The organism is Devosia sp. MC1541, from assembly GCF_012847305.1.
In the GTDB taxonomy this organism is placed as follows: Bacteria; Pseudomonadota; Alphaproteobacteria; order Rhizobiales; family Devosiaceae; genus Devosia.
Genome location: NZ_JABBDZ010000006.1, coordinates 1 through 114,418, shown reverse-complemented (window position 1 = coordinate 114,418; position 114,418 = coordinate 1). Strand labels below are relative to the sequence as shown.

110 protein-coding genes and 1 riboswitch (1 of these 111 cut by a window edge) are annotated in these 114,418 nt (G+C 57.7%); of the genes, 65 read left to right on the top strand and 45 right to left on the bottom strand.

Translation table 11 applies throughout. The features are described from left to right. Positions 1-85: the 5' portion of a hypothetical protein gene (locus HKD40_RS17865; RefSeq protein WP_248305980.1), read on the bottom strand. Its footprint begins 170 nt before the window's first position; the window shows 85 of its 255 coding nt (coding positions 1-85); it begins with the start codon at positions 83-85; the stop codon falls past the left edge of the window. An 87-nt stretch (positions 86-172) separates the two neighbouring features. On the opposite strand from HKD40_RS17865, the gene HKD40_RS08835 reads away from it, so the two are divergent. From HKD40_RS08835 to HKD40_RS08820, 4 genes are all read left to right on the top strand, one after another. Next, positions 173-529 carry a DUF2200 domain-containing protein gene (locus HKD40_RS08835; RefSeq protein ID WP_169195375.1) on the top strand — a complete coding sequence of 119 codons (357 nt, stop codon included), beginning with the start codon at positions 173-175 and terminating at the stop codon, positions 527-529. A 138-nt stretch (positions 530-667) separates the two neighbouring features. Continuing rightward, positions 668-1,669, top strand: coding sequence for a DUF4344 domain-containing metallopeptidase (locus HKD40_RS08830; RefSeq protein WP_169195374.1), 1,002 nt, complete (start codon positions 668-670; stop codon positions 1,667-1,669). A 20-nt stretch (positions 1,670-1,689) separates the two neighbouring features. After that, positions 1,690-2,694: a DUF4344 domain-containing metallopeptidase gene (locus HKD40_RS08825; RefSeq protein WP_169195373.1), complete on the top strand. Its 1,005-nt coding sequence runs from the start codon at positions 1,690-1,692 to the stop codon at positions 2,692-2,694. 184 nt (positions 2,695-2,878) lie between these two features. After that, entirely contained in the window at positions 2,879-3,829 is a 951-nt protein-coding gene (locus HKD40_RS08820) for a ring-cleaving dioxygenase (RefSeq protein ID WP_169195372.1), read from the top strand. Positions 3,830-3,871: 42 nt separating this feature from the next. On the opposite strand, the gene HKD40_RS08815 is transcribed toward HKD40_RS08820, so the two are convergent. From HKD40_RS08815 to HKD40_RS08805, 3 genes are all read right to left on the bottom strand, one after another. Beyond that, the gene (locus tag HKD40_RS08815) at positions 3,872-4,594 is read right to left on the bottom strand and encodes a hypothetical protein (protein WP_169195371.1); all 723 of its coding nucleotides are present in this window, start codon (positions 4,592-4,594) and stop codon (positions 3,872-3,874) included. Positions 4,595-4,667: 73 nt separating this feature from the next. Then, positions 4,668-6,677, bottom strand: coding sequence for a VWA domain-containing protein (locus tag HKD40_RS08810; protein WP_169195370.1), 2,010 nt, complete (start codon positions 6,675-6,677; stop codon positions 4,668-4,670). Continuing rightward, positions 6,674-7,225, bottom strand: a complete 552-nt coding sequence (locus HKD40_RS08805; RefSeq protein WP_169195369.1) for an RNA polymerase sigma factor — start codon at positions 7,223-7,225, stop codon at positions 6,674-6,676. The genes HKD40_RS08810 and HKD40_RS08805 overlap by 4 nt, the downstream gene beginning before the upstream one ends. Before the next feature lie 105 nt (positions 7,226-7,330). Between HKD40_RS08805 and HKD40_RS08800 the strand changes: the two genes are divergently transcribed. After that, the gene (locus HKD40_RS08800) at positions 7,331-7,525 is read left to right on the top strand and encodes a hypothetical protein (RefSeq protein ID WP_169195368.1); all 195 of its coding nucleotides are present in this window, start codon (positions 7,331-7,333) and stop codon (positions 7,523-7,525) included. Positions 7,526-7,571: 46 nt separating this feature from the next. Here HKD40_RS08800 and mnmA read toward each other — a convergent pair whose 3' ends face one another. Further along, entirely contained in the window at positions 7,572-8,723 is a 1,152-nt protein-coding gene (gene mnmA / locus HKD40_RS08795; protein ID WP_210257065.1) for a tRNA 2-thiouridine(34) synthase MnmA, read from the bottom strand. Positions 8,724-8,973: 250 nt separating this feature from the next. Here mnmA and HKD40_RS18175 point away from each other — a divergent pair, with 250 nt between their 5' ends. From HKD40_RS18175 to HKD40_RS08740, 11 genes are all read left to right on the top strand, one after another. Then, positions 8,974-10,479 (top strand): flagellar hook-length control protein FliK, encoded by a 1,506-nt coding sequence (locus tag HKD40_RS18175; protein WP_169195367.1) that lies wholly within the window; start codon positions 8,974-8,976, stop codon positions 10,477-10,479. Between the two features lie 10 nt (positions 10,480-10,489). Beyond that, positions 10,490-11,182, top strand: coding sequence for a flagellar hook assembly protein FlgD (locus tag HKD40_RS08785; protein ID WP_169195366.1), 693 nt, complete (start codon positions 10,490-10,492; stop codon positions 11,180-11,182). Between the two features lie 139 nt (positions 11,183-11,321). Next, complete coding sequence (locus tag HKD40_RS08780) at positions 11,322-11,600, top strand: DUF1153 domain-containing protein (RefSeq protein WP_035085775.1); 279 nt, start codon at positions 11,322-11,324, stop codon at positions 11,598-11,600. Between the two features lie 306 nt (positions 11,601-11,906). After that, positions 11,907-13,535 (top strand): flagellar basal-body MS-ring/collar protein FliF, encoded by a 1,629-nt coding sequence (gene fliF, locus HKD40_RS08775; RefSeq protein ID WP_248306525.1) that lies wholly within the window; start codon positions 11,907-11,909, stop codon positions 13,533-13,535. Positions 13,536-13,540: 5 nt separating this feature from the next. Next, positions 13,541-14,617 carry a flagellar motor switch protein FliG gene (gene fliG, locus HKD40_RS08770; RefSeq protein ID WP_169195365.1) on the top strand — a complete coding sequence of 359 codons (1,077 nt, stop codon included), beginning with the start codon at positions 13,541-13,543 and terminating at the stop codon, positions 14,615-14,617. Positions 14,618-14,619: 2 nt separating this feature from the next. Continuing rightward, positions 14,620-15,306: a FliH/SctL family protein gene (locus HKD40_RS08765; RefSeq protein WP_169195364.1), complete on the top strand. Its 687-nt coding sequence runs from the start codon at positions 14,620-14,622 to the stop codon at positions 15,304-15,306. A gap of 41 nt (positions 15,307-15,347) precedes the next feature. Continuing rightward, positions 15,348-15,638, top strand: coding sequence for a flagellar motor switch protein FliN (gene fliN, locus HKD40_RS08760; RefSeq protein WP_248305988.1), 291 nt, complete (start codon positions 15,348-15,350; stop codon positions 15,636-15,638). 10 nt (positions 15,639-15,648) lie between these two features. Next, positions 15,649-17,013, top strand: coding sequence for a sigma-54 dependent transcriptional regulator (locus HKD40_RS08755; protein ID WP_169195362.1), 1,365 nt, complete (start codon positions 15,649-15,651; stop codon positions 17,011-17,013). A 98-nt stretch (positions 17,014-17,111) separates the two neighbouring features. Beyond that, entirely contained in the window at positions 17,112-19,274 is a 2,163-nt protein-coding gene (flhA, locus tag HKD40_RS08750) for a flagellar biosynthesis protein FlhA (RefSeq protein ID WP_169195361.1), read from the top strand. A 33-nt stretch (positions 19,275-19,307) separates the two neighbouring features. Further along, positions 19,308-19,763, top strand: a complete 456-nt coding sequence (locus HKD40_RS08745) for a GNAT family N-acetyltransferase (protein WP_169195360.1) — start codon at positions 19,308-19,310, stop codon at positions 19,761-19,763. A gap of 364 nt (positions 19,764-20,127) precedes the next feature. Further along, entirely contained in the window at positions 20,128-20,802 is a 675-nt protein-coding gene (locus HKD40_RS08740) for a PRC-barrel domain-containing protein (RefSeq protein WP_248305979.1), read from the top strand. Between the two features lie 68 nt (positions 20,803-20,870). On the opposite strand, the gene fliJ is transcribed toward HKD40_RS08740, so the two are convergent. Both fliJ and fliI read right to left on the bottom strand, forming a co-directional pair. Next, a complete protein-coding gene (gene fliJ, locus HKD40_RS08735; protein ID WP_169195359.1) occupies positions 20,871-21,281 on the bottom strand; it encodes a flagellar export protein FliJ in 411 nt (136 codons plus the stop codon). A 60-nt stretch (positions 21,282-21,341) separates the two neighbouring features. Further along, positions 21,342-22,670, bottom strand: coding sequence for a flagellar protein export ATPase FliI (fliI, locus tag HKD40_RS08730; RefSeq protein ID WP_169195358.1), 1,329 nt, complete (start codon positions 22,668-22,670; stop codon positions 21,342-21,344). Positions 22,671-23,107: 437 nt separating this feature from the next. Between fliI and ctrA the strand changes: the two genes are divergently transcribed. Together ctrA and HKD40_RS08720 are read left to right on the top strand one after the other, a co-directional pair. Beyond that, a complete protein-coding gene (gene ctrA / locus HKD40_RS08725; RefSeq protein WP_169195357.1) occupies positions 23,108-23,815 on the top strand; it encodes a response regulator transcription factor CtrA in 708 nt (235 codons plus the stop codon). Positions 23,816-23,948: 133 nt separating this feature from the next. Beyond that, positions 23,949-25,082, top strand: a complete 1,134-nt coding sequence (locus HKD40_RS08720; protein ID WP_169195356.1) for a hypothetical protein — start codon at positions 23,949-23,951, stop codon at positions 25,080-25,082. Here HKD40_RS08720 and HKD40_RS08715 read toward each other — a convergent pair. The 3 genes from HKD40_RS08715 to HKD40_RS08705 form a co-directional block, all read right to left on the bottom strand. Continuing rightward, a complete protein-coding gene (locus tag HKD40_RS08715) occupies positions 25,079-25,447 on the bottom strand; it encodes a response regulator (protein WP_169195355.1) in 369 nt (122 codons plus the stop codon). The genes HKD40_RS08720 and HKD40_RS08715 overlap by 4 nt on opposite strands. Positions 25,448-25,511: 64 nt before the next feature. Continuing rightward, positions 25,512-26,216 (bottom strand): histidine phosphotransferase family protein, encoded by a 705-nt coding sequence (locus HKD40_RS08710; protein WP_169195354.1) that lies wholly within the window; start codon positions 26,214-26,216, stop codon positions 25,512-25,514. 68 nt (positions 26,217-26,284) lie between these two features. After that, complete coding sequence (locus HKD40_RS08705) at positions 26,285-26,785, bottom strand: YHS domain-containing (seleno)protein (protein WP_169195353.1); 501 nt, start codon at positions 26,783-26,785, stop codon at positions 26,285-26,287. A 96-nt stretch (positions 26,786-26,881) separates the two neighbouring features. Here HKD40_RS08705 and HKD40_RS08700 point away from each other — a divergent pair, with 96 nt between their 5' ends. Together HKD40_RS08700 and HKD40_RS08695 are read left to right on the top strand one after the other, a co-directional pair. Next, positions 26,882-27,451 (top strand): DUF1134 domain-containing protein, encoded by a 570-nt coding sequence (locus HKD40_RS08700; protein ID WP_169195352.1) that lies wholly within the window; start codon positions 26,882-26,884, stop codon positions 27,449-27,451. A 163-nt stretch (positions 27,452-27,614) separates the two neighbouring features. Beyond that, positions 27,615-28,511 carry a hypothetical protein gene (locus HKD40_RS08695; RefSeq protein WP_169195351.1) on the top strand — a complete coding sequence of 299 codons (897 nt, stop codon included), beginning with the start codon at positions 27,615-27,617 and terminating at the stop codon, positions 28,509-28,511. 3 nt (positions 28,512-28,514) lie between these two features. Here HKD40_RS08695 and HKD40_RS08690 read toward each other — a convergent pair whose 3' ends face one another. Next, positions 28,515-28,862: a hypothetical protein gene (locus tag HKD40_RS08690; protein ID WP_169195350.1), complete on the bottom strand. Its 348-nt coding sequence runs from the start codon at positions 28,860-28,862 to the stop codon at positions 28,515-28,517. On the opposite strand from HKD40_RS08690, the gene HKD40_RS08685 reads away from it, so the two are divergent. The 5 genes from HKD40_RS08685 (at position 28,861) to HKD40_RS08665 (ending at position 35,473) form a co-directional block, all read left to right on the top strand. After that, positions 28,861-29,889, top strand: a complete 1,029-nt coding sequence (locus HKD40_RS08685) for an RluA family pseudouridine synthase (RefSeq protein WP_169195349.1) — start codon at positions 28,861-28,863, stop codon at positions 29,887-29,889. The two genes, HKD40_RS08690 and HKD40_RS08685, sit on opposite strands and share 2 nt — an antisense overlap. 220 nt (positions 29,890-30,109) lie before the next feature. Next, the gene (rpoH, locus tag HKD40_RS08680) at positions 30,110-30,979 is read left to right on the top strand and encodes an RNA polymerase sigma factor RpoH (RefSeq protein WP_169195348.1); all 870 of its coding nucleotides are present in this window, start codon (positions 30,110-30,112) and stop codon (positions 30,977-30,979) included. Positions 30,980-31,191: 212 nt separating this feature from the next. Then, positions 31,192-33,120: an ATP-dependent zinc metalloprotease FtsH gene (ftsH, locus tag HKD40_RS08675; RefSeq protein WP_169195347.1), complete on the top strand. Its 1,929-nt coding sequence runs from the start codon at positions 31,192-31,194 to the stop codon at positions 33,118-33,120. A gap of 120 nt (positions 33,121-33,240) precedes the next feature. Next, entirely contained in the window at positions 33,241-34,584 is a 1,344-nt protein-coding gene (glmM, locus tag HKD40_RS08670) for a phosphoglucosamine mutase (protein ID WP_169195346.1), read from the top strand. 151 nt (positions 34,585-34,735) lie between these two features. Beyond that, positions 34,736-35,473 (top strand): outer membrane beta-barrel protein, encoded by a 738-nt coding sequence (locus tag HKD40_RS08665; RefSeq protein ID WP_169195345.1) that lies wholly within the window; start codon positions 34,736-34,738, stop codon positions 35,471-35,473. 93 nt (positions 35,474-35,566) lie between these two features. Here HKD40_RS08665 and HKD40_RS08660 read toward each other — a convergent pair whose 3' ends face one another. Beyond that, on the bottom strand, positions 35,567-36,865 hold the full coding sequence (locus HKD40_RS08660) for a sorbosone dehydrogenase family protein (protein ID WP_169195344.1): 1,299 nt from the start codon (positions 36,863-36,865) through the stop codon (positions 35,567-35,569). Between the two features lie 186 nt (positions 36,866-37,051). On the opposite strand from HKD40_RS08660, the gene HKD40_RS08655 reads away from it, so the two are divergent. From HKD40_RS08655 to serA, 3 genes are all read left to right on the top strand, one after another. Continuing rightward, positions 37,052-38,056, top strand: a complete 1,005-nt coding sequence (locus HKD40_RS08655) for a YihY/virulence factor BrkB family protein (RefSeq protein WP_169195343.1) — start codon at positions 37,052-37,054, stop codon at positions 38,054-38,056. Between the two features lie 148 nt (positions 38,057-38,204). Continuing rightward, entirely contained in the window at positions 38,205-39,386 is a 1,182-nt protein-coding gene (locus HKD40_RS08650; protein ID WP_169195342.1) for a phosphoserine transaminase, read from the top strand. 164 nt (positions 39,387-39,550) lie between these two features. Beyond that, positions 39,551-41,134, top strand: coding sequence for a phosphoglycerate dehydrogenase (gene serA / locus HKD40_RS08645; protein WP_169195341.1), 1,584 nt, complete (start codon positions 39,551-39,553; stop codon positions 41,132-41,134). A gap of 53 nt (positions 41,135-41,187) precedes the next feature. On the opposite strand, the gene HKD40_RS08640 is transcribed toward serA, so the two are convergent. Beyond that, entirely contained in the window at positions 41,188-42,135 is a 948-nt protein-coding gene (locus HKD40_RS08640) for a DMT family transporter (protein ID WP_169195340.1), read from the bottom strand. A gap of 164 nt (positions 42,136-42,299) precedes the next feature. Here HKD40_RS08640 and HKD40_RS08635 point away from each other — a divergent pair, with 164 nt between their 5' ends. Together HKD40_RS08635 and HKD40_RS08630 are read left to right on the top strand one after the other, a co-directional pair. Continuing rightward, a complete protein-coding gene (locus tag HKD40_RS08635) occupies positions 42,300-43,589 on the top strand; it encodes an adenylosuccinate synthase (RefSeq protein WP_169195339.1) in 1,290 nt (429 codons plus the stop codon). A 180-nt stretch (positions 43,590-43,769) separates the two neighbouring features. Continuing rightward, positions 43,770-45,575 carry a hypothetical protein gene (locus HKD40_RS08630; RefSeq protein ID WP_169195338.1) on the top strand — a complete coding sequence of 602 codons (1,806 nt, stop codon included), beginning with the start codon at positions 43,770-43,772 and terminating at the stop codon, positions 45,573-45,575. A gap of 10 nt (positions 45,576-45,585) precedes the next feature. Here the strand turns inward: HKD40_RS08630 and HKD40_RS08625 are convergent, their stop codons facing one another. From HKD40_RS08625 to thiB, 3 genes are all read right to left on the bottom strand, one after another. Then, positions 45,586-46,224, bottom strand: coding sequence for an ATP-binding cassette domain-containing protein (locus HKD40_RS08625; protein WP_169195337.1), 639 nt, complete (start codon positions 46,222-46,224; stop codon positions 45,586-45,588). Then, entirely contained in the window at positions 46,208-47,800 is a 1,593-nt protein-coding gene (locus HKD40_RS08620) for a hypothetical protein (RefSeq protein ID WP_169195336.1), read from the bottom strand. The genes HKD40_RS08625 and HKD40_RS08620 overlap by 17 nt, the downstream gene beginning before the upstream one ends. 62 nt (positions 47,801-47,862) lie before the next feature. Next, the gene (gene thiB / locus HKD40_RS08615) at positions 47,863-48,867 is read right to left on the bottom strand and encodes a thiamine ABC transporter substrate binding subunit (protein WP_169195335.1); all 1,005 of its coding nucleotides are present in this window, start codon (positions 48,865-48,867) and stop codon (positions 47,863-47,865) included. Between the two features lie 69 nt (positions 48,868-48,936). Beyond that, a riboswitch (TPP riboswitch) is annotated at positions 48,937-49,037 on the bottom strand. 42 nt (positions 49,038-49,079) lie between these two features. Here thiB and HKD40_RS08610 point away from each other — a divergent pair. After that, entirely contained in the window at positions 49,080-49,760 is a 681-nt protein-coding gene (locus HKD40_RS08610) for a thiamine diphosphokinase (RefSeq protein ID WP_169195334.1), read from the top strand. Between the two features lie 74 nt (positions 49,761-49,834). On the opposite strand, the gene HKD40_RS08605 is transcribed toward HKD40_RS08610, so the two are convergent. Next, the gene (locus tag HKD40_RS08605) at positions 49,835-51,649 is read right to left on the bottom strand and encodes an ABC transporter transmembrane domain-containing protein (protein WP_169195333.1); all 1,815 of its coding nucleotides are present in this window, start codon (positions 51,647-51,649) and stop codon (positions 49,835-49,837) included. Positions 51,650-51,866: 217 nt separating this feature from the next. On the opposite strand from HKD40_RS08605, the gene rpmE reads away from it, so the two are divergent. Both rpmE and HKD40_RS08595 read left to right on the top strand, forming a co-directional pair. After that, the gene (rpmE, locus tag HKD40_RS08600) at positions 51,867-52,088 is read left to right on the top strand and encodes a 50S ribosomal protein L31 (protein ID WP_169195332.1); all 222 of its coding nucleotides are present in this window, start codon (positions 51,867-51,869) and stop codon (positions 52,086-52,088) included. 66 nt (positions 52,089-52,154) lie between these two features. Further along, on the top strand, positions 52,155-52,478 hold the full coding sequence (locus HKD40_RS08595; protein WP_349236799.1) for a YnfA family protein: 324 nt from the start codon (positions 52,155-52,157) through the stop codon (positions 52,476-52,478). 3 nt (positions 52,479-52,481) lie between these two features. Here the strand turns inward: HKD40_RS08595 and HKD40_RS08590 are convergent, their stop codons facing one another. Further along, entirely contained in the window at positions 52,482-52,997 is a 516-nt protein-coding gene (locus HKD40_RS08590; protein ID WP_349236797.1) for a DUF1465 family protein, read from the bottom strand. Positions 52,998-53,325: 328 nt separating this feature from the next. Continuing rightward, positions 53,326-53,511, bottom strand: a complete 186-nt coding sequence (locus tag HKD40_RS08585) for a DUF1192 domain-containing protein (protein ID WP_169195330.1) — start codon at positions 53,509-53,511, stop codon at positions 53,326-53,328. Between the two features lie 295 nt (positions 53,512-53,806). On the opposite strand from HKD40_RS08585, the gene HKD40_RS08580 reads away from it, so the two are divergent. From HKD40_RS08580 to HKD40_RS08550, 7 genes are all read left to right on the top strand, one after another. Then, positions 53,807-54,556 (top strand): cell cycle transcriptional regulator TrcR, encoded by a 750-nt coding sequence (locus tag HKD40_RS08580; RefSeq protein WP_169195329.1) that lies wholly within the window; start codon positions 53,807-53,809, stop codon positions 54,554-54,556. A gap of 74 nt (positions 54,557-54,630) precedes the next feature. Continuing rightward, positions 54,631-55,392, top strand: a complete 762-nt coding sequence (locus HKD40_RS08575; protein WP_169195328.1) for a sulfite exporter TauE/SafE family protein — start codon at positions 54,631-54,633, stop codon at positions 55,390-55,392. A 102-nt stretch (positions 55,393-55,494) separates the two neighbouring features. Next, entirely contained in the window at positions 55,495-57,297 is a 1,803-nt protein-coding gene (locus tag HKD40_RS08570) for a M3 family oligoendopeptidase (RefSeq protein WP_169195327.1), read from the top strand. A 46-nt stretch (positions 57,298-57,343) separates the two neighbouring features. Further along, positions 57,344-57,502, top strand: coding sequence for an aa3-type cytochrome c oxidase subunit IV (locus HKD40_RS08565; RefSeq protein ID WP_169195326.1), 159 nt, complete (start codon positions 57,344-57,346; stop codon positions 57,500-57,502). Positions 57,503-57,568: 66 nt separating this feature from the next. After that, positions 57,569-59,050 carry a Re/Si-specific NAD(P)(+) transhydrogenase subunit alpha gene (locus HKD40_RS08560; protein ID WP_169195325.1) on the top strand — a complete coding sequence of 494 codons (1,482 nt, stop codon included), beginning with the start codon at positions 57,569-57,571 and terminating at the stop codon, positions 59,048-59,050. Next, complete coding sequence (locus HKD40_RS08555; RefSeq protein WP_169195324.1) at positions 59,050-59,358, top strand: proton-translocating transhydrogenase family protein; 309 nt, start codon at positions 59,050-59,052, stop codon at positions 59,356-59,358. The genes HKD40_RS08560 and HKD40_RS08555 overlap by 1 nt, the downstream gene beginning before the upstream one ends. A gap of 8 nt (positions 59,359-59,366) precedes the next feature. Continuing rightward, entirely contained in the window at positions 59,367-60,770 is a 1,404-nt protein-coding gene (locus HKD40_RS08550; protein WP_169195451.1) for an NAD(P)(+) transhydrogenase (Re/Si-specific) subunit beta, read from the top strand. A 39-nt stretch (positions 60,771-60,809) separates the two neighbouring features. Here the strand turns inward: HKD40_RS08550 and HKD40_RS08545 are convergent, their stop codons facing one another. After that, positions 60,810-61,028, bottom strand: a complete 219-nt coding sequence (locus HKD40_RS08545) for a SlyX family protein (protein WP_248305978.1) — start codon at positions 61,026-61,028, stop codon at positions 60,810-60,812. Between the two features lie 134 nt (positions 61,029-61,162). Between HKD40_RS08545 and HKD40_RS08540 the strand changes: the two genes are divergently transcribed. The 4 genes from HKD40_RS08540 to HKD40_RS08525 all read left to right on the top strand — a co-directional run bounded on the left by HKD40_RS08540 (position 61,163) and on the right by HKD40_RS08525 (position 64,477). Then, a complete protein-coding gene (locus tag HKD40_RS08540) occupies positions 61,163-61,705 on the top strand; it encodes a hypothetical protein (RefSeq protein ID WP_169195323.1) in 543 nt (180 codons plus the stop codon). Positions 61,706-61,782: 77 nt separating this feature from the next. After that, positions 61,783-62,421 carry a DsbA family oxidoreductase gene (locus HKD40_RS08535; RefSeq protein ID WP_169195322.1) on the top strand — a complete coding sequence of 213 codons (639 nt, stop codon included), beginning with the start codon at positions 61,783-61,785 and terminating at the stop codon, positions 62,419-62,421. A 41-nt stretch (positions 62,422-62,462) separates the two neighbouring features. Continuing rightward, positions 62,463-63,272 carry an alpha/beta hydrolase gene (locus HKD40_RS08530; RefSeq protein WP_169195321.1) on the top strand — a complete coding sequence of 270 codons (810 nt, stop codon included), beginning with the start codon at positions 62,463-62,465 and terminating at the stop codon, positions 63,270-63,272. Next, the gene (locus tag HKD40_RS08525) at positions 63,269-64,477 is read left to right on the top strand and encodes a multidrug effflux MFS transporter (RefSeq protein ID WP_169195320.1); all 1,209 of its coding nucleotides are present in this window, start codon (positions 63,269-63,271) and stop codon (positions 64,475-64,477) included. The genes HKD40_RS08530 and HKD40_RS08525 overlap by 4 nt, the downstream gene beginning before the upstream one ends. Positions 64,478-64,542: 65 nt before the next feature. Here HKD40_RS08525 and rpsU read toward each other — a convergent pair whose 3' ends face one another. After that, positions 64,543-64,773, bottom strand: a complete 231-nt coding sequence (gene rpsU, locus HKD40_RS08520) for a 30S ribosomal protein S21 (protein WP_169195319.1) — start codon at positions 64,771-64,773, stop codon at positions 64,543-64,545. A gap of 204 nt (positions 64,774-64,977) precedes the next feature. On the opposite strand from rpsU, the gene HKD40_RS08515 reads away from it, so the two are divergent. Next, positions 64,978-65,670 carry an alpha/beta fold hydrolase gene (locus HKD40_RS08515; protein ID WP_169195318.1) on the top strand — a complete coding sequence of 231 codons (693 nt, stop codon included), beginning with the start codon at positions 64,978-64,980 and terminating at the stop codon, positions 65,668-65,670. On the opposite strand, the gene HKD40_RS08510 is transcribed toward HKD40_RS08515, so the two are convergent. The 3 genes from HKD40_RS08510 to HKD40_RS08500 form a co-directional block, all read right to left on the bottom strand. After that, entirely contained in the window at positions 65,667-66,758 is a 1,092-nt protein-coding gene (locus HKD40_RS08510; RefSeq protein ID WP_169195317.1) for a 5-(carboxyamino)imidazole ribonucleotide synthase, read from the bottom strand. The two genes, HKD40_RS08515 and HKD40_RS08510, sit on opposite strands and share 4 nt — an antisense overlap. After that, the gene (gene purE, locus HKD40_RS08505; protein WP_210257063.1) at positions 66,755-67,255 is read right to left on the bottom strand and encodes a 5-(carboxyamino)imidazole ribonucleotide mutase; all 501 of its coding nucleotides are present in this window, start codon (positions 67,253-67,255) and stop codon (positions 66,755-66,757) included. Before purE ends, HKD40_RS08510 begins: the two co-directional genes overlap by 4 nt. A 73-nt stretch (positions 67,256-67,328) precedes the next feature. Beyond that, complete coding sequence (locus tag HKD40_RS08500; protein WP_182394365.1) at positions 67,329-67,544, bottom strand: DUF465 domain-containing protein; 216 nt, start codon at positions 67,542-67,544, stop codon at positions 67,329-67,331. A 154-nt stretch (positions 67,545-67,698) separates the two neighbouring features. Between HKD40_RS08500 and HKD40_RS08495 the strand changes: the two genes are divergently transcribed. The 6 genes from HKD40_RS08495 to dxs all read left to right on the top strand — a co-directional run bounded on the left by HKD40_RS08495 (position 67,699) and on the right by dxs (position 76,150). Then, positions 67,699-67,875, top strand: a complete 177-nt coding sequence (locus tag HKD40_RS08495) for a YdcH family protein (RefSeq protein ID WP_169195315.1) — start codon at positions 67,699-67,701, stop codon at positions 67,873-67,875. 178 nt (positions 67,876-68,053) lie between these two features. Beyond that, complete coding sequence (locus HKD40_RS08490) at positions 68,054-69,538, top strand: sigma-54 dependent transcriptional regulator (RefSeq protein ID WP_169195314.1); 1,485 nt, start codon at positions 68,054-68,056, stop codon at positions 69,536-69,538. 109 nt (positions 69,539-69,647) lie between these two features. Beyond that, positions 69,648-70,340, top strand: coding sequence for an outer membrane protein (locus HKD40_RS08485; RefSeq protein WP_169195313.1), 693 nt, complete (start codon positions 69,648-69,650; stop codon positions 70,338-70,340). A gap of 153 nt (positions 70,341-70,493) precedes the next feature. Next, positions 70,494-72,191: a L,D-transpeptidase family protein gene (locus tag HKD40_RS08480; RefSeq protein WP_169195312.1), complete on the top strand. Its 1,698-nt coding sequence runs from the start codon at positions 70,494-70,496 to the stop codon at positions 72,189-72,191. A 182-nt stretch (positions 72,192-72,373) separates the two neighbouring features. Then, complete coding sequence (locus tag HKD40_RS08475; protein WP_248306527.1) at positions 72,374-74,059, top strand: DUF882 domain-containing protein; 1,686 nt, start codon at positions 72,374-72,376, stop codon at positions 74,057-74,059. A gap of 162 nt (positions 74,060-74,221) precedes the next feature. Continuing rightward, positions 74,222-76,150, top strand: a complete 1,929-nt coding sequence (gene dxs / locus HKD40_RS08470) for a 1-deoxy-D-xylulose-5-phosphate synthase (RefSeq protein WP_169195311.1) — start codon at positions 74,222-74,224, stop codon at positions 76,148-76,150. A gap of 2 nt (positions 76,151-76,152) precedes the next feature. Here the strand turns inward: dxs and HKD40_RS08465 are convergent, their stop codons facing one another. Then, positions 76,153-76,617, bottom strand: a complete 465-nt coding sequence (locus HKD40_RS08465; protein ID WP_169195310.1) for an Lrp/AsnC family transcriptional regulator — start codon at positions 76,615-76,617, stop codon at positions 76,153-76,155. A gap of 150 nt (positions 76,618-76,767) precedes the next feature. On the opposite strand from HKD40_RS08465, the gene HKD40_RS08460 reads away from it, so the two are divergent. The 3 genes from HKD40_RS08460 (at position 76,768) to HKD40_RS08450 (ending at position 78,559) form a co-directional block, all read left to right on the top strand. Continuing rightward, the gene (locus HKD40_RS08460; RefSeq protein WP_169195309.1) at positions 76,768-77,478 is read left to right on the top strand and encodes an aspartate/glutamate racemase family protein; all 711 of its coding nucleotides are present in this window, start codon (positions 76,768-76,770) and stop codon (positions 77,476-77,478) included. 3 nt (positions 77,479-77,481) lie between these two features. Continuing rightward, the gene (locus tag HKD40_RS08455) at positions 77,482-78,249 is read left to right on the top strand and encodes a class II glutamine amidotransferase (protein ID WP_169195308.1); all 768 of its coding nucleotides are present in this window, start codon (positions 77,482-77,484) and stop codon (positions 78,247-78,249) included. Between the two features lie 82 nt (positions 78,250-78,331). Beyond that, complete coding sequence (locus HKD40_RS08450; RefSeq protein WP_169195307.1) at positions 78,332-78,559, top strand: flagellar basal body rod C-terminal domain-containing protein; 228 nt, start codon at positions 78,332-78,334, stop codon at positions 78,557-78,559. A gap of 57 nt (positions 78,560-78,616) precedes the next feature. On the opposite strand, the gene HKD40_RS08445 is transcribed toward HKD40_RS08450, so the two are convergent. Beyond that, a complete protein-coding gene (locus HKD40_RS08445; RefSeq protein ID WP_169195306.1) occupies positions 78,617-78,880 on the bottom strand; it encodes a DUF2312 domain-containing protein in 264 nt (87 codons plus the stop codon). Between the two features lie 257 nt (positions 78,881-79,137). On the opposite strand from HKD40_RS08445, the gene HKD40_RS08440 reads away from it, so the two are divergent. Beyond that, positions 79,138-79,665, top strand: a complete 528-nt coding sequence (locus tag HKD40_RS08440; protein WP_349236796.1) for a DUF1036 domain-containing protein — start codon at positions 79,138-79,140, stop codon at positions 79,663-79,665. Then, positions 79,662-81,101, top strand: coding sequence for a pyruvate kinase (gene pyk / locus HKD40_RS08435; RefSeq protein WP_169195304.1), 1,440 nt, complete (start codon positions 79,662-79,664; stop codon positions 81,099-81,101). Before HKD40_RS08440 ends, pyk begins: the two co-directional genes overlap by 4 nt. A 77-nt stretch (positions 81,102-81,178) precedes the next feature. Here pyk and HKD40_RS08430 read toward each other — a convergent pair whose 3' ends face one another. From HKD40_RS08430 to HKD40_RS08380, 11 genes are all read right to left on the bottom strand, one after another. Next, a complete protein-coding gene (locus tag HKD40_RS08430) occupies positions 81,179-81,871 on the bottom strand; it encodes an outer membrane beta-barrel protein (RefSeq protein ID WP_169195303.1) in 693 nt (230 codons plus the stop codon). Between the two features lie 199 nt (positions 81,872-82,070). Further along, on the bottom strand, positions 82,071-82,361 hold the full coding sequence (locus HKD40_RS08425; protein ID WP_169195302.1) for a hypothetical protein: 291 nt from the start codon (positions 82,359-82,361) through the stop codon (positions 82,071-82,073). A gap of 151 nt (positions 82,362-82,512) precedes the next feature. Further along, a complete protein-coding gene (gene ykgO / locus HKD40_RS08420) occupies positions 82,513-82,638 on the bottom strand; it encodes a type B 50S ribosomal protein L36 (protein WP_046105532.1) in 126 nt (41 codons plus the stop codon). 296 nt (positions 82,639-82,934) lie between these two features. Then, complete coding sequence (locus tag HKD40_RS08415) at positions 82,935-83,801, bottom strand: ATP-binding cassette domain-containing protein (RefSeq protein WP_169195301.1); 867 nt, start codon at positions 83,799-83,801, stop codon at positions 82,935-82,937. Continuing rightward, the gene (locus tag HKD40_RS08410; protein WP_169195300.1) at positions 83,798-84,640 is read right to left on the bottom strand and encodes an ATP-binding cassette domain-containing protein; all 843 of its coding nucleotides are present in this window, start codon (positions 84,638-84,640) and stop codon (positions 83,798-83,800) included. The genes HKD40_RS08415 and HKD40_RS08410 overlap by 4 nt, the downstream gene beginning before the upstream one ends. 10 nt (positions 84,641-84,650) lie before the next feature. Further along, positions 84,651-85,568 carry an ABC transporter permease subunit gene (locus HKD40_RS08405; RefSeq protein WP_169195299.1) on the bottom strand — a complete coding sequence of 306 codons (918 nt, stop codon included), beginning with the start codon at positions 85,566-85,568 and terminating at the stop codon, positions 84,651-84,653. After that, complete coding sequence (locus HKD40_RS08400) at positions 85,568-86,491, bottom strand: ABC transporter permease subunit (RefSeq protein ID WP_169195298.1); 924 nt, start codon at positions 86,489-86,491, stop codon at positions 85,568-85,570. Before HKD40_RS08400 ends, HKD40_RS08405 begins: the two co-directional genes overlap by 1 nt. 100 nt (positions 86,492-86,591) lie before the next feature. After that, positions 86,592-88,208, bottom strand: a complete 1,617-nt coding sequence (locus HKD40_RS08395; RefSeq protein WP_169195297.1) for a peptide ABC transporter substrate-binding protein — start codon at positions 88,206-88,208, stop codon at positions 86,592-86,594. Positions 88,209-88,649: 441 nt separating this feature from the next. Beyond that, the gene (locus HKD40_RS08390) at positions 88,650-89,933 is read right to left on the bottom strand and encodes an acetyl-CoA C-acetyltransferase (protein ID WP_169195296.1); all 1,284 of its coding nucleotides are present in this window, start codon (positions 89,931-89,933) and stop codon (positions 88,650-88,652) included. 11 nt (positions 89,934-89,944) lie between these two features. After that, positions 89,945-91,903, bottom strand: coding sequence for a 3-hydroxyacyl-CoA dehydrogenase NAD-binding domain-containing protein (locus HKD40_RS08385; RefSeq protein WP_169195295.1), 1,959 nt, complete (start codon positions 91,901-91,903; stop codon positions 89,945-89,947). A 15-nt stretch (positions 91,904-91,918) separates the two neighbouring features. Next, positions 91,919-94,384, bottom strand: coding sequence for an acyl-CoA dehydrogenase (locus HKD40_RS08380; protein ID WP_169195294.1), 2,466 nt, complete (start codon positions 94,382-94,384; stop codon positions 91,919-91,921). A 375-nt stretch (positions 94,385-94,759) separates the two neighbouring features. On the opposite strand from HKD40_RS08380, the gene HKD40_RS08375 reads away from it, so the two are divergent. Beyond that, positions 94,760-96,469 (top strand): long-chain fatty acid--CoA ligase, encoded by a 1,710-nt coding sequence (locus HKD40_RS08375; protein WP_169195293.1) that lies wholly within the window; start codon positions 94,760-94,762, stop codon positions 96,467-96,469. Further along, on the top strand, positions 96,466-96,855 hold the full coding sequence (locus HKD40_RS18050) for a MerR family DNA-binding protein (RefSeq protein ID WP_169195292.1): 390 nt from the start codon (positions 96,466-96,468) through the stop codon (positions 96,853-96,855). The genes HKD40_RS08375 and HKD40_RS18050 overlap by 4 nt, the downstream gene beginning before the upstream one ends. Here the strand turns inward: HKD40_RS18050 and HKD40_RS08365 are convergent. Genes HKD40_RS08365 through HKD40_RS08355 form a run of 3 tightly spaced genes read right to left on the bottom strand, consistent with a single transcriptional unit; the run spans position 96,852 to position 99,707 of the window. Beyond that, positions 96,852-97,115 carry a UvrB/UvrC motif-containing protein gene (locus HKD40_RS08365; RefSeq protein WP_169195291.1) on the bottom strand — a complete coding sequence of 88 codons (264 nt, stop codon included), beginning with the start codon at positions 97,113-97,115 and terminating at the stop codon, positions 96,852-96,854. The genes HKD40_RS18050 and HKD40_RS08365 overlap by 4 nt on opposite strands. Positions 97,116-97,146: 31 nt before the next feature. Beyond that, positions 97,147-98,709, bottom strand: a complete 1,563-nt coding sequence (locus HKD40_RS08360; protein WP_169195290.1) for a cisplatin damage response ATP-dependent DNA ligase — start codon at positions 98,707-98,709, stop codon at positions 97,147-97,149. Next, a complete protein-coding gene (locus HKD40_RS08355; protein ID WP_169195289.1) occupies positions 98,706-99,707 on the bottom strand; it encodes a ligase-associated DNA damage response exonuclease in 1,002 nt (333 codons plus the stop codon). The genes HKD40_RS08360 and HKD40_RS08355 overlap by 4 nt, the downstream gene beginning before the upstream one ends. A gap of 91 nt (positions 99,708-99,798) precedes the next feature. Between HKD40_RS08355 and HKD40_RS08350 the strand changes: the two genes are divergently transcribed. Beyond that, positions 99,799-100,812 (top strand): alpha/beta hydrolase-fold protein, encoded by a 1,014-nt coding sequence (locus HKD40_RS08350; RefSeq protein ID WP_169195288.1) that lies wholly within the window; start codon positions 99,799-99,801, stop codon positions 100,810-100,812. An 81-nt stretch (positions 100,813-100,893) separates the two neighbouring features. On the opposite strand, the gene HKD40_RS08345 is transcribed toward HKD40_RS08350, so the two are convergent. Then, on the bottom strand, positions 100,894-103,800 hold the full coding sequence (locus HKD40_RS08345) for an insulinase family protein (protein WP_169195287.1): 2,907 nt from the start codon (positions 103,798-103,800) through the stop codon (positions 100,894-100,896). A gap of 190 nt (positions 103,801-103,990) precedes the next feature. Here HKD40_RS08345 and HKD40_RS08340 point away from each other — a divergent pair, with 190 nt between their 5' ends. Genes HKD40_RS08340 through HKD40_RS08330 form a run of 3 tightly spaced genes read left to right on the top strand, consistent with a single transcriptional unit; the run spans position 103,991 to position 105,029 of the window. Next, entirely contained in the window at positions 103,991-104,263 is a 273-nt protein-coding gene (locus tag HKD40_RS08340; RefSeq protein WP_169195286.1) for a BrnT family toxin, read from the top strand. After that, entirely contained in the window at positions 104,229-104,504 is a 276-nt protein-coding gene (locus HKD40_RS08335) for a BrnA antitoxin family protein (RefSeq protein WP_199531928.1), read from the top strand. Before HKD40_RS08340 ends, HKD40_RS08335 begins: the two co-directional genes overlap by 35 nt. Positions 104,505-104,516: 12 nt before the next feature. Next, positions 104,517-105,029: a hypothetical protein gene (locus tag HKD40_RS08330; protein ID WP_169195285.1), complete on the top strand. Its 513-nt coding sequence runs from the start codon at positions 104,517-104,519 to the stop codon at positions 105,027-105,029. A gap of 11 nt (positions 105,030-105,040) precedes the next feature. On the opposite strand, the gene HKD40_RS08325 is transcribed toward HKD40_RS08330, so the two are convergent. The 4 genes from HKD40_RS08325 to HKD40_RS08310 all read right to left on the bottom strand — a co-directional run bounded on the left by HKD40_RS08325 (position 105,041) and on the right by HKD40_RS08310 (position 108,900). Continuing rightward, positions 105,041-106,015 carry an aldo/keto reductase gene (locus HKD40_RS08325; RefSeq protein ID WP_169195284.1) on the bottom strand — a complete coding sequence of 325 codons (975 nt, stop codon included), beginning with the start codon at positions 106,013-106,015 and terminating at the stop codon, positions 105,041-105,043. 89 nt (positions 106,016-106,104) lie between these two features. Further along, on the bottom strand, positions 106,105-106,782 hold the full coding sequence (locus HKD40_RS08320) for a GntR family transcriptional regulator (protein WP_169195283.1): 678 nt from the start codon (positions 106,780-106,782) through the stop codon (positions 106,105-106,107). Positions 106,783-106,889: 107 nt separating this feature from the next. Continuing rightward, positions 106,890-108,191 (bottom strand): Gfo/Idh/MocA family oxidoreductase, encoded by a 1,302-nt coding sequence (locus tag HKD40_RS08315; RefSeq protein ID WP_169195282.1) that lies wholly within the window; start codon positions 108,189-108,191, stop codon positions 106,890-106,892. Positions 108,192-108,414: 223 nt separating this feature from the next. Further along, on the bottom strand, positions 108,415-108,900 hold the full coding sequence (locus HKD40_RS08310; protein ID WP_169195281.1) for a heme-binding beta-barrel domain-containing protein: 486 nt from the start codon (positions 108,898-108,900) through the stop codon (positions 108,415-108,417). A 222-nt stretch (positions 108,901-109,122) separates the two neighbouring features. On the opposite strand from HKD40_RS08310, the gene HKD40_RS08305 reads away from it, so the two are divergent. The 3 genes from HKD40_RS08305 (at position 109,123) to HKD40_RS08295 (ending at position 114,039) form a co-directional block, all read left to right on the top strand. Further along, on the top strand, positions 109,123-109,824 hold the full coding sequence (locus HKD40_RS08305) for an ABC transporter ATP-binding protein (protein ID WP_169195280.1): 702 nt from the start codon (positions 109,123-109,125) through the stop codon (positions 109,822-109,824). Beyond that, positions 109,824-112,367: an FtsX-like permease family protein gene (locus HKD40_RS08300; RefSeq protein WP_169195279.1), complete on the top strand. Its 2,544-nt coding sequence runs from the start codon at positions 109,824-109,826 to the stop codon at positions 112,365-112,367. The genes HKD40_RS08305 and HKD40_RS08300 overlap by 1 nt, the downstream gene beginning before the upstream one ends. Before the next feature lie 142 nt (positions 112,368-112,509). Then, positions 112,510-114,039, top strand: coding sequence for an ATP-binding protein (locus tag HKD40_RS08295; protein ID WP_169195278.1), 1,530 nt, complete (start codon positions 112,510-112,512; stop codon positions 114,037-114,039). Positions 114,040-114,418 lie beyond the last annotated feature (379 nt).

Genomic DNA, 114,418 nt, shown 5'->3' with positions numbered 1-114,418 from the left:
CTTCTTGCGCAAAGCTGTCAGATACCGGAAAACAGAAAACAATCGCGATAAGCGCGAGAGCCACAATAGAAATATTCTTCGTCATGAAATCCTCCGCAGGGATTTCATCATAGCCAATAATGTCTCGCAAGTTTTGTGAAACACCATACTCTTAACTGGGACGAGCCAGAACATGGATAGCGATCACACACGCCTATTCAATTACACATTCGGCAAAATCTATGTGCTCTATCTGCAAAAAATTGAGCGTAAAGGACGCTCGAAAGAGGAACTCGACCAGGTCTTGTTCTGGCTCACCGGCCACAATGCGCAGAGCCTGGCCGAGGCGATAGCAGATGAACGCACGCTTGAAGCTTTCTTTGCCCGAGCGCCAAAACTCAATCCTGCTAAGTCACTCATAACGGGCGTGATCTGCGGTATCCGCGTTCAAGACATCGACAATGAGACAGTCCAGAACATCCGCTTCATGGACAAATTGGTCGATGAATTGGCCAAGGGCAAAGCACTCAACAAGATCATGCGAAGCTAAGCCAAGCGCCCGCTCGATACTAAACCGCTGCATACCGGCAGAAATCAGTAAGTATTATTCACTCAACCTCCTTGACCGCGCCCTAGCCGATCAGCGTAAGTCTCTGAACGAGCACAAATTGCGGGCGGGAGAGTAAGTATGAAATTTGCGTGTTTTGGAGCGGCGGGGCTCATGGCTTTGGCGCTAAATCCGGCTTTTGCGCAAGCCGAGCCAAGCCAAACCAATCAAGATTTCATGGTTTTGGAAGCCGGTGTGCCAGCCGATTTGCTCCCGGGAGCTGCCGTTGGTGACGAACTGGGCGAGTATAGGTTCACGGTAGAGTTCGCTCCGACACAGAACAACGAATTCGCTCTGATCAAAAACATGCTGCAACGGTCTGGCGTTTTTTCCGACGTTCTCGATGAGCTTTCCGACCAGATCGCCCTTCCTGAGAATGTACCCGTGATTTTCCAGGAGTGCGGCAACGCCAATGCATACTGGAGCCGCGACGACCATACCGTAACCATGTGCTACGAACTCGCGGCCCAGTTTTTCGATGATTATTCGATGCTGGACAACAAGTTCGCACCAATCTTCCCATGGGCGGACCACCGCCAAGTCACCATCGGCTCAACGCTTTTCGTGCTTCTGCACGAAATCGGACATGGCATGGTGACACTCTTCGACCTGCCTATCACGGGCCGCGAAGAAGACGTCGTCGATCAGTTCGCAATCTTTATACTGACCAATTCCGATGAGGAGGATCAGGCTTTAGCGGAGCGTCCGTCGCGTCTAGCCCTCCTCGCCTCATATGGCATGATGAGAACTGAACTGCCGATGGAACGTGCGCCGCGCCACTACTGGGGCGATGAGCACAGCCTAGCGAAGCAACGCGGCATGGATATGCTCTGCTTGGTATTTGGCTCCGATCCCGACGCTTATGCCCTACCAGTAATCCCCGGCTTCTCCATGATCGCCGACTACGCCGAGCAGAACCCGGACGCCTTCACATCTCCTGCACTGATTGAAGCGCTCAACCGGACGGACGATTTCAATCTCATCCCGTGGATGCGCGCTCAGCAGTGCCCAATGGCCTACGCCAAATATGAGGCGAGCTGGGACTATTTGATTGAAACTTTCATGACCCCGAAGTCGAACTGAGCGGGAACGAGGAGACACACATGAAAATCACATCTCTCGCTCTCGCCACAGCGGTTCTCTCCCTCGGCGTAACGGCCGTATTGGCTCAGGACACCGGCACAGCAGGTGATCTTGAAACGCCAACCGTGATCGAAAAAGTCGAGCTTGATGCTCTCGAGCCTGGCGCAGCGGCGGGTCAACAACTGGGTCAGCATCGGTTCGTCGTGTCCTTCGAGGCAACGACAACACGTGAAGAAGCGCTCGTGCGCACGACGCTACAGAATGAGCCAGCGTTCATTGGCTTGCTGGACTCGCTTGCCGATCAGATTGCCCTACCGCAGGACGTGCCGGTCCGATTTAAGAACTGCGGGGAATCCAACGCGTACTGGAGCCCGGCCCTAAAAGAAATAAATATGTGCTACGAGCTCTTAACCGGGTTCAACCAGAGCTTTCAGGAGAAAGAGGACGCCTATCGGAACGCCTCTAAGTGGGCCGACCAGGTCGAAGTTCTTCTCGGCTCAACGGCATTCGTAATGCTCCACGAGATCGGCCACGGCATGGTCGATTTGTTCGAACTACCCGTCACGGGCCGCGAAGAAGATGCCGTCGACCAGTTCGCCACCTTCCTGTTGCTCGCGGCAGATGAACCCGGGCAACCCCTGCAGGAGCGCTCCTCACGCCTCGCTCTACTGGGTGCCTACTTCTTTGAAAGCTGGCTTCCGATAGGGGTGGAAGTGAACCCTAGATATTGGGCCGATACCCATACATTCGGCGCCAAGCGCAGCATCGACATCATGTGCCTGCTCATGGGTGCTGCCCCGGAAACCTATGCCGACGTCGTCGTCTCGGGCGCTGCGATGCTCAATAGTTTCTACCATGACCACCCCGAATTCATCGTCGGTCGTGAAAACGAATGGATTGAGAAAACTGATGATCTCAATCTTGTACCGTTCAGCCGTTCCAACAAATGCGCTCAGGAATACGCACGCTACTCTGGCGGCTGGAAATACCTCATTGAGACGTTCATGACCCCACAGGCGAACTGATCTGTCTCATATTCCCCAATCACAAAGCCCCGGCATCGGTCGGGGCTTTTCTGTTTCTCCTGCGTCGGACTGTTCATCAATCGACACCAATCCGTTGCCTATTACGCAGTTTCTGAACCCCTAATCCTGACATACATTCAGTCTCGAACAACGGCGCACTGGCGCCGCGCTAGGAGAATACAAAATGTCCCTGGAACTTGGCGGCATTCACCATCTGACTGCAGTGACGGCAGATGCACCGCGCAACCTGAAATTCTACACGAAGACCTTGGGCATGCGTCTGATCAAGAAGACGGTCAATCAGGACGACACCTCGGCCTATCACCTGTTTTACGGTGACGGCGTTGCCTCGCCCGGCGCAGACCTGACCTTCTTCGACTTCCCCACCATGCGTGAACAGCGCGGCAATCACACCGTCGGCCGCACCGGCCTGCGTGTTGATAGCGAAGCGACCTTGCAATGGTGGAAGGAGCATTTGGCTGATCAGAATGTTGCGACCAGCGGCATCAAAGAACGCTTCGGTCATGTCTCGATGGATTTTGAGGATTTCGAAGGCCAGCGCTTCCGTCTCCTCGTCGACGACAAGAACAAGGTTGTTCCTTGGGCGAAGTCGCCAGTCCCTGCCGACAAGCAGATTATCGGTCTTGGCCCGATTACGCTGTCTGTGCCGGAGCTGGCTCCAACCGATGCTATGCTGACCCGCGTCATGAACATGCGTCAGGTGCGCAACTATCCGGCCCGCGACAGCAAGGGCGAGGTCTTTGTCTACGAAATGGGTCCCGGCGGTCCGGGCGCTGAAGTGCATGTCTCGGTCAATCCAGATCTGCCACGGGCTCGCCCGGGCGCTGGTGGGGTGCACCACGTCGCCTTCCGCACCAAGGATCAGGATGATCTGCGCGCCTGGATCGACCGGATCAACAGCTTCGGCATTCGCTCCTCGGGCGAAGTGGAACGCTTCTACTTCACCTCGCTCTACTTCCGTGAGCCGAACGGTATCCTGTTCGAACTCGCGACAGACGTTCCCGGCTTTGCTGCCGACGAACCAATGGAAACTCTGGGCGAAAGCCTAGCGCTACCACCATTCCTGGAGCCGCACCGCGCTCAAATCGAGGCGGGCCTCAAGCCGCTCGAATAAAAACTAAAGGCCGGAGGAAACTCCGGCCTTTGCTTTTTTGTCTTATGGTCGGGAGGGAGGGAGCCCGTCGTCTGCCGCGCGCCCTCCCATGCCAAGTCCCATTCCCATCCCGCCGCCAGTGCCACCGGCGCCCCCTCCCCCTTGGCCACCGCCACCGCCTCCTTCACGTCCACCTCCTGAACCCGCGCCACGCCCGCCACGAGCACCGCCAGCGGCAGGACGTGTGGGTCCTTGCATTGGAATTTCGAGGTCTTTGGGAATGGGATCCAGGTCAAGCGCATCGCGAATATAATTGCGCAGCGACACCACAAGGTCATGGGTATGGATTTGATTGCCAGCCACCAACTCTCGCGCCGCCTTCTCGGCAAGCCGCACCTGTTCATCAGTGCCCAAAAGAATAATGTCCGACAGTGCGGCCTCCACCGCATCGCGCACCTGGCGCACCCTTTCGAACATTTCATCGCTCATTGTACGCGGCGAGCTTTCGACCTCCCCACTTTCGGCAGCGGCTTTTTCCGCTGCACGGATGTCACGCAAATGGCGCGGATCAACCGAAAGGCGCCCGGTAAAGGAACCACCCAAAACCTTATAGGCAGCGATCAGCGTCTTAAGCCGCTCATTGATTTGGCGGTTCATTCGCTGCTGGCGCTGCTGAATGGTCGTCATCATCACCAGTCGAATGCCAATACCAACCAGAGCAAACAGAGCGATGCCAATCAGACTTGTGAGCACTCCCTGCCACGTCGAAAAATCAAATCCCCGCACAGTCCGCTCTCCTCCGTCTAGGCTTCTGCCAGCATAACCAAAAACAAGGGGCCGGTTTGTCCGGCCCCTTATATTATTTTACCGCGCGGTCTGGCTGTAGCGCTGCCGCGTCGCCGATAAGGCGGATAAACTCAGCACGATACCCGCCCTCGTCATTGCCTCGCCCAGCTTGTGCGAGGGTTTTGATCTCGTCCCAACTCATAGTTTTTCCATAAGAAGAGCCTCGCAGCTTCTGACCAAAGGCGGCAACAGCGGCGGCAAACTGCGCATCAACGCCAGCGTCGGCAATGTCGCCATAAACCACCTCGGGCGTAATCGGCACTTCAATTAGCTCGGAAACCGCACCCTCAGGCGCCTTATAGCGCATTTTCAAAAAGGCGATTTCCTCAGCCGTCCCAGTTGGCGAGGTCTGCCCATAGCGCAGCGGGTCAACGTGCTCCCCACCCGACCCCACCGGGGTAATTTCATAAAGCGCAGTCACGGTCGTCCCAGCACCAACCTCGCCCGCATCCACCGCATCATTATTGAAATCCTCGCGGTTCAATGCGCGGGTCTCGTAACCAATCAGACGATACTCAGCGATGACTGCCGGATTGAATTCGACCTGAACTTTGACGTCCTTGGCTATGGTGTGGAGCGTTCCGCCCACCGCCTCAACCAACACTTTTCGAGCTTCAGCAAAGCTCGAAATATAGCTGGCATTGCCGTTCCCATTTTGGGCTAGCGCCTGCATGGTCGCATCATCAAGATTGCCCCGCCCAAAGCCCAAAACAGAGAGGCTAATGCCACTGTCGCGCTTGATCGCAATGAATTTCTCAAGGGCGCGCGTGTCATCAATACCTACGTTGAAATCACCGTCGGTGGCGAGGATCACCCGATTGGTGCCCCCCGCAATCTTGGCTTGCTCGGCCAGCTTATAGGCGAGCTCAATCCCTTCCGCCCCAGCCGTACTGCCGCCGGCGTAGAGCTGATCAAGTGCGTCCATAATCTTGGCTTTATTGTTCGCGCTCGTTGGCTCGAGCGCCACGCCAGCAGAGCCTGCATAAGTGACGATGGAGACCGTATCGTCATCCGACAGCTGATCCAGCAGAAGCGCGAAGGCGCGTTTGAGCAGCGGGAGCTTGTCGGCATATTCCATTGATCCAGACGTATCGATCAGAAACACCAGATTGCTGCTGATTTCTTCACGCACCACCTCGCTACCCTTGATGCCGATCTGCATGATCTGGGTCTTATTGTTCCACGGCGTCGGGAAGATTTTGACCTCTGAGGAGAACGGCGCACCATCTGCCTCCGGCGCGGGATAATCATAAGGAAAATAATTGATCAGCTCTTCGATACGAATAGCGTCCGCTGGCGGCACGAAGCCATCGTTGAGCGCTCGGCGCGTGAAAGCATAGCTGGCCGTATCAACATCAAGGGAAAATGTCGAAACCGGCTCTTCAGCCGCGACCTTGAGGCGTTGCTCGTCAAACTCGGTAAAACTGCCACCTACAGGGTTCTCGGCCATTGCGGACATAGGCATACCACCCTGCACCATCGGCGCCGCTTCGCGGGTAGCGATGGCTCCAACCGATGGCGCTGGCGCACGCATGATCGACTCTGATGGCAATGGCGCTGGCGGCGGGGCAATGGCCATGTCGAGCGCTGGCGCCGCCGGCGCTTTTTGCGCAATAGCGGGCGCAGCGTCTGCCAATACCTCTGGCACAATAGCGGGCTCGGCCGGCACTACTTCAAGCTTCTGCGTGTCTGCTTCTGTTTCAACGACAGACGGGGCTTGGGTCAGCGCAGTCGAGTTGTACAGATGATACCCGAGTGGCAGCACAACGACGGCAATGGCCAAACTGCCGATAGGAAGACGCATATCCATGATCGAACCCTTCGAGAGGTTTTTGATGATGGACATAAGACGGCCACCCCAAGCAGAACCTTGGGTCGGTTTTTCGTTTTTTTGCGTGTCCTCGGCCTGAGCAGCGGCAAAGGCAGCGGTCGCGGCGGCCAAAGCACGAGCGCGCGCATCGTCTCGCGGTGCTGGCGGCTCTACGCGGTTCAACGAGGAAAATGGATCGTTCTGGTGGCTCATAAGAACCCCCTCAAAGTCTTGCGGGCTTCGTGGACATGGAAGGACACAGTGGCCTCCTTGATACCCATAATTTCTGCGGCTTCGGCGTGGCTCAGCTCTTCGGCGTAGACCAAGAGCACAGCGTCGCGTTGTTTCTCAGGGAGTGTGCGCACCGCCGCCCAAAGCTCATTGCTTGTGGTGGCCATTTCCTGTTCGGCGGGCTGATCATCGAGTGAGACCTGCGAATAAGCCTTGGCATAGTTCCCACGTGTTTGCCGCGCGCGTTGAAAGTCGCGCACGGCATTGAACGTAATGCGATAGGCCCAACTTGAAAAAGCGCTGCGCCCGTCAAACCCGGCAATGGCCTGGCCGATCTTGACGCAAACCTCCTGAGCGATGTCTTCGGCGTCATCGCGATTTCCGCACCACCGCCACGCGGTACGGTAGATTACATCATAGTGCTCAGCTATAAGCACGCCAAAAGCCTCAGGATCACCATTGCGCGCGCGGATCGCGAGCGCATAGCTGGTCGCTGAAGTATTTGGCTCTGGTGCGGCGGACAGTCCCATCACTTGAGCATGCACATTTTTACTCGAACAGCTATTGTGCAGAGTAAGACGCCCCACAAGCACCACTCCTTGGGTGTGTGCGGTAAAAAGGTTTGGAACGAGCCAATGACCGAGAAAAAGCCCCTCCCCTTCGGCCTAACCAGTGGACGCATTCTCATTCTTTGCATGGGCGCGCTGCTGGCCATCATCACCATTTCGATGTCGATGGGTGGTCTGCACACCTATGAGGCGCTGAAGGAAGCGAACAACGCTGCCAAAACGGCAACGCCGGCCCAGGTCGAAGTGGCACCAGCCCAATAAACAAAATGGGCCTCACCGAATTGATGAGGCCCACTTCAATTCCAAACTATGCCACCAGCGCCTGCGGCACGGCTTCAGCGATAAAGCCGCCGCCGAGGACTTGGCTGGTTTGGCTATCGTCAACGTAGAAGACGCAAGCCTGCCCTGGCGAGATGCCGTATTCGCCAGTGACCAAGGTCACATAAACCTCACCGTCACGCATTTGAATGACGCCGGGCCGCGGGCCACGGGTGGACCGCACCTTCACTTCCACAGGCGCACCATTACCCGACGCTGCTTCTGCCAACGGCACCGAACCCAACCAGTTCACATTGCGCAAGCGCACGGTATGGGTCTTGAGCGCTTCGCGCGGACCCACAATAACGCGCCCGGTCTTGTGCTCGAGCTTAATGACGTAAAGCGGCTCCCCGGCGGCAACGCCGAGCCCCTTACGCTGACCAATGGTGTAATTGACGATACCGTCATGTTCGCCGAGCACGCGCCCGTCCAAATGTACAATCTCGCCCGTCGAGAAGGCTTCCGGATGCATCTTGCGGATAATGTCGGAATATTTCCCCTGCGGCACAAAGCAGATGTCTTGGCTGTCGTGCTTTTCCGCAATCTCAAGGCCGAGCTCACGCGCGAGTTCACGCACCTGCGGTTTGCCCATCCCGCCGAGCGGGAAGCGCAAGAAGTCGAGCTGGTCCTGAGTGGTGGCGAAGAGGAAGTACGTCTGGTCGCGGTCACTATCGACCGGACGGTAAAGCTCGCGCTTGCCGTCGGCCCCAATACGGTCTTGCACATAGTGGCCGGTTGCCAAAACATCGGCACCAAGGTCACGCGCGACCGTCATGAGATCAACGAACTTCACCGACTGATTACACGCAATGCACGGCACCGGCGTTTCGCCCTGCTGATAGGCATTGGCGAAGGGCTCAATCACCGAGCTTTTGAAGCGTTCTTCGTAATCGAGAACATAGTGCGGAATGCCGAGCTTAGCGGCGACGCGACGCGCATCGTGAATGTCCTGGCCAGCGCAGCACGCACCCTTACGGTGGGTGGCTTCGCCATGATCATACAGCTGAAGCGTAACGCCGACAACTTCATAGCCCTGACGGGCAAGAAGGCCAGCAACAACGGAGGAGTCTACGCCACCGGACATCGCGACAACAACGCGAGTGTCTTCGGGGCGCTTGGCAATATCAAGCGAGTTCAACATTTCTCTTTTGTGTCCGGATGGGTTCAAGGGCCAGCGGAAACTGTGGGGCGCGTTCTACGCCGAAGCGTTAGCGCTGTCCATTCCTACCCGGCAGCTTTTGCCCCAACACGGTAGTTCTTACTCGGACACCCAGAGCGGCTACCGCATAACAATCCGGCTACACCCCTGAAATCCTTGAGTTTACTGAGCAGATCTCAAAATGGCAGGGGTTTTGCATCACAACGCTCAGTATTGTGTATTGAGGCTCCCAGTGGCTCCTAATTCTTTCGCTATCAATGGTGGCAGCTCCAGTGCGGCGGCTCAGGCTTTTGCAAGCCAGCAGAGCCAGCCCAGCAATGGCAAAAACTCAGGCGGCAGCGATTTCGCAGCGCTGCTTTCCGGCACCAATACGAGCAAAGCGGCGGAACCTGCTCCCAAGAAGGATGCTCCGCCTCCTACTGAGCCGACCAATTCTGCCGCTGACCAGCACGAACCCGCTCCTATTGAAGACAACGAAGAAATCGAAGTCGTTGATCCCACAGCTGCGCCGGTGCCGCCGCCTATCGACACCACACAATTGGTTGCGTTGAGCGACGCTCTGGCGCAGCTCCGCGACAGCTTGGAAAGTGGCCAGGCATTGGACCCGGAATTGCTGGCGCAAATCAACAACACGTTGAGCCAGCTGGCCAATCAGATGGGTGTAGACTTTGAAGCTTTGACCGCTTCAGCTGATCTCACAGCGCTGCTCAATGGCGTGCCGAACGATGCGACCTCGGCAGAAGGCTATTTCGCCACGCTGATCCGCTCACTCGGGGGCACCAACGGCCTCGATAAATCTGCCGAGGCCGCGGAAGCTATCGCACAGATCAATGAGAAATTGGCCAAGCTGCTTGCCGCTATCGAGGCTGGCGAAGTCGACGCCAACAAGCTCGCTTCTTTGGGGCTTGCCGCCGACAAGCCGCGCCCCAATGACGTCGAGCAATCTCTTCTCCGCCTCGCCAAATCAGCAGCAGACCAACCCACCGGCCCGGTATTAGCTGTTCCGTCGCTCAAAATGTCCGACCAGCTTCTGGCAGGCAGTTCTGAAGACACGTCTTCGGCGCCGACGACACTTTCCGAGCCCAAGCTTGCCGAAACCAACACGGCATCTTCAGGCGATGACAACAGTGACGCCAAGCAGTCGAACGACGGCGCACCTGCTGACCGTCGCCCTGTGGCCGCCCCGACCACTGCCAAGCTGGCAGATATAATTCCAGCGTCGACCCAGATCGTTGACGTTCCAACTGCGCAAACCGCAGACATAAAAATTGAAGCTGCCGCCCTGCGCACTATTCCGCAGACCTATTTGTCGAGCCAACAACAGCTCAACATTCCGGCGATAGCCTTTGAAATGTCCAGGCAGATGGAGGGCGGCATCTCCCGCTTCCAGATTCGCCTAGATCCAGCCGAGCTGGGTCGCATTGATGTGCGTCTCGACGTGGACCAGAATGGTCAGTTGAACGCCAAACTGATTGTCGAACGGCCAGAAACCCTCGACATGATGCAACGCGACCAGCGCGCACTTGAACGTGCGCTGCAACAAGCCGGCATCGATGCCCATCGCGCTACGCTCGAATTCTCGCTCAAGCAGAATGACCAGCAAGCCAATCGCGACGGCAGCCCATTTGATCGCGCAGAAGCGTTGCTCGAATCCGACGATACGACATCCGAACCTGTTCCACAGGTCACGCTCTACCGCGGCTCACTCCAAGCTAGCGGGCTCAACATCCTTGCTTAGGTGAACTCAAATGGCTGTAAACGGCGTCACTGGCTCATCAACCACGTCGGCCTCGCCAACTGCGCGATCCACGATCGCGCAGAACTTTGACACATTCCTGTCGATTCTGACGACGCAGCTAAGAAATCAAAATCCGCTCGACCCCTTGGATACGAACCAGTTCACCCAACAACTGGTTCAGTTCACTGGGGTTGAGCAGCAGCTCAAGACCAATGACTTCTTGGAAGCTTTGCTGGCCAATACGCAGAATCAGGGTCGCGTCGATGCGGTCTCCTATATTGGCAAGGAAGTGACCGCCTCGGGCAAAACTGGGGAACTCAAAGAGGGCGGGGCGATGTGGACGTATAACGCCGCCTCACCCGTCGCCAACGCGACGGTCACCATCAAGAATGCGACAGGCAGCGTGGTCTATGTGGAGCAAGGCTCGCTCAATGCGGGCGTGGGCAACTTCCTCTGGACCGGAGCGGGTTCGGACGGCAACAAGCAGCCTGACGGCGTCTACACGATCGAGATCACTGGCACCAATGTGAGCGGCAACGCCATTTCGATATCGACCTCCAGCGTTGGAGTTGTCACCGCCGTCGATTTTAGCGGCGCTGAGCCAGTCCTAACCGTTGGACGCAACAAGGTCGCCCTGAAGGACGTCACCAGCGTGCGCAGCACCGGCCAAGTGACGACACCGCCACCCGCCACTGGCAGTTGAAATAGACTGCCGTGTGTAGGCCAAAAGCTGTCCGCAATCACACGCTACTGTTAACCTATTGTAAGTTTCCCCTTAGGGGTATTTTAAGGCCACTGCCCTACTCTCACCATCATATGGTCAGGTTTGAGTAGAGAGTAAAATGACCGTACAGATGCGTCCTCGCGTGAAGTACGTTATTGGCCCGGATGGCAGCCCGCTAACTATTGCGGATCTGCCCCCAGCCAATACACGACGGTGGGTTATCCGTCGGAAGGCCGAAGTTGTTGCTGCCGTTCGCGGTGGGCTGCTAAGCCTAGAAGAAGCATGTGAGCGTTATACGCTCAGCGTCGATGAGTTTCTCAATTGGCAGGCAGCCATCGACAAGCACGGCCTTGCGGGGCTGCGCACCACTTGGATTCAGCATTACCGAGAGGGATAAAATGCGTAGGGCTCCGGCCCAACTTGGGTTTCCCACAGTTGCATCTTCCCTAGACCCTCAAAAAGGGTCAGTCACAAGTCTGCCACAAATCTTAACCCGCCGGCGAAAGCTGGCGGGTTTTCGCATTGTAAATCCACAGCTTATGACGAACGTGCCTCCCCAGCAAATGCTTGGGTGGCAGGCAGTTATTGCCGGGTATTTGCAAAATGCGGCAATCGGTTAACACCTTGTTAACCATCAAATAGGTAAATTTTGCCCAGCGGTTGGTGGGGGCTCCAGCGACCGAACGAGTCGCAGAGTGAACGCGTGGAAACCTTAACTACATTTATCAACCGGATCGGAATGGCCCGCCTTGCGGCAATGGCTCTCGTTGCGGTTCTCATGCTCGGATTTTTCGGGTTTCTTATCATGCGCGCCCAGACCCCAAATCTGGCGCCCCTCTATTCTGGATTAACGTTAGAAGATTCATCGGCAATCATTACCGAGCTGCAGACGCTCAACATGCCGCACGAAATTCGCGGCGACGGTGACACCATTCTGATCCCGCGCGATCAGATCACCACCGTCCGTATGCAGCTTGCTGGCGAAGGTCTGCCGACCCGCGGCCAAGTGGGCTATGAAATTTTTGACCAGCAGTCGACGCTCGGCGCGACCAGCTTTGTCCAGAACATCAACAACGTTCGTGCCCTTGAAGGCGAACTCGCACGGACCATCACGTCCCTGACCCGCATCAAAAGTGCGCGCGTGCATTTGGTTCTGCCAGAGCGTGAACTATTCCGTCGCGAACGCAAGGATCCTTCAGCCTCCATCGTACTTTCGGTCCGCGGTCAACTTTCGAACAACGAAATTCGCGCCGTTCAGCACATGGTCGCCTCGGCCATTGAAGGCCTGAACCCAACCCGCGTCTCCATCGTAGACGACCAAGGCAATCTGCTCGCCTCGGGCGCCGAAGGCGACGAAGGCAGCCTCGTCACCGCCAAGAATGAAGAGCGCACGCTTTCTTATGAAAACCGCATGCGCACCCGCATCGAAGACATGCTGGCAAACGTGGTTGGTGCAGGGCGCGCCCGTGTTGAAGTTGCAGCAGAGCTCGACTTCAATCGCCAGACCGTAACGCAAGAAACCTTCGATCCTGAAAGCCAAGTTGCACGTTCTATCCAGTCGCGCGAAAGCGAGACCCTGTCGAACGGCGCGAATGGTCAGGTCACGGTTGCAAACGAGCTTCCAGGCGCCAGCGAGAACGCTGCCAATGGCTTTGCCGAACAGGGCACCTCGCTCGAAGAGACCACCAACTACGAAATCAATCGTACGACCCAGGTAGCCACCACTGAGCCGGGTGCTGTTAAGCGCCTCTCCGTCGCTGTGGTTGTGGACGGTAGCTATGCCGACGATGGCAACGGCAACCTCGCCTACAATCCCCGTAGCGCCGACGAAGTCAGCCAGATCTTGACCCTTGTTCGCTCAGCGGTCGGCTTCTCGGCAGAACGTGGCGACACTGTTGAAGTGGTCAACATGCAGTTTGCCGAACGCCCAGGCCTTGCTGGCGTAGGCACCGACAACACCGCAGGCCTTCTCGACTTCACCCGTGATGACCTGATGAATGGCGCAGAAATGGCCGTCACCCTGCTCATCGCTCTGGCCCTCGTGTTCTTCGTGATGCGCCCTCTGCTCAAGAAGGTTCTGAGCCCAGAAACCGAAACGCTTGCTTTGCCCGAAGCAGCTGAGCTCGGCAACCACGCCGTCCTCACTGCCGACGGACAGCTGCTCGACGAGCAGTTGCTCCAACCCCAGGACAAAACCCCAGCGTGGGTGGCCAACGCCAAGTCCATGGGCGAAACCCAGCTGCAGACGCTCAAGACCGTCGGCACGCTCGTTGAAGAAAACCCCAAGCAGGCCGCACTTATCGTGCGTGACTGGCTCGGCAGCGCGGCGTAATCGAAATGACCCTCGTTTCTCAGTCTGGCAAAGATCAGAACCTTCAAATCGGCGCCGGCGCACTCTTGCAGGTTGGCGGTCAGCAGCGCACCCTTAAGGGCGACGAGAAGGCCGCAGCCCTCGTCCTCGCGCTCGGTCCTGATTACGGCAAGCCCATTTTTGACGAACTCGACGAAGTCGAAATCCGTCAGCTTTCCCGCGCCATGGCTCGTCTTGGCCCGATCACGCAGGAAATGCTCGACGATTTGTTGATCGATTTCGTCACGAACATCTCCTCGCACGGCAATCTGACCGGCACCACGGACTCCACTGAACGCTTGCTCCTCTCCTTCCTGCCGCAGGAACGTGTGGACGCGATCATGGAAGAAATCCGCGGTCCGGCTGGCCGTAATATGTGGGAGAAGCTGTCGAACGTTCAGGCGGATGTTCTGGCCGCCTATCTCAAAAACGAATACCCGCAGACCATCGCTGTGGTGTTGTCCAAAATCGATCCAGACCACGCCTCCAAGGTCCTCGCCGTTCTGCCAGAAGAATTGGCGATGGACGTGGTGCAGCGCATGCTTGGCCTAGACCCTGTGCAGAAGGAAATTCTCGAGAAAATCGAGAACACGCTGCGCGTCGAGTTCATGTCCACACTCAACCACCAGAAGCGTCGCGACAGCCACGAACAGATGGCTGAAATCTTCAACGCATTCGATCGTCAGACTGAATCGCGCTTCATTACAAGTCTTGAGGAGATTAACCGAGACGATGCCGAGCGCATCAAAGCGCTCATGTTTACCTTTGAGGATCTGGCACGGCTCGACACGTCGGCCATCCAGACCCTGCTTGCACGCCTCGACAAGCGTGACCTCGGTATCGCCCTTAAGGGGGCCAGCGATACCGTCAAGGATGTGTTCTACCGGAACATGTCTGGTCGCGCTGCAAAGGTCTTGCAAGACGATATGCGCGATATGGGCCCGGTTCGGCTCAAGGATGTTGACGAAGCCCAGACCCGCTTGGTGGCAACGGCAAAAGATCTCGCGGCCAAGGGCGAGATCGTCATCCTTAAGTCCAAAGCCGACGACCAGATGGTGGCTTAACCATGGCCCAACCGGTCCGCTATCTTTTCGATCTCGATCTGGGCGAAGAACCCGGACACGTGATCAGACATGTGCCAGCCGAAGCGGAAGCACCCGCTCCGCCGCCCGTTCCCTCAATCCCCGAGGATTTGGTGGCGCAGCTGATAGCCGACGCCAAACGCGAAGCGTTCGCTGAGGGTGTAACACAAGGCGAACGCAATGCTGCCAACACAGCAGCACAGACGATCGCCGCACTCGGCACGACACTGGCGACCCAAGTGGCACCCTATGCCCAGGCGCTGGATGAAGCCATTCATCGCCACCAGTCAGAAGCCGCAAGCTTGGCACTGGCTGTTAGCAAAAAGCTCGCGCATCAACTCGTCGCTCGCCAGCCGACAGTTGAGCTTGAAGCATTGATAGCGGAGTGCCTCGAAGGCTTGGGGGCCGTCCCACACCTTGTGGTGCGGTGCCACCCTGAAATGGCCGACGCTATTCGGGAGTCAGCCACCCAACACGTCAATGCCACGGGATTTGCCGGGCGTTTGGTAATCATGGGTGACGAAGACATTCGCCTTGGCGATGGCCGTATGGAATGGGTCAATGGCGGTGTCGTGCGCGACATAAGTCAAACGACCATCCAAGTGGAACGCCAAATTTCTGACTACCTTGCTGCGCGTCAGCGCAACCCGAATGCTAAGGAGAGCGGTTAATGGCCGATCCTGACAACACACTTGAGAGCCTGCTCGACGAGATGGACGCGCCCGAGCGCGCCGAACGCGATGTCACCTATGTCGAACGTACCGCGGGCGACCTAGAGGCCGTTTTTGACGTACCAGTACGCGTTTCGGTCGTTCTCGGCCGGACCAAAATGCCTGTTTCTCAGCTGCTCAAACTCGATACCGGGACGGTCATCGAGCTCGACCGCCAAGTTGGCGAAGCCGTAGAAATCTATGTCAACGACCGTTTAATTGCGCGTGGTGAAATCGTGCTGGTGGAAGACCGGCTGGGTGTCACCATGACCGAAATTATCAAGCCACAATAGGAGCTCTGCCATGCGCCTTCTCATTATCGGTGCGCTTGAGGGTCAGCTCTCGACGGCAACCAAAATGGCTATGGATGGGGGAGCCAAAGTCGCTCACGCCCCCTCGGTTGAGATTGCGCTGGCTTCGCTTCGTTCTGGCAAAGGGGCCGATCTGCTGCTGGTCGATGTCATGATGGACATCACCGGCCTAATCGCCGCTCTGGAAGCAGAACGCATTGTTATACCGGTCGTCGCCTGTGGCGTCGAAGCCAATGCCGCAGCAGCCGTCAACGCCATCCGCGCCGGGGCCAAGGAATACATTCCTTTGCCACCCGACGCGGAGCTCATTGCCGCCGTCATTTCCGCAGTTGCCCGCGAAAGTTCCGACTTCCTCTTCCGCGACCCTTCGATGGAACGCGTTGTCCGCATGGCCGAGCAGATCGCTGGCTCGGAAGCCTCGATCCTGATCACCGGTGAGAGCGGCACGGGCAAGGAAGTTGTGGCCAAGTTCGTCCACGCTCGTTCCAAGCGCGCCAACAAGCCCTTTATCTCGGTCAATTGCGCCGCGATCCCAGAAGCTTTGCTCGAATCCGAACTTTTCGGCCATGAAAAGGGCGCCTTCACCGGCGCCGTCGCGCGCCGAATTGGCAAGTTTGAAGAAGCCTCTGGCGGCACGTTGCTGCTCGACGAAATTTCAGAAATGGATGTTCGCCTGCAGGCAAAGCTGCTGCGTGCCATTCAGGAGCGCGTCATTGACCGCGTCGGTGGCGGCAAGCCAGTCCCCGTCGATATCCGCATTCTCGCGACCTCGAACCGCAACCTCAGCGACGCTGTGCGTGACGGCTCGTTCCGCGAAGACTTGCTCTTCCGCCTCAACGTTGTGAACCTCAAGCTGCCTCCGCTGCGCGAGCGTCCAGGCGACGTTGCCATTTTGTCGGAACACTTCGTCGCGAAGTACGCCAAGGCAAATGGCATTCCGCCGCGTCAGCTGTCGCCTGAAGCTCGTGACGCCCTCGTTCGGGCTCCATGGCCAGGCAACGTCCGCGAATTGGAAAACACGCTTCACCGCGCGGTGCTGCTGTCTTCTGGCGACACCATTGGTCCCGAGTCGATCGTTTTGCCAGATGGCATGGGCCTCGCTGAGGCAGCCCGTGCTACCTCCCCGGCACAGATGGCGGCTCAAACGGCCCAAGCTATGAATCGTGCGATTGTCGGCCGCACCGTTGCCGACGTTGAACGCGACCTCATCCTCGATACCTTGGATCATACGCTGGGTAATCGCACCCACGCGGCAAACATTCTGGGGATTTCTATCCGCACGCTGCGCAATAAGCTCAACCAGTACACCGATGAAGGGTTACATGTTCCTGAGCCAGGCGAACGGCGGAGCGCTTAAAGGAGCGGTTGTGCAGAACCACGAGTTAATCGGAATGCAGCGAAACGAGCGCTATGCGCGGACTTCGTTTATCGCGGCCAAGCCGTTCGTGAGCGAGCATGACTGACCAATCCACGAATTCGCGTAACAATTTTGGTCTGCCCGATCTCGGGCAGATCCTACAAGTCCTGCGCTCGGGCGACGTTGCCCTAGCCGCCGGCGTCATGGGTCTGATCGTTATCCTGATCGTCCCACTGCCCGCTATTCTGGTCGACCTCCTCCTTGCCATCTCGATCGTCTTCTCTGTGATGATCCTGATGACTGCCCTCTTCATCCAGAAACCACTCGAATTTTCGGCTTTCCCGACGGTTCTGCTGATCGCGACCATGTTGCGCTTGGGCTTGAACCTGGCGACAACGCGCTTGATCCTGTCAGAAGGGCACAACGGCACCGATGCAGCTGGTCACGTTATTGAGGCCTTCGGCAACTTCGTTACTCGAGGCAATTTCGTCATCGGTACGGTGATCTTCATCATCCTAGTGATCGTGAACTTCATCGTTATCACTAAGGGTTCTGGCCGTATCGCCGAAGTGGCGGCTCGCTTTAGCTTGGACGCCATGCCGGGCAAGCAAATGGCGATCGATGCGGACTTGTCCGCCGGTCTGATCGATGAAGACACTGCCAAAAAGCGCCGTGCTGAACTTGAGGGAGAAAGCTCCTTCTTCGGTAACATGGACGGTGCGTCCAAATTCGTGCGCGGCGACGCCATTGCAGGCCTCATTATCACCTTTATCAACGTGTCCGCCGGCATTCTCATCGGCGTCATGCAACAAGGGATGGACTTTGGCGAGGCTGCGAACGTTTATACGCTCCTGACCATTGGTGATGGCCTAGTCTCCCAGATTCCCGCTCTGATCGTTTCGACCGCAGCTGGTATTCTGGTTTCTAAGTCGGGCGTCACCGGCGCCGCTGACAAGGCCCTCAGCAGCCAGTTTTCAGGCTACCCCCGCGCACTTGGCATGTCGTCCGCAGTCATGGCCATGCTCGCCATGCTCCCAGGCATGCCAATCTTGCCGTTTCTGGCGCTCGCAGGCGGCGTTGGCTATGCCGCGTTCCGCGCCTCAAAGTCAAAAGCTGTCAGAACGGCCGATGACGCCGCAAACGCCCTTAAGAAGTCGGCGCTGCCCGGACCAGGCGGCGCACCGGGCCTTCCGGCGAATGCTCCCGGCTCACCTTTGGCGGAGGCTCCGATCAGCGACAGCCTCAAAATCGACGATCTCAAGCTCGAACTGGGCTATGGTCTGCTCAGCCTTGTACGCGACGATGGCAATGGTTCGGATCGTTTGACTGAACAAATCAAGGCTCTGCGTCGCCAGCTGGCGATGGAGCTTGGTTTCGTCATGCCGCCCGTCCGCATTCTCGACAACATGCAGCTTGAACCAAACGACTACAAAGTTCGGATCAAAGAAGTTGAAGCAGGTGCAGGGCAGATCTTTGCCAACCAGTTGATGGTGATGGACCCCTATGGCAACAAGATCGACCTGCCGGGACACTCAACTGTCGAGCCAACTTTTGGCCTTCCGGCAACGTGGATCGACCCCGCATTGCGCGACGAGGCGGAGCTTCGCGGCCTGTCGATCATCGACCCGTCAACCGTCATTTCGACCCACCTGACCGAAATCCTCAAGGCTAACGTCTCGGATCTTCTCAGCTACGCCAACGTGCAGTCTCTGCTCTCCGGCCTTCCGAAAGATCAGCAAAAGCTCGTGGAAGACATTATCCCGAGCCAGATTACGGTTTCGGGGATCCAGCGCGTCCTACAGGCACTCCTTGCCGAGCGCATCTCAATCCGCGATCTGTCGACAATTCTCGAAGGTATTGCAGAAATCTCGGGTGCCGGTCGCTCCGTGCAAACCATTACCGAGCATGTTCGCTCGCGCCTTTCGCGCCAGATCTGCGCTGCTAATTTAGGCCCGGATGGCAGCTTGCCGCTTTTGACCCTCTCGCCCCAGTGGGAACGCGACTTCGCTGAGGCCATGGTTGGTGATGCTGATAACCGTCACCTCGCTATGGCCCCATCCAAACTTCAGCAATTCATCTCCGGCGTGCAGGCCGCTTATGAAAAGGCAGCACAGGCGGGCGAGATGCCAGTTCTGATCACATCGCCTTCAATTCGCCCGCACGTTCGCTCGATCGTAGAGCGCTTCCGTCCGCAGACCTTTGTGATGAGCCAGAACGAAGTTCATCCACGCGTTCGCCTGAAAACAGTCGGCAGCGTCTAGCGCCATGCCCCTCTTGGTCGTTACAAGAGGGGCATGAGCACCACTATTCTTTCCGTTCCGGTTTTTTCCACCCTCTGCAACGCCGCCTTCGGCCTGCGCAGGGAAGTTTTCGTATGGGAACAAAAAGTGCCCGAAGAAGACGAAATGGATGACTATGATCTCACCGCAACCCATTTCGTCGCCATCCAAGAGGGCGAAGTTGTGGGCACTCTGCGGCTGATCTTTCTCGATGAGCACGTCAAAATCGGCCGGGTGGCCGTGCGACAGAGCTTCCGGGGACGCGGGATAGCCAAGGCTATGCTTCGGACAGCCATGAACGCCGCAGCCGGACAAGGGCACGACCGGTTCTTCCTTGGCGCCCAATCCGACAAACTAGGCTTTTATGAAAGCTTGGGGTTTGTTGCGTTTGGACCCGAGTTTGAGGATGGCGGCATGCCACACCGAGCCATGCGCACCTATGACAAGGATACTGCGCAGCTGATCGATTAGCGGATCGTTAATCATTAACACGCCCTTGAGGTGCTGCTTTAGATAACTTCCGATAAGCTAAGGATGTCGATGCAATGTCGGCTCCTAAGAGCACAAACATTGCGCGCGTCATAATCATCCCCTGCCCTAGCGCAGGCGCGGAAGATTAAATGATATGAGCCCGTTAACGGGAGGCAGAGAAGGCCGGCGTTGGCATCCAACGACCGGCTTTTTCATTTTCGCTGAACCGACAAAGTAAATTTTAACGGAACGGCTGCCGCCGAAGACGCGTTGTTTCAATCATAATGGGCCGCACGGTGCGCCACAGCCAAGTTTTGCACCGCACGGCCCTGTTCATCGCAACGACGAACCATTGGAGCTTACAATGATCCGCACGCTTTTTGCTACTACCGCACTGACCGCTGTTTTGAGCATGGGTGCCATTGCCCAGGACGCCGTAGTGGTCGCCCCAGCAGAACCAACCGTTGGCCAGAAGGTCGACAATGCTCTTGATGCGGCCGGTAACGCCATGCAGAACGCCGGAGATGCCGTTAAGGACGCTGCACAGGACGCGGGCGCCGCTGTCGATAACGCAGTAGACAATGCTGGTGCCGCCGCGAACAATGCGGCTGCCAATGCCTCGGCTGCCGCAAATAATGCAGCGACCGACTTGGCGCATGCAACCCGCCAGCCAATCGATCTGGCGACCGGTTACGTCGTGCTCGACGGTGATGCCGTCGTCAGCAAGCTGATCGGCGCGCCAGTTTACTCAGACACCACCGACACTGCTGAAGAAATCGGTACAGTGAAGGATCTCGTGATCGGCCTTGATGGCTCGATCCAGGCCGTTGTTCTGGGCGTTGGCGGTTTCCTCGGCATCGGTGAAAAGAACGTTGCTGTCGATTTCACAGCCCTCGACCACGCGATCGCCTTTGACAACACCGAACGTTGGGTCATGCCAACAACCGCTGAAGCGCTGACCAGCGCCCCAGACTTCGTTTGGGAAACCGATGCTGTTGTTGCTCCAGCAACCGAAGTGACCCCAGCACCAGCGATGTAATTTGATCTCGAGAGATCAAAAGCAATAGGCCCGCTACGGCGGGCCTATTCGTATTCTTTAACCTGTATTTAGCGGCGATAGCGCAAGCGAGCGACTTCGTCGTATTCAGCCTGCTCGAGCTTGTTCTGCTCATCACGTTCACGCTGGTGCTCGCGCTGATCAAGCAGCTCGATCTTCTTGAGCTCCTCGAGCGCCTCAGCCAGCGCATCCTGCGCCGCTTCAAGTTTCACGCGCATATCGTTTGCCGAGGCGAGCAGATTGTCTCTACGACCCATCGCTGCCTTGGCAAAGGTTGAGTATGCGAAGTGAGCAATATCGGTAATACCGGTTTTGCTTTGTTCGATCTCAATCTGCTGATCGAGTTCGGTGGCCATGCGTTCGAAGTCGGCGATCATCATTTCGATCTGGGCGACTTGGCGACGCTTCTCATCCACCTGAAATTTCTTGAGTCTAATCAGACTCTCATTGCGCGACTTCACGACCTGTACTCCTTACACACCAAGTCAGTTCCGGAGCCCTGCCATACACGCATTGCTCCATCAGCCCCGTGCATCCGCTTCAGCGATAATCTCAGCCAGCCCGGCATAACCGTCCTGGATCGATGTCACCTCATCCCGTCTCTGGCTCAAAAAAGCCTCAAGCTTCGGGTTGATAGCGATTGCGCGGTCCACAAGCGGATCTGACCCTTTCCGGTAAGCCCCCAGCCGGATCAGCTCCTCCATGTCCGAGAAAATGGACATGAGCTCTCGCGCTCGTGTCAGGGTTGGTCGCACCTCTTCAGGCACGCACCCCGGCATTGTACGCGAGATGGACCGGAGCACATTGACGGCAGGGTAACGTCCCCGCTCGGCAATGCCGCGCTCCATCACAATGTGCCCATCGAGAATCCCGCGCACGGCATCCGCAATTGGCTCGTTGTGATCATCACCTTCCACCAAAACGGTAAATAGACCTGTAATAGAACCGGTCAAAGGCGTTCCTGGCCCCGCTCTTTCGAGCAAACGAGGCAGTTCTGTGAACACTGTGGGCGGATAACCCTTCGCGGTCGGCGGTTCACCAACAGCCAGCCCGATTTCACGCTGCGCCATAGCAAAGCGTGTCAGACTGTCCATCATGCACAAGACGCGTTTGCCCTGATCGCGGAAATACTCCGCCAGAGCCATGGACATATAGCATGCCTGACGCCGCATCAGCGCCGCTTCGTCCGACGTTGCCACTACAACGATAGCGCGCTTGAGCCCCTCTTCGCCGAGATACTCGCCGATAAACTCATGCACTTCGCGCCCACGTTCACCGATCAAACCGATGATGGAAACGTCCACATCCGTATTGCGGGCCAACATCGACATGAGCACCGACTTGCCCACGCCCGAGCCCGCAAAAATACCCATGCGCTGCCCTTCACACATGGTGGTGAAGGTGTTGAGGCATCGCACGCCAAGCTCGATAGGCTCACCAACACGGACACGGTCGTGAGCGGCCAGCGGCGACTGACGCAGCGGATAGGACATAGCCCCGCGCGGCAAAGGCCCCTTGCCGTCGATCGGCTCGCCATTAGCGTTCACAACGCGCCCGAGCCAAGCCTCACTCGGATTTACCGCGCCATCATGGCGCCGGAAAATCGCCTTGCAGCCCAACCGCACCCCACCGAGTTCTCCAAACGGCAGGCAAAGCGCATGACCGTCCCGAAACCCGATGATTTCAGCGAACAGCACTGTGCCGTCGCTGTTGATGATCTCAACCCGACCACCGACGCGCAATTCACGCACAGGGCCGGCAACCTCAATGAGCAGGCCTTGCACGGATTTCACCCGCCCAAACACCTCCACTTCCTCGACCGCGTCTATGGCTGAGATAAGGGCCTTCATATTTCCTATATGCGCTCCATATGGCCGTCGCGCGGTAAAGGTTACCGGGGAGAGCGAATCGGCATGCGTAATTCCTCACGAGGGTAACTGAACGTTAACTGAAAATCGCTATCAGCATTCATGATTGGGGATATGTGTCCCCTGCCCAGACTTGGGCGAAACCCTTACCCTCACCGCCAAATGCCTGAGTCGAGAGAGTCCGTTGAAGGGCTTTCTTAACGTAATGCTTTAAGAATTTTTCGAGCAATTTTCCTAAGTTTTTCAACGATTTAAACTTAATTCACCCTAACGCGTTTTGCGTATTGCGGATCAGAATTAAACTTTGTTAACTAATTGCACTTAGGGTTCAGTCATATCCAGTAGGGTTGGAGCGGAAAGGGCAATCTGGCCTTGCCTACCGCAAGTTCCAGCAGGAACGACATGACAAGGGGATTATAATGCGGGTACTCCTTATTGAGGACGACAGCGCGACAGCGCAGAGCATCGAACTGATGCTGAAGTCCGAAAGTTTCAACGTCTACACCACCGACCTCGGTGAGGAAGGCGTGGATCTTGGTAAACTCTACGACTACGACATCATTCTTCTGGACCTGAACCTGCCCGACATGAGCGGGTATGAGGTTTTGCGCACGCTTCGCGTCGCTAAGGTCCAGACGCCAATTCTGATCCTTTCGGGTCTGGCTGGCATCGAAGACAAGGTCCGCGGTCTCGGTTTTGGCGCCGACGACTACATGACCAAGCCTTTCCACAAAGACGAACTCGTGGCCCGCATCCACGCCATTGTCCGTCGTTCCAAGGGCCATGCCCAGTCGGTCATCTCGACCGGTGACCTGCTTGTTAACCTCGACACCAAGACCGTCGAAGTTCAGGGCCAGCGCGTTCACCTGACCGGCAAGGAATACCAGATGCTGGAACTCCTTTCCCTGCGTAAGGGCACGACCCTGACCAAGGAAATGTTCCTCAACCATCTGTACGGCGGCATGGACGAGCCCGAACTCAAGATCATCGACGTGTTCATCTGTAAGCTTCGCAAGAAGCTGTCGGTTGCCACCGGTGGTAAGAACTACATCGAAACCGTTTGGGGCCGTGGCTACGTGCTGCGCGAGCCCGATGAGGCAGACGTTTACAGCGAGAACGTCGCTTAAATCTGATCCCCCAGATCGTTCCAAAAACCTCGTGCTCAACAGCGCGAGGTTTTTCTTTATATGGGTACCGCCATCGGAACTGGCGCGCGTCTGATGTCGTTCCGCTTTCAAAGACGCTGTTGAGAGCAGAACCATGACCGACCTATCGCGCCGCCTCCGCGAACCTCTCCCCCTTGTGCTACTGGTCTTAGCTGTCGCTGGCTGGATTGCTTTCGTAGCCATGTGGATCAACGCAGGCCTTTCGGACCGCCAACAGCAGGAGACATTGGCCCTGCTCACAAGCGAGCGCGATCAGCTATCCGCCACCCTGGCGGAGCGTGACCGCACCCATGGGCAAATTGCGCAAGCCAATGCCAAGCTTTTGGATGTTGAACAACAGTTGGGCTCGGTGAGCACCGCGTTCACGGCAGCTTCAACCGAACTCGAGGCCCGCCAGAATGAGTTGGCACAGGCCGTCACACACCTCGAAGACACCAAATCTGCAACGCAGGGCCTGATCCAACAGGCTGACGCCGCCAAACAATTGCTCAATGAAGCCGCGTCGCGGCAAGCCTCTATCCAGGCAGAGACCGAGTCAGCATCACGTCAGCTCAGCGAAGTAGACACGCGCTTAACGGAGGCGCGTCGACAGGAGCAGACGGCAACAACCAATGTTGCGCAAATGGCCCAAGAGGTCGCAACGAACTCAGCAACTCTTGCGGACCTTCAGTCCGAACTACAGTCCTCGCGAACCGAGCTCCTTGAGGCTCAGGACCGCCTAGCACAAGCAAAGCTCGCGACGGAAACGGCGAACACGGCTGCACAAGAGGCTCAGGCTAAACTGGCAGATCTGACGCAGGCAAAGACCACTCTTGAAACACAGGTCGCGGCCTATTCAGAGCAGCTCACAACACTCCAACCGCAGGTCGAAGAGCTGACGCGGAACCTTACGCAACGCTCAACGGCGTTGCAGAGCGTCGAAACCAATATCGCTCAGGCCATAGCGCCGAGCCTAAATGGCACGACATACGAAACACCGAGCGGGCTCAAACTGACATTGCTCGATACCGGCAGCTTCACGCTCTCCGATAGTCTCAACCGCCAAGTTTCTGGACGCTTTGTTATGGCAGAGGGAGAATTGACCTTAAGCGAGGCCAGTGGACGGCTGGGCGCAGCCCAGTTCCCGATGACCTGCCCTTACTCAGAAACCGAAGATGGCTTCACACTTGGCCAAGCTGAGGGCTGCGTCTTGTCTGATCTTACTTTTGCCAGATCAGAACCGCTCTAAGCAGAGAGCAATTGCGGGTCGAATTTGATCTCTAGGAACTGCCGATCGAAGGGCTTCATCATGTAGTCATTGGCTCCCGCCTTTAGGGCGAGGGCAATGGCCCCAATGTCGTGCTCGACTGTGCAATATATCACCCGAGGCTTTTCACCACCGACATAGGTGCGCAAAAGCTTGATGAATTCGAGGCCACTCATGATGGGCATGTGCCAGTCCACCAGCACGACATCAGGCATGGTCTCGCGGCATTTCTCGATTGCCTCCTGACCATCCTCGGCCTCGTCGACAATATAGTCGAGATCTTCCAGGATCCTGCGGGCAACCTTACGGACGACGCTAGAGTCATCAACGATTAGGCACGTGCGCATAAAAAAGCCCCGGAACGAATGTCGTTCCGGGGACTATGCAGTCTAACTGGTTGGCGAAAGGTTATTAAGCCTGCTCAGGCGCCGTATTTCCTGCAGTCTCAGCCGATTTCATCTTTGGCGTTGCAGTAAAATAGAACTGCTCATTTTCAAGACCGATCGTCAGTTCCATATCGGTCATGCGCGCGAGGAGGCCCGTATAGAAGGGCTGAATGCCACGCGCATCAACATAACCCTCTTCAGGAATGCCCATTACCAGGCCCGCTGCGCCCGCAGGCACCAATGTGCGCTGACGCTTTTCGGTGTCGCTCTTGGAATAAAACTCAAACTTTTCTTCGCCGGTCCCGCCAGAGATCTTGGCAGTCACCTGACCACCGCGCGGCACCGAACCTGCTGCGATCAGCAGCATGTTCATGAAGAGCTTTGCCTTGTGCTTTGGCAGTAGGATCAGCGGCACATTCCACTCAAGATCGGCCTTTTCGACCTCGAACAGAATGCGCGCAACGCGTTCGCATTCGCGTGTGTCGATATCGGTGCCCGAAGTGGACGACGCACCATAAGCCAAACGAGCGAACTCTAGCTTTGCCCGGCTCTGCGTGGCCGCGTTGGCGATCAAATCGCGCGCGCCTTCCGCCATTTCACCCTGCGAAGGGTCTGCGAGCACTTCTAGGCCATTACCAATTGCGCCAATGGGATTGATGAGATCGTGGCAAACGCGCGAGCAAAGCATAGCCGCCAGATCAGTTGCATTGAGCTCAATGATATCGGCCATGCGCCTATGCTCCAAAGCTTTATGAGGAATCAGTTCAGGGGAAGAATAAAGGTCGTTTGTCGAACGCACTACCGTATTGAAAGCGTTTTGGACAATGTGACCCAATGTTCAGCGCCTTTTAAGGCTGCTGCATCTGGGGCTAAGAGGAATGCTTCCCGATTAGCCGCCGAATAGAATAAGAACAACCGCCCTTTAAAAACGGTGTAGATTTTGGGATCGGCATCAGAAACGAAGCCTCGTGCCATGCTCATGCCACCATGCCCCCCATATTGTGGGGAGTAGACTTCGGGATGGCCCATAAACACCTGCATATTTGCCTCGTTGGCAAACTGCCAGGGCACCCCCATCCAAGTGTACTCATACTGAGGCTGACCTTTTAATGGTGCAGGATCAGTAAAATAGGAGACAGGATCCATGCCCTCAATGGCAACGCCAGTGAGGGGATCGGTGAGAATATAGGTGACGAGTGATTGCGCCTGTGCAGGCGCAAAAACGGCCGAAACCAGCCAGAAGAATGGCAGGAAGGCGGCGATCATGGTTAAGTTTTGTTTAGAGGTTTGCTTCATCATGAGGACGATCGAGTGGCAGGCCGGCGCATCTCCAGTGTGGCGGCAAGACCTTAAAGTCTTCGTAAGACGCATGCCTCGAATAAGGGAGTTTTATGTATGTTCAAGCGCCTAACCCAGCTGGCAGCGTTTTTAGCCGCAGTGGCGCTGTCCCCCGCTCCCACTTATGCACAGGGTTCTCTCAGCGATACTTACTCTGGTCAGGAACTTGTCGAGAGCGGACAGCAATTCTTTGGCAGTGCCGCCCAGGGTCTCGCCTCGGTTGTTGAGAAGGCAGTGAGCCAGTTCGGCCTGCCAAATGGCTACGTTCTCGGCGAGGAAGCTGGCGGCGCGCTGTTCCTCGGCGCCAAATATGGCGAGGGTGTCGTTCACACCCGCAATGCCGGTCAGTTCCAAATCTATTGGCAAGGCCCAAGCATCGGCTTCGACATTGGCGGCGATGGCTCCAAGGTCATGATGCTGGTCTATAACCTCAATAATGTTCAGGAAATTCTTGGACGTTATCCGGGCGTCGATGGCTCCGCCTATGTTTTTGGTGGCTTTGGCATGACTGTCACCAAGCGCGACAATGTTGTGATCGTTCCAATCCGCTCCGGTGTCGGTGCGCGCCTTGGAATTAACGTTGGCTATCTGAACTTCACAGCCCAACCCACCTGGAATCCCTTCTAAATAGGCCCCTCCCCTTTAATCAAGCCGAAGCGCGCTTTGGCTTGATCGTGACGGCGGCTCAAATTCTCGCTAAGATTGGGGAACGCCAAAGGCTATAACGCCTTGTAGAATTGCTGTGTCCGGGTGCACCTCGAGCTCTCAGCGCAGCCGGAGGGTTGGCTTTATGTTGGTCGAGAATATTATGTACTTCGTTTTAGGCCTGCTGATTGCAGGGTTGATGGCCTTGGTCATCATGCCCGCAGTCTGGCGCCGCGCAGTACGCCTGACCAAGCGCCGAATTGAAGCTGCCACGCCAATCTCCATGGCCGAGTTTCGGGCTGATAAAGATCATTTGCGCGCCGACTTCGCCCTACAAACGCGCCGCCTTGAACTCACAATCGAAAGTCTGCGCCAGCGTCTTTCTGAACAATTGGGCGACGTTGCTCAAGCGCGTGTTGACGCAGTTCAGATCAGGACGGAACGCGAGCAACACGCCGCCTTTAGCGCTGAAGGCGAAAAGCGGGAGTCCCTGCTGCGGGCGCGCGTCGCCGAGCTGGAAAAAGAAGTCGCAAGCCTCAATCTTGATCTTAGACGCTTTAGCCGTGGCGAAACTGAGCCCCGTGAGCAAGCCACGCCCATTGAGCTGAGCGAAGCCGAGGCCAGCTTGAATCGCGCAGAAATGCGCCTGAACGCGATTTTGACCAAGCCCTCAAAGGCCGACGAAGTCGAAACAGGGCAAAGTCTGCTGGCGGACGAATTGTCTAGCCTTGAGGCGTCCGACGCATTGCGCAAGCAGGTCTTGGCACTCGAAACCAGCATTAACGAAACTTGGGCGAGCGATGATTTCGATGAAGCGGTGCTTCGCCGCGAATTGATGGATGTTGCCAGCGGCATCAGCCGCTTGGTCTATGCCGCCGAAGAAAAACCAGCTGCCACCATCATCGAAGAAAGCCTGTTTGATCGTATCAAACGCTTTGCCGACGATGGCGAAACCGAAGATCTCCTGCCCGCACCAGCTGTCACCCAGCGCGGAACAGTGACAGATCGGCTGGCCGCACTGCGCGAGCTGCGCGGCAACTAAACCTTAGAGCTTTGCGATCTCGATCGTGCGCAGCAGTGTGCCAGTGCTCGAATCGTAAACATTGAGCAGCGTGCTTTCGCCTGCGCGATAGGTCACCTGAACTGTGCCGTCGATATTAAGTGAAGAGAGAACTTCGCTGCCGACAGGCACGCTGACAGTGGCGACGGTGGCAGGCGGCGGTGCGTCGCGCATCACGCGATAGACAATTGCAAAGCCAATCGCCATAAAGCCCAACAACATTATGCTGATCGACCATGCGAACGATCGGCGTGCTTTGCCAAACGCAGCCTTGGCTTCTGGCGACAATTCCATGTCGGCATTATCGGGCTGGTTCTGATCAGGATTACTCATGGCTGACGATACCGATTTCGAGGTTGAGGGCGAGCCCGTAGAAATTTCTATAGACGAAACACTTGCCGGTGGTCGCCTCGACGCTGTTCTGGCCAAGGAACATGACGTCCTTAGCCGTAGCCGCATCAAAGAACTCATTCTCGGCGGCGCTGTTTCTATCGACGGCAAGCCCGTAAGCCAACCCAATTATCGGCTAAAGGCCGGTGAAACTATTGTGCTTCAGGCCCCGCCTCCGGAAGATCCAGAGCCACAGGGCGAAAATATCCCGCTCGAAATCCTGTATGAGGACAATCACCTCATCGTCATTAACAAGCCAGTTGGCATGGTTGTGCACCCAGCGCCCGGCTCGCCGAACGGCACGCTTGTCAACGCGCTGATCTACCATTGCGGAGACAGTCTCAAAGGCATTGGCGGCGTCAAACGGCCCGGCATTGTCCACCGTCTGGACAAAGACACGTCCGGCGTCATGGTCGCCGCAAAAACCGAGAAGGCGCACAAGCACCTTTCCGCTCAGTTTGCGGACCATGGGCGCACCGGTCCCCTGCACCGTGCCTATATCGCCTTCGCTTGGGGCACCACCCAATCAGGTCTGGGCACCGTCGATGCTCCATTGGGCCGCGATCCGGGCAATCGACTGAAACAGGCGGTGTTGAAGAGCGGGCGCGGAGCGATCACCCATTACGCTGTGGAAGCGCGCTATGGCGGCGAGGGCTGGGATGTGACACGCATTCAGTGTCAGCTTGAAACGGGCCGCACCCATCAGATCCGTGTGCACATGGCCCACATCGGCCATCCCCTCGTGGCCGATCAGCTTTACGCGCCCGGCTACGCGACCAAAGTCAATCGTTTGCCCGAAGAGTTGGCAGATATCGTCCGCAATTTAGGTCGACAGGCGCTTCACGCGGCCGAGTTGGGCTTTGAACATCCCGCCACTGGCGAGGAAATGATGTTCGATGCCGAACTCCCTGATGATTTGGCTGAACTGGAAGAAGCGCTGCAAGTCTATGACAAGGCGCTAGCGCGATAGTCACCAGACTGTGTCGGAACAATATCCAAACACTAGGAGTTCTGCCTAGTCGGCAAAGTTCGGTTCGCATTGAGAGGATTGTGCGCGGCATCGCGTTCAGTCCTCTTAAATTTGCCAAACTGTGTCCTATATTGAGGCTACATCCACTTCTGTGCCGACCTGGATGGGAGTGGTATTTCTGCCCGCGATAAGTGGGGGATGCTGAAAGGGGTGCGTATAAATGGCCCAGACCAATTTGCCTGTACTCTCGTCTGAGGGAGGCTTGAGCCGCTATCTTCAAGAAATTCGGAAGTTCCCAATGTTGGAACCCGATGAAGAATACATGCTCGCCAAACGCTATAAAGAACACACAGATCCTGCCGCGGCGCAAAAGCTGATCACCAGCCATTTGCGCCTCGTCGCCAAAATTGCCATGGGTTACCGCGGCTACGGCTTGCCAATTTCGGAAGTAATTTCAGAGGGCAATGTCGGTCTGATGCATGCGGTTAAGCGTTTTGAGCCCGAAAAGGGGTTCCGCTTGGCCACCTATGCCATGTGGTGGATCAGAGCTGCGATCCAAGAATATGTCCTGCGCTCTTGGAGCTTGGTCAAAATCGGCACGACCGCTGCGCAGAAGCGCTTGTTCTTCAACCTTCGCAAGGTGAAGGGCCAAATTGCGGCGCTCGAAGATGGCGCACTCCACCCTGATCAGATCAAGCAAATCGCAACAACGCTCAAGGTCACTGAAGCCGATGTGGTCCAGATGAACGCTCGCCTTTCCGGTGATGCGTCGCTGAACTCGCCGATGCGCGCTGACGAAGGTTCTTCGGAGTGGCAGGATTGGCTTGTCGACGACACGCCAGATCAGGAAACCACGCTTGGCGAGACCGAGGAATACACCGAACGCATGGGCTATTTGAACCAGGCGATGGAAGTCCTTAACGATCGCGAACGCGCCATTTTCCAGGCCCGTCGACTTAAGGAGAGCCCCTCAACGCTCGAGGAATTGGCCCAGCAGTACGACGTGAGCCGCGAGCGTATTCGCCAGATCGAAGTGCGTGCATTTGAAAAAGTGCAAGAAGCAGTTCAACAGGCCGCTCGAACCCAATAATAAGCAGTGCCCCTCGCTTTGGGGCACTGATCAACAAGGGTGCACGATCCGAAATACCGGCGAGTTGCGATTTTCATTAACGCTCTCGCTACAAAAAGACTGGACATCTCGTCCAGAACGGAACAGGCATCACCCTTGTAACACCCCACGCGGGGACTTACATTTGCCCAATACCCGGCGCTCTCCGCGTCGGCCTCTCCGGGACAGGATTAATGAACGGAAATTTCCGCAACTTTGCCATCTGGCTGGTCGTACTCTTCATGTTGATGGGCCTATTTCAGGTCTTTCAATCGACATCGCGGACTTCGAACGTCGGCGAAAAGAGCTACAGCCAGTTCGTCTCGGATGTTGATGCGGGCCGTGTCACCAATGTGACCATCACAAATAACGTCGTTTCCGGCGTTTTGAATGATGGCACGCGCTTTGAGACGATCATTCCTCAGGGCGCAGACCTCGTGACGCGCCTCGAAGAACGCAATGTCGGCATCACTGCTCGCGCCCCTGAATCGAGCCCATTCTGGTCCATCCTCCTGTCCAGCTGGCTGCCGTTCATCGTCATCATTGGCGTGTGGTTCTTCTTTATTCGCCAGATGCAGGGCGGCGGTCGTGGCGGCGCGATGGGCTTTGGTAAGTCGCGCGCCAAGCTCTTGACCGAAACCCAGGGCAAGATCACCTTCGAAGACGTCGCTGGCGTTGATGAAGCCAAGCAGGACCTCGAAGAAATCGTCGAATTCCTGCGCGATCCAGGCAAGTTCCAGCGTCTGGGCGGTCGAATTCCGCGCGGCGTACTGCTTGTCGGCCCACCTGGTACCGGTAAGACACTGCTCGCCCGTTCTGTGGCAGGTGAAGCCAATGTGCCGTTCTTCACCATTTCCGGCTCTGACTTCGTTGAAATGTTCGTCGGCGTGGGCGCATCGCGCGTTCGCGACATGTTCGAGCAGGCCAAGAAGAATGCGCCGTGCATTATCTTCATCGACGAAATCGACGCCGTCGGTCGCCAGCGTGGCGCTGGTCTTGGCGGCGGTAACGATGAACGCGAACAGACCCTCAACCAGCTCCTCGTCGAGATGGACGGCTTTGAAGCCAATGAAGGCATCATCCTGATCGCAGCGACCAACCGTCCGGACGTTCTCGATCCTGCACTTCTGCGTCCAGGCCGCTTTGACCGTCAGGTCGTTGTACCAAACCCAGACGTTTCGGGCCGTGAAAAGGTCCTCAAGGTTCACGTCCGCAAGGTGCCACTGGCTCCAGACGTCGACCTCAAGGTGCTCGCACGCGGTACTCCGGGCTTCTCGGGTGCGGATCTGATGAACCTCGTCAACGAAGCTGCCCTTATGGCCGCTCGTAAGAACAAGCGCTTCGTCACCCATCAAGAATTCGAAGACGCTAAGGACAAGATCATGATGGGTGCAGAGCGCCGCACCATGGCCATGACCGACGACGAAAAGAAGCTGACCGCCTATCACGAAGCTGGCCACGCCATCATCGCTCTCAAGGTTGCTGGCATCGATCCGATCCACAAGGCGACCATCATCCCACGCGGTCGCGCGCTGGGGATGGTGATGACCCTTCCGGAAAACGACACCTATTCCTTCAGCCGTGAAAAGGCGCTTGCGCGTCTGACCATGCTGTTCGGTGGGCGTGAAGCGGAAATCATCAAGTTCGGTCCTGAAAAGGTTACATCGGGTGCATCTGGCGATATTCAGATGGCAACAAGCCTAGCGCGTTCCATGGTTATGGAATGGGGCATGAGCGAACGCCTCGGCCGTGTGCGCTACAAGTCCAATGATCAGGAAGTCTTCCTCGGTCACTCGGTCACCCAGTCGACCAATATGTCGGACGAAACCGCCAAGTTGATCGATCAGGAAGTACGCAAGCTCATCGAAGACGGTGAAGCGTCTGCTCGTGACATTCTCACGACCTACCACGACCAGTGGGAAGCGATTGCACAGGCCCTTCTGGAATTCGAAACCCTCACCGGCGACGAACTCCGTGCCCTCATGGATGGCAAGCAGCCCGTCCGTCCAGATGATGGCCCATCGGCTCCAAAGGCTTCCGGCGTCCCCGCAGCTGGCAAGGGTGCAAAAAAGCACAATGACGGCGGCGAAGAACCAGGCATGGAACCGCAGCCTGAAAGCTAACGCTTAATCTCTACGCCTTAAAAGGGTCACCTAAGGGTGGCCCTTTCTCTTTGTGGCCGTCTCGGCTATTCCACTCCAAGTGGTATTCTAAAAACAACACCAGTGAATCGGGAGCGAAACATGGCGCGCAAATATTTTGGTACCGACGGCATCCGCGGTTTAGCCAATGGCGACAAGCTCACTCCTGAACTCGCGCTCAAAGTCGGCATGGCCGCGGGCACCAAGTTCGTGCGCGGCGATCACCGCAATCGCGTCGTTATCGGCAAAGACACGCGCCGCTCCGGCTATATGATCGAACAGGCTCTGACCGCGGGCTTTACGGCTGTCGGCATGGACGTCTATTTGCTGGGCCCAATGCCCACACCTGCTGTTGCCATGCTGACCCGATCCCTGCGCGCCGACTTGGGCGTGATGATCTCGGCCTCACACAACCCCTATGACGACAACGGCATCAAGCTTTTCCGCCCCGACGGCTACAAGCTCTCCGACGAGCTTGAAAAAGAAATCGAAGCATTGATCGACAGCGACATGTCCCGTCACCTCGCCAAGGGGCGTGACATCGGCCGCGCGCATCGTGACGAAGAAGCGCGCACGCGCTACATCGAATACGCAAAGCGTACCCTGCCCCGCAGCATGGATCTGTCAGGTCTGCGGATCGTCGTCGACTGCGCCAATGGCGCTGCCTACAAGGTCGCCCCGGTCGCCCTTTGGGAGCTGGGTGCAGAAGTTTTCACCATCGGTGCCGAACCCGATGGTTTTAACATCAATCACAAGGTGGGCTCGACCGCGCCAGACGCTGTTGCCGCCAAGGTCAAAGAAGTCCGCGCTGACATCGGCATCGCTCTCGACGGCGACGCCGATCGCGTGATCATCATTGACGAGAAGGGCCGCGTCGTCGATGGCGATCAGTTCATGGCCGTCATCGCTGAAAGCTGGGCAAAGCGCGATATGCTTGTCGGCGGCGGCATTGTGGCCACCATCATGTCCAACCTTGGCCTAGAACGCCACCTAGCCAAGCTCGGCCTCAAGCTTGAACGCACTCAGGTGGGCGATCGGTACGTTCTCGAGACCATGCGCTCCAAGGGCTACAACGTCGGTGGCGAACAGTCCGGGCATATCATCCTGTCCGATTTCACCACGACGGGTGATGGCCTCGTTGCCGCGCTCCAGCTGTTGGCGGTCCTCAAGGAAGAAGGTGGCAGCATTTCCTCGATCTGCGCACGCTTTGAAAAAGTCCCGCAGCTCTTGCGCAGCGTCAAATTCAAGTCCGGCAAGCCGCTCGAAAACAAGCAGGTAATTCAGGCCATTGCAGATGGTCAGGCGACGTTGGGTGAAGGTGGCCGAGTGATCGTTCGCGCCTCCGGCACAGAACCGGTCATTCGCGTTATGGGCGAAGCCGATGACGCCTCACTCGTCGAAACCGTCGTCAGCCAAATTGAGACAGCAATCAAACAAGTCGCCTAAAGCATTTAAGAGTGGCTTAGAAAGTATTTGTATTTTTGTTGAGCCCCAGCACTTTATAATTTTGCATAGTTAAGCGGTTAGGTTAAGAGCGCTTTAATGAGTTCTGCGCATATTGCAGGAGACAACTGGTCTCGTGGCAACCGAGGAACTTATGATGCGTACCCTAACCGCTGCGCTGCTCTCAGCAGCTGCCTTTGGCATGGCGGCACCAGCCAATGCCGCCGATATTTTTATTCCGCCCCCAAGCGCGGGCATCGACATCCCGGATGTTGACTACGGCTATGCTGGCTCGATGTATTTGCGCGGCAGCTTAGCCGGCAATTTCCTTTGGGCGCGCAATGCCGATCACTACACCCTGCCTAACAGTCGCTATGAAACGAACAAAACCGGGTTTGGTTTCTCGGCAGGCGCCGGTGTGGGTTACGAAACCGGCAGAGGCCTACGCATGGACGTCACGGCCGATTACCTGCATAACGACGGCTTGGGCATCACTGTCCCAGCGGGTCATGCAACCCTTGCCGCGGGCGACCACAAGCTGAAGCTGCGTTCGACGCTTCTGCTTGCCAACGCCTATTACGACTTTGGCTTCGGCGATGGCTTTGGCGCGGCTGGCGGCACGTTCGGTTATGTTGGTGCCGGTGCCGGTGTGGCGATCAACCGCCTGATCACCGAAGGTCCAGGTCTCCCCGACGCCTGGGGTGGCAACACCAGCTTTGCCGCAGCAGGCATGGTCGGCCTTGGCTATGACTTCGGCCAGGTGGTCGCAGACGTTGGTTACCGCGCGGTCTACATCAACCGCATTGAAAACACAGCGACGACCAATCCCTATCGCATAGACGACAGCTGGACCCATGAGGTTCGCGGAACTGTTCGTTATCGTTTCAACTAAAAAATAATCCGATCGCGGCTGCCACACCGCATCGGAAATAAAAAAGACCGGCGCCTCGCAGCACCGGTCCTTTCATATGAGCAGCTGTAACGCTTAGGCGCCTGTTACGCGCCAGATCACGTCACCAACGTCATCCGCCATCAGCACCGCGCCATCAGCAGCCAATGCCACGCCCACCGGACGGCCATACGTGTACTTCTCATCAGCCGACAGGAAATCGGTGAGAATATCGCGCGGCATGCCGACAGGCTTACCGTTTTCAAAAGCAACAAAAGTCAGCTTATAGCCAGACAACTTGGATCGGTTCCACGAACCATGCTGGCCGATAGCCATACCCTGCGTATACCCAGGCAAGGTGCCTTCCGGCAACCAGCACAGACCCAGCGACGCCGTATGCCCACCGAGGGCATAATCAGGCTGCAGTGCACGCGCCACGAGATCTGCATTCTGCGGCACGCGCTCATCGACCACGCGATCCCAATAGCAATAGGGCCAGCCGTAAAAGCCGCCATCAACCACCGAGGTCAGATAGTCCGGTGGCGTTTCATCGCCCAGACCGTCACGTTCGTTGACCACAGTCCAAAGCTGATTGGTCTGCGGCTCCCAAGCCATGCCAACTGGATTGCGCAGACCGGCACCAAAAATACGGGATTGACCTGTGACAAGATCCAGCTCGTGGATCGCCGCGCGGTCTTCTTCAACTTCCATGCCGGCGTCGGCAATATTGCTGAGCGAACCGACAGCGACATAGAGCTTCTTGCCATCAGCGCTGGCGATGAGATTGCGGGTCCAGTGACCGCCCGCCTTCATCGTCATCAAAACCTGGCCAGCACCAGTTATCTTGGTCTGTCCAAGCTCATAGGGGAAGGCCAAAACCTTGTCACTGGCACCAACGTACAGCGTGCCATCGAGATAAACCAAGCCATAGGGCTGGCGGACATTGTCAACGAGCACATGGCGCTCTTCAGCAACGCCGTCGCCATCAGCATCACGCAACAGCGTCACACGGTTGGCGCTTGAACCAGAGGCCTTAGCGCGCTCCATGGTTACATGCATTGCCCAGTCAAAAATGTTGGACGGCTTACCAGCCTCACCCATGGATTCTGCGACCAGAACGTCGCCATTGGGCAGCACCAGCATGTTGCGCGGGTGATCAAGACCAGTTGCAAACGCATTGACCTTCAGCCCAGCAGCTGCAGTCGGCTTATGGTCCCCAATCCAGCCTTTGCCGGTCGGCATTTTGAGCGTCGGCACAGTGCCCTGCGCCTTTGCGGTTGGGATAGCGGGATTGAGGCCGAACGAACGTGTGGTCAGATTGTCGTTACGGTGACGCAGCGAAATCGCGGTTGCGCCGATAACGGCAACGACTTGGGCAAAGGCTTGCTTGATCATGGAGCACCTCTATTGGGGCAGTGACCATTCTTTTGTCACCCACCCGCCGGGCAGGCAAGCGCTAGCACGCCAAGAGGTGTGGTTTTGTCGATTAACTGTCATCCAAGCTCCCGCCCACCGCACGGAACCAGCGACCAGCGTTCCACATTGACCCCAACACGACACAGCTGACTGGTGGGGCACTTAATGGACGCTGCGGAAACAACATCAGGGGCAGCACTGGGCCGTCATGCCAACGCGCCTTGGCACATTCCATTGTCGGGCTGGAAAGAGATTATTTTCCGTGTCGTCAGCGACTTTCTCGAGAACCGCATCTTGCTCACCGCAGCAGGCGTAACCTTCTTCGTGCTGCTTTCGCTCGTTCCCACACTCTCGGCCGTGGTCACGCTTTATGGCCTGTTTAACGACAGCAACAGCGTTCTCAATCACATCCAGTTGCTGTCCGGCTTCATGCCTCCAAGCGCGCTGGACCTTTTGAACGATCAACTCACACGCCTCATTTCCGCATCAAATGACAGCCTAGGTTGGACGTTTTTACTCTCGCTCGTCATCGCCCTGTGGAGCGCCAGCGCGGGGGTAAAAGCCCTCTTTGAAGCGATGAACGTGGCCTACAAAGAGAAAGAACGGCGCTCCTTCATAGCGGTCAACGCGCTGGGGCTGTTTTTCACCTTCGCTGGCGCAATCGTCACCGTCGTCGTGCTCACCGTTGTTCTCGTCATGCCTGCGGTGCTGCAATTTTCTCCAGCATTCGGTCTCGATTGGGCCGTACGGCTCGGCAGTTATGCTGTCATGCTCGCCACGCTCGCCTTTATGGTGTCAGCCTTCTATCGCTGGGGCCCAAGTCGCCGTCAGGCGAAGTGGCGCTGGATCATGCCGGGCGTGCTCATATCGCTGATCCTTCTCGCCGCGACCTCGGTCGGGTTTTCTTGGTACGTTACCAATTTCCCGCAGCACAACGCAGCTTCCGGCTCACTGGGCGCCGTCATCGGCCTCATGACGTGGATTTGGCTCTCGAGCACCATCGTCATTGTCGGCGCAGTCTTGAACGCATCCATTGAGTTACAAACCGGCCGAGACTCGACCCTGGGCCCCGCGCGCCCTCTGGGTTCACGTGGGGCTTATGTTGCCGACACCATTGCGGGCTCCCCAGCACCCAACATCGTGCAATTGGACGGTAGTCCAAGCGCTTAAGCCAGAACTGCTCAGTCCAGCCACATTCGCTAGGAAATCGACGCGCCTCTAAAATTCTGTTTGACGACTCTGCCATGCAAGGCGTATTGGCGGCCTCAGGACATCTCGCCCTAACGCGAGACCATAGGCCTGGGAGGGCCGCTAGAAGATGGCTAATTCGCCCCTGACTGCACCGGCAGTAAAACCGGCAAACCCAAATTTTTCGTCGGGCCCGTGCTCGAAGCGTCCAGGTTGGACCATCGCTGCCCTTGAAGGCGCGCTGACCGGTCGTTCGCACCGCGCAAAGATCGCTAAGGCTCGCATCCAGCAATCCATCGACCTGACCCGTGAACTGCTTCAGGTTCCGGCTGACTACCGTATCGGTATTGTTCCTGCGTCCGACACCGGCGCGGTCGAAATGTTCCTCTGGAGCGCTCTGGGCGCTCGCGGCGTTGACATGCTCGCTTGGGAATCCTTCGGCGCTGGTTGGGTCACCGACGTGACCAAGCAGCTCAAGCTTGAAGACGTCCGCACGCTCGAAGCTCCATATGGTGAACTGCCAGACCTCACCCAGGTCGACTTCACCCGTGACGTTGTCTTCACCTGGAACGGCACCACGGCGGGCGTTCGCGTACCAAACGCAGACTGGATCCCAGCGGACCGCGAAGGCCTGACCATTTGCGACGCCACATCTGCCGCATTTGCCCAGAACCTCGATTTCGCCAAACTCGACGTTGTCACCTTCTCCTGGCAGAAGGCCCTCGGCGGTGAAGCAGCCCACGGCATTCTGATCCTGTCGCCACGCGCTGTCGAACGCCTCGAATCCTACAAGCCAAACCGTCCTCTGCCGAAGATTTTCCGCATGACCAAGGGCGGCAAGCTGATCGAAGGTATCTTCAAGGCCGAAACCATCAACACCGTCTCCATGCTTTGCATCGAAGACGCGATTGATGCGATGCAGTGGGGCCTTGAGATCGGTGGTCTTCCGGCCATGCAGGCCCGCGCCAATGCGAACTACAAGGTTCTGGCCGATTGGGTTGCCAAGACCGATTGGGTCGACTTCCTCGCCAAGAACGAAGACCAGCGCTCGAACACTTCAGTGTGCCTCTCGATCGTTGATCCAGAAATCGCAGCGCTCGACGCCGACGCTCAGGCAGCCTTTGCAAAGGCCATCGTTGCCCGCCTCGATAAGCTCAATGTCGCTTACGACTTCGGTTCCTATAAGGACGCTCCGGCTGGCCTGCGCATCTGGGCAGGTTCGACCATTGAAGCTTCCGATCTTGAAGCTCTGACTCCATGGCTCGATTGGGCCTTCGCTGAAGAAAAGGCCGCCCTCAAGGCCGCCGCTTAAGTTCTCGCTTCCCCCTCCCTTTCCTCCCCCGCCCGCGGGGGAGGGGCTGATCGAGTTGGCACCAACACATTTGCCAAACTCGGAGCCATCCCTCCCCCGCTCTCGGGGGAGGTTAGGTGGGGGTGGTTCACCGCAAGCACACCAAATTCAGGGACGTTCCCCAAATGCCAAAAGTTCTCGTTTCCGATAAGCTGAGCCCAACCGCCGTCCAGATCTTTAAGGACAACGGTGTTGAAGTTGACTACCTGCCAGACCTCGGCAAGGACAAGGAAAAGCTCCTTGAAGTCATCGGCAACTACGATGGCCTTGCCATCCGTTCGGCCACCAAGGTCACCGAAAAGATCATCGCTGCAGCAACCAATTTGAAGGTTGTTGGCCGCGCCGGTATCGGTGTCGACAACGTCGACATTCCGGCTGCGACCAAGAAGGGCATCATTGTGATGAACACCCCCTTCGGCAACTCGATCACCACGGCAGAACACGCCATTGCTATGATGATGGCTCTGGCCCGCCAGCTTCCAGAAGCGGACGCATCGACCCGCGCGTCGAAGTGGGAAAAGAACCGCTTCATGGGTGTTGAAGTCACCAACAAGACCCTCGGCCTCATTGGCGCGGGCAACATCGGCTCGATCGTGGCCGACCGCGCACAGGGTCTCAAGATGAAGGTCGTTGCTTTCGACCCATTCCTGACCCCAGAACGCGCACAGACCATGGGCGTTGAAAAGGTTGAGCTTGAAGACCTCCTCGCTCGTGCCGATTTCATCACCCTGCACACCCCGCTGATCGACGCGACCCGCAATATCCTCAATGCGGAAACCATCGCGAAGACCAAGAAGGGTGTTCGCATCATCAACTGCGCGCGCGGCGGTCTCATCGACGAAGCGGCCCTTTACGACGCTCTCAAGTCCGGCCACGTTGCTGGTGCCGCTCTCGACGTGTTCCTCGAAGAACCAGCCGAAAACAACCCGCTGTTCGAACTTCCAAACGTCATCTGCACGCCACACCTTGGCGCGTCGACCACCGAAGCTCAGGAAAACGTCGCCCTTCAGGTTGCTGAACAGATTTCGGCTTACCTGATGACCGGCGAAATCACCAATGCGCTGAACTTCCCATCGATCTCGGCAGAAGAAGCACCGCGCCTGACCCCATGGGTCAAGCTTGCTGAAACTCTGGGCGGCTTTGCTGGTCAGCTGACCGAAACCGCCATCAAGGGCATCCGTATTGAGTTCGAAGGCTCCGTCGCTCAGCTCAATACCAAGCCAATGATCGCCGCCGCCATCAACGGCGTTCTCAAGCCATCGCTTGGCGACATCAACATGGTCTCGGCTCCGCAAATTGCTAAGGATCGCGCGATCGTGGTGGAAACCACCAACCGCGACCAGCAGGGTTCTTATGAAGGCTACATCCGCCTGACAGTGATCACCGCTGAGCAGGAACGCGCCATCGCCGGCACCATCTTCGCCAACGGCAAGCCACGCGTCATTCAGGTCAAGAACATCAACATGGAAGCCGAGCTTTCCGACTCGATGCTCTATGTCACCAACGAAGACAAGCCAGGCCACATCGGTCGTCTGGGCACGCTCCTCGGCACGCTGGGCATCAACATCGCCAACTTCAATCTCGGCCGTGCCGACATTGGCGGCGACGCGATTGCTCTGGTCTCCATCGACGGCACACTGACCGAAGAACAGCTCGCTCAGATCGCCGCTTTGGAAGGCGTCAAGCAGGCCAAGGCCCTTCGCTTCTAATCAAGCCACATTCGACGACAACGAAACGGCGCTCTTCGGAGCGCCGTTTTTGTTTAGGCTCTGGTTTTGCGCGCAGCGACTTCAGCGAGGATAATCCCGCCGACAATAATGAGCGCAGCAATGACGTGGTAAAGCTGTAGCGCCTCACCCAAGAGAAGCAGCGAACCCAAAGCCCCAAAAACTGGAATGAGATTGTGGCTTGGCGCCGCGCGGTTTGCCCCGACCAGTTCCACCCCACGGGCATAGGCGACCTGTGAGAACATCGACGGGAAAATCGCCACGTAAGCGATCACCAGCCACACGGCGCCAGACATATCGGCAAGCTTGGCGACCTGCCCGAGACCTCCCCCGAAAAGCGCCAACATCACCACTCCGGTGATCGCCGCTCCCGTAAACGTCACAGCCATAAAGCTCATGATGTCCATCTTCGGCCGATATTTTAGCGCGAGGGTGTAGGCGGTGTAGGCGAGGCAAGCGAGGATCACAAAGCCGTCACCGGGGTTCACGTTCAACGTCAGCAAACGACTAATGTCGCCATGTGTGGCCGTATAGACGACGCCGAGAATGGCGAGAACCACACCCAATACCTGTAGGGGCCGGACACGCACCCGGAACACGAAGAAATTTGCCGCCAGAATGAGCATTGGCAGCGCTGCCTGGACAATCGCGGCATTCACCCCTGTCGTGGTTTGAAGACCCAAATACAGCAGCACGTTAAAGAGCGCGTAGCCCACAGCGCCAAAGGCCATGAGCACAGGCCAATACTTCCGCACAACCGACCAATCTCGTTTCAACGCCGTCCATGCAAACGGCAGAATGAACAAGGTCGCCAAAACACACCGACTCGCCAGCAGCAAAAATGGGTCGATTTCATCGGCTACCAATTTGGCTGCGACGACGTTTCCGCCCCAAAAAAGAGGAGCCAATACAAGCAGAAGATAGGGCTGATTGAGAATCTGGGACGATAAGGCGCTGTTTTGGTGTTCTTGCGGCTTTGTCATTGACGCCATGTGATGTAAGGACATTCCGACTTAGAGTTATCCGTCGGTATATGAACTGACAATATCGCGCGGATGGGTAAGTCCTGATCTGGTAGCTCGACACAGCAGCGTCGGGTTTTTGACGTGTCCGACACCCGGACGCGCATTCTAGAGGAAGACTGATTATGGCGAATGTGGTTGTCGTCGGCTCTCAGTGGGGCGACGAGGGCAAGGGCAAGATTGTGGACTGGCTAGCGGACCGCGCCGACGTTGTCGTGCGCTTCCACGGTGGTCACAACGCCGGCCACACGCTGGTCATCGACGGCGTCAGCTATAAGCTGGCTCTGCTGCCGTCTGGCCTCGTGCAGGGCAAGCTTTCGGTTATCGGCAACGGCGTCGTCGTCGACCCTCACCACTTTGTTCAGGAAATGAGCAAGCTGCGTGCCCAGGGCGTTAAAATCACCCCCGAAATCCTGCGTATCGCGGACAATGCTCCGCTGATCCTTTCGGTCCATCGTGAACTCGACGGCATCCGTGAAGACGCCAATTCCGGTCTCAAGATCGGCACGACCCGCCGTGGTATCGGCCCTGCTTATGAAGACAAGGTCGGCCGCCGCGCGATCCGCCTCATCGATCTGAGCGAGCCAGAAACTCTCATGCCAAAGATCGAGCGTCTGCTCGGTCACCACAACGTTCTGCGTCGCGGTCTCGGCCTCACCGAAATCAGTGCTGATGCAATCTACGAAGAATTGACCTCGGTCGCCGCAGAGATCCTGCCGTTCATGGATCGCGTCTGGGAAATCCTCGACACGAAGCGTCGCGCTGGCGCACGCATCCTTTTTGAAGGTGCACAAGGCGCTCTGCTCGACAATGACCACGGCACCTATCCGTTCGTGACCTCGTCGAACACTGTTGCTGGTCAGGCTGCTGCCGGTTCGGGCCTTGGCCCAACCGCTATCGACTACGTGCTTGGCATTACCAAGGCCTACACCACCCGCGTGGGTGAAGGTCCATTCCCCTGCGAACTCAACGACGACGTCGGCCATCACCTGGCCACCGTTGGTCGCGAAGTCGGCGTCAACACCGGCCGTCCACGTCGTTGCGGTTGGTTCGATGCGGTTCTCGTACGCCAGACCGTCAAGACGTCCGGCATCACCGGTATTGCCCTGACCAAGCTCGACGTTCTTGATGGCCTCAAGGAAATCAAGGTTTGCGTCGGCTACGAACTCGACGGCGAACGCATTGATTACTTGCCTGCCTCAATGGGAGCACAAGCGCGCGTTAAGCCGATCTACGAGACCCTCGAAGGTTGGACTGACACGACTGCAGGTGCGCGCAGCTGGGCAGAATTGCCAGCGCAGGCCGTCAAGTATGTTCGCTACATCGAAGAGCTCATTGGTGCACCGGTCGCTTTGTTGTCGACCAGCCCCGAACGTGCCGATACGATCCTTGTAGTAGACCCATTCCAAGACTAAGTTTTTTTGCTACAAGTCTTCGCAGCAATAGTGAGTACCAAGTAACCTATGGCGGATTACAAGGAGCTGCTCCGTCGAGCTATCTCGGCGCTTCCGGAGAACAATGGGGCTGCGCGACGCGCAGTCTATGAGAAGGCACGTTCAGCGCTCGTAGCTCAGCTACGGGCCATCGAGCCCCCATTGCCAGCAAGGGAAATCACCCAGCACCGACTGCAGTTGGAAGACTGCATTCGGCAGGTGGAACAGGAAGCGAGCGAGGCTGTCATCAGCCTTGGTCGCGATACTGTATTCTCTCGCCCGGTCCCACCGACGCCACGTCCAACTCCTGCCCCCGCCCCTGTGGCGCCGGCTCCCGAGCCGACGCCGCCAAAAACCGAATCAACGCCTCCACCAGCGCCCGAAAAGCTGCCGGAGCCTGAGCCGCAACCCGAGCCACAATTCGTACCGCGCCCGGTTGAAGCCTCTTCTTCAGCAGTGCCGGAAGCGCCTCCGGCTGCGCCTGCGCCGACTATCGTGAGCGAGCCTAATCCGCTTGCCCCTGCCCCCGCGCCCGTGGCTTCCATCGAAGAAATTATCGCTGAAGCGGCCAGCACCACTGGTGTTGCAGTCGTCCAAGATGCGCAGACCGATAAGGCCGACGCTCCAGTGGCCGCGCCAGCCTTCATTGCGCCAATTGAGCGTCCGCAGCCCAAGCCGTTCTTCTTTGCCCCCCGCAAATCTGCTGAGGACACCGCTCCGCCGGTTATGACCAGCACTGCGCTCGGTAATCAGCCAGAGACCGTTCCGGTCATCATCGAGCCGCCGCTCCCTGTTGAGCCAGCTCTGTCGAGCGTGAGCGAAGTCGAGCTTGAGGGCGACACCAAAGAAGCTGAAGGCGCTATCGAACGCGCCATCGAGACTTTGGATCGTGAAGCCCGTGGTGAGACCACCGAGCCGCTGCCGGATCGGGATGCGTCGCTCAAGGCCGCCATTGGCCACACAGAAGACGACCCTAATTTTGTACCCATCCGTACTGAGACGCACTCCGGCACTGGCCTGACAATTTTCTTGATTGTCTTTGCCATGTTGCTTGTTGGCGCTGGCGGCGCTGGTTTCTGGGCGTGGCGCGAAGGCTACGTCAATCTCGACCAGATGTTCGGCCGCACCGAAGTTGCTGCGGTTCAAACCCCTTCCCCGGAACCAACTCCGGGCCCAAGCCTCGATACCACCGTGTCTGACCCAGTGGTCAGCGAAGACGGTGCCAATACCGGTCCCGGGAACACTGCAACAACGGCTCCGTCTGAACCAACGAGCAGTCTCGAAGGCACAGCCGAAGATCGTCTGGCCGCCACCCCATCTGCGCCCACAGCGCTTCCTTCTCTCAACGGCGAAGGAAAAATCGAAGAGCGCCTGACCGGTCTCGACACCCAAATTTCGGGCACGAGCGACCCTTCAGCAACGGTTGATCCTTCGGTACTCGCGGGCAATCAGTCTCTCTTGCTTGAAGCTTCCGCCACTGGTCAATCCGGTGCAGTTCCCTATTCGGGATCGGTGGAATGGACCGAGAGCGTTGATGAACTTGGCATGCCTACTCTGGTCGGCACGGCCAGCATCCCGGCCCGAAACCTTGCTGTGAACCTGATCATCCGCCGCAACACAGATCCTGTGCTGCCAGCGAGTCACTTGATGGAAATCACCTTCAACGTCCCAGACACTTTTGCAGGTGGCAATATAGCGACCCTTGCAGCTGTCCTGCTCAAGGATAGTGAGCTCGTTCCGGGCACCGCTCTGGTCGGCGCTGGCGCACGCGTATTGGGGAACACATTCCTCTTTGCCCTCAGCGCCTCACCATCTGACGTTGAGTCCAATATCGATCTCCTCCAGAACCGTCGTTGGCTCGACCTTGCCATGGTCTATGGCTCAGGGCGCAATGCCATCCTGACACTGGAAAAAGACGACGAAGCGCAAGCGGTCTTTGATCGCGTCATGGCAGAATGGGCTGAATAAAATTGGAGCGCTAAATGCGCTCCAATTTCTTTTCAACGATCTGATAGTGGCGGCTTGCGAGCGCAGCGATATCATCGCTGTGATGGCTCACCAAAACAGTGTGCCAGCCGTGTTTCTTGGTCAAGGAAGCAACAAGGTCCCGGACGGACGCGCGCGTTGTATCGTCGAGCGCCGAAAACGGCTCATCGAGCAGAAGCACCGGCCGAGCGCGCAGAAGAGTCCGCGCGAGAGCAACGCGCTGCTTTTGCCCGCCTGACAGCGTCGATGTAATTTGCTCATCCATCCCACCAAGGCCAACCTCAGCCAAAGCCTGCGCCACCAGCTGAGTGCGCTCTGCCTTGTCGCGGCCTTTAGGAATGCCCAGAACAGCATTCTCCGCCGCGCTCAGGTGGTCAAAGAGATTATCCGCCTGCAACAGCAGGGATATTGGGCGCGTCTCGGGCGGCAGATGCAAAAGCGGTTCACCATAGACCGTGAGCGAGCCGTATACCGGGGTCAGAAATCCTGACAAGAGATCAAGCAGCGTCGATTTCCCCGACCCGCTTGCCCCCGAAACGGCCGTCACCTCCCCCGCTTCGGCCTCGAGCGAGAAGCGATAGGGCTCGGTCTGACCGGGATAGCTAAAAACCAGATCAGTGGCGATGAGCATGAGCGATTCTTTCCAAGGCGCGCGGAAGCACGATAAAGGCTAGGATTGTCCCAATGAGCAAGAGCGCAGCGATAGCTGCGGCATCATTGGACCGGTAAGCCCCAAGGGCACGGAACATCATTAGGGGCAGAGTTTCAAAGTCCTGCGTGCCAAACAGGGCGATAACGCCGAGGTCGCCCAGCGAAAAGCAGAAGGCGAGCGCGAGCATTAAGCCGATATCCCGACCTAAAAGGGGGTATTCGACCGCAGCAAACTGCCTCCACCCGCCCATTCCGAGCGACCGGATCAGCTTCCCACGATTGCGGACAATGCCGTCGAGTGGCGGCCCTAGTGTCGCTATGGCAAACGGCAGCGCCAAAAGACTGTTGGCGACGACGACAACGATGGGCGCCGCAAAATTGATACCCATCCCCAGCGTCCGCACGATCAAGAAGAACCCCAGCGATAGAACCACCGCAGGCACAGCCAGATAAGCATAGGCTGGTGCGCCCAAGATTGTCCGCCAAATCGGATTGGCGACGGCTGCACGCCCCAAAGCAATGATCAGAGCGAACACCAAGGTGAGCACGGCCGAGGCCGCACCAATAATGAGGCTGGTCGCACTCGCCTGCCAAAACTTTGGCTGTTCCAAAACGCGCGGCAATCCAGTCGCCAAACCGTCCCAAAGCACCGACACCAGCGGCAATGCAAAGCCGATGGCAGCGGTCAACAGTATGGCCCACTGCACCACCCTAACGCAGATACTATCCTGCCAGCGGGGCTGCGCGGACAGTCCCAGTGCTGCCGGGACTGGGGCAAATGCCGACGCGAGGAGGATGATCACCGCGCAAACACCAATCTGCGTCATCGCCAGCCATACCGCCCCAACCAGATCAAAATTCAGTCGCACCGCAGAATAGATCGCGACTTCCAACGTCTGATTGGCCGGTCCACCGCCGAGCAACAACACAATCGGAAAGCTGGTAAAGGCGAGCAAGAAAATGATCGCCCCCAAGCCCGGCAAACTCCCCTTGAGCGCTGGCCAGTCGATCAAACGAAACCGCGTCCAGGCCGAAAGACCCAAGGACTGCCCGACTTTAAGCCGTGTAGCAGGCACAGCATCGAGCCGCGCGAGCAGAATACGAGCGGCAAACGCGCCATCAAGAATGACATGGGCGAGCAAAATCCCCGAAAGCCCGTAGGCAGGACTATCAATCGTAAAACCGAAAAGGGATTGAAGCGTCTGGTTGATCCAGCCGTTCCGTCCCCAAATCGAGAGAATACCAAAGGCCACCACCATGCCGGGCGTCACAATGGCCGAGGCAAAAAGCGCCACAACGAGATTCCGCCCGACAAAGCGCAGGCGATTGAGCGACCAGGCCACAGCCACGCCGACGGTCAGCGACAGCACCGTTGTCAGACCGGCCTGCACGCTGGTCATCCGCACCAAATGCCAGATGTCGACACGGCTGGTGCCACCAGCATCATCGGCAGCAGCAGCAATGGCGAGCAGAACGGAAACGATCAGTCCCGCCACTGCCAACGCCAAGAGCGCTGCCCCCGCGATGCGATAAGGGCGAAAGGGAAGAGAATTCACCACCTAATCCTTAGCCAAAGCCCACGCAGGCGCTGCGCCCGCGCGGGTCCAAAGCACAATCGCTATTGCAATGCCCCGAGCATCTCATCGATCCACGCGGGCGAATTGGCGATCACCTCGGCTTCCGGCAGCGTCAGCGTCTTGGTTGGCTGCGGCAGGTCCTTAAAGGAGGCATCGAGCGCGTCACCCAAATCCACCACCGGGAACATCCAATTGGTCGTCGGGATCACAGCCTGCCCCTCCGGTGAGGTCAGATAGGCAAGGAACGACTTCGCCAAGTCCTGATGCGGCGACGATTTCAAAACGCCCGCAACTTCGATCTGCGGGAAGTGCCCTTCGTCAAACAAAGCTGCCTTGATGGTGTGATCACCTTCATCAAAGATATGGTAGGCGGGCGACGTGGTGTAGGAGAGCACCATGTCCGCTTCCCCATCGAGGAACAGCGCATAGGCTTCCGACCAGTCCCGCGTGATGGTCAAAATCTTGGGCTTCAGCCCCTGCCAGATCTCAGCCGCACGATCCCCATAAGCTGCCTTGACCCAAAGCATAACGCCCATGCCCGGCGTCGAAGATCGTGGATCCTGGATGACAATCTTGGTGTCATCGGGCAGTGCGATCATCTCCTCAAACGAGGCGGGAGGCGTTGTGGTTTTGTCGGTGTCGTACATAAACGCGAAGTGCGAATAGTCGAACGGCGCAAATTGCGCATCGACCCAAGGCTCTGGCGTATCGAGGCCGGACAGGTCGAGACCGTGGTCGGCAAACAAGCCCGTCGCCCGCGCTTCCCCGGCGATGGCTGTATCAAGCCCGAGGATAATATCGGCTTCTGTACTCGTCCCCTCAAGCTGCGCACGACGGAGCGCGCCAATCGAGCTATCGGCCGCGACAAAATCGATGGTGCAGCCGCAGGTCTTCTCGAAACCGTCTTTAAGAGGCACACCCGGGCCCCATTCACTGGCAAAACCGTCATAGGTATAAACGGTCAAAGAGGGCTTATCTTGAGCGATCACAGTGCCGGAAACTCCGGAAAGTAGGACCGCAAGCGCAATGGAGGTGAACTTGACCATATTGGTCATCCCTTCAATCAGTTGCGGCCATGTGTGAAGGGGTGTCAATGGTGAGGATGTCCGTAGAGGCACCCTTGCCATCTCGAACTTCCTCCGCCAGCATGACCTGGTTCAGGTTCAATGGGTAACTCTCAGCTCCGGCAGCAACCGGAACACCCCAGCGAGACGTCGTGGACCATATTGAGAGTGAGCCAAGAGTGCAATCCCCCGGTTTGACTGAAACGACCACCCCGCTTGTCTTCGATCAACCCATCGCAATAGTTGGTGGCGGCACCACTGATCCTGCTCTTCTGCGCGATCTTGCCAAGCGCGGCGTGCCATTGATTGGCGCCGACGGCGGCGCTGACATTATCGGCGCGGCCGGGATCATTCCCGACGCCATTATTGGTGATCTTGATTCTGTTTCCGACCGCGCGGCCTGGGAGCAAAAGACCCGCGTGATCCACATCCCTGAGCAGATCACCACCGATTTCCAAAAGACGCTGTATTCCACGCAAGCGCCCGTCACCCTGGCGCTGGGCATGACCGGCGGCCGCCTCGACCACACGCTCGCGGCCCTTAGCGCCGTGCTTCAAGTCGCGCGCAATCGCCATGTTCTCTTGGTCGACGAGGTCGACGTTGCCTTGGCCGTATCGGGCGCCTTCAACTTTACGGCAACGAAAGGCGAGCGCGTCTCCATCCACCCCCTGCTGCCCATCACCTTTACCCATTCCGATGGGCTGTTTTATCCGCTCAACGGCCTCACGCTGGAACCGACCGGGCTTCTCGGCACGTCCAATGCCGCCCTCGGCGGGCCGGTACAGATCGTTCCTGAAACGCTAACGCCGTGGCTCCTTCTCCTTCCGCGCGAGCGTCTTTGGGACTTGGTTGCCGCCTTCACAGCGTGTCACTAGGCCAAACATAACGGCGCACAAAAAAGCCGCCGAGATTGCTCTCGACGGCTCACATTTGCTTTTGGCTGGAAGTCTTACAGCCCTGCGTCATCGCTCCGGAACTGCAACGCCGCCAGATCGGCATAGCGCCCACCGGCCGCGACCAGCTCATCATGCGTACCCGCATCGACAACCTTGCCAGCTTCCATAACCAGAATGCGATCCGCATCCCGAATAGTGGCCAAGCGGTGCGCGATCACCAAGGTTGTGCGCCCGTTCATCAGATGCTCAAGAGCCATCTGCACGAAGCGCTCGCTTTGCGCGTCCAGCGCCGAGGTCGCCTCATCGAGAAGCAGAATCGGTGCGTCCTTCAAAATAGCGCGCGCTATCGCCAACCGCTGCTTCTGCCCGCCCGAGAGCATCACCCCGCGTTCGCCGACAATTGTCTGATAGCCCAGCGGCAGGTCGGCAACGAAGTCATCAACCAGAGCAGCCTTAGCCGCTTCAACGACATCAGCATCACTCGCCCCCGGCTTGCCGAAGCGGATATTGTCCGCAATCGTGCCCGCAAAAATGGTCGGCTCCTGCTCGACATAAGCGAAACGCTGACGCAGATCGGACGTCTTCACATCACGAATATCGACGCCATCGACGCTGATCGCGCCGCCGGTCACATCATAGAAACGCTGCAGCAAAGAGAGCGTTGTCGACTTGCCCGAGCCCGAAGGACCCACCAGCGCAACAGTCTGCCCCTTACCCACCTCAAAGCTAAGCTTGGAGATCACCGGCTCTTCAGAACCGTAGGTAAAGGTCACATTGTTGAAGGCCACAGTGCCCAGCGACGGCACAGGCAGGGCCTTAGGCGCGACTGGATCGATGATCTGCGGCTCAGTATCGAGAATTTCAATAATCCGCTCGGTCGACCCTGCAACGTTCTGCAGCGATCCCATCACCTCAGCGAAATTAGTCAAAGCCCCCGACGCCATCAAAGCATAAACGAGGAATTGCGCCAGCTGGCCTGCTGATACCGAACCTTCAAAGACCGAGCGCGCGCCCCACCACACAAGGCCAACAAGAGCCGCAGTGCCGAGGAAAATCACCATGCCGACGAGGAAAGCGCGGGCCCCAAGACGGCGCACTTCAGCGTCATAAGACTCTGCATTGCGAGCGCGATAAATCTTGTCCTGAATGCCTTCCTGCGTGAAAGCCTTCACGGTGCGGTTCGAGCCCAACATTTCGGTCGCCATTGCCGAAAGCTCAGCCATCGCATCCTGCGTTGTACGGCTCATTTTCCGCAGTCGCTTGGAGAAGGCCAAAACCGGCAGCACGATTGCGGGAATCGCCACAACGACAGCCACGGTCAGGACCGGGCTGGTCAGGATCATCATGATCAGCGCGCCGACAATCGTCACCATCGAACGCAGCGCCAGCGAGAAACTCGAGCCAATAGCGCCGCGAATAATCGACGTGTCGGTGTTGAGGCGGCTCGTGAGCTCACCCACACGATTGGTATCGAAATAGCGCGTTTCGAGCTTGAGCAGGTGGATGAATAAGTCACCGCGCAGATCGGCGACCACGCGCTCACCAATAACGGAGATAAAATAGAAGCGCGCGCCGCTGGCAAACGCCATAATCGCCGCGACCCCAAGGATCAGCCAGCCATAGCGCCCCACCATATCGAGGTTTTGCGCGATAAAGCCTTCGTCAATTGCGCCCCCCAAAAGAGCGGGAATCGCCAGAGACGTCACTGCAGACGTAAGCAGAAACAGAACCGTCAGCAGAAGACGCAGCGGATAGCGCAGCAAAAAGGGCAAAAGCCGCTTGAGGGGCTGCAGACGCTTAGGTGCCGAGGTAACCTGGTCAGTAAGCTTCTGCGGATCGGTCTCAGCCGAGACGGCCTGATCTGTCATGGAAAGAATACGCCGTCTATATTGCGGAAGTATATCGTCCATATAGGCGCTGGCCGTTTCGCTCGCAACAACCACTTCTCAGCCCAATTGCCGCGCTTTTGACGCTGAGAACCGCCCTCCATGCCCTTGCAGAAGCTAAGTTCATGTTGTAGGAAGCGGCCCAAGAACCAATTCCTGCTCTCCGGGCGCTTCTGCGCCCGTTTGATTTGAGGCCAACATGAAGACCGATATCCACCCGGATTACCACACCATCAACGTCGTCATGACCGACGGCACGACCTACCAGACCCGCTCGACTTGGGGCAAGGATGGCGACACGATGCAGCTCGACATCGACCCGCTGTCCCATCCAGCTTGGACCGGTACTCAGGGCCAGCTGATGGACCGTGGTGGTCGCGTTTCCCGCTTTAAGGAACGCTTCAAGGGCCTGGGCATCTAAGCTCATTCCTACAGGAATTTTGAAAGCCCGGCCTCGTGTCGGGCTTTTGTTTATCTGGAGCTTGAAATTATGGGCTTTGCCATATTTTTCGGCGCGGCCGTTTTTGAGATTGCTGGCTGTTATCTCGTTTGGCAGGCGCTACGCACAGGCCAGCTCTGGCTCTGGGCCCCAGCTCTTGTCGCACTCGCGCTCTTTGCTTGGATATTGACACTCACCGACACAGCCAGCGCCGGTCGGGCCTTTGCGATCTATGGCGGCATCTACATCCTCGCCTCCCTCATCTTCATGGGAAGCGTCGAAGGCGTTCGCCTTGATCATTGGGACATGCTGGGAGCCGGTCTCGCCCTTGCAGGCGCCGCCGTCATCTACTTTGCCCCAAGAGGCGCGTGACGGTTAGCGCTTAAAGGCGGACTGCAGGCGCGTCATCTGGTCGACAATCCCATTGCTGTGGATCTCGATAGCGTCCGGCACTGCGCCTCGCTCCAGCAGGTCCAGCTGCATCACGCGATCAAACAGCCGATCACCCTTATCGATAAAGTCACGCAAGGCGCCTGGAAGGTCGTCATAGCCGGGGCCACCGCGCTCTGAAGGGGTCGCCGAAAACTTCACCTTCTCTTTTTCAGAGCGTGCGTTTTCTCGGCTAATTTCACCTTCGTTGACTGCGCGCTGGAGCAAGAGCCACGAGGCCAACTGCATCAAGCGCGTGGTCAGGCGCATCGATTCTGTGGCGTACATAAAGCTCGCTTCCCGTGACAGGATGCGGCTTTCAATGCGCCCATCTGTGTCGAGATAGGCAGCGACCTGTTCGATCAATGTCATCCCTTCACGATAGAGCACGTCAAATCCAGCGGACGCGACGATACGCGGGCCAATGGAAACGGCAGATCGATCATTAAGGGATTCGGACACGAGGACTCCTAAGCGCTGAGCACTTATTTAATGTCTCACGCGCGCATGTGTCATCACAAGCTGAACGATATGCTTAAAATCCGGTCGATAGCGTTAGGATTTTGGACGCCCGGCAGAAAAAAAGAGCCGTATGAAAACGGCTCTCGAAGTTAACAGGGAGGCGTCAAACAGAGAGAAAATTCGCTCTGCAGAATCCAGAAGAACTCTGAATAACCAGACCTTAACGAGCAAAGATTAATTGCCACTTAACAGGTTGAAATTGCTTAACCTTGCTCGTTGGTAAAGGGTTAAACTTGGCGTCATTGGCCGCCTAAACACCTGCTAAAAATCAAAATTTGAAGGCCGCTTCGGCAGCCGCGCGACTGTCCCCTTTGGCCAGGATTGCCGCTTTTAGCCGCCCGATCTCACCTTCGAGCAAACGAATGCGCTCCTCCAGTTCGCTCACAGAGAGGCTATCGAGCACCATTCCAAGCTCGTGTGTCTTGGCCTTCTTGGCAAATTCCTCATCCATCATGTCGACACCCTTTCGCCTTGCCTACCGAGCCTAACTCAGCCCATCGCGAGAGAAAACCGTTAACCCGCTTGCTCCCGCACGCACTGCGGTCGCTAACTCTATGCACAAGCGCCACTTTCACTCCCCAACGCCCGCACAACAGCTTCGACCAGAACCAGATCATTCCCGACAGAGTAGTTAAGGATTGCGGATTAGCGTCCTGCGCATTATATTGCGCTCCAGTTCCCCCTCAGATTTGTCCGTGAGGCGGAGCGGCCCGGAGGAATACCGGCCGCGCCAACAGGAGAAGTTTATCATGTCCCAGCCCCTTTTGATGCCGAAGGCAACTGCCGTCTGGCTCGTGGACAATACTGCTCTGTCGTTCGAACAGATCGCCGCTTTCTGCACGCTGCACCCGCTTGAAGTGCAAGGCATTGCCGATGGCGACGTCGCCGGCGGCATTATGGGCGTCAACCCAGTTCAGAATGGCCAGCTCGAGCGTTCGGAAATTGAAAAGGCTGAGGCCGATTCGAACTACCGGATGAAGGTAAGCGATCCAAAGGTTCGCGTTGCTGCACCAAAGCGTAAGGGTCCACGTTACACCCCGATCTCGCGTCGTAACGAACGCCCGAACGCCATTAAGTGGCTCGTGCGTAACCACCCTGAGCTCAAGGACGCACAGATCATGCGTCTGGTTGGCACCACCAAGACCACAATTGAATCCGTTCGTGACAACAATCACTGGAACGCAGCGAACCTCACAGCGATGGACCCGGTTACTCTGGGTCTCTGCAGCCAGATCGATCTCGATATGGAAGTGAAGCGCGCCTCCAAGGATGCTCCAACTGAGCGTGAATACAGTGAAGGCACCACCCTTCTCACCGCTGAAGAAGCTCTTGCCCGTGCGCAGAGCCGCGCTCAAATCGGTACTATCGATCTGGGTCTGAGCTTTGGCGCTGAAGACATGGGCGGCGCACCCGCTCCAGTGGTCGAAGACGAAATCGACGCTGATTCTGTTTTCGCTAAGCTCAAGAGCCTCAAGTCGACAGCAGACGACGAAGAATAAGCTTTCAATCCCCGCTCCGGCGGGGATTTTTTTATCCTGCCTTTTCTCCTTCCCGCGCCCTATCGGTTCCCGAGATGATTGACCCCGTGTTCTTCGCTGTGGCGTCGCTCGCCATGCTCATCGTTGGCCTGTCAAAGGCCGGGCTTCTCGGTGGATTGGGCGTTATTGGGGTTCCCCTGCTTACCCTCTACATGCCTGCGCGAGACGCGGCGGGCATGATGTTGCCCATCCTGTTGTGCATGGATGCCGTTGCTGTCTGGATGTACCGCAAGGAGTTCAGCCGCGACCTCCTCAAGATCATGATACCCGGCGCCATGGTCGGGACCCTGCTTGGCTGGGTGCTCTGGGCCTTCGTCAGTGATGCTGTGGTCATCCTCATCGTTGGTGTCGTAACGCTGCTCTTCGTCCTCGACGCCCTTTTGCCCCTACGTAAAAAGCTTGAGAGCCTTCCGCCCTCGACCGGCTGGGGGCGTTTTTGGGGCGTGATCGCTGGCTTTACCAGCTTCATCTCCCACACGGGTGGCCCCCCTTTCCAAATCTACGCGCTGCCACAAAAGCTCACACCGGCGATTTATGCGGGTACCAGCGCGGTGTTCTTCGCCATCGTCAACACCTCCAAGCTGATCCCTTATTTCTTCCTCGGTCAGCTCAATGTGAGCAATCTGCAATTGGCGGCGCTCTTTGCCCCCATTGGCATGCTCGGCGTTCTCATCGGCGTCATTCTGGTGCGCAAGATTTCCGCAAAACTCTTCTACACCATCGCCTATTGGCTGGTGTTCCTGCTGTCCTTCAAACTCATCTGGGATGGTGTGACCGGCATTCTCGCAGGCAGTTAATCTGCATCAAAGCGGCTCTTGCTTGGCCTAATCGACTTCACACTTTGCGAGCCGCTGGCTAAGGTCCGCCGCAAAGAAAACGATCAGGAGTCGAATTCGACCATGAGCGCCGCCCCACAATCGAGCCACAACCAGTTTGGTACCCTTCCCGTCTGGGATCTCAATGATCTCTACCCCGGCAAGGACAGCCCAGAGTTCAAGACAGCGCTCGATCAATTGCGCACGCTTTCCGACGCATTCGAAGCCAAATACAAAGGTAAGCTGGTTGAGCTGACCAAGGCCGGCAAGCTCATTGAGGCCATCAAAGACAGCGAGACCCTGTCGGACATCGGCGGTCGCGTTGGCTCCTTCGCGTTTCTGCAATATGCGCAGAATACCGTTGATCAGGATCGCGCCAAGTTCATGGGCGACATCAACGAAGTTCTCACTCAGCTCTCCATCAAAACCCTCTTCTTCGAGCTCGAGCTGAACCGCATCGAAGACGCTGATCTCGACGCCGCCCTCGCGCAAAGCGAAGAGCTGGCACGCTACAAGGTCTGGTTCGCCGAACTGCGCAAAGCCAAGCCACACCAGCTCGATGACAAGCTCGAAGAGCTGTTCAACGAAAAGTCCGTCACCGGCTTTTCCGCATGGAATCGTCTCTATGACGAAACCCTCTCCAGCCTCGAATTCACCGTCGCTGGCGAAACGCTCGGCCTTGAAGCAACGCTAAACCTGCTGTCCGACAAAGACCCAGCCAAGCGCGAAGCAGGCTTTAAGGCACTGGCCGAGACCTTCAAAAATAACACCCGTCTTTTCACCCACATCACCAATGTGCTGGCGAAAGATAAAGAAATATCCGATCGCTGGCGCGGCTATGGCGACATTGCTGACAGCCGTCACATGTCCAATTCGGTCGAGCGCGAAGTCGTCGACGCGTTGCAAACCGCTGTTCAGGCCGCCTATCCGCGCCTGTCCCACCGCTACTACAAGCTCAAGGCCAAGTGGTTCGGTCAGGAAAAGCTCAACGCCTGGGATCGTAACGCGCCTCTACCAACCAGCGATGAACGCATTTGGGGCTGGGATAGCGCTGTCGACACCGTTCTAGACGCCTATGGCCGTTTCTCGCCAGAACTGGCCGAGTGGGCCAAGCCATTCTTTAATTCGGGTTGGATCGATGCCCCAGCGGGCAATGGCAAGCGTTCGGGCGCCTTTGCGCACCCAACCGTGCCAAGCGCACATCCCTATTTGATGCTCAACTACCTCGGTCGCACGCGCGATATCATGACCTTGGCGCACGAGCTGGGTCATGGCGTTCACCAGCGCATGGCCGCCGCTCAGGGCCCGATCCTCTCGAACACCCCGCTCACGCTGGCAGAAACGGCTTCCGTCTTTGGCGAAATGCTCACCTTCCGTGCGCTTCTGGCCAAAACCACCGATCCGAAACAGCGTTTTGCGCTTTTGTCTTCCAAGGTCGAAGACATGCTCAACACTGTCGTGCGGCAAATCGCCTTCTACACCTTCGAGCGCAAGGTTCACACTGCCCGCCGTCAGGGCGAACTGCGCACCGAAGAAATCAACGCTATGTGGCTTGAAGTCCAAGCGGAATCGCTAGGCGACGCCATCATTTCCAACGATGGCTACGAGGTGTTCTGGACCTATATCCCACATTTCATCCACTCCCCCTTCTATGTCTATGCCTATGCCTTCGGCGACTGTCTTGTGAACTCGCTTTACGCGCAGTATGAGAAGTCCAACGAAGGCTTTGCGGAGCGCTACTTTGAGCTCCTTAAGGCCGGGGGAAGTAAGCACCACTCCGAGCTGCTCGCGCCGTTTGGTCTGGATGCCAAAGATCCCCAGTTCTGGTCGCTCGGTCTCTCGATGATCGAAGGCCTGATCGACGAATTGGAGGCGACCTCGCCTTGAGGTCCTTTCATCTATAAGTTTGACGCTCCTAGTTTCAGAGGACACCATGGCCAGCAAGACCGCCGACCATCACCCAGCTCCTGCAAATGGAATGGACTACCCAGAACACAACCGCACCTACAGCGGTTTCATCACCGGCGTTAAGTGGAGCTGCTATGGCGGCGCTGCGCTGATGATCATTCTCTACTTCCTGATTATCCACTAGTCAGACCAAAACTACGCAGGCGCATGAAAACGGCCTGCTTCGCGCAGGCGGGGCAGGAGGACCTTCATGAAGATTGCCGTATTGCGTGAACGTATCGGGGGGGAAAGCCGCGTTGCGGCAACCCCCGAGACCGTGAGCAAATTTATTGCCCTCGGGGCAGAAGTTGTTGTCGAACAAGGCGCGGGGACCTTATCCCGCATAAGCGATGAACACTACGCCCAAGCGGGCGCTACCATCGCCAAAAGCACAAAGGACACCGTTAAGTCCGCCGATATTGTGCTCTGCGTCCGTCGCCCAGCGGCCGACGCCTTAGCCGGTACCAATCCCGGCGCACTGCTTATTGGTGCACTCGACCCCTACGGAAATGAAAAAGACGTTTCAGCGCTCGCCCGGTCCGGTGTGAGCGCTTTTGTTATGGAGTTCATGCCGCGCATTACCCGCGCTCAGGTCATGGATATCCTGTCCTCTCAGGCTAACCTTGCTGGCTATCAATCCGTTATCGAAGCGGCAGCCGTGTTTGAGCGCGCTTTCCCGATGATGATGACCGCCGCAGGCACCGTCCGCCCCGCCAAGGTCTTCGTCATGGGCGCAGGTGTTGCCGGTCTTCAAGCCATCGCCACCGCGCGTCGCTTAGGCGCTGTTGTGTCGGGCACCGACGTGCGCCCCGCCGCCAAAGAACAAGTCGAATCGCTCGGCGCAAAATTCATCGCTGTTGAGGACGACGAGTTCAAACAGGCTGAAACCGCTGGCGGTTATGCCAAGCAAATGAGCGCGGACTATCAAGCCAAACAGGCCGAACTCACCGCCCAGCACATCGCCAAGCAAGACATTGTCATCACCACAGCGCTCATCCCAGGACGTCCGGCCCCACTGCTAATAACCAAAGCCATGGTCGAGAGCATGGCCCCCGGCTCGGTGATCGTTGACCTCGCCGCAGAACGCGGCGGCAATGTTGAGCTGACGCAGGCCGACAAAATTATCGAGCACAAGGGCGTCACCCTCGTTGGCTACACCAATATGCAGGGCCGTATCCCCACCACATCGAGCCAGCTCTATGCGCGCAATCTACTCGCCTTCATTGAGACGCTGGTCGACAAAAAGGAACAGCGGCTCACCATCAATTGGGATGACGAACTGGTCAAAGCGACCCTGCTGACCCGCGACGGCGCGATTGTTCATCCCAATTTCGCCGCCCCCGCCGAACAGCCCCAGGGGTCCAAACCCAAAGCCGCCAAGGCTGACCAAGCACCAGCCAAGCCTGCTGCTAAGACCAAGGCTGCGAAAGCACCTGCGCCCGTCACAACTCCTGAGCCGGTCAAGCCCAAGCGCGCCGCCAAAGCGGATGTGCCAGCCATGGCCGATACGCCCAAGAAAGCGAAGACTGGTGTGGAACAATCCATTCCGGCAGGGGCAGAACCAGCGCCCTCGCCGCGCAAAACCGCTGCCACCAAAAAAGCTGAGGCTGTCATTGCAGCCGCGGCAGCAGCCGCAAAGCCAGCGCCAAAACGCACCAGAAAGACCGCCACTGCGTCCAAGGGGGACAAGTAATGGACGTCTCTGCCATCGACCCGTTTACCTTCCGTCTGGCCATTTTCGTGCTGGCGATTTTTGTCGGCTACTTCGTCGTCTGGAGTGTGACGCCAGCCCTGCACACCCCGCTCATGAGCGTCACCAATGCCATCTCCTCAGTGATCGTGGTTGGCGCGCTCCTCGCCGTCGGGGTGCATTCCGTCAATGACGCCAGTTGGGCCAGCAAGGCCTTCGGTTTTATCGCGCTGATCTTTGCCAGCGTGAACATTTTCGGCGGCTTTCTGGTCACCCAGCGCATGCTGGCGATGTATAAGAAGAAGGGCTGATAGCGATGATCAACGCAAATATCGCTGCCATTCTCTACCTCGTCGCAGGCGTGCTCTTCATTCTCGCGCTGCGCGGGCTCTCTAGCCCTCGCTCGGCCCGTCAGGGCAATCTCTTCGGCATGGTAGGCATGGGCATTGCCATCGTCACCACTCTCGCCGTTGCCGCCCCCAGTGATTGGGTCAGCTGGCTCCTCATCATCGGCGGCCTCGCCATTGGTGGGGGCATAGGGGCTTACGTCGCCAAAGCGGTGAAGATGACCGACATGCCTCAGCTTGTCGCCGCCTTCCACTCGCTGGTCGGCCTTGCTGCGGTCTTTGTGGCCGCCGCCGCGCTTTACGCGCCGGAAGCCTTCAACATCGGCACAGCCAAACACATCCACATGCAGGCGCTCATCGAAATGTCGATTGGCACTGCCATTGGCGCTTTCACCTTCACCGGTTCGGTCATCGCCTTTGCCAAGCTCAACGGCAATATGAGCGGCAAGCCGATCATCCTGCCCTATCGCCACGCCATTCACATCGCCTTTGGCATCGCCATCGTCGCGCTGGTCTGGGTCTTCTCCACCAATGGCGATCCGTGGCTCTTCTGGGGCATCACCATTTTGGCGCTCATCCTCGGTGGCTTGATGATCATCCCCATCGGCGGCGCGGACATGCCGGTGGTGGTATCCATGCTCAACTCCTATTCGGGTTGGGCCGCAGCAGGCATCGGCTTTACCCTCGGCAACACCGCCCTCATCATCACGGGCGCGCTTGTCGGCTCCTCGGGCGCGATCCTCTCCTACATTATGTGCAAGGCGATGAACCGCAGCTTCATCTCCGTCATCCTAGGCGGTTTTGGTGGGGACACTGCGGCATCGGGTACGGGCGCGGAAGATGATCGTCCCGTAAAACAAGGTGCGGCCGACGATGCCGCCTTCCTTATGAAAAACGCGGGCAAGGTTATCATCGTCCCCGGCTACGGCATGGCCGTCGCGCAGGCCCAACACGCGCTGCGTGAAATGGCCGACCAACTCAAGGCTGCAGGGGTTGAGGTCAAATACGCCATTCATCCTGTGGCAGGTCGTATGCCGGGCCACATGAACGTGCTGCTCGCCGAAGCCAATGTGCCTTACGACGAAGTGTTCGAGCTTGAAGACATCAACTCAGAGTTCGCGCAATCCGACGTTGCCTTCGTCATTGGCGCCAACGACGTCACCAATCCAGCGGCCAAGACCGACAAAACATCGCCGATCTATGGCATGCCGGTTTTGAATGTTGAGGACGCAGGCACAGTGCTGTTCATCAAGCGCGGCATGGCAGCGGGCTATGCTGGCGTTCAGAACGAATTGTTCTTCCGTGACAACACCTTGATGTTGTTTGGCGACGCCAAAAAAGTCACCGAGGACATCGTCAAAGCGCTCGGTCACTAGCAAAAATCAAAGGCCCGCTTCGGCGGGCCTTTTCTTTGATCAATAATGCGGCGGCGGACGTTCAGTGGATGGGTCTGCGATAAAGCTGCCCGAACGCACTTGCTCCTCCAGCATGCCGAGTTTTTTGCGCATCAAATCGATCACGCGCCACTGCTCGGTAATTGTTGCGTTCAGCTCTTCGATCGTCTGGTCCTGATAGGCGATCCGCATTTCGAGCGCGTCGATCCGCTCATTGGTATCCATGCTGTTCACCTTCATACCTCATGTCTCCGCCCGACATAGGCTGAGCCACAGCCGTTCACAAGAGATCACGTTAAAGAGCGCAAGTTTACCTATACGGAACCTAGCAACGCCAATCGCTGTTGATACCCGAACCTTCTGGAGCGGTTGCGATGGCTATCTCCCAAGCCTTTGACAAAGTACAGAGCCTGCACCTGACCCCCGCGCAGTGGTTGCGCACCTTTGTATCCGTCCTCTTCCCGCTCGGGGTCTTTGGCTTGGTCAATTTTTTGGCCGACCCACTGGGCATGCAGCCGCTCTTCTTTTCACCCTTCGGAATGCCGGGCTGGATCGGAGCCATTTTCCATCTCAGCCAGCTCGCCTGCCTTGGCGCAGCCTATGCGGCGATCACACGCGCGGGCAGCTCGCACTCTGCCGGGTTCTGGGTCATGCTCACCACCGCAGGCTTCATCGCCCTCCCCTTTGCCACGTCCGCGCTCGATCCGTTTCAACTCACACTGGCTGGCACGAGCCTGTTCCTGCTCACCGTCGGCACGCTTTTGCGCGTAGCTCCGCACTCGCAGGGCGCGGTCTGGTTCATGACGCCGGCCCTCGTGATGGTCGGGCTGGCGACGGTCATGGGCCTGCTGCTCGCAGCCTCATACCTTCCACCCTTCGCGCCGATCTATGTGCAGACCCACTCTGCCGCGGTCTGACAGTTACTCAGAAGTTCCCTCTTGCAAGAGCTCATATGAAGGCTCATTTGAAACGCTCAAACGCAAGAGGAGCCACCATGGCTAAACAACTCAAAATAGACGTCTTCACTGATGTGGTCTGCCCATGGTGCTTGGTCGGCTCTCTGCGTCTCGACTCAGCCCTTGCAGCGCTTCCAGACGACGTTGAAGTTATCGTCGAAAATCACCCGTTTTACCTCGATCCTACCGTGCCGCCCGAAGGTGTGGACGTGGGCAAAATGCTCGCCGAAAAATACGGCAAGGATCCCAAGGAAATGTGGGAGCGGGTCGAGAGTGAAGCGAAAAAAGCCGGCGTCGATCTCGATTTGAGCAAGCAACCGCGCATGTTCAACACGGCCAAGGCGCACACCATCACGCGTCTGTCCAAGCCCAATGGCAATCAGCACGAGCTGGCCAATGCCATAGCTGACGCTTATTTCCTCGAACACCGTCAGATCAATGACGACAATGTCCTAGCCGATATTGCTGTCGAATTTGGCTGGGATCGCGGCGATGTCCTCGACGCCATCAATGACGAGAACGAGCTCGCCATCACCGCTCAACTGGCCACCAGCGCTGCTGAGCAGGGCATTCGCGGCGTGCCATTCTTTGTCTTTGGTGAAAAATACGCGCTCTCCGGCGCACAACCTGCAGAAGTCTTCGCTCAGGCGCTCGAAAAAACCATTTCGGAACTCTGATCGTATTATAGACCAGAGCAGCTCAGCCAAGGACGTCTCCGATGAAGATCATTCGCGTTGCGGCAATTGCTCTGGTCTCCCTTGCGGCGTTGGCCTACCTCAGCGCCACGGCCTATATGTATTTCAACCAGCGCAATTTTCAGTACGACCCTGTCGGCACTCTGATCCCGCTTTCGGACACAGCGCTAACCGAGGCACAAACCATTTCCATTGGCGATGCCGACACTCTCGTCAACGGCTGGTATCAGCCACCCGCAGAGGGCAAGCCCCTCATCCTGTTCTACAAGGGCAATACCGGCAGCTTCTCGGAAGAATACGAGCGCTACGAAACTTGGGTTGAGGCTGGCTACGGGTTTTTAGCCTTTGACTATCGCGGCTTCCCGGCCTCGCCAGGCGAGATCAACCAGACCAATATTTTGGCGGACTCCCTGGCCGTCTACGATTGGGCTGCCGCCAAGGGCGACCCGATCATGGTATGGGGGCGCTCCATCGGCACAGGCCCTGCCAATTATGTTTCGAGCTTACGCCAACCCCAAGCCTTGCTCTTAGAGACGCCATTCCTTTCGGCGGTCACCGTCGCCGCTGAATGGTATCCCATCCTGCCTGTCGCCCTAGTCATGCAAGATAAGTATCCCAGCAATGAGTGGATCAGAACTGTTTCCGCTCCGGTGCTTGTGGCACATGGAACCGCAGACAAAACTATCGACGTGAGCAACGGCGAACGCCTTTATGCCCTCGCACCCAATCCGGATGAACTCTGGATCGTCCCCGGCGCTGACCACAGCGACCTCTGGGCCGCAGGGATTTGGGGGCAAGCCGAACCGTTTTTTGAAAGAGCACTTACCAAGTGAGTGAAACCAAACTGGCGGGCATGTCTGCCCGCCGTACCGCCATTATCGGCGGTCTCATGGTGGCGACCGGCCCCTTAAGTCTAGGCCTATATCAACCGGCTCTGCCCACCATTGTCCAAGAGCTGGCCATCAGCGAAAACGCTGGCAAACTCACTCTAACCGTGTACTTCGCCTCTTTCGCCCTCGCGCAGCTCCTCTGTGGCCCCCTCTCCGACCGGTTCGGTCGCCGCAGTATCGGCATGGTGTTCTTCGGCATCTATGTGCTGGGCAGCCTTCTGTGCACCTTCGCGCCCAATATCGAGATGCTGTTCGTGGGACGGTTCGTCCAGGGGTTCGGCGTCTCAGCCGGCGTAGCGCTATCGCGTGCCATGGTGCGCGATCAATTCGTCGGTGCCGAAGCCATCCGCATTCTGACGATGGTCAATCTCATTCTCACCGTCACGCCCGCCGTCGCGCCCACTTTGGGCAGCGTCATTCTCGCTTTTGGTCCGTGGCACATTATGTTCGTGATCATGGCGGGCTTCGGCTTGGCGATATTGGCACTGCTGGGCTTTTCGAGCCGTGAGACTTTGCCCCCCGAGCGTCGCATCCCGTTCAGCCCGTCGATTATTTTCAAAAACTACAAGACCCTGCTGACCTCCAAGGATTTCATGGTCCCTGCGCTCTTGCTCGGGCTCACCTTTGGCGGTTTCCACGGCTTCACAGCACTTTTGCCCTTCGTCCTCATCAACGATCTGGGTCTCACGCCCTTCCAATTCGCTATGGCCATGCTGGTGCAAACCGGGTGTTTCACCATTGGCAATCTGGTCGCCGGAGCCCTCGCCAGCCGCACCACGGCTGATCGGATTGTCACGTTCTCCCTCGTGGCATTTGGTCTGTCGGGCCTGAGCTTTATCATTCTCCCCACCCTGATCCCGACCAGCCTGCTGTCGATTATGGTTCCGGTCGGCATCTGGATGGTTGGCCTATCGCTGATCGGCCCCAGCGTCACAACCGCCGCTATGGCCGGTTTCGGCGCTATCGCGGGCGCAGCCGCCGCCATGAGCGGATTTCTCCAAATGGGCGGAGGCTTCGTCGGCTCGCTCATTGGCAGCACGCTGTTTCCCGACGCCCGTACAGCCATGATGGTCGAACTCCCCATCATCGCCGTGCTCATCATCGCGCTGGCGCTTTACGACAAAAAGCGCCTGAAGGTGGCCGCGTAAGCGCAAACGAAAAGGCCGCCTCCCCTTGGAGACGGCCTTTCAAAATTCTCTTGAACGGTAAGGCTTTACCTTGGCGTTGGCGTCGGTGCAGCCACCAGACCTTCGCGCTGTAGACGCTTACGAGCCAGCTTGCGGGCGCGACGAACAGCTTCGGCCTTACGGCGAACCTTCTTTTCCGAAGGCTTCTCGAAGTAGTTGCGCAGCTTCATTTCACGGAAGACGCCTTCGCGCTGCAGCTTTTTCTTGAGCGCGCGCAGCGCCTGATCAACATTGTTATCGCGAACGACTACTTGCAAAGGTAACCAGCCCCTTCAATGCTTGGCTAATGTGTTGAACATGTGCGCGCCGCTCGAAACAACCCACCGCCCGCACGGCCTGAATGGCAGGCTCTATACAACAACACTCCAAATATGTCCATAGTTTCCGAGCGTTGCGACCCTCAACTTGCTACAAACGATCCAGCATTGTTACAGCACCACCTCCAAACGAAAGTGCACCCCATGTATCGCCCACTCGTCTTCTTGCCTGGCCTTATCTGCGATCAGCGTTTGTGGCGGGACGTCATCGATGGGCTAAGCGACACGATTGCGCCAATGGTCGCCGACCTTCGTCTGGATGACACCATCAAGGCGATGGCCGCTCGCACACTCTCTGCGGCGCCAGATAAATTCGCCTTGGCGGGCCTCTCCATGGGCGGCTATGTGGCGCTTGAAATTATGCGTCAGGCCCCTGAACGCGTCACCCACCTCGCCCTACTGGACACCTCGGCGCGCGCCGATACGCCAGAGCGCCAAGACACGCGCCGCAAGGGCATAGCCATGGTTGGTCAGGGCAAATTCATCGGCGTGTCGCGTGGTCTCTTGGGCAATCTCATCGCGCCCCATCATTTGGGCACGCCCTTGGCAGGCGAGGTTCAAGCCATGTCCGAACGCGTCGGGCAAGATGTCTATATCCGTCAGCAGAACGCCATTCTGAGCCGGATCGACTCCCTGCCGTCCCTGCCCGCTATCGCCGTCCCGACCTTGGTGGGCGTTGGTGCGCTCGACAAAATGACGCCACTGGACTTGGCCGAGGAAATGGCTTCAGCCATTCCCCACGCCGAATTGTCGGTCTTCCCTGATGCAGCGCACCTGCCGCCTATGGAGAACCCCGCCCCAGTGATTGCGGCGTTTAAGACGCTTCTCGCCCGCTAAACTGAGCTGCGCACGATGCGGTTGATGTGGCCCATCTTGCGACCGGGCCGCGCTTCCGCCTTGCCATAGAGGTGGGGTTGCGTATCGCCATCAAGCCCATTGGGCACCATGTCGACTTCATCGCCGACAAGGTTCTGCATGACAACGTCTGCCATGCGTTGCGGATTGCCCAAAGGCCAGCCTGCAACGGCCCGCACATGCTGCTCAAACTGGTCGGTCAGGCACACAGCCTCGGTCCAATGGCCCGAATTATGCACCCGCGGCGCGATCTCATTGACGATCAGGCTGGTTTTGCCGTCCGTCTCGACCACGAAAAACTCGACCCCCAGCACGCCCACATATTCAAGCGCGATAACAATCGCCTTGGCGATCATGCCCGCCTGCCGCTCGACGATCATCGGCAACTCGGCCGGGACCGTGGACGTGTAGAGAATGTGGTCGCGATGGACGTTTTCCGCCGGGTCAAAACTTTTCACCGCCCCGTCCAGCCCACGAGCAACGACGACCGAGATTTCCTTGCTGAACGGCACAAAGCCTTCAAGCACCAGCGGGTGTGGCGAGAGCGCATTAAACGCCGCTTCAAGCTCCGAAGCGTCCCGCAACACACGCTGCCCTTTGCCGTCATAGCCCAGACGCGTGGTCTTAAGCACGGCCGGCAGTCCCACCTCAGCCACCGCCGCCTTCAAATCATCCAGCGAATGAATAGCGCGATAAGGCGCGACCGGAATATTCTTGGACGCCAAAAAGCCCTTTTCGGCCAGCCGATCCTGCGAGATCGCCAGCGCTTTAGCGCCGGGACGCAACGGCTTCAGCCCCGCAAGAATTTCCGCTGTTTGCGCGGGCACATTCTCAAACTCATAGGTGATGACATCGACTTGGCTGGCAAAAGCCTTGAGCGCAGCCACATCGTCATAAGCCGCCACCGTCTTAAACGGCGTCACATCAAATGCCGGGCTCTGTGGGTCCGGGCAATAAATATGGCTTTTCAAACCCAGCTTTGCAGCGGCCAAAGCCAACATGCGCCCAAGCTGCCCCCCGCCCAAAATACCAATAGTGGAGCCAGCGGGTAGCGCGGAATCTTGGGTCACGGACGACTACTCAGTATCAGAGGGAAATTGGGCACAGACGCCGTTTGGCGGGCGCGATGCGCCTCGAGGCGATCGGAAAGTTCATCATCGTTCAGCGCCAAGACAGCTGCCGCCAACAGCGCCGCATTGATAGCGCCCGGCTCGCCAATCGCGAGAGTTCCAACAGGAACTCCGCCCGGCATCTGCACGATGGAATAAAGGCTATCGACGCCCGAAAGCGCCTTGGAGCGCACGGGCACGCCGAACACCGGCAGTATCGTCATCGCGGCAATCATGCCCGGCAGATGCGCCGCGCCACCCGCACCGGCGATAATCACCTTAACGCCTTCAGCTTTGGCGTTGGTGGCAAAATCGACCATGCGCTCAGGCGTACGATGCGCCGAAACGATGCGCGCTTCATATTCGACTTCGAGACTTTCGAGGGTTTCTGCGGCCAGCCGCATAGTTGGCCAATCAGATTGGCTGCCCATAACAATGGCGACGGGTGGCTTGAGCATGGCGTGTCCCTCAGAGCGCTCCACAAAGCGCGGCATTAGCCCAGATTTGGCCATAACTCAAGCAGCCAAGGCCTCAAGCGATGATGTCAGGCAAGAGTATATTTTCCAGCTGAGCGATGCGGTCTTTGAGCGCCAGTTTGCGCTTTTTGAGCCGCTGGATCAGCATTTGATCGGCCATTTGAGACTGCGTTAAAGTCAGGATCGCAGCGTCCAAATCGGCATGTTCCTGGCGTTTCGTTGCCAGTTCAAGACCAAACTGGGCCTCAATTTCCTTAGTCAGGGGCAGCATTCACGCACCAACTTTGTGGGCATATCAGTTACCTCTGGTTAGCCCATGATCATGGAAAATGCATCACATTTTCGAGGACTGCCGCATGGGTGTCGACAAAGCATGAAAGATTTGTGACGATACCCAAGTCCAACACGCTGAAAGGAGTTCTTTAATGACGACTGAAGGCCACATCGCAGCGCTCGAGCGGCGCCATCAGGAACTGGATAAGCAGATCCATTCTGAAACGCAAAATCGCCTCAAAGACGATTTGATGGTTGCTTCGCTCAAACGCAAAAAACTCGAAGTGAAGGACGAACTTTACCGTCTCCAGGGCGCCACGCGGCAATAAATTCTACGAAAGGCAGAGTTTCTCTGGAGGGTCACGGCACAGCCGGGACCCTTTTTCATTTTAGTAAACAAAAGCAAAATCAATAGGATTAACGCCCTCTTAAGGGCAGACCTTCATCGTCTTCCCAAAGTGGCACACAGCGATTCGTGTGTCCTGCGACGGGAAGGCCAATAGGTTCATGACGCGTGTTCTGGTGGTTGATGACGATCCGGTCCAGTTGCGGCTCACCGCCGAGATTGCAAACCGTGCCGGGTTCAAACCGCTGACCGCCACTGGTGGCGAACAGGCGCTCTCCATCCTGCGCGAAGATCGCAAAATCGGCGCGATGATTCTCGATCTGGTCATGCCAGATCTCGATGGCATGGGCGTTATGGAAGTGATGCGCCGCGAGGGCATGACGACCCCCGTTATTGTCCAGACCGCAAGCGCCTCACTTGAAACCGTTATCTCGGCCATGCGTCAGGGTGCGGCGGATTATTTCGTCAAACCCGTAAGCCCCGAGCGTCTGGTCATCTCGCTGCGCAACGCCATGAAACTGGATGCGCTCGAATCGGCGATCCGCGCCGAGCACGCCCGCAAATCTGGCACCTTCAGCCACAAGGATATGATCGCAGCGGCCCCTGCTATGGCGCGCGTCATTACCCTCTGTGGCAAAGCCGCCAAGAGCGCGATCCCGGTCCTCATTGAAGGCGAAACTGGTACAGGCAAAGAACTTGTCGCCCGCATCATCCAAGGCACGTCCGAACGCGCCGGAAAACCTTTCGTCACCGTCAATTGCGGTGCCATTCCCCCGAACTTGGTCGAGTCGGTCCTGTTTGGTCACAAGAAGGGCGCGTTCACAGGCGCGCATGCTGACCAGAGCGGCAAGTTCGCTGAAGCCAATGGCGGCACGATCTTCCTTGATGAAGTGGGCGAGCTGCCACTCGAAACGCAGGTCAAGCTCTTGCGTGTCCTACAAGAAGGCGAAATAGAGCCTATCGGCGCAACGCGCCCTGAGCGCGTCAATGTTCGCTTCATATCGGCGACCAACCGGCGCCTGTTGAATCTCGCCAAATCGGGCGAATTCCGCGAAGATCTCTATTACCGTCTTAACGTCTTCCCCATTTATACCCCGCCGCTGCGCGAGCGAATGGAAGACCTCAACGCGCTGGTAAGCCACTTCATTGCCCGTTTCTCAGCTGAAGCTGGCAAGCGTATTTTGGGGCTCACCGCTGAAGCGCAAGCTCTTCTTATGGGCTATGATTGGCCGGGCAATGTCCGTCAGCTCGAAAACGCGGTTTATCGCGCCATTGTGCTCACCGACGGCGCCTTCCTCGAGCCTGCCGATTTCCCCCAGATCTTGGCCCAGTCTGCCGGGCGCGAAGAAGCATTCCGCAGCGTTGCGCTGGCCCCTGTTCCGCGCAATCCAACCCACATCGACGACGCCCCATCTCGCGTGCGCGTGGATATCCTGAGCACCCCCGCTCCCGACAGGTTCCTGAACGACAGCGGGGCCTTGCTGTCCCTGGCAGCCATCGAGCGTGACGCCATCCAGTTTGCCATCGAGCACCACGGCGGTCGCATGTCTCGTGTCGCCAGAGCCTTGGGCATTGGCCGCTCGACCCTTTATCGCAAGCTCCATGAATATGGCTTGGCCGAAGGTTTGGTTACCGACGCTGCTTAATAAAGCCAGCACGAACGTGATGAACAAACTTCGACGTTAACCACGTTGCTTACCGAGGCGTTAAGAGATTAGCGCGATTTTGCGGGAAGTTTTTAACGTCGAGGCCATCATGAGACTTTCGGGCATCGCTCTTCTCGCACTTCTGGCAGGCACAGCTGCCGCCAACGCTGCTGACCTCAATTGGAACAGCAACACCACTTCCCCAATGTTCGCTGCGACGTCCGTTGCCCAATGGACTGGCTTTTACGCAGGCGTGAACGGGGGCTATGCCTTCGGTCAGACCGAAATTGACGGAGCGGGCGGTGGTGCTGCTGTTACCGGTGGCAAGCACAACAGCGGCGGTTTCAATCTTGGCGCTCAGGCTGGCTACAACATGGACATGGGCGGCTTCGTCCTCGGCGGCGAAGCTGACATCCAGTTCGGTGGTCCGGTCCACAAGGAAACCCTGACGGGCGGTACCAAGTTCGAACAGCGCACAGAATTCTTCTCGACCGTTCGCGCGCGTGCCGGTATCCCGGTTGGTCAGGTTATGCCATTTGCAACCCTCGGCGTTGCCTTTGGCCGCGGCGCTGCTGAAACTAAGAGCGGTGCGTCAACCACAACGGTCAACGCAAACCACTTTGGTTGGACCGCAGGTGTTGGTCTGGAAGCTCAGGCAACCCAGAACCTCTCCTTCAAGGCTGAGTACCTCTATGTCGATCTGGGCACCCAGTCTTATGGCATCGATGCAGGTTTTGGCGGGGCCCGTGACGTCACCCAGCGTTTCTCGGTTGTCCGCGCTGGCGTAAACTACCGCTTCTAATACGATCAGAAGTCGGCCCGTTGCAGGATCGCAACAGGCCGACTTCACACGTTCGGGAGTGATTGCTCCCGTTAACCTTTACGGAGTATCGACAAGTTTGCGGCTAGGTTTTGGGGCAGAGTCGGCCGTGCCGCGTGCGTCTTGGAGCCAGGTATGAATAAGGTCGTCGTAAGTTTTGTCGCTCTGCTGGCAGCAGCAAGCATCGTCCAGCCTACACTGGCGCAACCCGCCGCTAATCTGACGACCTCCCGTATCGTCATTGCCCCCGCACAAAGTCCACTCGCCCGCACGATCAAGGAAGGTCTCTCGACCGCCTATGCAAGTGCCCGCGCAGGCACTCCAGCCTATGAAGAGGCCCAGCGCCTCTATTTCCTTTATGGCGAACGCAGCTTTGAGCCGATCTGGCTGAGCCAGGATACCTCGGGCCAGCTGACTTTCTCCCCGGCCGCTGAAAAAATCGTCGCCCTGTTTCGCAATGCTGAAGCCGAAGGTCTGCGCCCGCAGGACTACCTGACCGCCGAGATCGACCTCACCCGCGTTGGTGGCGATGCCGTCGCGATGGCAACGCTTGAAACAGCCTTCACCAGCGCCACCACGCGCTATGCCCACCACCTTCACAACGGCCGCATCAATCCGCAGTCGATCAGCACCAATCTCGACATCAAAACCAAGTCGATTGATGAAGCGGCGCTGCTCGAACGCTTGGCCCGCAGTGCCGACCCCGCTGCCGTTCTGAACGAGTTGAGCCCAACCCATCCCGAGTTTCTCTCGCTCAAGGCGGCGCTCGCGAGCTTTAATACAATTGCGACGGATCGCCCGACGCCAATCGCTGGCGGCCCGACCCTGCGCCCCGGCAATACAGACCCGCGCGTTCACGCCATTCGTGAGCGTTTGCAGGTGGCGAGCCTTGGCTCCGACATCTATGACGACATCACTTTCCAGGCGGTCAAATCCTTCCAGGCCTCGCAAGGCCTAGAGGTCGACGGGGTCATTGGACCTGCGACCATTTCCGCTCTCAACGGTGGCGCTGAAATCCGCCGTGAAGACATCATTGCCAATATGGAACGCTGGCGCTGGATGCCGTCCGACCTCGGCGACTTCAACGTCTTCGTCAACATCCCAGAGTTCCGCCTGTCTGTTCAGCGCAACTTCCAGGAAGAATACACCACACGCGTCGTCGTCGGCACATTCAAAAACCAAACGCCGGTTTTCTCCGACAGCATCCGCCATCTCGTGGTCAATCCATATTGGAATGTCCCGACTTCCATCATTAAGGGCGAGATCGCTCCGGCTGTTTTGAACAACCACGGCTACACCGACGCCAAGAACATGGACCTCATCTACAACGGCGATGTTGTGAGCCCGTGGCAGGTCAACTGGTCCGCCGTGTCCGCGAGTAATTTCCCCTTCCGCGTTCGTCAGCGTCCTGGCCCAGGCAATTCGCTCGGCCAGATCAAGTTCTTGTTCCCCAACAAGCACGACGTTTATCTCCACGATACGCCATCGAAGAACCTCTTCTCGCGCGCCTCGCGTGCGTTCAGCCATGGCTGCGTCCGCGTTGAAGATCCGTTTGCTTTCGCCGATGCGCTAATGGCGAACGAGCCCAACATTTCACGCACCTCGCTTGAGGCCATGTTTGGCCCCTCCGAACGCTGGGTTAATCCAACAAAGCAGATTCCAGTGCACTTGGCCTATTTCACCGTCCGCGTTGACGGCACTGGTGCCATGCAAAACTTTTCGGACGTTTATGGTCACCATGCAGCTTTGATTGCTGCCATGGGCTTAGGCGCCACTCCGGTCACACCAAATGTCGTGGCAGACACCAGTATTCCGGGCGAAGTGGCACCGTAAACGGAAAATAAACCCTAACAGCGCGTTCACACTTTTGCCTTGGTTGTGCCTGCTTTTGGGGTCTATAACACTCATGTGAACGGGCGATTTTCTCGTTCACATCTGGTTAGCGTTAAGACATTCGTTTGCTTTTTAACGTTAACCTTCCGTCCTGATCTGTAAAGAACCGGGCAGTGTTTCGCGTGACGGTACTGGGTTTGAAAAATTGGAAGCGCCTTGCGCGCCTTTCGTTGGTAGCTGTTCTCAGCCTGCCTGTCTTGCTGTCGGCATTGCCGGCGCAGGCGGCTAACGAGCGCGCCATTTATCTGCATTACACCCACACAAAAGAGACTCAGCGCATCGTCTTCAAGCGCAACGGTCGCTATGTGCAGGATGGTCTCAATCAGCTCAACGTTATGCTGCGCGATTGGCGCCGCAACGAGCCAGCGAAAATGGACCCGCGCCTGTTCGATTTGGTGTGGGAAGTCTATCAGGACGTCGGCGGCACCCAGCCGATCCACGTTGTCTCCGCTTATCGTTCTCCGCAAACCAACGCCATGCTGGCCAAGAATTCGTCTGGCGTTGCCGACAATTCCCAGCACATGCGCGGCACCGCTATGGATTTCTACATCCCCGGCGTACCCCTCGCGCGCCTTCGCGCCGCAGCGATGCGCAAGCAGGTGGGCGGCGTCGGTTATTACCCATCCTCGGGTAGCCCTTTCGTTCACCTTGATACCGGTTCGGTGCGCGCTTGGCCGCGCATGACCCGCGCGCAGCTGAATGAGCTCTTCCCCGACGGTCGCACCATGCACCTTCCAAACGATGGCAAACCGCTGTCGCAACAAGGCTATCAGGTCGCCTTGGCGGAATGGAAAAAGTGCCACGCTTATCCATGCAATGGCTCCTCCTCCAGCGGCACCCAATTTGCCGAAGCGCCAGCCGCCTCCGGTGGCGGTCGCAATCTCATGGACATGCTGTTCGGCGGCAATCAGCAGCAGGCAGCAGCGCCACAAGTGCAAGTCGCCTCCGCGCCTGCCCCTCGCGCAACACCACAGGCTCAGCCTGCAGCGCCTCTCGCCGTCGCATCCATTGCCCCGGTTATGCCGATGATGCGCCCTGCTGACCTCGGGGGCCCAACGGTCGCCGTGGCCGCAGCACAGCCAGAAGTGCAGCCAGCAGTGCAGGTCGCAGCCGCGACCCCAACATTGCCATTCTCGACCGTCGGCAGCGCACCGCTGACCGAAGACGAGCTGCGCGGCCCCATCACTGTGGCCGTTGCCTTGCCGACAGCGCTCCCGTCAGACCTTCGCGCGGGCAATGCTGAGAACGCGGTAATGGCACTGGCAGCTCTCGCGCCACCAGCAATGCCGACCCCACGTGTGCATATGAGCGAGGAAGCGCCAGCGCTGCTCTCGGCCTATGCTCCGGCTATGCCGCAAACCGAAGGCGCGTCCGCGGCTCAACCTCTGGTCGCCTCCGCGCCAGCGGCTCTGCCAACAGCGCTTCCCCCTCTGGGCCGCCCTGTTGTTGCCTCGACCGGCGCTGTGCAGACAGCAGCGCTCTCGCCAGAAGTCCCGGCTTACGGCGGTCTCTTTGACACCCCGTTCACGGCCTCCGCTGTGCCAGACACAGTTTTGGCAAAGGCGCTCGAAGCACATGTTGCAGGCTTGGTTCCGACCAATTCTCGTGATTTCGTCGCGCCCGATCTGGAGCACGCGGTCGACATTCTGACCGTTCCAAAAGCGCTCACCTCAGACCACTTTGCCGTGATCTATGATTACGATGAGGCTGGTCTCGACCCTGCTCCGCAGATGGGCAGCCGCAGCTTGGGCCTTCAGAAATCAGACGAAGGTCTGCCAAGCAACCGCTTCTCTTTGGCACGAAACTAATCTTGCCTCCCACCGTTCAACACGGTGGGAGTTGCTATCTGCGGTGCGTGCCGGCTGCGCTTATCCTGCGCTAAGCTTTCCAGACAAGTCATGCCGCATTGCCATTGCTTCTGACGCCGCCTAGAACAGGCGGCGATTTTCTTCCTTTCGACGGGGACCAGCTTGGCCGAAAAGCCCGATACACCGCTGCTCGACAAAGTGACGACACCAGCGGAACTGCGTGCGCTGCCGCGCGAGCAATTGCGCCAGCTGGCCGATGAGCTGCGTCTGGAAATGATCGACGCCGTTTCGGTGACCGGTGGGCACCTGGGCGCTGGCCTTGGCGTGGTCGAGCTGACCGTCGCCCTGCACGCCGTGTTCCAAACCCCGCATGATCGCATCATCTGGGACGTTGGGCACCAGGCTTACCCGCACAAAATCCTCACTGGCCGCCGCGACCGCATCCGCACGCTGCGCCAAAAGGATGGTCTGTCCGGCTTCACCCGCCGCGCCGAAAGCGAATACGACCCCTTTGGCGCGGGCCACTCCTCAACCTCCATTTCCGCCGGTCTCGGCATGGCGGTTGCCTCAGAGCTGCAGTCCACCCCGCGCAACGTCATCGCTGTCATTGGTGACGGCTCGATGTCCGCAGGCATGGCCTATGAAGCCATGAACAATGCAGGCGCCATGGATGCGCGCCTCATCGTCATTCTCAACGACAATGACATGTCGATCGCCCCGCCAACCGGGGCTTTGCGCAGCCACTTGGCGCGCCTCGTCTCTGGCCCCGCTTACCGTAACACGCGGGAAGCCGCCAAAGCTGTCGTCTCAAAACTCCCAGAGTTTTTCCACGAGCCCGTACGCAAGACTGAAGAGTTCGCTCGGTCTTTCTTCACCGGCGGCACGCTGTTTGAAGAGCTGGGCTTTTATTACATCGGCCCAATCGACGGCCATAACCTTGATGACCTCATTGTCATTCTGGAAAATGCCCGCGATTTCCCCAAGGGTCCAATTCTGATCCATGCGGTGACGAAAAAGGGCAAGGGCTACGCTCCGGCTGAGAACGCCGCCGACAAATATCACGGCGTCAATAAGTTCAACGTCGTCACGGGCGCTCAGGCCAAGGCCGCGTCCAACGCGCCGTCCTACACCTCTGTCTTTGCCTCCTCACTCATCCAGGAAGCGGAAGCCGATAGTCGCGTTGTCGCTGTCACCGCCGCTATGCCCTCGGGCACCGGGCTCGACAAATTCGCCGAGCTCTTCCCAAGCCGCATTTTTGACGTCGGCATTGCCGAGCAGCACGCCGTGACCTTTGCCGCGGGCATGGCAAGCGAAGGGCTAAAACCCTTCTGCGCCATCTATTCGACCTTCCTGCAACGCGCCTACGACCAGCTTGTGCACGACGTCGCCATTCAGCATCTGCCCGTTCGCTTCGCTATCGACCGCGCTGGCTATGTTGGCGCCGATGGTCCGACCCACGCGGGCAATTATGATAACGCCTATCTCGGCGCGATCCCCGGCATCGTCCAAATGGCTGCTGCCGACGAGGCTGAGCTCCGCCATATGGTCGCGACCGCCGCGGCCTATGACAATGGCCCGATCAGCTTCCGCTATCCACGTGGCGACGGCATGGGCGTCGACATGCCCGCGCGTGGCGAAATTCTGCAAATCGGCAAGGGCCGCATCGTGCGTCAGGGTGCAACGATTGCGCTGCTGTCCTACGGCACGCGTCTTGGTGAAGTGCTGGCAGCCGCAGATAAATTGGCGGCCCTCGGCCTCAACCCCACTGTCGCCGACGCGCGCTTCCTCAAGCCGCTCGATGAGGAACTCATCGCCAAGCTAGCGCAGACCCACGATGTCCTCATCACCACAGAAGAAGGCGGTCAGGGCGGCTTCGGCGCTCACGTGGCGACCTTCCTCGCCTCCAACGGCCTCTTGGACGGCAAGCTCCGCTTCCGCCCGCTGATGATCCCGGATGAATTCCTCGAGCACTCGACACAGGCTGACATGTATGCCCAGTCCGGTCTCGACCGTGCAGGCATCGTCAAAACCGCTCTGACCACGCTCGGTTACGACCAAGCGGCCATGACAGCAGCACTCGCTCAGGTCTAATCCTAGCGCGCATAATGGGTCGGCACGCCGCTGGCGTGCTTGACCGTCTCCATCGAGATGTAGGCAGACATGTCATACATCTCGATGCGCCCGACCAGCTGCTTATAGATCACGTCGTAATGCTCGACATTGGGCAGCACCAATTTCATGATGTAATCGAAATTCCCCGTCAGCCGGTGCACCTCGACGATCTCAGGGATCGTATCCACCGCCGCGTGAAATTTCTCGAGCCAGTCCGCAGCATGGCTCCCCGTACGCACAATCACAAAAATCGTCGACGGCAGCCCGATCTTGCCCCGATCGAGCTCCGCCCTGTTGTGCCGGATAATGCCGTCTTCTTTCAGCTTGGCGATACGGCGTGAACAGGCGCTGGGGGAGAGAGACACCGCCTCGGCGATCTCATTGAGCGGCGTATCCGCATTGGCTTGCAGCAGGCTTAGAATCTGCCGATCACGCTCATCGAGCATCGTAATACTCCATTAATTCGTCGCAAGTTTGCACAAAACGCCTAAATTGCGCAACTAACTTGCGTCATCACCACCAAAGCGGCCTAAAAACTCAATTTTGAGGCGACCACTTGCAGGCACACTAGTCTTTAAGAATTTCGGAGTTGTGTGATGAAAACCATTGGCTTGATCGGCGGTATGAGCTGGGAATCCACCGCTGTGTACTACCGCCGTATCAACGAGGAGATCCGCCGTATGCGTGGCGGGTTGGCCTCAGCAGAGATCGCGATGCGCTCGCTCGATTTCACCACAGTCGTTGCCCTCCAAAAGGCCGACCGTTGGGAAGATGCTGGCAATCTCTTGGGCCACGCCGCCGCAAGCCTCAACCGCGCTGGCGCGGCCTGTGTGCTCATCTGCACCAATACCATGCACCTGGTCTCCAAGCCCGTCGCTGACATGGCTGGCGTTCCGCTGATCTGCATCATCGAAGAAACCGCCAAGGCGCTGAAGGCAGACGGCCGCAAGCGCCCACTCCTCTTGGCAACGCGCTACACCATGGAACACGGCTTTTATGCCGAACGCATGGCCAAGCTCGGCATCGAGATTGTCACCCCGGACGCAGAAGACCGTCAGATCATCCACGACGTCATCTTCGACGAGCTGTGCCAGGGCAAAATCCTCGACACCAGCCGCGAGAAATACCTCGGCATTATTGAAAAGATGAAGTCCCGCGGCATCGACAGCGTCATTCTGGGCTGCACTGAAATCTCGATGCTGGTCGATCCAGACAAGCTCGGTATTGCCGGCTACGACTCCACCATCATTCACGCCGATGCGGCCGTCCGCTTCGCGCTCGCCAACGACCTCGAGATCGCGGCCTAAATTATGTGTCGGTTCCTCGCCTATACCGGAGAGCCGATTTATCTCGACACCCTGCTCATCGAGCCGGAAGCGTCACTCGTCAGTCAGTCGCTTTCGGCGCGTGAAGCCAAAACCGTCGTTAATGGGGACGGATGTGGCATTGGATGGTATGGCGCCCGGCCCGAGCCGGGTGTTTACCGCGGCACCCTCCCTGCTTGGTCCGATGCCAACCTAGCCTCGCTCTGCCGGTCGGTGGAGGCGAGGCTTTTTCTTGCCCATGTGCGTTCGGCCACATCGGGGGAAGTCTCCTTCTCCAATTGCCATCCCTTCTCGGCGGGCAAACATCTCTTCATGCACAATGGCCAGATCGGCGGCTATCCAGCCATTCGCCGCTCGGTCGAAGCCCTCATTCCCGATCCGATCTATGGTCGCCGTCGCGGCAATTCTGACAGCGAGGCGATTTTCCTCTCCGCGCTCGGACAAGGGCTGGATACAGACCCTGCCCGTGCCATCGCCAGAACGCTCGAAGCCTGTCACCGCCTTCAGATCAATGAGGGGATCACCGAAGCGCTGCGTTTCACCGCCATTTTGAGCGACGGCGAAAATCTCCATGCCTTCCGCTGCGCCAGTGACGATAGGCCCCCCAGCCTTTACTGGCGCCACATGTCCGGCGGCATAGCCGTGGCGTCCGAGCCTTTCGTCAGCAATGAGAATGAGTGGCACGCCGTCCCTGCCAATTGTCATATGACCATCGGCAAGGACATCGCTTTCGAAGACTTTATGATTGCCTAGTGATGATCAAAGCATTGCGATCAAATTAGGATGTTGTTCATCCGGCAGGCGCAGAATTCAGAGAGATCAGCTGAGATACGCCATGACAATTTCCGCCCTATCAACCGCCACCCACGGCATGGCGCGTGCGACCAGCCAACTTCAGCACAGTGCCAATCAGATTGCGCGCAGTGGCATTCCCGGCGCCGAGGTCGACATCGGCAATGAGCTCATTAGCGCCATGACCGCAGAAACCGACTTCAAGGCCAATGTTAAAGTCGCTAACGCCGCGCAAAACATGACAAAATCGCTGATCGACATCTTGGCCTAGGCACATAAAAAAACTCCCGCACCAGGGCGGGAGTTTTGTTTAACGGCAGGGCAATTCTTAATCGTCGGACGGAGCGTCCACCATGCCCAGCGCGCTCATGTAGAGCTCGAGAATCGCTTCCTGCTCCATGCGCTCGTTGTGATCCTGCTTACGGATCGTCACGATCTTGCGCAGGATCTTGGTGTCAAAGCCATTGCCCTTGGCTTCGGCATAAATTTCCTTGATATCAGCGGCAATTGCCGCCTTTTCTTCTTCCATACGCTCGATGCGTTCGATGAACGCACGCAGCTGGTCCTGTGCGACGCTGTCTTCGACGGCCATGATAACCTCTTGTAGATCGCTGCCGAAACTGGCGGCTTGGCGCCTGTTTTGACTCGGAGAAATGAATAAATAGTCTTGTTCCCCATCAACCCCAAGGGCGGTTTGGGTTCAACCCCTTTGTGCGCGGATTCACACAGCGCGCCACCGCTTGTGATAACAACTCCATGTTTCCGTCATATCCAAGCGTTACCAGTTGACCTCACCTTCCGCTTAGGGTCAAAACGGTAGTACATTTTTCAATGAATTCGGGATCGCACGTGCGCCGCATCCGCCTCGGATCTGCAATTTTGCTTGCGAGTTTTGGTGGCTTTTTTGCCCTGGCTGTGCCCGCCAAGGCAGACCTCCGCATTTGTAACGAAACTGGAAACCTCATATCAGTCTCGCTCGGCTATCGTGCAGAGCGTGGCTGGATGAGTGAAGGTTGGTGGCAGGCCCCTCCTGGCGACTGCCGCGTTCTCTACCAAGGCGACCTACAACAACGCTTTTTCTATCTCTACGCTGTTGATGATGTCGGCGGCGGATCTTGGGATGGCGAAGTCTTCATGTGTACCAGAGACGAGACCTTCACGATATTCGGGGTTGAGGATTGCCTCGCCCGCGGGTATGAGCGCACCGGGTTCTTTGAAATTGACACGCAGAACCGTACCGACTGGACGCTACAATTGACCGAAAGCGATGGTCTACCAAGCGTTGTCGGCCCGGACTTGGGCGAAGATCTTGAAGAGCCAGCTTTTCTGGTAGACCCCGACGCACCTCTAACTTCAGAAGACACGGACACGCAATGAGACGGATCAGACGCGCGAAGATCCTCGCAACCCTCGGGCCAGCAAGTCACGAGGAGACTATGATCGAGGAGCTGGCCAAGGCCGGTGCCGACGTCTTCCGGATCAATATGAGCCATGCGAGCCACGAGGTTCTGCATCAGACTGTCAAGCGGATCCGCAATGTCGAAGCGCGTCTCAAGCACCCCATCGGCATTCTCGCCGATTTGCAGGGCCCCAAGCTGCGCGTCTGGAAATTCGCACAGGGCTCTATCAATCTCGTCGCAGGCCAAAAGTTTACGCTCGATAGTCACAATGACGATCAGGGCAACGAACAGCGCGTTTACCTGCCGCATCCAGAAATCATCGAAAGCGTCTCGGTCGGCGACCGTCTCCTGCTAGACGATGGCAAGCTGCAGCTCAAGGCTACTAAAGTCGGAGGCGGCGCCATTGAGACCGAAGTCGTCTATGGCGGCAAGCTCTCGGACAAAAAGGGCGTATCCCTTCCGGACACCCTGCTCCCCACCGGCGCACTGACCGAAAAAGATCACGCTGACCTTCTCGAAGCCCTCAAGGCTGAAGTCGATTGGATCGCGCTCTCCTTCGTGCAGCGCCCAGAAGACATTATCGACGTCCGCAAGATCGTTCAGGGTCGTGCTGGCGTTATGGCCAAGATCGAAAAGCCACAGGCAATCGAGCGCCTTGAGGACATCGTCAAGCTGTCTGACGCCATCATGGTTGCCCGTGGCGATCTCGGCGTTGAATTGCCGCTGGAAACGGTCCCTGGCCTTCAGAAGCGCATGATCCGCATGTGCCGTCGCTACGGCAAGCCAGTGGTCGTCGCCACCCAGATGCTGGAATCGATGATCACTGCACCGGTCCCGACCCGTGCAGAAGTTTCGGACGTCTCCATCGCAGTGTTCGAAGGCGCTGACGCTGTCATGCTCTCGGCAGAATCCGCATCGGGCCAGTACCCGATCGAAGCTGTCGCGACCATGAACAAGGTGGCCATCGCCGTTGAAAGCGATGCAAACTACCGTGGCATTATCCGCGCCGCTCAGACCGAGCCAGAAGCAACTGCCGCGGATGCGATTTCCGCGGCAACCCGTCAGGTCGCTGAAACGCTCGATCTGGCCGCAATTCTCACCTACACCGCATCCGGCTCGACCGCGATCCGTGCAGCCCGTGAGCGCCCCTCCAAGCCAATCATCGCACTGTCGCCGAACCTTCGTACCATTCGCCGCCTGTCGGTGGTCTGGGGCATCCATTGCGTTCAAACTGAAGACGCAGTGAACCTTGAAGACATGGTCGATCGCGCTTGCGTCATCGCTTACCAGGAAGGCTTTGCCCGCCCAGGCGACCGCATTGCCATCACCGCTGGTGTGCCACTGGGCACTCCTGGGGCCACCAATATGCTGCGCATCGCCTTCGTCCGTCAGGATGGCGCTGGCTCCAGCTAAACGCTGCAAGCCTAGTATGAATATGAAAAGCCCGCCTTTCGGCGGGCTTTTCTTTGGGCCTCAGGAAGGAGCCCGTATTAAAAGTGGTAGTTGATCCCAAGCTTACCGACATGCGCCTTGGCGTGAATATCATAGGGGTCGTTACCCAGCGCGCCGACCGGCGCGGTCTTTTTGCCGTAATCGACATAATTGTATTCGGCCTTGAGCGAAATCGCCTCGGTCACCTTGACCTCGGCGCCAACGCCTGCCGTCCAGCCGACAAATCCGGCAGAATATATACCATCGGTACCGGTGAGTGCTGGCGTTGTCTTACCCACGCCCTCAGCGACAGCAAGACCAGCTGTACCAAACAGCAACACCGAGTCTAAGGCGATGCCGGCGCGAGCCCGCAGCGTCGCGGACCAGCGAATATCTGCCGAGCAATCGGAAGTCGTCAGGATTACGCATGCGGTTGTGCCGGTAGCACCGGACCAGCCCAGATCGGCTTCAGCACCAAAAACCAGCTGCTCATATTGATAGTTAGCACCAACAGTGATGCCGAGCCCTGCGCCGCGCATTGTAACGTCTGTCACAACACCGCTACTCGTATTTGTCGTACTGGTTATGCCGCCCGTGTAGGCGCCGTACACACCAGCATAAAACCCTGTCCAGTCATGTGCCGGACCTGCATAGGCAATCGCAGAATTGCCAAAACCTGGCAGATACAAGTCGGCAGCAACAACCGGTGTTACTGAAAAAACTAAAACAATTGACCCTAAAAGCTTACGCATAACCCCTCCGAAATTACGGAGGAGCATGAACATTTATAGTTAAGATGCAGTTACGCGCAAATATTCATCCCAAACCCATGCGAGCGCAGTTTGAGAACGCTAAAACTCACGCTCTGAAAGCGAAAACATTGCTCACTTGATCGGTGGAATAATAGTCCGCTTCAATCGCCTCCTTAAGGCGCATCAGATCGCGGGTAATTCAGGCGATGGTGTCGTGAAAAGAATCAACCGACATATCGGATCGCTGAACGAAGGTGAACCGCACCTCCGTCTTTTCGCCATAGCGCATAGCGCGCATCGGCATAAACAACGGTATCTCTCCGGGCCGGAACACCGCATGGTCATAAATGCCGTTTCCAAGGCCGGGCACGAAGCGGACATGCCTGATCCTTCCGAAGGTCACTTCGGCCACCCAGTCCCCACCCTCTTGCTTTCTATACGTCCCGGGAACCACGGCGGCCCATTTGCCGAAGTTCTTTGGGTCAGACATGAACGTATCAACTTGGCGATACGGCCTGTCCACAGTCACCGTAAGCGTGTGCGATAGCGGCATCAGGTCCCCCAACCTTCACCAGCCCAATAAAAAACAAGGCCCGCATGTTTATGCGGGCCTTGTCAAGCAATTCTTGCTGGAAAGCGTATTAGCCCTGACGGGCCTTGAAGCGCTTGTCCACCTTGTTAATGATGTAAACCCGGCCGCGACGGCGGACGAGTTTATTCGCGCGATGGCGCGTCATCAACGCCTTGAGCGAGTTGCGGATCTTCATCTTGGTATCCTCGGTCAAACAAAAGAGGCGCCTAGGCGCCCGGAAACTTGCCCCTTCATAGGGAATACGTCGGAGCCTGTCAACGCGGCAGACGCGCAGAAATCCTAAACTCTAGACTCTTGCCTATTCTGGCCCTGTCCTGTGGAAATCCCGAGCAATTACAGGCCATCAGGCGTGGATTTCGCGCCATTTTGCGCAATCGGCACCCTGTGCGCGGCGTCAACAAGACATCAATTACAAAGGAGCGGGGGCGAGTCTGAGACTCACCCCCGCTCCATTTAAGCCTTCCGGACGCTTTACGCGGCCGACTGCGCAGCCTTGCGGAGACGACGCCGCTCTTCACGCCGCTCCATCTCAACGACCGGATCAGGAACCGGAACGGCCGTGATCAACTTCTTGGTATAGGCGTGCTTCGGATCTTCCACCACCTGCGCCACGTCGCCAATTTCCACCACTTCCCCGAGATAGAGCACCATCACGCGCTGCGCGATGTGCCGGACCACGGCGATGTCGTGCGAGATGAAGAGCATGGAGATGCCCAACTCTTTCTGGAGGTCCATGAGAAGGTTGATCACCTGCGCCCGGATCGAGACGTCGAGCGCTGATACCGCCTCGTCACACACCACCAGCTTGGGGTTGGTGATCAAGGCGCGCGCAATACCGATACGCTGACATTGCCCGCCCGAGAATTCGTGCGGGTATTTGTTGATCATCGAGCCCTGCAGCCCAACCTTCTCCATCATATGGATCACGCGCGCTGTGCGCTCGGCCTTGGTCACACGCGGCTCATGGGTCTGCAACGGCTCGGCGATGATCGCCCCTGCCGTCATGCGCGGATTCAGCGACGCCAGTGGGTCCTGAAACACCATCTGAATGTCCTTGCGCAGAGCCAGAAGCTCGTTGCTGGACATGGTCTGGATGTCTTTACCCAAATAGTGCGATGTGCCCCCGGTTGCCTGCACCAGCCGCGACACGGCTCGCGCGAGCGTCGACTTTCCAGAACCCGACTCGCCGACAATGCCCAGTGTCTCGCCCGCATAGAGGTCGAACGAGACATTCTTGACCGCATGCAGGACGCGTTTCTTGCCGAAGAGCGTGCTTGGCGGAAGACTAAAGTCCACGCTGATATCGCGGACTTTCAGAATTGGTTCGCGGTCACTCATGCTTGGCGCGCCCCTGTCATGAAGTCATAGGAGACGGTGGAAAGACGCTCGACTCGCTTGTCCAAGCGCGGCAATGCCGCCAACAGGCCCTTGGTATAGGGATGCTCGGGACTGGCGAAAATATCGGCGGTCTTGCGATATTCCATCACCTTACCCCCAAACATCACCAGCGTGTCCTCGCACGTGCCTGCGACAATCCCAAGATCGTGGGTAATCAGGATGATCGACGTCCCGAAATCCTCTTGCAGATCCACGAGAAGATCGATGATTTCGGCTTGAACTGTCACGTCGAGCGCGGTCGTTGGTTCGTCTGCGATGAGCAATTCCGGGCTACACAGCAGCGACATTGCGATCATCACACGCTGACGCATGCCGCCCGAAAACTCATGCGGATAAAGGTGGATGCGATTCTTCGCATCGGTAATCCGCACTGCCTCAAGCAGGCGCACGCTTTCCGCGAGCGCCGCATTATAGCTCATGCCCTTGTGGAGCTGGAGAACCTCAGTCATCTGCCGCGAGATGCGCAGATAAGGGTTCAGCGACGTCATCGGGTCTTGGAAGATGATACCAATACGCTTGGCGCGATATTCGTTGAGCTGCTTGCGGGGGAGATTGAGAATCTCCTTGCCGTCAAACTTCACCGAACCAGAGGCATGACCATTTTTGGGCAAAAGGCCCATAATGGCGAAAGCGCCCTGCGTTTTACCAGATCCCGACTCGCCAACGATGGCCAGTGTTTTGCCCTTCTCGAGCGTATAGGATAGGTCCCGCACGCCCTCGATGATGCCATCGGGGGTTTCGAACTCGACCTTGAGGTTTTTGACTTCTAGTAGTGCCATGGTCAGCCTCCTATCGGTCCTTGGGGTCGAGCGCGTCACGCAGACCGTCACCGATATAGGTGAGACAGAACAGCAACGTGATCAGCACAGCGGCTGGCGCAAGCATCAACCACGGCATCACTTCGGCAACTGGCGCACCAGCCGAGATCAGCGTACCGAGCGAGGTTTGCGGTTCCTGCACACCCAGACCGAGATAGGAGAGGAAGCTCTCCGCGATAATGATTTCTGGAATGGTCAGCGTCGCATAGATCACCACCGGACCGGTCAGGTTCGGTACGATGTGACGCATGATGATGGTGAAAGGCTTGACCCCACCAGCGCGCGCGGCCTCGACAAACTCTTTCTCCTTAATGGAGAGCGTTTGCCCACGCACAATACGCGCCATGGTGAGCCATTCGATCGCACCAATGCCAATAAACAGCAGCACCGGGTTACGACCAAACATCACCACCAAAATGATGACGAAGAGGATGTACGGCAGCGCATACATAATATCGACAAAGCGCATCATGATGGCATCAACGCGGCCACCATAATAGCCTGCGACGGCTCCGTAGACGACACCGATGGTTACCGAAACCAGCGTCGCCACAAAGGCCACGACCAAGCTCATCTGCGTGCCTTGCAGCACACGAGCGAGCATGTCGCGCCCGTTCTGGTCTGTGCCGAGATAGTGGCCAGCGTCAAAATCAGGCGGCTTGCGAATATTGCTCCAGTCGACCTGAGAATAGCCCCATGGCACGAGATACGGCCCGATGAAGGCGACGAGGATAATTGTTACGAGAATGAAGATGGAGATCACCGCCATCTTATTCTTTTTCAAGCGATTGAACGCGTCCTGCCCCAGCGAGCGACCCTTTGGCGCTTCGGTGGCCAGCTTTTCAGCATAGGCGGTGAGAACGTGGTCTTTACCGGTAAAACCAGCCATCAGCGGTACCTCACCCTTGGGTCAAGCCAAGCGTAGACGAGGTCCACGAGCAGATTGAGCGCGAGAATAATGAACATGTAGAGGATGGTGGTCCCCAGAACGACGCCATAGTCGCGGTTAAGCGCGGCTGTGACGAAATATTTGCCGATACCCGGCAGGCCGAACACCTGCTCAACGGCGAGAGAGCCGGTGAGGAGATAGGAAAGGCCAGGTCCAAGATAGGACACGACGGGCAGCAGTGCCGGCTTGATCGCATGGCGCATCAGCACCAGACGCTCGCCAAGCCCTTTCGCACGTGCCGTGCGGACATAATTTGTACCGAGTGTTTCGATCATCGAGCCGCGCATCAGGCGCGAGATACGCCCAGCGTGCGGCCAAGCCAAAACGGTGACAGGCAGAACCAAGTGGATCCAGGAGCCGCTGACCCAACCGCCCGCAGGCACCCATTTCAGATAAACGCCGAACCAGAGCTGGAGCAGTGCCGCCATCAGGAAGTTCGGGATCAGCACGCCGATCATCACGCCCAGCACCAACACATAGTCGGGCCACTTATTCTGATAAGCGGCAGCAACCATGCCCGCGATCATGCCGACAATCGTCGCGATCACAAATGCCGACAAAGCCATGGTGAGGGTGAAGGGAAAGCCGATCGAGATGAGTTCGCTAACGTTGAACCCGTCGATCACCATCGATGGGCCAAGGTCGCCCTGCAGCAAACGCCACACGTAGAGGAAATACTGAACGATCAACGGCTGATCGAGATTGTAGTGCGCTCTGAGATTGGCGAGCACTGTTGGCGGGAGCGCCCGCTCACCGTCGAACGGACCACCGGGAGCTAGGCGGAGAATGAAGAAGCAGGCGGTCACAGCGATCAAAGCGATAGGGATCGCCGACAAGACACGCCGAAAGGCATATGCCAGCATTTATAGCGAACTCCTTGGCCGAAGAGGCGAAGCACCTCTCCCGGACAAAAGCGCCGTGGGGGCCTTTTGGCCCCCACGGTCTCAAAAAACTTAACTTCGGTTACTCGGACTTAGACAGCCAGCGGGTACGGAAGATGTTCTTCGGATTGGCTTCAAAGCCCGAAATCTTTGGCGAGACGACGTCCTTAGACACGTACCAGTAGATCGGGATTGCAGCGAACTCATCCATGGCGATCTTTTCAGCTGCAGCGAGCAGTTCGCCACGCTTTACCAGATCAAGTTCGGTCGAAGCCTGGACCATCAGCGCATTGAACTCGTCGTTCGAATAGCGACCGTAGTTATTGCCCCAGTTGATCGTACCGGCCTGATCAACGCCGTCCTTGAGAAGGTCGAGCGTGTTGGATGGATCGTTGTAGTCGAGCAGCCAGCCAGCGCGGCCAACCTGGAAATCGCCTGCGCGCAGAGCGTCGTAGTGCACTGCGGTTTCAGCGTTGAACAGCTCGATCTTAACACCCAGCGGTTCCCACATGGCAGCAAGTGCCACAGCGATACGCTGGTGGTTGTCGTTGGTGTTGTAACGCAGCTGCAGGGTCAGAGGCTTGTCTGGGCCGTAACCGGCTTCAGTCATCAGTGCCTTGGCCTTTTCGACGCGCTCTTCATATGGCGTGTCAGCCCAAGCTGGATGGTAAGCATTTTCAACATAGTTGGAAGTGCCCGGTGGGACCCAACCATAAGCTGGCAGCTCGCCCGTACCCAGAATATCTGGCCCGATCACGTCGCGAACGACGGTGGTCGAGAGCGCTTCACGGATACGAACGTCGGAAAGAACTTCGCCTTCTTCCTGGTTCAGCACGTAGTAATAGATGCCCAGGAATGGCGTGACGTGTGCCTGGCCAGGCATGTTGTCCTGCAGCCACTGATACTGGTCAGATGGGAAGTCGGTCAGAATGTCGAATTCGCCAGCGCGGTAGCGGTTAAGCGCTGCAGCCTGATCTTCCAGAACGTGGTAGAAGACTTCGTCGATCTTCACGTTCGAAGCGTCGTAATAGTCAGCGTTCTTTTCAGAGCGAACATACGAACCTGGCAGCCATTCCTTGATCAGGTATGGGCCGTTGCCGATGATGTTTTCGACCTTGGTCCAATCGTCGCCAACCTTCTCAACCAAGTGCTTTGGCACTGGGTAAGCGGTGTAGTGCGTCAGCGCTTCAAGGAAGAATGGGGTCGAAGCTTCCAGCGTGATTTCGAGCGTCTTGTCGTCGATTGCCTTGACGCCAAGTTCGTTCAAATCAGCGATTGTGCCCGAGTTGATCTTTTCAGCGTTCTTGATCGGGAACTGCAGATAGGCGTAGTCGGCAGCAGTCTTTGGATCAAACAAGCGCTGGAATGCGAACACGAAGTCGCCAGCGGTCACTGGGGTGCCGTCCGACCAAGCAATACCGTCACGCAGGTGGAAGGTATAGACTGTGCCGTCTTCCGAAATATCCCAGGACTCGGCCTGGCCCGGAATAGCTTCAGCGCTTGGGCTTTCGGTGAGCAGACCTTCGATGTAGTCGCCGATAACGCGGTTTTCCCAGTCGCCCGACGCCTTATGCGGGTCCAGAGTTCCCGGATCACCACCGTTGTGCAACTGCAGTGTCACAGCAGAAGCTGCCGTGCTCATCAACAACGCCATAACGCCGGCGGTCGCGACTGCCTTAAAAGCTGTCGTGAACTTCATATGGTCCCATCTCCTATAATTATCCCTTGGGGGAAGTTGTTCATTGCCCAACTTCAACTCAGCTTGGCAGTTCCTTTGCCAAGATCATTGGACGGTATCGTGCAAATCCGTCTACTGACAAGTGAAACTTGCCAGAACTCAAAACAACTATGAAATATCTGTTCATACGAACAGTTAGGCTTGAACTATGTGGTGCCACAACAGCCTGATTTCGCGCGGCAAACAGGTTTGTGAATACAAAGCGGGCGCACCCTCGAAAATCAAGGCGCGCCCGCTATTGTTCAGCATGTCTAAGCGGACATCACATTTGAAAAAGATAGATCACTACAGCCACAGCAAGGAGCACAGCGAAAGGTAACCAACTCGGCCAAGTCTGTTTAGGCTTGGGCGCTTTTGGTTCTGGCTTCTTCTCAGGGCGACGGAATTTTACGACGTTATCACTCATGCCGCTCCCTCTACCAGAGCAGTCACGCCCATGCCACCGGCAGTGCACACCGAGATCAAGGCTTTCTTACCAGCCTGCCCCGAAACCAGCTTTGCCGTCAGTCCCAAAATACGCGCCCCCGTCGCTGCAAATGGGTGCCCATAGGCAAGGCTCGAGCCCTTCACATTGATCTTTGCGCGATCAATCGGGCCAAGAACGTCGTTACGCCCAAGAACGGTGCGGCAATATTCGGGATCATTCCAAGCCTTAAGCGTACACAAGACCTGCGCTGCGAACGCCTCATGAAGCTCGAAGTAATCGATATCGGCAAAGCTCAGCCCCGCCCGATCGAGCATGTCGCTTGCCGCAATCGTCGGTGCCATCAACAGCCCTTCGCCATGTGCGAAGTCATTGCCCGCCACCCGCCCTGTGGTGAGATAAGCAAGAATCGGCAGACCCCGCGCTTTAGCCCAGTCTTCACTCGCCAAAAGCACGCTGGCCGCGCCATCGGTGAGCGGGGTCGAATTGCCCGCGGTCAACGTGCCGTAGCCAGAGGTTTTGTCAAAGGCCGGTTTGAGCGTCGCCATTTTTTCAAGATTGGCGTCGGCCCGCACGTTATTGTCCCGCACAAGGCCCGCATGCTGCACCACGAGATCGTCGTGGAAGCCCTCTTCATAGGCAGCGCTGGCGTTGCGATGGCTGGCAACAGCCAGCGCATCTTGATCGGCCCGCGCAATGTTCCATTCGCGCGCCATGAGCTCGCAATGTTGACCCATCGATAGGCCCGTGCGCGGTTCGTTGACCGAGGGCGCAACCGGCGTCAGCTCGCCAAACGAAAACCCTTTGAAAGCCTTGAACTTGTCGCCCGGAGTTTTCTCAGCATTCACATTGAGAAGGCGATGCTGAAACTTCGGCCCGAAAACAATTGGACTGTCTGACACGCAGTCTGAGCCCGCCGCAATACCGCTATCGATTTGGCCAGAAGCAATCTTACCGGCCAAAACCAAGGCCGCCTGCAAACTGGTACCGCAGGCAATCTGCATGGTCGTTCCCGGCGTGCGCGGCGACAGCCCGGCGTCGAGCAAGGCTTCTCGCGCGATATTGAAATCGCGCGAATGATTGATCACTGCCCCGGCGATAACCTCATCAATCTTTTCGCCCTTAAGCCCGTATTTGTCGGAAAGCCCGCGCAGCGTCCCCGCCAACATCGAGAGGTTGCTTTCCTCGACATATGCCGTACCGCCGCGCGCGAACGGAATGCGGGCAGAACCGACAATGGCAACGCGTTTCACTTCAGTCATTGTCTTTCCCCTCACGCCCGGCCGTCTGCACGGGCCTTCATCGGCCCACCCATAAATGGCGCAAAACCCGTGCCGAAAATCACACCGATATCGGCCAGCTCAGGCGAGGCCACCACGCCTTCACGGACCACAACTTCGGTCATATCAACCAGTGGCTTGACCAGCTCGCGGCCCAGCCCGACGAGATCAGGATGCTCTGGCGCTGCATCTTTGACCGCTTTGCCGTCCTTCCACGAATAGAAGCCCTCGCCGGACTTCCGCCCGAGCTTGCCTTGCGCAATCAGCTTGGCAAAAATGCTGTTTTCCGGCACCGCATGCCCGAGCTCAATCGCAACCGACTTGCCCACATCCAGCCCAACCGTATCCATCAACTCGATCGGCCCCATCGGCATGCCAAAGGCAACTGCTGCCGCGTCGAGCAATTCCTTGCTTTCGCCCGCTTCAACGCGCTCCACCGCGCCCAGCATGTAAGGCATGAGCACACGGTTCACGAGAAAGCCCGGTGCAGACTTCACCACCACTGGCGATTTGCCGATAGCGAGCGCAAAAGCTGCGCCCTTACCAATGGCTTCATCGTCGTTAAAGGTCGAGCGGATCACCTCAACCAATGGCAGTTGCGCCACTGGATTAAAGAAGTGCAAGCCGATCAAGCGGCTGGGGTCCTTGAGCGCTTCCGCGATGCGTTCAAGCTCAATCGACGAGGTGTTCGTCGCGAGGATCGCACCCGGTTTCAACTTGCCTTCGACGCCAGAGAAAATGCTCTGCTTGACCTCAAGCTTTTCCACCACCGCCTCGATGATCACATCGGCGCGCGGCACGCCTGTGCCATGCGGATCAGGCGTGAGGCGCAGCATCGCCGCATCGACCTCGTGTTTTTTCTTATAGCGTTTTTTGAAGAGCTTCTTGGCTCGATCCAGCGCCGGCTGAATGCGCTCTAAATCGAGATCCTGAAGCGTCACACTCATCCCGCGATAAGCGCACCACGCGGCAATATCGCCGCCCATGACGCCTGCCCCGATGACGTGAACACGCGCAAATTTCGCGCCCTTCAATCCCTGCTTTTTGAGCTTTTCAGAGAGAAAGAACACACGACGCAAATTGCTCGCGGTCGGGCCACCCATCAGTGGGGTGATAGCTTCGATTTCGCCGCGTGCCATCGCGCGCCAATCATTGCCATGCTCCTCGAACAAATCGATGAGCGCATAGGGAGCCGGATAATTCGCCTTTGGCGCCTTTTTGGCCGCCTGCTCGCGCATCTTATTGGCGATAAATCCACGAACACCGGGCAGAGCCATGGCCTTCTTATACGGCGCGGCTTGCTCGGATTTGCGCTTTTGCAGCACAGCCTTGCGGCCTTCCCAGGCCAGCATATCGCGATGCCGCACCAGCTTATCGACAAGGTTGAGCCCACGCGCTGCCCCGGCGCGCAGCATTTTTCCCGTGAGCATGATCTGCATGGCATCAACCGGCCCGGCCTGCCGAATAAAGCGTCCAGTCCCGCCAAACCCGGGGAAAATCCCAAGGTTGACCTCAGGGAAGCCAATACGAGTTTTCTCGTCATTGACGGCAATACGGTAGTGACAGGCCAGTGCTAGCTCTAGCCCTCCGCCCAAGCAGAACCCATGAATACCGGCCACAACCGGAATCTTGAGGCTCTCCAAGCGCTGGAAGATCGTGTGGGTGCGACGCAGCGCGTCGGGCAGAACAGAGAAGTCACTCAGACTATCAAACTCGGCGACATCAGCGCCCGCGATAAAACCGCTGTCTTTGCCGGAGAGCAGAACAACGCCGATCAACTCGCCGGTCGTCTGCATCTCCTCAAAATGGGCAACCAGTGTTTCCAATTCCATCAGCGCCGCACGGCTCAGCGTGTTGACCGGCGCGTCTGGAGTATTGATCGTCAGCCAACCAATCTTTTCGAGATCGATAGTGAAATTCCAGAACTTGGTCTCTGCGATTGCAGTTGCCATTCTTTCCTCCGATCCCTATTCCGCCGCCGACCGTGGCGCGGTCTTATCCAACACGGTCATCGCAAAATCATCAACCTGCACGGCGCGCTCGGTCGCCTCGTCGGCCGCCCGCATGATGCCCGCTTCATTGTCGTTGAGCACGCCAGCGACAACCGCGTCAGCAATCGCGTCACGATCAAGACGACGCTCGATAACACCCTTACGCGATGCCTTGATGAAGCGCGTTTCGATCTCTTCGGCGTCGACGACCTTCTTGAACGCATCCTCCAACACCCCGGTCACATCGTCAGGATCATTGGAGATATAGACACCCGTCGTCAGGCGATCGCGGAACCCACCCGGCACCAACACAGCCTTAGCCAGGCGATAGTTGGCCCTGTCGGACGCGCGCTTTGCGTGGCGGCCAAAGGGGAAGCAGAGGATACGCATCGCCCAGGCAAAGACGGGGTTCGGGAAATTATCGAACACCTCGCCGAAGGTTTTTTCGATATTGGCAATGCGGTCGGCGATGATGCTGTCGACCAGTGCCTTATCTTCCTCAATGCGCGCTTCCTCGTCAAAACGCTTGAGCGTTGCCGACATCAGATAAAGCTCGCCCAACAGGTCAGCCATGCGGCCCGAGATTTTCTGCTTCTGCTTGAGCGCCCCCCCGAGCACCACTGTGGTCCAATCCGCCACCAGCGCAAAGGCCTGCGAGTAGCGGTGCAGCTTGCGATAATGCCCCGCCATCGGCCCTTCATTGGGAGACGAGGCGAAAGCGCCATTGCTCACCCCGTGCAGGAAACTCGCCACAATATTGCGCAGCATAAATTTGGTGTGCCCACCAAAAGCGAGATCGAACGCGTCGAGGCCCGCCTTGCGGTCCTTGTTCTGAACCGCCTGAATTTCTTTGAGCAAATAAGGGTGCGCCCGCAGCACGCCCTGCGCAAAGGTCATCAGCGTACGAGTGAGAATATTGGCCCCTTCCACGGTGATCGCCACCGGGATCGCCATATACCCGCCAAACAGATAGTTCTTCGGACCATCCTGAATAGCGCGCCCGCCTTGAATGTCGAAGGCCTCGTCCATGCTGTCGCGCATGGCTTCCGTGGTTGTATATTTAAGCAGCCCCGCGATAACCGCCGGACGCTGCCCCTCGTCAACCATCGACGCCGTCAACCGCCGCGCTGCTTCATACATATAGGCGCGCTTGACCATCTCCCCGAGAGGCTCCGCCACGCCTTCCATGATCCCAACCGGAATCCCAAACTGGCGACGGATACGCGCATAGGCCGAAGTCGTGCGCAGGGTTTGTTTGATCGACGTCGTGCCGATCGCAGGCAGTGAAATCGCGCGGCCTGTGGAGAGACACTCCATCAGCATGCGCCAGCCCTGACCGGCATAATCCACACCACCGATCAGATAATCGAGGGGCACGAACATGTCCTTGCCCCGCACCGGACCATTCATGAAGGCCTGGCGCGATGGGAAGTGGCGACGACCAATATCAAGGCCCGGATGGTCGCGCGGCACCAGCGCCAGCGTGATGCCAACGTCAGCCCCACGGCCAAGCAGATTGTCCGGATCTTTGAGAAGAAACGCCAAACCAACCAGCGTCGCCACTGGGGCAAGCGTAATATAGCGCTTGTCGAACGACAGCTTGACCCCAAGCACTTCCTCGCCATTCCACATGCCCTTGGTCACAACACCAATATCGCGCATGCCGCCTGCGTCAGAGCCGGAGTGAATGCCCGTCAGCGCAAAGCACGGCACATCCTGACCGGTTGCCAGACGATGGAGATATTTTTCCTTTTGTGCCGGTGTGCCGTATTTCTCCAGCAGCTCGCCTGGTCCGAGCGAGTTGGGCACCATAACGGTGATCCCCGCCGCCACCGAGCGGCTGGCAATCTTGGACACAATCATCGACTGTGCCTGCGCCGAAAACCCAAGGCCACCGTGTTCCTTGGCAATCAGCATGCCCAGAAATCCCTTGTCGCGCAGGAACTGCCACAACTCAGGCGACAGGTCCGCGCGGTTATGGCGAATATCCCAATCGTCGAGCATCTGGCATGCCTGCTCGGTCGGGCCATCCAAAAAAGCTTGCTCTTCAGCCGAGAGGGTCAGCGGGCGGATTTGGGTCAGTTTGTCCCAGTTCGGACGCCCGGAAAAGAGCTCGGCATCCCAACCGACAGTACCCGCGTCCAGCGCTTCCTGCTCAGTGCGGCTCACCTTGGGAAGAATGGATTTCACAGCGCCATAAACGGGCGTCGTCAGCACCGCGAGGCGCAGTGGCTTTATCGCCAGCAGCAACAGCAGCGCGCCGAAAACAAGCAGGAGCCAGCCCCCGAAGCCCAGAGCATAATTGGCCCCCTCCGCTGTAAAATGGAAACCGGAGGCAAGGCCGATGACCACCACTGCCGCTCCCCATTGCCAAAGCGCACTTTCGCGCACGGCCAAAGCGGCAAAAACGATCAAACTGATCACGATCAGCAACAGGGTCATGCCCCTATCCTCCACAAGCGCGCCACACCCCAGGGGTTGGATCGCCATTGTCTCCTCGCCCGCGAATACTTGCCGCGGCTACTCCTCAGCGCGCACCCAAGGCCTATTCAGAACTCAAGCGCGACGCCCACTTAATTTACTCAAGTTTACGTATACGTCAACTTACACACCAATAGGTTCATCGCCAGTGGTAACGCAAACCTTGATTTGGTGCCCTGAGCAGTCACAAGCGCTCAATTGACGCTAACGTAAACCCGTGGAATAGTTTCCAATACGTGTTGGAAAAATCGACCAAAGAGCCGAACACAAAGTTCATTCAACACGCGAGGGGGACAAGCTGCTCCGCGCAGCGCAGTACTATTAGAGGATTTTCTCTTGGACACTTCTTTGGATACCTCTAAGCAGTCGCGCCCATGGCTCCACAGCTATCCTGAAACGATTGCTTGGGACGCAGAGATCGACACGACCCCAGTCCATGAGCAAATCCTCGCCACTTGCGCGCGCGAACCCAATCGTCTGGCTCTCGACTTCCTAGGCGGAAAAACCAGCTTTGCCTCGCTTGCTGAGCAAATCCGCGCCTTTGCCGGTGCGCTGCAAAAAGAATTCGGGGTCACCAAGGGCACGCGTGTGGCGCTCATGCTCCCCAACACCCCGTTCTACCCCATCGCCTATTACGGCACGCTATTGGCTGGTGGTACGGTGGTGAATTGCAACCCACTCTACACCATCCCTGAGCTGACGCACATCACGCGCAATGCGGGTGCCGATATCATGGTGACGCTCAACCTCGCCAATATCTGCGAAAAGGGCCAAGCCCTTGTCGACGCGGGTCACATCAAAAAGCTGATTGTCGCGCACTTCCCCAATGCGCTCCCGCTGGTCAAGAAAATCTTGTTCAGTGTTGTGAAGGCCAAAGAGCTGACTAAAATTCCGCGCAGCAACGAGGGCGCAGCGCTGTTCTCTTTCGAGGTCCTTCTGGCGAAACGCCACACGCCGACACCGGTACAGATCAATGGCAGTGATATCGCGGTGCAGCAATATACCGGCGGCACCACTGGCATTCCCAAGGGGGCCCTCCTCACGCACGCCAATATTTCCGCCAACGCAGACCAGGCGCGCCTGTGGTTTTCTCCAGTGTTCAAGACTGGCAACAAGGCCGTGGCGGTACTGCCTTTCTTCCATATCTTTGCCATGACGACCTGTCTCAACATGCCGCTCATTTGCGGCATGTCGGTGTTTATGATGCCGCGTTTTGAGCCCAAGGGCTTCTTGGCCCTGCTCAAACGCGCCAAGCCCGATTTGATGCCCGCAGTGCCGACCCTCATCGCAGCCTTGGTCAACAATTCTAGCTTCACCCGCGAAAACCTCGCCAGCCTCGAACTCATCGTCTCCGGCGGCGCACCATTGCCAAATGAGTTGCGCGGTCTGTTTGCGCAAAAATCCAGCGGCCGCCTCGTTGAAGGCTATGGCCTCACTGAAGCCTCGCCGGTCGTCTGCTGCGGCCCCTTCTCGGGCGTCAACAAGCCCATGTCCATTGGCCTGCCGCTCCCGGCCACTGACGTTCGCTTCGTCAATATCGACACCAAACAAGTTGTCGGTCTCGGCGAAGATGGCGAGTTGCAGCTCAAGGGCCCGCAGGTCATGGCCGGTTATTTCAACAATGATGAAGCCAATGCCGATGTGTTCATGGATGGCTGGCTGCGCACCGGCGACGTCGGCCACATGGACGAAGACGGCTATGTCTTCCTTGTTGACCGCATCAAAGATCTGATCATCTGCTCAGGCTTTAACGTCTACCCGCGCACCATCGAAGAGGCGCTCGCGACGCACGAAGCCGTCGAAGAGGTGAACGTCATTGGTGTGCCTGACGAATACCGCGGCGAAGCCCCGGTCGCCTTCATCAAATTGCGCGAAGGCATGTCCACAGACGGCCCCGCCCTAAAGTCCTTCTTGGCTGAGAAAATCAACAAACTCGAAATGCCAAAAGAGTTTATCTTTAAGGATAGTTTGCCTAAGACCTTGATCGGAAAGCTCTCCAAGAAAGAGCTCCGTGAAGAATACACACAGCGGAAAGCGCAAAAGTGACCGAAGAGGCCAGCGAGACAAAAGATCTCTTCGCCATTGCCGACCTTGCCAAAGAGTTCGGCATTTCAACGCGTGCAATCCGTTTTTATGAAACCAAGGGCCTACTCAATCCGGAGCGCGTTGGTGCAACCCGCGTCTTTCGGCGTCGCGACCGCGCCCGATTGATCCTGATTTTGCGCGGCAAACGCCTCGGCTTTTCGCTGCGCGATATTTCCGATTACCTCAGCCTTTATGACGCCAACCGCAGTCAACAGGTGAACCTGCTCGCCGAGAAAGTCGATGAGCGCATTGCCCTGTTGGAGCGGCAACGCGATGACCTCGAGACGACGATCCGCGAGCTGCGTGAGATCAAGAACCTGGCGCAGGATCGGCTGGTCAAAACCTAACGCTTCTTCTTATTCGCCCCGATCAGAAAATCCGGCTTCTTGGGTTTCACCCAATTCTTGGGCGGCTCTCGAACAGGCTGATCCGTGCCCAGCCCGATCTGGCCCGGTGGTGCGCGCCCAACAATGCCATCAGCTTCCCCCTTGAGGCGCGCAATTTCATCGCGCAGGGCTGCGGCTTTCTCAAAATCGAAATCGGCCGCCGCTGCGTCCATTTCCTTTTCGAGCGCTTGTAAGCGCTGCAAATTCGTTCGCGATGACATCTTTAGTCCCTCGGTTCGATCTTCATCCCGCTCATAAGAATGCGTCCATATCTTCAAGCCTATTCGCCTCTTGCGCAGGCTTGTCCCATCGAACGCGGCTGATGCGCGGAAAGCGTAGGGCGACGCCAGATTTGTGCCGTGTGGACCGTTGCGCACTGTCAAACGCCACCTCAAACACAAGCTCTTTTTTGACCTCACGCACGGGCCCAAACGCCGCCGTTGTATTGGCGCGGATCCACTTATCGAGCTGTTTCAACTCCTCGTCGGTAAAACCAAAATAGGCTTTTCCGATTGGCACAATCTCATTGCCCTTCCACACGCCAAATGTGTAGTCGGAATAATATGAGCTGCGCTTGCCATGCCCGCGCTGGGCATACATCAGCACAGCATCGACCACATTAGGGTCGCGCTTCCACTTGAACCAATACCCCTTTGGCCGCCCCGGCACATAGGGCGAGCTTTTGAGTTTGATCATCACTCCTTCGTGCCCATGCTCATCTGCGCCCATGCGGCGGAGCTTGGCCAATTCCTCCCAATCGGCAAAGTCCAGAACCGGCGATAGATCAAGCCGAGTCTGCGGATTGCGTGCGAACCAAGCCTCAAGTCGAGCTCGTCGCTCTTGCCAAGGCAGGGGCCGAATGTCTTCATCGCCGTCAAACAGCATGTCGTAGACACGCACAAAGCCCGGCAGCTCTGCCATCTGCTTGCCCGTCGCCACCTTCCGGTTCAGCCGCTGCTGCAGATCGTTAAAGCTTCCCGGCTCGAAATCCTTGCCGACCAGCAATTCCCCATCGAGCACCGCCCGCCCTCGAGCCGCCTCCACCACATCTGGAAAGCTTCCCGCGATATCGTCCCCTGTGCGCGAAAATAGCGAACTACTTTCGCCATTCAGCACCAACTGAACTCTGATGCCGTCCCATTTCCACTCAACCGAGTGCTCCTTGGGGTCGAGTTTTTCAAAATCGCTGAGCTCTATCGGCGTCGACAGCATCAACGGATGAAACCGCGCTGTGTGATCAATGTCCGGTCGCTCGGTCCTGCCCTCTAACCACGCAAAAAGATTGGCATAGGGCGGTTTGAGCCCATGCCAGACCTCCTCAATCTCTTGCAGTGGCACCCCGCTCATTTCCGCCAGCGCCGTCTTGGCCAGCCGTGCCGAAACGCCAATCCGCAGCGCCCCCGTCGCCAGCTTCACCAAGGCCCAACGTTCATGGATAGCGGCATTGGTCAGCAAATCGCCAATCACCTTGGGCAATTCGGCTTTGCTTGTCTGATTGAGAATATCGACCACCGCACTCACGCTCGGCAGCACACCGGTGCCGTGGTGTGGCCAGATCAGCGCGATAGTCTCGCCCAGATCGCCAACATAATCATAGGAAAGCGCAAAAAGGGTCTCATCGACCTCCGCCAACACCGTCTGCCGCAGCAATTGCGGCTTCACATTGCGGATATCCAATTCGCCGGTCAGAACGGCCAACGCCAGCCCCCGGTCTGGGTCGGGCACCTCAGCAAAATACTGTGCCAGCGCCGCAATCTTTCGCGTGCGCGATGGCGTCAGCGCCAAGAGATCGAGCAGGTCCGCGAAACGCTTCATTCCACGCCCTCCCCGCCGTCATCATCAAGACCGGGCAGCGCCAGCGGCTCTGCCTCAAGCCCCTGCTTCTTGCACCAATAAACCAGCGCATCCTCGCGCCCATGCGTCACCCAAATGGTCGAAGCACCACTATCGTGGATGGATTGGTTCAGCTCACCCCAATCGCAATGGTCAGAGATAATCAGCGGCAGTTCAACCAAGGCCTGTCTCGCCCGCTGTTTGACACTCATCCAGCCGGAAGCCTGACACACCACCGGGTCGGGGAAGCGTCGGCTCCATTTGTCCCGAATGGCCGAAGGCGGCGCGATGACGATCTGCCCGGCCATTTCTGCCTTGCTCGTCCCCGTCGCCGGAATAAGGTTTCCCAGTGGCACGCCCAACTGCTCATAAAGCTCGCAAAGCCTAATCATTGCGCCATGCAAATAGATTGGCTTGTCCCAGCCCGCATCGCGCAGCAGCGCGATCACCCGCTGCGCCTTGCCCAGCGCATAGGACCCCACCAAATGGCAGCGCTCTGGCTGATCCTGCACAGACTTTAAGAGCCGCGCGATCTCGCTCTGCGGCTTGGGATGCTGAAACACGGGCAAGCCAAACGTCGCCTCAGTGACCATCAGATCACAGGCCACCGGCTCAAACGCTTCCGCTGTCCGATCCGGCAAACGCTTATAGTCCCCGGTCACCACCGCCCTTTGGCCTTGGGCTTCAATAAGAACCTGCGCGGAGCCCAAAATGTGCCCCGCCGGATAGAGGCTCACCACCGCGTCGTTGATCGTGAGTTTCTCGCCAAAATCGAGCCCTTGGAACGTGCCCGCGCAATCCACGCCATACCGCACCTTCATAATCTCTATGGTTTTTGGCGTCGCCAACACCGCCCCATGCCCTGACCGCGCATGGTCGGCATGGCCATGGGTGATCACCGCACGCGGACGTGGCACGCTCGGATCAATCCAAGCGTCGATGGAAGGGACGTAAAGATCTCGGTTTAAGATATGACCCATAGTCCCCTAACGCTCGCCCGCGTGACAGGTTCAACCTCTTGCCTTGTCTTCGCGTTGGCCTAAAACCATACCGCAACACAAGGAGCCCGACATGCGTCGCAGCAAGCACCCACAAGGCACAGTCCATCGTCTGATCGTTGAGAGCAAGGCGCTCATTGGCAACCGTTTGGGTGATGACACCGCGCGCATCGTCGACGTCTACGTCCCGCACGGCCATGACGGCAAAGACCTACCGCTTCTCGTCGACCTTGTTGGCTACACGGCCGGTGGTCCTGCCCACACAGCCTGGAAAGCCTTTTCCGAAAACGTCCCCGAGCGCTTGGATCGCCTGATCGGCGAAGGCACACTCGCCCCGGTCGTAGTGGCCTTCCCCGATTGCTACTCACGCCTCGGCGGCAACCAATATGTAAATTCGCCCGTCGTCGGCAATTACGAGGATTTCCTCATCGCTGAGATGCTCCCAGCGGTTGAGCAAAAATTCGCCTGCGGCGGCACCGGACGTCGTGGGGTTTTCGGAAAGTCCTCAGGCGGTTTTGGCGCCCATATTCACGCCATGCGCCATCCCGATGTGTGGTCCGCAGCTGCCAGCCATTCTGGCGACGCCGGCTTTGACCTGCTCTATCTCGGCGAATTCCCCAACACGCTGCGCGCGCTCGCCAAGACCGAAAATTCCATTGAGCAGTGGCTCACCGCTTTTGAAAGCAAGGTGAAAATCGATGGCAAGGACACCCTGACGCTCATGATCCTTGCGCAAGCCGCAAGCTTTGATCCCGATCCAAGCGAGGAGACCTTCCTCGGCCTACGTCTGCCGGTGACGTATGACACCTGCGACATCATCGAAGAACGCTGGGCCAATTGGCTCAAGTGGGACCCTGCAGAAATGGTCAGAACCCACGCGCAGGAGCTCTCTAAGCTGAAAGCCTTCTATTTCGACTGCGGCACCGAGGATCAGTACAACATCCTCTATGGCTCCCGCCGCATCCAGAAGATCCTGAGCGAGCGTGGCATTGAGCACCGCTACGAGGAATTCCCCGACAACCACTCCGGCGTCGACTACCGCATGGACATTAGCCTGCCCTACCTCGTCGACGCATTGAACAAATAGTCTGGCCCCTGCCCGCCATTGCGAACGCGAAGCCGTCTCCCTCCCCCTTGTGGGGAGGGATTAAGGGTGGGGTAACGAGCCTCACACCACCTTCTGGACCGTCAGCAGACCATCGCGCTCTGCATTGGCCGCGGTGATCGCAGCCTCCCCGCCGAGCACAACGATACGGCCCTTTTCGGCCACGGCTTCAACAGCCGCTGCCATGGCCTCAAAATCTGCCGCTGACGTTGCCAGAACTTCGTCTCGGCGCTGCTGACGCACCGCGTCCGTCGTGCCGTTCAGAATCCGCCACATCGCCGAATAGCCCTTCGCATCCGCAAACTCCGGACGATCCAGATCGCCGATCACCCCGATGATCGAGCGTGTCAGATCCTGCTCGCCAATACCCGCGCGCAACGCCTTCGCCGCGCCGTCATAAGCCTCAAGCGTTTTGAGCAAGTTCGGATCGCGATAGGAGAGGAACGAGAAATTGCCGGACGACAGGTCAAACCGGCTCGACCCACCATAGGCCCCGCCCTGCACACGCACCTTATCCCAAAGGTAAGTGGTGTTGAGATGACGCAGAACGACCGACGCCGAAGCCGTCAACTCGATGCCCAGCGCCTTCAAATTTGCGCCCTTACCGACATAATTCACCTGTGCCGGAATGATGAGCCCTTCATGCGCCGCAAAGCTCGACTGCCGCCATGTCGCGCGTTCAAATTTACCGCCCGGCAGTTTGCCGACGAATTGGCCCAACTCGCTCTTGGCGCGATCCAACAGGTCCGCGTCCGCGGTCAGGTTGATCACCATCGCCCCGCGGTTGAAGAGCTTTTCGCGAATGCTCACCAGTACCGCTTCCACACTCGCCCAATCGCTATCGATGCGCTCAATCAGCCCCTTGAGAAACTCGTGATAGCTGACCCCGCTCATCTGCTCGGCCACCCAGCTCGCCTCGGTCAGCGCCGCCTTGATACGGGTGTCGACAATGCCATTGCCACCGGGCACCAGACGCGCCTCAAAGCCCGCCTTTTCTTCCAGCGCCATCTGGCGGAAACGTTCTTTGTTTGACAGGCGTGCGTCGAGCAGGACATCGCTCATAATGTCGAGCATATCGCCAAACTTATCAGCCACGGCCTTGCCCGAAAGGAAGAACCAGGCTGCTGTCTGCCCATCTTCAGAGCGCGTCGCCAATGCGCGATGCTGGGCAACGCCCCCTGTTGTTCTGCCAATCCGCTGCGTCAGCGAGACGAAGTCTTCCTTGCTCGTCCCGGTCTGCAGCAATGCGCGACCAAAAAGCGGCATATAGGGCAGCTGCTCACTGTCGAGCACAGTCACATCAAACCCGACATCGAGATACAAAATCCCGATCGTCGCGAGGTCGTGATAAAAGAAGCGTGCGGCGTCGATCGCGCTTTCATCCGTCGGGATGGTGCGGATATCGCGTTCCAGATCATCGCGGCTTAGCGTCGGGATCTTTGCCAAGTCTTCAGGCTTGTCGACCGCCTCTTGAAGAGCCTTCAGCCGTTCTGTGCGCGCAACAACACTCTGGATCGCCTCATCGTCCAAACCGGCGCGAACAGCGGCAAGCTTGTCGACTTCTGCCTGCGCTTCGCGTGCGCCCTGCTCTGGATCAGCCTCAAGCGTCGAGGTCACCCGATGCGGGTTATCAAGGAAAAGACGCCGAATTTCATTTTTGAAATGCTCGCCCTTCGCCTTGGCCTTAACCGACGCAAGCGCCTCCTCAAACGAAAGTTGGGCCAGCGGGTCGCCACCGTGCAGCCAGGGGCCCATAGCGGTGAACATGTAACTCATGCCGCGTGGGGTAGAGCCCGTATTGTTCTCGCGTAGGTTGAACTCGAACATATTGATCGCAGCATCAATCTGCTCGTCAGAAAACCCTGTTTCGGCGAGGTCCCGCAAGGTATCGAGAATAAGCGCTTCGACCTTTTCGGCATTGGCTGGGTCAATCCCCTTGAGGCCAACGCCGGCCATTGGCTGGCGCAAATAGGTCGAAATACCACCGCCCAAAACACCTTCACCAAGGCCAGATTCATTGAGCTTTTTGCGCAGCGGCGCAGCCGAATTGCCAGCGAGCAAATAGCTTAGCATGCCGTGGCTCAGCGTTTCCTCACGCCCCTCGGGCTCATCGAGCATCCAATTGACGGACACCATCCCGTCACGACGCTTTTCGCTGTCGATCGTGCCCGCATAAGTGCCCGAAACCGCGCGCGGCGCATTCCACCGCGGCTGCAGCTTCACCTCCGCATCAACAGCGATACGGTCAAACTGGTCAAAATAGGCATCCAGAATGTCGAGGCGCTTTTCCGGCGCATCATCACCAGAGAACACCACACGTGCATTGGACGGGTGGTAATAGGTTTCGTGGAAGCGCTTAAACTGCGCATAGGTCAAATCAGGAATGACCTTAGGGTCGCCCCCCGAGCTTTTGCCATAAGTGGTGTCCGGATAGAGCGCGTCTTGGCTCTGGGTATGCATCACCGAGTCCGGCGACGAATAAACGCCCTTCATCTCATTGAAGACCACACCCTTATAAACCAGCGGTGCATCAGCACTATCCAGCTCATAGTGCCAGCCTTCCTGCTCGAAAGTGTCTTCCGAAATGATCGGGAACAAAACCGCGTCGAGATACACATCCACGAGGTTGTAAAAATCTTTGAGGTTCTGGCTCGCGACCGGATAAGCGGTCTTGTCCGGATAGGTCATGGCGTTGAGGAAGGTATGCATGGAGCCCTTGAGCAGCTCCACAAACGGCTTCTTCACAGGGTACTTCCGGCTCCCACACAGCACCGAATGCTCAAGAATATGAGCAATGCCAGTCGCGTCTTCTGGCGGGGTTTTGAAGGTAATGCCGAAGACCTTGTTTTCGTCGTCATTTATGAGGCTAAGCACCTCTGCGCCGGTTTTTTTATGCCGATAGAGCCGCGCCTGAGAATTGATCTCGGCAATAGCTTCATCACGAACCAGTTCGAACGCAGGATGGGACATAAATCACGCCTTCAGCAAATTTCTGACACTTAACCTAGGTGTCGCAACACTGATCCGCTAGAGGCACAAAGCACTCACTTGGAAAGTGTACACTTTTGGTGTACAAAAAAGTGGTAGGCCACTTCCGGACTACAAAGGAGAGAGACAATGCCCCGCATAATCTGCATTAACTTTCAGATAGGATCCTCCTTTGGAACTCGAGTGGAACGAAGATAAGCGACTTTCGAATCTAGAGAAACATGGCGTCGACTTTCTTGATGCCGCTCTCATTTTTGAGGGCATCACACATTCGACCCCTGACAGAAGAAATGACTACGGAGAAATACGTTTTCGCACCATCGGGTACGCTGACGGGATTTGTTTTGTTGTCATTCACACACAGCGTAACGGTGTAACCAGGCTAATTTCGGCTTGGAAAGGTAGCAAACGTGACAGAACAACTTATGAGGCGAGCGACACTTGAAGAATTAAGAGCGATGAAAGATCGCGGGGAGTTCTACGACTCGTCAAACGCCCCAGAAGGCCCCGAACTTGGCGACGAGTTTTGGAAGAACGCAGTCTTAAACGAACCAGTGACTCCAACATCAGTTCACCTCAAGCTTGACCCGGAAGTGTTTGAGTTCTTCAAACAGCAAGGCAAAGGTCACATAACGCGGATGCAGAATGTGCTGGCCGCTTATGTAAAAGCCCAAAAATCACGCTGAGAAAGTCGGACTATGCGTTTTTGTTTTGCCGTGTTTTCCGCGCTGATGGCTCTGCCTGCCTTTGCTCAAGACATGCCGGACCCAGCCTATCAAGACGATCGTTCGTCCCCCCAAGCTGTCGTGCAATCGCTTTATAACGCCATCAATCGCGAAGAATATCTGCGCGCCTGGTCCTACTATGGCGCCAACTCTCACGCTCAGTCGAACGACACTGCCGCGTCAGCAGATTACGAGGCCTTCAAGGCCGGTTACGAAGAGACAAAAGCCGTCACCCTTCTGACAGGCGAACCGACCGAAGAGGGGGCAGCGGGCTCGAGCTACTACTATCTGCCCGTCGCCATCGACGCCCAAAATCACGATGGCACCAGGGCGCAGTTCGCAGGCTGTTTCACACTCAAGCTCGCCCTGCCAACCAATCAGGACGCTCCCCCTTACGCGCCAATGCATATCGAAGAGGGTAAGCTGGAGACGGTCGAGAGCAAGGCGCTCGATGCAGTGCTCCCCACCGATTGTACGCCTGAATAACCGTGGCGGGGTCAGACCCCGCCTCTGATCTCCGGCTTCACTGTTTTCTCATACCATTCCCCCAATTGCTTGGAGAGTGCAGGGAATAGGCTACGCTGCTCGCTGGCGGCAACATTGTCTGCGATCTGCTCTGGCTTGGACACACCCGCAATCACCGTCGACACCTGCGGATGATCCAAAATCCATCGCAGCGCAAATTGGCTCATCGGCATGCCTTCGGGCGCGAGCCCCTTCAATTCAGCAACAAGCTCGACGCCGCGATCAAAGGGAATGCCGGAGAAGGTTTCGCCCACCGAAAAAGCCTCACCATCCCGATTGTAATTGCGATGGTCGCTCGCCTCGAAAACCGAGGTTTTATCAAACTTGCCGGTGAGGAGGCCGCTCGCCAGCGGCAGTCGGACAATTATACCAACATCCTTTTCAGCCGCTTTGGGCAATAATTGCGTCGCCGCATCCTGACGCAACAGGTTGAAGATGATTTGGAGTGTAGCGCAGCCCGGCTGCTCTAGGCACAGAAGAGCTTCCTCAATCGTCTCAACACTGGCGCCCCAGTGGCGCACGAGCCCCTCATCGCGCAGCTCATCCATCCAGCGGAAGATCGCCCCATCGCGCAGAACACTGGTCGGCACACAATGGAGCTGCGCCAGATCAAGCGTCGAAACGCCGAGGCGCTGCGCTGATCCAAGAAGACTTTGGCGCACACCCTCTTTGGTGTAGCGATTGGGAAAGAGTGTGCTGGACCGTCCAACCTTGGTAACGACTTTAACGGCACCGGCCTTGGCGAAAGCCCCAATCCGGCTTTCGCTCAGTCCGCCGCCATAAACGTCCGCAGTGTCCCAAAAATTGATACCGGCATTGACCGCAGCATCAAGGATGGCTTTGGCGGTGTCGTCACCAACGGGGCCGAAATCGCCCCCCAGCTGCCAGCAGCCGAGGCCAATTTCACTCACCTCGTAGCCTGTCCGCCCCAAACGCCGTGTCTTCATGTCCTGCCCCTTATTTTAGGTCAGGCTATCGCCCACCCACAGAAGGGACAAGACAAAGACACGCGCTCAGTTCCCGCAAGAGCAGCCGCTTATTCGAAAAATTCTGGATATTCAGAAATCGTCTGGTCGAGCAGAGCTTCTGCACGGCCCAAATGCGCGCGCATCGCTTCTTCGGATGCGGCCGCATCGCCACGCGCTACCGCGTCAACAATGGCCTTATGCTCGGCAATCGCGCGGTCCTTCGAGCTCAGATCGAGCGTCAAATAGCGCACACGGTCGAGCTGCATCTTGTGGTCGTCAACCATCTGCCAGGCGTATTCCACGCCCGCCATACGCGCCAAAGTACGGTGAAACAGCTCGTCGAGAAGGTGGAACTGCAGCGTATCGTCCTTCGCCGCCGCGGCTTCCTGATCAACGATGATCGCGTCAAGAATGGACTTGGCTTCGCCATTGCCTTCCGCCACGACGCGGCGAATGGTTTCGACCTCGATGCTTTCGCGGATGAAGCGGCTCTGACGCACACCATCGGGCGAAATCTTCTTCACCACGGTCGCCCGCTTAGGGCGGATCAGCAGCAGGCCCTGTTGGGACAGTCGGATAAAGGCTTCGCGCACGGGCTGGCGGGAGACGCCATACTTGGTGGCAATATCGCTTTCCGAAATGGCATCGCCGGGCTTGAGAACGAGCGTCACGATTTCATCGCGCAGGGCCTGCACAAGGCGCATGGCCATGGTCTGTTCACTGACGCTGTCTATTTCTACACCCATATCTCTGGCCATCCTTTTGCCAACTGGTATCCCAAATCCCCCCGGAAATGAAAAGCACCCCGCGCAGGTCGGAGTGCTGAGTTTTGAGCGCTGTTGCTCATTTCCATCTAAAGGGAAATGCCCGCGTCTCGTAACATCTGGTCGATGTCTATTCTTGCGCCGCTTTCCGCAATGGAGCGGTTTGCCGCAATGCCCGTCAGAATAGACCAAGCGCCAGCCGTATGGTCAGACGCTCTGCCATACTTATCTTCCTCCATCCCATTGGGATTAAACAAGTATCCAAGCATGATCGGGTCCGCGCCGCCGTGACTGCCCTTACCTGTCCAAACGTCAAGCTTTTTGGGGAGTTCCCCGGCAAGATGCAATTCAGTGGTCATTTGTTCCACCTCATCGCCTCCGCGCTCGCGGTGACCACCGGCGAAAACACCATGCACTTCGATGTGCCGATGGGTTAGTTCGCCCTTCGTGCCGTGGAATTTCACCTCCAGCCCTTCCCAAGGGGAATAAGCCACAAGCGTATAATTGAGCGAGGTGCCGTTCTGATACTGCGCTTGCACCTGCATAGTATCTTCAATGGTGATGTCGTCGGCAAAGACGCATTTATCGCGCCAGTAGCCGTCATCATCCTCCGCATCGAGATAGAGTTCCTTCAGCGGTTCATCGGCCTCAAGGTCCATCTTGAACGCACATTTGTCCGCCACCGGGCAGGTGTGGCAACGCTCGCCATGATCCGCCAATCCGAGCTTTACGGCCATTTCCGGGGTGTAGAAATCACGCTTGCCGATAGCTGAAACGCTCTTAGGCGTCGACGCCGCCCACCAGTTCAGCAGGTCAAAGTGGTGCGTGCTCTTATGCACAAGCAGGCCACCCGACTTATCCTTATAGCGGTGCCAGCGCCGGAAATAATCGGCCCCATGCACCCGGTCGAGATACCAACGGAAGTCGATTGCGGTAATATCGCCAATCGTGCCGCTCATCAGAATTTCTTTGAGCTGCGTCCGCGCCGGCGAGTAACGATAGTTAAAGGTCACCGTGACCTTCTTTCCCGTCTCCCGCTGCGCATCCAAAATCCGCTTCAGCCGTGCCATATCAATGGTCATCGGCTTTTCCGTCATCACATTGCGGCCAGCACGCAGCGACCGCACGATGTATTCGTCATGCAGATAATCCGGCACGGTCACGACCACCGTATCTGGGTCCTGCTCGCCCAGCATGCGGTCGAAATCTTCCGCCAGATACGTGGCGATACCATTGCCACCGCGATTGGGAACCTTGGACGCCGATAGCGCTAAACGGCTCTGGTTATTGTCGCACAGCGCCACGAGCTCCGCCGTATCAGCATGTGTTTCGGCAATCGCTTCGCGGAACATCTGGTGTCGGCCACCCGTGCCAACAATTGCATATTTCATCTGAGAACTGTCGATCTTGTAGGAGGGGCCTGAACCAATTGGTTCGCTCTTCCATACAAGATTGAACAAGACCATCGCGCTGTCAACGCCTTACCGCACCAACACTAAAGAAATTGAGGTACGGCTCCTCATTTCCCCGTTTTTGCCGCGCATCTCTTGGCCACAAAAACAAAAAGCGGGACCACAAGGCCCCGCTTCCCACAAACATAAGTTAACCGAAAGGTTACTTCGCGAACGGCACCGATGCCTTCAGCACTTCACCTGAATCGTTGAACTCCACCTCGAAATCGACGGTGATCGTTTCCCCGATCAAATTGATTTTCGAGCCGATGCGCACATCGCTCCCGGCGCGGTCCTTCTGCTTTTCCTGCAGATCGAACGAAATCCGATCCCCGCTTTGGCGGCCGATGGCGAGGCCGGTAAAACCAGCATTCGAGCTCATCGCGGCTTCATACTGCTTGCCCGCAGCATTGTAGGCGATGGTACCGCTAATCGAGAGCGTCGCATTCACCAGCGTGCAACGCCCGGTGTAGTTGACTTTCAGCTGTACGCCCTGCGCCACCGACAAGCGGCAACGGAAGGGTTCATTTCTGCCACCTCCGGTCAGCGCGCCCTCGCCGCGCCAATCGCCGAGATAGCTCTGCAGCTTCTCTAATTCCGGCTGCGCCAGCGCAGGAGCCGTAAACGGCGTCAGCATGGTCAGCGCCACAAAGGAAGTCCGCAGCCAAGTCTTAAGCATGAATAGCCTCGTCAAAATCGATCTAAGCTTCGCAGTTAGCTCTTAATTATGTCTGCCAGCCGACGCAAATTCACGCCAGTGGGAAATTTTACGTGTGACTTGCTTTGTTACCGATTGCCAACCTCTCTCGTCTACAAGAGTTCCAAACGTGTCACAGACACGATTCTGAGTTTATTAGGGGGAAGGCCCGGCATGTCCGAAGCCGCGATCATCAGCGCACAAAATGTTGACTACACTCTCGACGTCGCCGGACGTCCACTCAACATTCTGCGCAAGGTTTCCCTGCAAGTAAAACCGGCTGAAGTGGTCGCCATCGTCGGCCCATCGGGCTCGGGCAAGACCTCCATGCTGATGCTTCTGGCGGGCCTCGAAAAGGCCACCGGCGGCAGTGTCACCGTCAATGGCACCGACCTCGGCAAGCTCAACGAAGACGAGCTGGCCAAATTCCGCCGCAACACCGTCGGCATTGTCTTCCAGAGCTTCCACCTCATCCCTTCGCTGACCGCTCTCGACAATGTCGGCATGGCGCTCGAAATCGCCGATGAAAAGCTCTCCATGGCGCAAGTTCGTGAGCAAGCGGCCAAGGCTCTCGCCGCCGTCGGCCTGCAAGATCGCCTCGACCACCGCCCCTCGGCCATGTCGGGTGGCGAACAACAGCGCGTTGGCCTAGCCCGCGCCACTGTCGCCAATCCGCCGCTGCTATTGGCCGATGAGCCAACCGGCAATCTCGATCAAAAAACCGGCGCCGTGGTTGTCGATCTCATGTTCGATCTGGCCCGCAAGAACCGCACCGCCGTTGTCCTCATCACCCATGACCCTGCCCTCGCCGCCAAGGCAGACCGCGTCTACACCATGACTGCGGGCGGGCTCATCGAAACCACGGCAGCACGCTAATGGGACGGATCTGGCCGGCCATCCGTATTGGCCTTCTCGACATGCGCGGCGATCTGCGCCGCTTCCTGCTCCTCGTCGTCTGCCTTGCCGTCGGCACCGCTCTGATCTCCGGCGTAAACTCTGTCGGCACCAGCATCAGTCACGCCATTGATGAAGGCGCTGCCGAGATCATGGGCGGCGACATCGAGCTGTCTCGCGCCGATCGTCCCGCAACGCCCGATGAAGTGGCGGAAATGGAAAAGCTCGGACAGGTCGTCTACGTCGTCGACACCAATTTGCGCGCCGAGAGTTTTGACGGCGAAGCCTTCGCCGACGTCACCGCCGTCGATCACGGCTACCCCATGTTCGGCTCTATCGTCAGCCCGCACTTGCCGGCTGGCGAAGACATCAACGAGCTTCTTAAGCGCCAAGACAATGCCTATGGCGCCCTCATCGACCCAGTGCTTCTCGACCAGCTCAATCTCGCCCCCGGCGATATTATGGGCATTGGCGGCACGCAGTTTTCGGTACGCGGCACCCTCACCCGCATCCCCGATGCAGCGGTCCGCGGCTTCCGCTTGGGCATTCCCATCCTCATCACTGTCGATGGTTTTAACCGCATCTCCGACCGCACCTCGCCCCTCCCGGGTCTTGGCTCTTGGTATCGCTATAAGGTCAAGCTGACCTCGGGCGACATCGACGCCGGTCTTGCCACCGCCACCGAGCAGTTTTCCGATTTCGGCTGGACCGTTCGCTCTGCTCGCGACGGGCTGGGTCAAATGGTGCGCTACTATGATCTTTTCATGCGCTTCCTCGTCATCGTCGGCCTTGGCTCCCTCCTCATTGGTGGGGTCAGCGTCTGGACCGGCATGCGCTCATACATTTCCGAGCGCTCGAGCGTCATCGCTGTCATGCGTTCCATTGGTGCTGGTCGCTCGCGCGTGTTCCTGCACTTTTTCTCTCAGGTCGCAGCGCTTGCCATTGTTGGGGTACTGATCGGCCTCGTCGTCGGTGGCGGCATTGCTTGGTTGCTCCTGCCCTCCATTTCGGGGGCGGTCGGCATATCTCTCACGCCAGCCATCTACCCCCAGCCCCTGCTGGTCGCCGCAGGCGCGGGCCTCGTAACAGCCTTCGCCTTTGCCTATCTGCCGCTGCAGCAAGCCCAAGCGATCCGCCCGGTGCTTCTGTTCCGCTCGAAGGGCCTTGATGCGCCTCCGGTCGATTGGAAAGCCTTGCTGCTCTCGCCGCAGGTCGTGCCACTGCTGCTCGCCATTCTCGCCTTTTTCTTCTTGGCGTGGCTGATGACCAAAGACATTGCGCTCGTGCTCGCCTTTGGCACGGCCAGCGCCATCGCGGCAATCCTCTTCCAGGGCTTTATTCGCCTAGTGCAATGGGGCCTCTCGATGCTCCCAGAACGCGGGCCGCGCATCATCCGCCATGCCCTGCGCTCGATCTCTGCCGCCGGTCAAAATGCCGCCGCGGTCGCCGTCTCTGCGGGAATGGCCCTTGCCATGCTGATCGTCGTCCTCGTCATGCAGGCGAACCTACAGCGCGAGTTCTTGGGTGCGTCGGCCTTCGATGCTCCAACGCTTGTTGGCTCAGACCTCTTCCCCGACGAAATCGAAGATCTCGAAGCCCTTGCCGAGGAACGCGGCATCGGCCGCTTCGTCGCCACGCCAATGCTGCGCGGCGCGCTCACCCAGATCAAGGGAACACCCGCCGATCAGATCCGCACGCGCGGTCCTGAGGCCAGCTTCCTGCTGTCCGGCGAAGTCCCTCTCACCTATCGCGAGGAGATGCCGTCGAGCTCTCGCCTCGTCGCTGGCAATTGGTGGCCCGAAGACTATACAGGCGAACCGCTCGTTAGCCTCCACCAAAGCCTGCGCAATGGTTTGGGCGTCGACATTGGCGACACCCTCACCTTCGAAATCTTTGGCGAGCCCGTCACGGCCACCATTGCCAACTTCCGTGACTACTCTTGGCAAGGCGGCATCGACTTCCTCGCCTCCTTCGCACCCGGCGTTCTGGAAGCCTATCCAACCACGCTCTTTGCCTCGGTCACGGCTAACCCCGGCCAAGAGGAAGCCATCACGCGCCTCCTCGCCACTGAGCTTCCCGACATTCGCTTCATCTCCGTGGGCGATACGCTCAAGCAGGTGACAGACGCGCTTGGTCAGCTGTCTTTTGCTGCGACACTTGTCGGGGGTCTTGCCGTCGGCAATGGCCTGCTGGTGCTTGTGGGCTCCCTCTCCACGGGTCGCCGTCAGCGCGAAGCCGATACGGTGATCACCAAGGTTCTGGGCGCGACGCGCTTCGACCTTTTGGCAACCGCATTCCTCCAATACTTCCTGCTGGCCCTCCTTGCGGCAATCCCAGCCGTGATCTTGGGCTTGCTGGTTGGTCGCGTCGTTTCTGGCCTGATGTTGGAGGTAGAGTTCACCTATCGTCCCGACGTCATTGCCATCGTCATCGGCCTCGCCATTTCCATCACCGCGCTCTTGGGCGCGATGACAATATTGCGCGCAGCCACAGCGCGTCCCGCCCGCCTTCTCCGCGACCTTTAAACAGGTCGCGGGCCCTGCGGTAACATTGCGCGTCTGGGCGAGACGAATCGGACTAGTGATGTGCTAACAGTCACCTCACCTAAGCCGTCACAATGCGTTCGCCCGTTCCGCTGGAGTGCGAGCGCATTCCGCTGGAGAAGCAATGCAGGTCGCAATCGACATGGGACAGGCGCGGGGCCAAGGCTCCGCCGCAATGGATCTGGAAGAGCTGCTCGCCACCCGTCTACTGGTGCAGGGCAATTCTGGCTCGGGCAAATCGCATCTTTTGCGCCGTTTGCTCGAACAATCCGCCCCGTGGGTTCAACAATGCATCATTGATCCGGAAGGGGACTTCGTCACCCTTTCGGACAAATTCGGCCATTTGGTTGTTGATGCCACCCGCACCGAAGCCGAGCTGACCCGCATCGCCAACCGCGTGCGCCAGCACCGCGTCTCCGTCGTGCTCAATCTCGAAGGCCTCGACGCTGAGCAGCAAATGCGCGCGGCCGCTGCCTTCCTTGGCGGCATGTTCGATGCCGACCGTGACTATTGGTATCCTGTGCTCGTCGTTGTTGACGAAGCCCAGCTCTTTGCGCCCGCAGCCGCTGGCGAAGTCTCCGACGAAGCGCGCAAACTCTCCCTTGGCGCCATGACCAACCTTATGTGCCGTGGCCGTAAGCGCGGCCTCGCGGGCGTCATCGCGACACAGCGTCTGGCCAAGCTGGCCAAGAACGTGGCTGCGGAAGCGTCCAACTTCCTCATGGGCCGTACCTTCCTCGACATCGACATGGCTCGCGCCGCCGATCTTTTGGGCATGGATCGCCGTCAGGCCGAACAGTTCCGCGATCTGCAGCGCGGCCACTTCGTCGCCCTCGGCCCAGCCATTTCTCGCCGCCCACTGCCGATCGTCATCGGTGAGGTCGAAACCTCGGCCCGATCCACGTCGCCTAAATTGACGCCTTTGCCGGACGCGCCCGTTGATGCGGCCGACCTGATCTTCACCCACGATCCAGACGAGATCACCCGTCCAATCGTGCGCCGTCCGCCTCCGCCACCACCACCATCAACCAACGAACTGCTCGCGCAGGTCGCTGAAAAGCGCGCGAAGGCAAAGGCGGAGGCAGAAGCCGATCAACCACCACCAACGCTCTTCCCTGAAATCGATCAGGCCGAGCGTGATGAATTGATCAAGGCCGTCATGGAAGAACTGATGGGCGATCCGGATGCGGGTTTCCGCACCAATGCTCAGCTCTATCAGGACTTTTTGGTTCGCTGCCGCATTCGTCGCGTTCCCGGCGAGCCTCCGGCCCTGCCGCAGTTCAAGCGCATGCTCAACGTCGCGCGCGTTGCACCCGAAGAAGATGTCGCCAAGTCGGAAGGCTGGCAGCAAGCCCTTGATCTCTCGGAAACCCTCACCGACGACGTGCAGGGCGTTTTCCTCGTGCTCGCGCAAGCGGCTTTGACCAGCCAACCTTGCCCGTCCGACGCAACCCTCGCGCGCCTGTACGGCACACACTCGGCCTCACGCGCACGCCGTCTGCTCACATGGTTTGAAGAACGCGGATTGATCGTCTTGCGCACCGATTTCCGCAATCAGCGGATCGTCGCCTTCCCAGACCTCGGCGCAGAAACCCTGCCCGGCGATCCCGCAGGCCCCGACGCCCTAGCCGACCACCCCCCGGCAGCCGAGTAACCTCAGCTCGTGCCGCCCTCAGGTGAGCCCACGAGAGCTCTATAACGACCACCAAAACGATCGCCCCTGCGCCCCTCCCCCTATCAGTGGGAGGTCGGGTGGGGGCATACTCACAGCCCACCACCGCACGTCACCCTCGGGTTTGACCAGAGGGCTCTAAACTTTTCTGGGCTCTCATAAGGCGAAAGTCCTCAGACAAGCTTCCGCAAAACAGCGTCCAAAATCCCTGCTCATCGCCCCTCCCCCTCCAGGGGGGACTGTTCATTTGGGACTCCTTATGAGGTGTCTGTTGAAGAACAGATTGAGCGTAATCTCGAGCATCTGCACTGTTTTGGAGACGCGCTTTGTCCGCCGATTGAACCGCGCAAGATTGTCCCTG

Coding starts and splice junctions, on each gene's coding strand:
- HKD40_RS08835 (WP_169195375.1), top strand. CDS start 173: ATGGATAGCGATCACACACGCCTATTCAATTACACATTCGGCAAAATC.
- HKD40_RS08830 (WP_169195374.1), top strand. CDS start 668: ATGAAATTTGCGTGTTTTGGAGCGGCGGGGCTCATGGCTTTGGCGCTA.
- HKD40_RS08825 (WP_169195373.1), top strand. CDS start 1,690: ATGAAAATCACATCTCTCGCTCTCGCCACAGCGGTTCTCTCCCTCGGC.
- HKD40_RS08820 (WP_169195372.1), top strand. CDS start 2,879: ATGTCCCTGGAACTTGGCGGCATTCACCATCTGACTGCAGTGACGGCA.
- HKD40_RS08810 (WP_169195370.1), bottom strand. CDS start 6,677: ATGAGCCACCAGAACGATCCATTTTCCTCGTTGAACCGCGTAGAGCCG.
- HKD40_RS08805 (WP_169195369.1), bottom strand. CDS start 7,225: ATGGGACTGTCCGCCGCACCAGAGCCAAATACTTCAGCGACCAGCTAT.
- HKD40_RS08800 (WP_169195368.1), top strand. CDS start 7,331: ATGACCGAGAAAAAGCCCCTCCCCTTCGGCCTAACCAGTGGACGCATT.
- mnmA (WP_210257065.1), bottom strand. CDS start 8,723: ATGTTGAACTCGCTTGATATTGCCAAGCGCCCCGAAGACACTCGCGTT.
- HKD40_RS08785 (WP_169195366.1), top strand. CDS start 10,490: ATGGCTGTAAACGGCGTCACTGGCTCATCAACCACGTCGGCCTCGCCA.
- HKD40_RS08780 (WP_035085775.1), top strand. CDS start 11,322: ATGACCGTACAGATGCGTCCTCGCGTGAAGTACGTTATTGGCCCGGAT.
- fliG (WP_169195365.1), top strand. CDS start 13,541: ATGACCCTCGTTTCTCAGTCTGGCAAAGATCAGAACCTTCAAATCGGC.
- HKD40_RS08765 (WP_169195364.1), top strand. CDS start 14,620: ATGGCCCAACCGGTCCGCTATCTTTTCGATCTCGATCTGGGCGAAGAA.
- fliN (WP_248305988.1), top strand. CDS start 15,348: ATGGACGCGCCCGAGCGCGCCGAACGCGATGTCACCTATGTCGAACGT.
- HKD40_RS08755 (WP_169195362.1), top strand. CDS start 15,649: ATGCGCCTTCTCATTATCGGTGCGCTTGAGGGTCAGCTCTCGACGGCA.
- flhA (WP_169195361.1), top strand. CDS start 17,112: ATGACTGACCAATCCACGAATTCGCGTAACAATTTTGGTCTGCCCGAT.
- HKD40_RS08745 (WP_169195360.1), top strand. CDS start 19,308: ATGAGCACCACTATTCTTTCCGTTCCGGTTTTTTCCACCCTCTGCAAC.
- HKD40_RS08740 (WP_248305979.1), top strand. CDS start 20,128: ATGATCCGCACGCTTTTTGCTACTACCGCACTGACCGCTGTTTTGAGC.
- fliI (WP_169195358.1), bottom strand. CDS start 22,670: ATGAAGGCCCTTATCTCAGCCATAGACGCGGTCGAGGAAGTGGAGGTG.
- ctrA (WP_169195357.1), top strand. CDS start 23,108: ATGCGGGTACTCCTTATTGAGGACGACAGCGCGACAGCGCAGAGCATC.
- HKD40_RS08720 (WP_169195356.1), top strand. CDS start 23,949: ATGACCGACCTATCGCGCCGCCTCCGCGAACCTCTCCCCCTTGTGCTA.
- HKD40_RS08715 (WP_169195355.1), bottom strand. CDS start 25,447: ATGCGCACGTGCCTAATCGTTGATGACTCTAGCGTCGTCCGTAAGGTT.
- HKD40_RS08710 (WP_169195354.1), bottom strand. CDS start 26,216: ATGGCCGATATCATTGAGCTCAATGCAACTGATCTGGCGGCTATGCTT.
- HKD40_RS08705 (WP_169195353.1), bottom strand. CDS start 26,785: ATGATGAAGCAAACCTCTAAACAAAACTTAACCATGATCGCCGCCTTC.
- HKD40_RS08700 (WP_169195352.1), top strand. CDS start 26,882: ATGTTCAAGCGCCTAACCCAGCTGGCAGCGTTTTTAGCCGCAGTGGCG.
- HKD40_RS08695 (WP_169195351.1), top strand. CDS start 27,615: ATGTTGGTCGAGAATATTATGTACTTCGTTTTAGGCCTGCTGATTGCA.
- HKD40_RS08685 (WP_169195349.1), top strand. CDS start 28,861: ATGGCTGACGATACCGATTTCGAGGTTGAGGGCGAGCCCGTAGAAATT.
- HKD40_RS08690 (WP_169195350.1), bottom strand. CDS start 28,862: ATGAGTAATCCTGATCAGAACCAGCCCGATAATGCCGACATGGAATTG.
- rpoH (WP_169195348.1), top strand. CDS start 30,110: ATGGCCCAGACCAATTTGCCTGTACTCTCGTCTGAGGGAGGCTTGAGC.
- ftsH (WP_169195347.1), top strand. CDS start 31,192: ATGAACGGAAATTTCCGCAACTTTGCCATCTGGCTGGTCGTACTCTTC.
- glmM (WP_169195346.1), top strand. CDS start 33,241: ATGGCGCGCAAATATTTTGGTACCGACGGCATCCGCGGTTTAGCCAAT.
- HKD40_RS08665 (WP_169195345.1), top strand. CDS start 34,736: ATGATGCGTACCCTAACCGCTGCGCTGCTCTCAGCAGCTGCCTTTGGC.
- HKD40_RS08660 (WP_169195344.1), bottom strand. CDS start 36,865: ATGATCAAGCAAGCCTTTGCCCAAGTCGTTGCCGTTATCGGCGCAACC.
- HKD40_RS08655 (WP_169195343.1), top strand. CDS start 37,052: ATGGACGCTGCGGAAACAACATCAGGGGCAGCACTGGGCCGTCATGCC.
- HKD40_RS08650 (WP_169195342.1), top strand. CDS start 38,205: ATGGCTAATTCGCCCCTGACTGCACCGGCAGTAAAACCGGCAAACCCA.
- serA (WP_169195341.1), top strand. CDS start 39,551: ATGCCAAAAGTTCTCGTTTCCGATAAGCTGAGCCCAACCGCCGTCCAG.
- HKD40_RS08640 (WP_169195340.1), bottom strand. CDS start 42,135: ATGACAAAGCCGCAAGAACACCAAAACAGCGCCTTATCGTCCCAGATT.
- HKD40_RS08635 (WP_169195339.1), top strand. CDS start 42,300: ATGGCGAATGTGGTTGTCGTCGGCTCTCAGTGGGGCGACGAGGGCAAG.
- HKD40_RS08625 (WP_169195337.1), bottom strand. CDS start 46,224: ATGCTCATCGCCACTGATCTGGTTTTTAGCTATCCCGGTCAGACCGAG.
- thiB (WP_169195335.1), bottom strand. CDS start 48,867: ATGGTCAAGTTCACCTCCATTGCGCTTGCGGTCCTACTTTCCGGAGTT.
- HKD40_RS08605 (WP_169195333.1), bottom strand. CDS start 51,649: ATGACAGATCAGGCCGTCTCGGCTGAGACCGATCCGCAGAAGCTTACT.
- rpmE (WP_169195332.1), top strand. CDS start 51,867: ATGAAGACCGATATCCACCCGGATTACCACACCATCAACGTCGTCATG.
- HKD40_RS08585 (WP_169195330.1), bottom strand. CDS start 53,511: ATGATGGATGAGGAATTTGCCAAGAAGGCCAAGACACACGAGCTTGGA.
- HKD40_RS08580 (WP_169195329.1), top strand. CDS start 53,807: ATGTCCCAGCCCCTTTTGATGCCGAAGGCAACTGCCGTCTGGCTCGTG.
- HKD40_RS08575 (WP_169195328.1), top strand. CDS start 54,631: ATGATTGACCCCGTGTTCTTCGCTGTGGCGTCGCTCGCCATGCTCATC.
- HKD40_RS08570 (WP_169195327.1), top strand. CDS start 55,495: ATGAGCGCCGCCCCACAATCGAGCCACAACCAGTTTGGTACCCTTCCC.
- HKD40_RS08565 (WP_169195326.1), top strand. CDS start 57,344: ATGGCCAGCAAGACCGCCGACCATCACCCAGCTCCTGCAAATGGAATG.
- HKD40_RS08560 (WP_169195325.1), top strand. CDS start 57,569: ATGAAGATTGCCGTATTGCGTGAACGTATCGGGGGGGAAAGCCGCGTT.
- HKD40_RS08555 (WP_169195324.1), top strand. CDS start 59,050: ATGGACGTCTCTGCCATCGACCCGTTTACCTTCCGTCTGGCCATTTTC.
- HKD40_RS08545 (WP_248305978.1), bottom strand. CDS start 61,028: ATGAAGGTGAACAGCATGGATACCAATGAGCGGATCGACGCGCTCGAA.
- HKD40_RS08540 (WP_169195323.1), top strand. CDS start 61,163: ATGGCTATCTCCCAAGCCTTTGACAAAGTACAGAGCCTGCACCTGACC.
- HKD40_RS08535 (WP_169195322.1), top strand. CDS start 61,783: ATGGCTAAACAACTCAAAATAGACGTCTTCACTGATGTGGTCTGCCCA.
- HKD40_RS08530 (WP_169195321.1), top strand. CDS start 62,463: ATGAAGATCATTCGCGTTGCGGCAATTGCTCTGGTCTCCCTTGCGGCG.
- HKD40_RS08515 (WP_169195318.1), top strand. CDS start 64,978: ATGTATCGCCCACTCGTCTTCTTGCCTGGCCTTATCTGCGATCAGCGT.
- purE (WP_210257063.1), bottom strand. CDS start 67,255: ATGCTCAAGCCACCCGTCGCCATTGTTATGGGCAGCCAATCTGATTGG.
- HKD40_RS08500 (WP_182394365.1), bottom strand. CDS start 67,544: ATGCTGCCCCTGACTAAGGAAATTGAGGCCCAGTTTGGTCTTGAACTG.
- HKD40_RS08495 (WP_169195315.1), top strand. CDS start 67,699: ATGACGACTGAAGGCCACATCGCAGCGCTCGAGCGGCGCCATCAGGAA.
- HKD40_RS08490 (WP_169195314.1), top strand. CDS start 68,054: ATGACGCGTGTTCTGGTGGTTGATGACGATCCGGTCCAGTTGCGGCTC.
- HKD40_RS08485 (WP_169195313.1), top strand. CDS start 69,648: ATGAGACTTTCGGGCATCGCTCTTCTCGCACTTCTGGCAGGCACAGCT.
- HKD40_RS08480 (WP_169195312.1), top strand. CDS start 70,494: ATGAATAAGGTCGTCGTAAGTTTTGTCGCTCTGCTGGCAGCAGCAAGC.
- HKD40_RS08465 (WP_169195310.1), bottom strand. CDS start 76,617: ATGCTCGATGAGCGTGATCGGCAGATTCTAAGCCTGCTGCAAGCCAAT.
- HKD40_RS08460 (WP_169195309.1), top strand. CDS start 76,768: ATGAAAACCATTGGCTTGATCGGCGGTATGAGCTGGGAATCCACCGCT.
- HKD40_RS08455 (WP_169195308.1), top strand. CDS start 77,482: ATGTGTCGGTTCCTCGCCTATACCGGAGAGCCGATTTATCTCGACACC.
- HKD40_RS08450 (WP_169195307.1), top strand. CDS start 78,332: ATGACAATTTCCGCCCTATCAACCGCCACCCACGGCATGGCGCGTGCG.
- HKD40_RS08445 (WP_169195306.1), bottom strand. CDS start 78,880: ATGGCCGTCGAAGACAGCGTCGCACAGGACCAGCTGCGTGCGTTCATC.
- pyk (WP_169195304.1), top strand. CDS start 79,662: ATGAGACGGATCAGACGCGCGAAGATCCTCGCAACCCTCGGGCCAGCA.
- HKD40_RS08430 (WP_169195303.1), bottom strand. CDS start 81,871: ATGCGTAAGCTTTTAGGGTCAATTGTTTTAGTTTTTTCAGTAACACCG.
- HKD40_RS08425 (WP_169195302.1), bottom strand. CDS start 82,361: ATGTCTGACCCAAAGAACTTCGGCAAATGGGCCGCCGTGGTTCCCGGG.
- ykgO (WP_046105532.1), bottom strand. CDS start 82,638: ATGAAGATCCGCAACTCGCTCAAGGCGTTGATGACGCGCCATCGCGCG.
- HKD40_RS08415 (WP_169195301.1), bottom strand. CDS start 83,801: ATGAGTGACCGCGAACCAATTCTGAAAGTCCGCGATATCAGCGTGGAC.
- HKD40_RS08410 (WP_169195300.1), bottom strand. CDS start 84,640: ATGGCACTACTAGAAGTCAAAAACCTCAAGGTCGAGTTCGAAACCCCC.
- HKD40_RS08405 (WP_169195299.1), bottom strand. CDS start 85,568: ATGGCTGGTTTTACCGGTAAAGACCACGTTCTCACCGCCTATGCTGAA.
- HKD40_RS08400 (WP_169195298.1), bottom strand. CDS start 86,491: ATGCTGGCATATGCCTTTCGGCGTGTCTTGTCGGCGATCCCTATCGCT.
- HKD40_RS08395 (WP_169195297.1), bottom strand. CDS start 88,208: ATGAAGTTCACGACAGCTTTTAAGGCAGTCGCGACCGCCGGCGTTATG.
- HKD40_RS08390 (WP_169195296.1), bottom strand. CDS start 89,933: ATGACTGAAGTGAAACGCGTTGCCATTGTCGGTTCTGCCCGCATTCCG.
- HKD40_RS08385 (WP_169195295.1), bottom strand. CDS start 91,903: ATGGCAACTGCAATCGCAGAGACCAAGTTCTGGAATTTCACTATCGAT.
- HKD40_RS08380 (WP_169195294.1), bottom strand. CDS start 94,384: ATGACCCTGTTGCTGATCGTGATCAGTTTGATCGTTTTTGCCGCTTTG.
- HKD40_RS08365 (WP_169195291.1), bottom strand. CDS start 97,115: ATGTCATCGCGAACGAATTTGCAGCGCTTACAAGCGCTCGAAAAGGAA.
- HKD40_RS08360 (WP_169195290.1), bottom strand. CDS start 98,709: ATGAAGCGTTTCGCGGACCTGCTCGATCTCTTGGCGCTGACGCCATCG.
- HKD40_RS08355 (WP_169195289.1), bottom strand. CDS start 99,707: ATGGGTCATATCTTAAACCGAGATCTTTACGTCCCTTCCATCGACGCT.
- HKD40_RS08350 (WP_169195288.1), top strand. CDS start 99,799: ATGCGTCGCAGCAAGCACCCACAAGGCACAGTCCATCGTCTGATCGTT.
- HKD40_RS08345 (WP_169195287.1), bottom strand. CDS start 103,800: ATGTCCCATCCTGCGTTCGAACTGGTTCGTGATGAAGCTATTGCCGAG.
- HKD40_RS08330 (WP_169195285.1), top strand. CDS start 104,517: ATGCGTTTTTGTTTTGCCGTGTTTTCCGCGCTGATGGCTCTGCCTGCC.
- HKD40_RS08325 (WP_169195284.1), bottom strand. CDS start 106,015: ATGAAGACACGGCGTTTGGGGCGGACAGGCTACGAGGTGAGTGAAATT.
- HKD40_RS08320 (WP_169195283.1), bottom strand. CDS start 106,782: ATGGGTGTAGAAATAGACAGCGTCAGTGAACAGACCATGGCCATGCGC.
- HKD40_RS08315 (WP_169195282.1), bottom strand. CDS start 108,191: ATGAAATATGCAATTGTTGGCACGGGTGGCCGACACCAGATGTTCCGC.
- HKD40_RS08305 (WP_169195280.1), top strand. CDS start 109,123: ATGTCCGAAGCCGCGATCATCAGCGCACAAAATGTTGACTACACTCTC.
- HKD40_RS08300 (WP_169195279.1), top strand. CDS start 109,824: ATGGGACGGATCTGGCCGGCCATCCGTATTGGCCTTCTCGACATGCGC.
- HKD40_RS08295 (WP_169195278.1), top strand. CDS start 112,510: ATGCAGGTCGCAATCGACATGGGACAGGCGCGGGGCCAAGGCTCCGCC.